The 112210-nt window shown below is 69.6% G+C and carries 112 protein-coding genes and 1 tRNA gene (2 of these 113 only partly in view); 76 read left to right on the forward strand and 37 right to left on the reverse strand.

Annotated features, from left to right (window positions below; all coding sequences use genetic code 11):
- Positions 1 to 668 carry the 5' portion of an SDR family NAD(P)-dependent oxidoreductase gene (locus N1028_RS12290; RefSeq protein ID WP_375163412.1) on the reverse strand. 103 nt of this gene lie to the left of the window's left edge, so the window shows 668 of its 771 coding nt (coding positions 1–668); the start codon lies at positions 666 to 668; the stop codon falls past the left edge of the window.
- 186 nt (positions 669 to 854) lie between these two features.
- Between N1028_RS12290 and N1028_RS12295 the strand changes: the two genes are divergently transcribed.
- The 7 genes from N1028_RS12295 (at position 855) to N1028_RS12325 (ending at position 8144) form a co-directional block, all read left to right on the forward strand.
- On the forward strand, positions 855 to 2192 hold the full coding sequence (locus tag N1028_RS12295; RefSeq protein WP_259529332.1) for an MFS transporter: 1338 nt from the start codon (positions 855 to 857) through the stop codon (positions 2190 to 2192).
- Between the two features lie 78 nt (positions 2193 to 2270).
- On the forward strand, positions 2271 to 3125 hold the full coding sequence (locus N1028_RS12300; protein ID WP_259529611.1) for a transketolase: 855 nt from the start codon (positions 2271 to 2273) through the stop codon (positions 3123 to 3125).
- Positions 3122 to 4144 (forward strand): transketolase family protein, encoded by a 1023-nt coding sequence (locus N1028_RS12305; RefSeq protein ID WP_259529335.1) that lies wholly within the window; start codon positions 3122 to 3124, stop codon positions 4142 to 4144. Before N1028_RS12300 ends, N1028_RS12305 begins: the two co-directional genes overlap by 4 nt.
- A gap of 60 nt (positions 4145 to 4204) precedes the next feature.
- Complete coding sequence (locus N1028_RS12310; RefSeq protein ID WP_259529337.1) at positions 4205 to 4855, forward strand: GntR family transcriptional regulator; 651 nt, start codon at positions 4205 to 4207, stop codon at positions 4853 to 4855.
- 111 nt (positions 4856 to 4966) lie between these two features.
- Complete coding sequence (locus tag N1028_RS12315; protein WP_259529338.1) at positions 4967 to 6304, forward strand: MFS transporter; 1338 nt, start codon at positions 4967 to 4969, stop codon at positions 6302 to 6304.
- Entirely contained in the window at positions 6297 to 7253 is a 957-nt protein-coding gene (locus tag N1028_RS12320) for a cyclase family protein (protein WP_259529339.1), read from the forward strand. Before N1028_RS12315 ends, N1028_RS12320 begins: the two co-directional genes overlap by 8 nt.
- A 24-nt stretch (positions 7254 to 7277) precedes the next feature.
- Positions 7278 to 8144 (forward strand): alpha/beta fold hydrolase, encoded by an 867-nt coding sequence (locus N1028_RS12325; protein WP_259529612.1) that lies wholly within the window; start codon positions 7278 to 7280, stop codon positions 8142 to 8144.
- Here N1028_RS12325 and N1028_RS12330 read toward each other — a convergent pair.
- Together N1028_RS12330 and N1028_RS12335 are read right to left on the reverse strand one after the other, a co-directional pair.
- Entirely contained in the window at positions 8097 to 8810 is a 714-nt protein-coding gene (locus N1028_RS12330; RefSeq protein WP_259529340.1) for an SDR family oxidoreductase, read from the reverse strand. The two genes, N1028_RS12325 and N1028_RS12330, sit on opposite strands and share 48 nt — an antisense overlap.
- 54 nt (positions 8811 to 8864) lie before the next feature.
- The gene (locus N1028_RS12335) at positions 8865 to 9941 is read right to left on the reverse strand and encodes an alkene reductase (RefSeq protein ID WP_259529341.1); all 1077 of its coding nucleotides are present in this window, start codon (positions 9939 to 9941) and stop codon (positions 8865 to 8867) included.
- A 165-nt stretch (positions 9942 to 10106) separates the two neighbouring features.
- Between N1028_RS12335 and N1028_RS12340 the strand changes: the two genes are divergently transcribed.
- A complete protein-coding gene (locus tag N1028_RS12340) occupies positions 10107 to 10709 on the forward strand; it encodes a TetR/AcrR family transcriptional regulator (RefSeq protein ID WP_259529343.1) in 603 nt (200 codons plus the stop codon).
- 8 nt (positions 10710 to 10717) lie between these two features.
- On the forward strand, positions 10718 to 11236 hold the full coding sequence (locus tag N1028_RS12345; RefSeq protein ID WP_259529346.1) for a PaaI family thioesterase: 519 nt from the start codon (positions 10718 to 10720) through the stop codon (positions 11234 to 11236).
- A 72-nt stretch (positions 11237 to 11308) separates the two neighbouring features.
- Here the strand turns inward: N1028_RS12345 and N1028_RS12350 are convergent, their stop codons facing one another.
- Positions 11309 to 12166: an alpha/beta fold hydrolase gene (locus tag N1028_RS12350; protein ID WP_259529349.1), complete on the reverse strand. Its 858-nt coding sequence runs from the start codon at positions 12164 to 12166 to the stop codon at positions 11309 to 11311.
- A 61-nt stretch (positions 12167 to 12227) separates the two neighbouring features.
- A complete protein-coding gene (locus N1028_RS12355) occupies positions 12228 to 13235 on the reverse strand; it encodes an NADP-dependent oxidoreductase (RefSeq protein WP_259529613.1) in 1008 nt (335 codons plus the stop codon).
- Positions 13236 to 13814: 579 nt separating this feature from the next.
- Here N1028_RS12355 and N1028_RS12360 point away from each other — a divergent pair.
- The gene (locus N1028_RS12360; protein ID WP_259529351.1) at positions 13815 to 14444 is read left to right on the forward strand and encodes a TetR/AcrR family transcriptional regulator; all 630 of its coding nucleotides are present in this window, start codon (positions 13815 to 13817) and stop codon (positions 14442 to 14444) included.
- 40 nt (positions 14445 to 14484) lie between these two features.
- Complete coding sequence (gene lpdA, locus N1028_RS12365) at positions 14485 to 15891, forward strand: dihydrolipoyl dehydrogenase (protein WP_259529353.1); 1407 nt, start codon at positions 14485 to 14487, stop codon at positions 15889 to 15891.
- A gap of 174 nt (positions 15892 to 16065) precedes the next feature.
- On the opposite strand, the gene N1028_RS12370 is transcribed toward lpdA, so the two are convergent.
- Complete coding sequence (locus N1028_RS12370; protein ID WP_259529355.1) at positions 16066 to 16848, reverse strand: enoyl-CoA hydratase/isomerase family protein; 783 nt, start codon at positions 16846 to 16848, stop codon at positions 16066 to 16068.
- Between the two features lie 85 nt (positions 16849 to 16933).
- Between N1028_RS12370 and N1028_RS19790 the strand changes: the two genes are divergently transcribed.
- Positions 16934 to 17425, forward strand: a complete 492-nt coding sequence (locus tag N1028_RS19790) for a winged helix-turn-helix transcriptional regulator (protein WP_375163411.1) — start codon at positions 16934 to 16936, stop codon at positions 17423 to 17425.
- On the opposite strand, the gene N1028_RS12375 is transcribed toward N1028_RS19790, so the two are convergent.
- Both N1028_RS12375 and N1028_RS12380 read right to left on the reverse strand, forming a co-directional pair.
- A complete protein-coding gene (locus tag N1028_RS12375; RefSeq protein WP_259529367.1) occupies positions 17412 to 18413 on the reverse strand; it encodes a zinc-binding dehydrogenase in 1002 nt (333 codons plus the stop codon). The two genes, N1028_RS19790 and N1028_RS12375, sit on opposite strands and share 14 nt — an antisense overlap.
- Before the next feature lie 42 nt (positions 18414 to 18455).
- A complete protein-coding gene (locus tag N1028_RS12380; protein ID WP_259529368.1) occupies positions 18456 to 19370 on the reverse strand; it encodes an alpha/beta hydrolase in 915 nt (304 codons plus the stop codon).
- 281 nt (positions 19371 to 19651) lie between these two features.
- Here N1028_RS12380 and N1028_RS12385 point away from each other — a divergent pair, with 281 nt between their 5' ends.
- Both N1028_RS12385 and N1028_RS12390 read left to right on the forward strand, forming a co-directional pair.
- A complete protein-coding gene (locus N1028_RS12385) occupies positions 19652 to 21574 on the forward strand; it encodes an AMP-binding protein (RefSeq protein WP_310795590.1) in 1923 nt (640 codons plus the stop codon).
- Positions 21571 to 22194: an adenylate kinase gene (locus tag N1028_RS12390; protein WP_259529371.1), complete on the forward strand. Its 624-nt coding sequence runs from the start codon at positions 21571 to 21573 to the stop codon at positions 22192 to 22194. Before N1028_RS12385 ends, N1028_RS12390 begins: the two co-directional genes overlap by 4 nt.
- Before the next feature lie 16 nt (positions 22195 to 22210).
- Here N1028_RS12390 and N1028_RS12395 read toward each other — a convergent pair whose 3' ends face one another.
- A complete protein-coding gene (locus N1028_RS12395) occupies positions 22211 to 22705 on the reverse strand; it encodes an HAD-IA family hydrolase (protein WP_259529372.1) in 495 nt (164 codons plus the stop codon).
- Between the two features lie 35 nt (positions 22706 to 22740).
- Positions 22741 to 23649 (reverse strand): LuxR C-terminal-related transcriptional regulator, encoded by a 909-nt coding sequence (locus tag N1028_RS12400; protein ID WP_259529377.1) that lies wholly within the window; start codon positions 23647 to 23649, stop codon positions 22741 to 22743.
- Positions 23650 to 23914: 265 nt separating this feature from the next.
- Here N1028_RS12400 and N1028_RS12405 point away from each other — a divergent pair, with 265 nt between their 5' ends.
- The 3 genes from N1028_RS12405 to N1028_RS12415 are packed head-to-tail and all read left to right on the forward strand — an operon-like array spanning position 23915 to position 27806.
- Positions 23915 to 25129, forward strand: coding sequence for an MFS transporter (locus N1028_RS12405; protein WP_259529380.1), 1215 nt, complete (start codon positions 23915 to 23917; stop codon positions 25127 to 25129).
- A 2-nt stretch (positions 25130 to 25131) separates the two neighbouring features.
- Positions 25132 to 26832 (forward strand): GMC oxidoreductase, encoded by a 1701-nt coding sequence (locus N1028_RS12410; protein ID WP_259529383.1) that lies wholly within the window; start codon positions 25132 to 25134, stop codon positions 26830 to 26832.
- Entirely contained in the window at positions 26832 to 27806 is a 975-nt protein-coding gene (locus N1028_RS12415) for an MDR family oxidoreductase (protein WP_259529386.1), read from the forward strand. The genes N1028_RS12410 and N1028_RS12415 overlap by 1 nt, the downstream gene beginning before the upstream one ends.
- 442 nt (positions 27807 to 28248) lie before the next feature.
- Here N1028_RS12415 and N1028_RS12420 read toward each other — a convergent pair whose 3' ends face one another.
- A complete protein-coding gene (locus N1028_RS12420) occupies positions 28249 to 29823 on the reverse strand; it encodes an aldehyde dehydrogenase family protein (protein WP_259529389.1) in 1575 nt (524 codons plus the stop codon).
- Between the two features lie 58 nt (positions 29824 to 29881).
- On the opposite strand from N1028_RS12420, the gene N1028_RS12425 reads away from it, so the two are divergent.
- From N1028_RS12425 to N1028_RS12490, 14 genes are all read left to right on the forward strand, one after another.
- Positions 29882 to 30874, forward strand: coding sequence for a LysR substrate-binding domain-containing protein (locus N1028_RS12425; RefSeq protein WP_259529391.1), 993 nt, complete (start codon positions 29882 to 29884; stop codon positions 30872 to 30874).
- Between the two features lie 90 nt (positions 30875 to 30964).
- Complete coding sequence (locus tag N1028_RS12430; RefSeq protein WP_259529393.1) at positions 30965 to 32071, forward strand: LLM class flavin-dependent oxidoreductase; 1107 nt, start codon at positions 30965 to 30967, stop codon at positions 32069 to 32071.
- Positions 32068 to 32919: an alpha/beta fold hydrolase gene (locus N1028_RS12435; protein WP_259529396.1), complete on the forward strand. Its 852-nt coding sequence runs from the start codon at positions 32068 to 32070 to the stop codon at positions 32917 to 32919. Before N1028_RS12430 ends, N1028_RS12435 begins: the two co-directional genes overlap by 4 nt.
- Positions 32916 to 34508 carry a sugar ABC transporter ATP-binding protein gene (locus N1028_RS12440; protein WP_259529397.1) on the forward strand — a complete coding sequence of 531 codons (1593 nt, stop codon included), beginning with the start codon at positions 32916 to 32918 and terminating at the stop codon, positions 34506 to 34508. Before N1028_RS12435 ends, N1028_RS12440 begins: the two co-directional genes overlap by 4 nt.
- Positions 34505 to 35542 carry an ABC transporter permease gene (locus N1028_RS12445; RefSeq protein WP_259529398.1) on the forward strand — a complete coding sequence of 346 codons (1038 nt, stop codon included), beginning with the start codon at positions 34505 to 34507 and terminating at the stop codon, positions 35540 to 35542. The genes N1028_RS12440 and N1028_RS12445 overlap by 4 nt, the downstream gene beginning before the upstream one ends.
- 2 nt (positions 35543 to 35544) lie before the next feature.
- Positions 35545 to 37656 (forward strand): GMC family oxidoreductase, encoded by a 2112-nt coding sequence (locus N1028_RS12450; RefSeq protein WP_259529400.1) that lies wholly within the window; start codon positions 35545 to 35547, stop codon positions 37654 to 37656.
- Between the two features lie 141 nt (positions 37657 to 37797).
- Positions 37798 to 38811, forward strand: coding sequence for a sugar ABC transporter substrate-binding protein (locus N1028_RS12455; protein ID WP_259529402.1), 1014 nt, complete (start codon positions 37798 to 37800; stop codon positions 38809 to 38811).
- Positions 38812 to 38905: 94 nt separating this feature from the next.
- A complete protein-coding gene (locus N1028_RS12460) occupies positions 38906 to 40354 on the forward strand; it encodes an aldehyde dehydrogenase family protein (RefSeq protein WP_259529404.1) in 1449 nt (482 codons plus the stop codon).
- A 17-nt stretch (positions 40355 to 40371) separates the two neighbouring features.
- Positions 40372 to 41535 (forward strand): thiolase family protein, encoded by a 1164-nt coding sequence (locus N1028_RS12465; RefSeq protein ID WP_259529406.1) that lies wholly within the window; start codon positions 40372 to 40374, stop codon positions 41533 to 41535.
- Positions 41532 to 41951 (forward strand): zinc ribbon domain-containing protein, encoded by a 420-nt coding sequence (locus N1028_RS12470; protein WP_259529408.1) that lies wholly within the window; start codon positions 41532 to 41534, stop codon positions 41949 to 41951. The genes N1028_RS12465 and N1028_RS12470 overlap by 4 nt, the downstream gene beginning before the upstream one ends.
- Complete coding sequence (locus N1028_RS12475; RefSeq protein WP_259529409.1) at positions 41948 to 43540, forward strand: AMP-binding protein; 1593 nt, start codon at positions 41948 to 41950, stop codon at positions 43538 to 43540. The genes N1028_RS12470 and N1028_RS12475 overlap by 4 nt, the downstream gene beginning before the upstream one ends.
- Complete coding sequence (locus tag N1028_RS12480) at positions 43537 to 45003, forward strand: amidase (protein ID WP_259529410.1); 1467 nt, start codon at positions 43537 to 43539, stop codon at positions 45001 to 45003. Before N1028_RS12475 ends, N1028_RS12480 begins: the two co-directional genes overlap by 4 nt.
- 131 nt (positions 45004 to 45134) lie before the next feature.
- A complete protein-coding gene (locus N1028_RS12485) occupies positions 45135 to 46691 on the forward strand; it encodes an FAD-dependent monooxygenase (protein WP_259529420.1) in 1557 nt (518 codons plus the stop codon).
- Between the two features lie 28 nt (positions 46692 to 46719).
- Complete coding sequence (locus tag N1028_RS12490) at positions 46720 to 46854, forward strand: hypothetical protein (protein WP_259529422.1); 135 nt, start codon at positions 46720 to 46722, stop codon at positions 46852 to 46854.
- Positions 46855 to 46885: 31 nt separating this feature from the next.
- Here N1028_RS12490 and N1028_RS12495 read toward each other — a convergent pair whose 3' ends face one another.
- Together N1028_RS12495 and N1028_RS12500 are read right to left on the reverse strand one after the other, a co-directional pair.
- Entirely contained in the window at positions 46886 to 47260 is a 375-nt protein-coding gene (locus N1028_RS12495; RefSeq protein WP_259529425.1) for a VOC family protein, read from the reverse strand.
- Between the two features lie 75 nt (positions 47261 to 47335).
- On the reverse strand, positions 47336 to 48043 hold the full coding sequence (locus N1028_RS12500) for a helix-turn-helix transcriptional regulator (RefSeq protein WP_259529430.1): 708 nt from the start codon (positions 48041 to 48043) through the stop codon (positions 47336 to 47338).
- 238 nt (positions 48044 to 48281) lie between these two features.
- On the opposite strand from N1028_RS12500, the gene N1028_RS12505 reads away from it, so the two are divergent.
- From N1028_RS12505 to N1028_RS12540, 8 genes are all read left to right on the forward strand, one after another.
- Positions 48282 to 48731, forward strand: a complete 450-nt coding sequence (locus N1028_RS12505) for an Asp23/Gls24 family envelope stress response protein (protein WP_259529436.1) — start codon at positions 48282 to 48284, stop codon at positions 48729 to 48731.
- Entirely contained in the window at positions 48728 to 48925 is a 198-nt protein-coding gene (locus N1028_RS12510) for a DUF2273 domain-containing protein (RefSeq protein WP_259529438.1), read from the forward strand. Before N1028_RS12505 ends, N1028_RS12510 begins: the two co-directional genes overlap by 4 nt.
- The gene (locus N1028_RS12515; RefSeq protein WP_259529439.1) at positions 48922 to 49326 is read left to right on the forward strand and encodes a hypothetical protein; all 405 of its coding nucleotides are present in this window, start codon (positions 48922 to 48924) and stop codon (positions 49324 to 49326) included. Before N1028_RS12510 ends, N1028_RS12515 begins: the two co-directional genes overlap by 4 nt.
- A complete protein-coding gene (locus N1028_RS12520) occupies positions 49323 to 49988 on the forward strand; it encodes a DUF6286 domain-containing protein (RefSeq protein ID WP_259529440.1) in 666 nt (221 codons plus the stop codon). The genes N1028_RS12515 and N1028_RS12520 overlap by 4 nt, the downstream gene beginning before the upstream one ends.
- Positions 49985 to 50590 (forward strand): hypothetical protein, encoded by a 606-nt coding sequence (locus N1028_RS12525; protein ID WP_259529441.1) that lies wholly within the window; start codon positions 49985 to 49987, stop codon positions 50588 to 50590. The genes N1028_RS12520 and N1028_RS12525 overlap by 4 nt, the downstream gene beginning before the upstream one ends.
- A 224-nt stretch (positions 50591 to 50814) precedes the next feature.
- Positions 50815 to 50988 carry a CsbD family protein gene (locus N1028_RS12530; RefSeq protein ID WP_259529443.1) on the forward strand — a complete coding sequence of 58 codons (174 nt, stop codon included), beginning with the start codon at positions 50815 to 50817 and terminating at the stop codon, positions 50986 to 50988.
- Positions 50989 to 51078: 90 nt separating this feature from the next.
- Positions 51079 to 51207 carry a hypothetical protein gene (locus N1028_RS12535; protein WP_259529445.1) on the forward strand — a complete coding sequence of 43 codons (129 nt, stop codon included), beginning with the start codon at positions 51079 to 51081 and terminating at the stop codon, positions 51205 to 51207.
- A complete protein-coding gene (locus N1028_RS12540; protein ID WP_259529448.1) occupies positions 51204 to 51590 on the forward strand; it encodes a hypothetical protein in 387 nt (128 codons plus the stop codon). Before N1028_RS12535 ends, N1028_RS12540 begins: the two co-directional genes overlap by 4 nt.
- Positions 51591 to 51642: 52 nt before the next feature.
- On the opposite strand, the gene N1028_RS12545 is transcribed toward N1028_RS12540, so the two are convergent.
- Positions 51643 to 52749, reverse strand: a complete 1107-nt coding sequence (locus N1028_RS12545) for an LLM class flavin-dependent oxidoreductase (protein WP_259529450.1) — start codon at positions 52747 to 52749, stop codon at positions 51643 to 51645.
- 76 nt (positions 52750 to 52825) lie between these two features.
- Positions 52826 to 53689, reverse strand: a complete 864-nt coding sequence (locus N1028_RS12550; RefSeq protein ID WP_259529452.1) for a PaaX family transcriptional regulator — start codon at positions 53687 to 53689, stop codon at positions 52826 to 52828.
- Between the two features lie 120 nt (positions 53690 to 53809).
- Here N1028_RS12550 and N1028_RS12555 point away from each other — a divergent pair, with 120 nt between their 5' ends.
- Entirely contained in the window at positions 53810 to 54358 is a 549-nt protein-coding gene (locus N1028_RS12555; protein WP_259529454.1) for a VanZ family protein, read from the forward strand.
- 55 nt (positions 54359 to 54413) lie between these two features.
- Here the strand turns inward: N1028_RS12555 and N1028_RS12560 are convergent, their stop codons facing one another.
- From N1028_RS12560 to N1028_RS12570, 3 genes are all read right to left on the reverse strand, one after another.
- Complete coding sequence (locus N1028_RS12560; protein WP_259529457.1) at positions 54414 to 55610, reverse strand: acetyl-CoA C-acyltransferase; 1197 nt, start codon at positions 55608 to 55610, stop codon at positions 54414 to 54416.
- Positions 55607 to 56344: a CoA transferase subunit B gene (locus N1028_RS12565; RefSeq protein WP_259529460.1), complete on the reverse strand. Its 738-nt coding sequence runs from the start codon at positions 56342 to 56344 to the stop codon at positions 55607 to 55609. The genes N1028_RS12560 and N1028_RS12565 overlap by 4 nt, the downstream gene beginning before the upstream one ends.
- Positions 56345 to 56444: 100 nt before the next feature.
- Positions 56445 to 57161, reverse strand: a complete 717-nt coding sequence (locus N1028_RS12570) for a CoA transferase subunit A (protein ID WP_259529463.1) — start codon at positions 57159 to 57161, stop codon at positions 56445 to 56447.
- A 210-nt stretch (positions 57162 to 57371) separates the two neighbouring features.
- Between N1028_RS12570 and N1028_RS12575 the strand changes: the two genes are divergently transcribed.
- Together N1028_RS12575 and N1028_RS12580 are read left to right on the forward strand one after the other, a co-directional pair.
- Entirely contained in the window at positions 57372 to 58157 is a 786-nt protein-coding gene (locus tag N1028_RS12575; protein ID WP_259529615.1) for an IclR family transcriptional regulator, read from the forward strand.
- A 10-nt stretch (positions 58158 to 58167) separates the two neighbouring features.
- Positions 58168 to 58992 carry a TrmH family RNA methyltransferase gene (locus tag N1028_RS12580; RefSeq protein WP_259529465.1) on the forward strand — a complete coding sequence of 275 codons (825 nt, stop codon included), beginning with the start codon at positions 58168 to 58170 and terminating at the stop codon, positions 58990 to 58992.
- Positions 58993 to 59022: 30 nt separating this feature from the next.
- On the opposite strand, the gene N1028_RS12585 is transcribed toward N1028_RS12580, so the two are convergent.
- Genes N1028_RS12585 through N1028_RS12605 form a run of 5 tightly spaced genes read right to left on the reverse strand, consistent with a single transcriptional unit; the run spans position 59023 to position 64151 of the window.
- Positions 59023 to 59481 (reverse strand): nucleoside deaminase, encoded by a 459-nt coding sequence (locus tag N1028_RS12585; RefSeq protein WP_259529468.1) that lies wholly within the window; start codon positions 59479 to 59481, stop codon positions 59023 to 59025.
- 53 nt (positions 59482 to 59534) lie between these two features.
- Complete coding sequence (locus N1028_RS12590; protein WP_259529470.1) at positions 59535 to 60434, reverse strand: ABC transporter permease; 900 nt, start codon at positions 60432 to 60434, stop codon at positions 59535 to 59537.
- Positions 60434 to 61525: an ABC transporter permease gene (locus N1028_RS12595; RefSeq protein WP_259529471.1), complete on the reverse strand. Its 1092-nt coding sequence runs from the start codon at positions 61523 to 61525 to the stop codon at positions 60434 to 60436. The genes N1028_RS12590 and N1028_RS12595 overlap by 1 nt, the downstream gene beginning before the upstream one ends.
- Positions 61522 to 63114 (reverse strand): ABC transporter ATP-binding protein, encoded by a 1593-nt coding sequence (locus N1028_RS12600; RefSeq protein ID WP_259529473.1) that lies wholly within the window; start codon positions 63112 to 63114, stop codon positions 61522 to 61524. Before N1028_RS12600 ends, N1028_RS12595 begins: the two co-directional genes overlap by 4 nt.
- A gap of 2 nt (positions 63115 to 63116) precedes the next feature.
- Entirely contained in the window at positions 63117 to 64151 is a 1035-nt protein-coding gene (locus N1028_RS12605; RefSeq protein ID WP_259529475.1) for a BMP family protein, read from the reverse strand.
- A 224-nt stretch (positions 64152 to 64375) separates the two neighbouring features.
- Here N1028_RS12605 and N1028_RS12610 point away from each other — a divergent pair, with 224 nt between their 5' ends.
- On the forward strand, positions 64376 to 65974 hold the full coding sequence (locus N1028_RS12610) for a PucR family transcriptional regulator (RefSeq protein ID WP_259529476.1): 1599 nt from the start codon (positions 64376 to 64378) through the stop codon (positions 65972 to 65974).
- 22 nt (positions 65975 to 65996) lie between these two features.
- On the opposite strand, the gene N1028_RS12615 is transcribed toward N1028_RS12610, so the two are convergent.
- Positions 65997 to 66926, reverse strand: a complete 930-nt coding sequence (locus tag N1028_RS12615) for a Ppx/GppA family phosphatase (RefSeq protein ID WP_259529479.1) — start codon at positions 66924 to 66926, stop codon at positions 65997 to 65999.
- Between the two features lie 40 nt (positions 66927 to 66966).
- On the opposite strand from N1028_RS12615, the gene N1028_RS12620 reads away from it, so the two are divergent.
- The 5 genes from N1028_RS12620 (at position 66967) to N1028_RS12640 (ending at position 70985) form a co-directional block, all read left to right on the forward strand.
- Positions 66967 to 67413, forward strand: coding sequence for a MaoC family dehydratase N-terminal domain-containing protein (locus tag N1028_RS12620; protein ID WP_259529481.1), 447 nt, complete (start codon positions 66967 to 66969; stop codon positions 67411 to 67413).
- On the forward strand, positions 67410 to 67904 hold the full coding sequence (locus tag N1028_RS12625; protein WP_375163410.1) for a MaoC family dehydratase: 495 nt from the start codon (positions 67410 to 67412) through the stop codon (positions 67902 to 67904). Before N1028_RS12620 ends, N1028_RS12625 begins: the two co-directional genes overlap by 4 nt.
- Positions 67901 to 69127 carry a UDP-N-acetylmuramate dehydrogenase gene (locus N1028_RS12630; protein ID WP_259529490.1) on the forward strand — a complete coding sequence of 409 codons (1227 nt, stop codon included), beginning with the start codon at positions 67901 to 67903 and terminating at the stop codon, positions 69125 to 69127. Before N1028_RS12625 ends, N1028_RS12630 begins: the two co-directional genes overlap by 4 nt.
- A gap of 103 nt (positions 69128 to 69230) precedes the next feature.
- Positions 69231 to 70229, forward strand: coding sequence for an ATP-binding cassette domain-containing protein (locus tag N1028_RS12635; RefSeq protein ID WP_259529492.1), 999 nt, complete (start codon positions 69231 to 69233; stop codon positions 70227 to 70229).
- Between the two features lie 3 nt (positions 70230 to 70232).
- Positions 70233 to 70985 (forward strand): ABC transporter permease, encoded by a 753-nt coding sequence (locus tag N1028_RS12640; RefSeq protein WP_259529493.1) that lies wholly within the window; start codon positions 70233 to 70235, stop codon positions 70983 to 70985.
- Between the two features lie 29 nt (positions 70986 to 71014).
- Here N1028_RS12640 and N1028_RS12645 read toward each other — a convergent pair whose 3' ends face one another.
- From N1028_RS12645 to N1028_RS12660, 4 genes are read right to left on the reverse strand one after another with little or no spacing between them, the layout of a single operon-like run.
- Positions 71015 to 71656, reverse strand: coding sequence for a response regulator (locus tag N1028_RS12645; protein WP_259529495.1), 642 nt, complete (start codon positions 71654 to 71656; stop codon positions 71015 to 71017).
- Entirely contained in the window at positions 71653 to 72948 is a 1296-nt protein-coding gene (locus N1028_RS12650) for a sensor histidine kinase (RefSeq protein ID WP_259529497.1), read from the reverse strand. The genes N1028_RS12645 and N1028_RS12650 overlap by 4 nt, the downstream gene beginning before the upstream one ends.
- The gene (locus tag N1028_RS12655) at positions 72927 to 73802 is read right to left on the reverse strand and encodes an ABC transporter permease (protein ID WP_259529503.1); all 876 of its coding nucleotides are present in this window, start codon (positions 73800 to 73802) and stop codon (positions 72927 to 72929) included. Before N1028_RS12655 ends, N1028_RS12650 begins: the two co-directional genes overlap by 22 nt.
- Positions 73799 to 74668, reverse strand: a complete 870-nt coding sequence (locus N1028_RS12660) for an ABC transporter ATP-binding protein (RefSeq protein ID WP_259529505.1) — start codon at positions 74666 to 74668, stop codon at positions 73799 to 73801. The genes N1028_RS12655 and N1028_RS12660 overlap by 4 nt, the downstream gene beginning before the upstream one ends.
- 129 nt (positions 74669 to 74797) lie before the next feature.
- On the opposite strand from N1028_RS12660, the gene N1028_RS12665 reads away from it, so the two are divergent.
- Positions 74798 to 75586, forward strand: coding sequence for an alpha/beta fold hydrolase (locus N1028_RS12665; protein WP_259529507.1), 789 nt, complete (start codon positions 74798 to 74800; stop codon positions 75584 to 75586).
- Here the strand turns inward: N1028_RS12665 and N1028_RS12670 are convergent.
- The 4 genes from N1028_RS12670 to N1028_RS12685 all read right to left on the reverse strand — a co-directional run bounded on the left by N1028_RS12670 (position 75535) and on the right by N1028_RS12685 (position 81095).
- Positions 75535 to 78051, reverse strand: a complete 2517-nt coding sequence (locus tag N1028_RS12670; protein WP_259529508.1) for a hypothetical protein — start codon at positions 78049 to 78051, stop codon at positions 75535 to 75537. The genes N1028_RS12665 and N1028_RS12670 overlap by 52 nt on opposite strands.
- A gap of 172 nt (positions 78052 to 78223) precedes the next feature.
- Positions 78224 to 79426 (reverse strand): pyridoxal phosphate-dependent aminotransferase, encoded by a 1203-nt coding sequence (locus tag N1028_RS12675; protein ID WP_259529510.1) that lies wholly within the window; start codon positions 79424 to 79426, stop codon positions 78224 to 78226.
- Between the two features lie 17 nt (positions 79427 to 79443).
- The gene (locus N1028_RS12680; protein ID WP_259529516.1) at positions 79444 to 80064 is read right to left on the reverse strand and encodes a MarC family protein; all 621 of its coding nucleotides are present in this window, start codon (positions 80062 to 80064) and stop codon (positions 79444 to 79446) included.
- Positions 80061 to 81095: an AI-2E family transporter gene (locus tag N1028_RS12685; protein WP_259529518.1), complete on the reverse strand. Its 1035-nt coding sequence runs from the start codon at positions 81093 to 81095 to the stop codon at positions 80061 to 80063. Before N1028_RS12685 ends, N1028_RS12680 begins: the two co-directional genes overlap by 4 nt.
- A 165-nt stretch (positions 81096 to 81260) precedes the next feature.
- Here N1028_RS12685 and N1028_RS12690 point away from each other — a divergent pair.
- From N1028_RS12690 to N1028_RS12735, 10 genes are all read left to right on the forward strand, one after another.
- Positions 81261 to 81333 (forward strand) — tRNA-Trp (locus N1028_RS12690).
- A gap of 42 nt (positions 81334 to 81375) precedes the next feature.
- Complete coding sequence (secE, locus tag N1028_RS12695; RefSeq protein WP_259529527.1) at positions 81376 to 81639, forward strand: preprotein translocase subunit SecE; 264 nt, start codon at positions 81376 to 81378, stop codon at positions 81637 to 81639.
- Positions 81640 to 81723: 84 nt separating this feature from the next.
- Positions 81724 to 82671, forward strand: coding sequence for a transcription termination/antitermination protein NusG (gene nusG / locus N1028_RS12700; protein ID WP_259529532.1), 948 nt, complete (start codon positions 81724 to 81726; stop codon positions 82669 to 82671).
- Positions 82672 to 82782: 111 nt separating this feature from the next.
- On the forward strand, positions 82783 to 83214 hold the full coding sequence (gene rplK / locus N1028_RS12705; protein ID WP_259529534.1) for a 50S ribosomal protein L11: 432 nt from the start codon (positions 82783 to 82785) through the stop codon (positions 83212 to 83214).
- A 13-nt stretch (positions 83215 to 83227) separates the two neighbouring features.
- Positions 83228 to 83917 carry a 50S ribosomal protein L1 gene (gene rplA / locus N1028_RS12710; protein ID WP_259529535.1) on the forward strand — a complete coding sequence of 230 codons (690 nt, stop codon included), beginning with the start codon at positions 83228 to 83230 and terminating at the stop codon, positions 83915 to 83917.
- Between the two features lie 131 nt (positions 83918 to 84048).
- Entirely contained in the window at positions 84049 to 85335 is a 1287-nt protein-coding gene (locus N1028_RS12715) for a cell wall-binding repeat-containing protein (RefSeq protein ID WP_259529536.1), read from the forward strand.
- Between the two features lie 181 nt (positions 85336 to 85516).
- Positions 85517 to 86815 carry a cell wall-binding repeat-containing protein gene (locus N1028_RS12720; RefSeq protein WP_259529537.1) on the forward strand — a complete coding sequence of 433 codons (1299 nt, stop codon included), beginning with the start codon at positions 85517 to 85519 and terminating at the stop codon, positions 86813 to 86815.
- 466 nt (positions 86816 to 87281) lie between these two features.
- Positions 87282 to 88340: a cell wall-binding repeat-containing protein gene (locus N1028_RS12725; RefSeq protein ID WP_259529538.1), complete on the forward strand. Its 1059-nt coding sequence runs from the start codon at positions 87282 to 87284 to the stop codon at positions 88338 to 88340.
- Between the two features lie 326 nt (positions 88341 to 88666).
- Positions 88667 to 89221 (forward strand): GNAT family N-acetyltransferase, encoded by a 555-nt coding sequence (locus tag N1028_RS12730; protein WP_259529539.1) that lies wholly within the window; start codon positions 88667 to 88669, stop codon positions 89219 to 89221.
- Positions 89222 to 89344: 123 nt separating this feature from the next.
- Positions 89345 to 90433, forward strand: coding sequence for a cell wall-binding repeat-containing protein (locus N1028_RS12735; RefSeq protein WP_259529542.1), 1089 nt, complete (start codon positions 89345 to 89347; stop codon positions 90431 to 90433).
- Positions 90434 to 90519: 86 nt separating this feature from the next.
- On the opposite strand, the gene N1028_RS12740 is transcribed toward N1028_RS12735, so the two are convergent.
- The gene (locus tag N1028_RS12740; RefSeq protein WP_375163409.1) at positions 90520 to 91548 is read right to left on the reverse strand and encodes an NADP-dependent oxidoreductase; all 1029 of its coding nucleotides are present in this window, start codon (positions 91546 to 91548) and stop codon (positions 90520 to 90522) included.
- 197 nt (positions 91549 to 91745) lie between these two features.
- On the opposite strand from N1028_RS12740, the gene N1028_RS12745 reads away from it, so the two are divergent.
- A complete protein-coding gene (locus tag N1028_RS12745; RefSeq protein ID WP_259529543.1) occupies positions 91746 to 92459 on the forward strand; it encodes a DUF998 domain-containing protein in 714 nt (237 codons plus the stop codon).
- Here the strand turns inward: N1028_RS12745 and N1028_RS12750 are convergent.
- Positions 92399 to 93184: an alpha/beta fold hydrolase gene (locus N1028_RS12750; RefSeq protein WP_259529545.1), complete on the reverse strand. Its 786-nt coding sequence runs from the start codon at positions 93182 to 93184 to the stop codon at positions 92399 to 92401. The two genes, N1028_RS12745 and N1028_RS12750, sit on opposite strands and share 61 nt — an antisense overlap.
- Positions 93181 to 93810: a YqaJ viral recombinase family protein gene (locus tag N1028_RS12755; protein WP_259529625.1), complete on the reverse strand. Its 630-nt coding sequence runs from the start codon at positions 93808 to 93810 to the stop codon at positions 93181 to 93183. Before N1028_RS12755 ends, N1028_RS12750 begins: the two co-directional genes overlap by 4 nt.
- A 117-nt stretch (positions 93811 to 93927) precedes the next feature.
- Here N1028_RS12755 and N1028_RS12760 point away from each other — a divergent pair, with 117 nt between their 5' ends.
- The 6 genes from N1028_RS12760 (at position 93928) to rplL (ending at position 99371) form a co-directional block, all read left to right on the forward strand.
- Positions 93928 to 94695: a response regulator transcription factor gene (locus N1028_RS12760; protein WP_259529547.1), complete on the forward strand. Its 768-nt coding sequence runs from the start codon at positions 93928 to 93930 to the stop codon at positions 94693 to 94695.
- Positions 94692 to 96122, forward strand: a complete 1431-nt coding sequence (locus N1028_RS12765; protein ID WP_259529550.1) for a sensor histidine kinase — start codon at positions 94692 to 94694, stop codon at positions 96120 to 96122. The genes N1028_RS12760 and N1028_RS12765 overlap by 4 nt, the downstream gene beginning before the upstream one ends.
- Positions 96123 to 96228: 106 nt before the next feature.
- A complete protein-coding gene (locus N1028_RS12770; protein ID WP_259529552.1) occupies positions 96229 to 96393 on the forward strand; it encodes a hypothetical protein in 165 nt (54 codons plus the stop codon).
- A 115-nt stretch (positions 96394 to 96508) separates the two neighbouring features.
- Entirely contained in the window at positions 96509 to 98206 is a 1698-nt protein-coding gene (locus N1028_RS12775; protein ID WP_259529553.1) for a sensor histidine kinase, read from the forward strand.
- A 211-nt stretch (positions 98207 to 98417) separates the two neighbouring features.
- Positions 98418 to 98933 carry a 50S ribosomal protein L10 gene (gene rplJ, locus N1028_RS12780; protein ID WP_259529556.1) on the forward strand — a complete coding sequence of 172 codons (516 nt, stop codon included), beginning with the start codon at positions 98418 to 98420 and terminating at the stop codon, positions 98931 to 98933.
- Positions 98934 to 98984: 51 nt separating this feature from the next.
- Positions 98985 to 99371 (forward strand): 50S ribosomal protein L7/L12, encoded by a 387-nt coding sequence (gene rplL, locus N1028_RS12785; RefSeq protein WP_259529557.1) that lies wholly within the window; start codon positions 98985 to 98987, stop codon positions 99369 to 99371.
- Positions 99372 to 99384: 13 nt separating this feature from the next.
- On the opposite strand, the gene N1028_RS12790 is transcribed toward rplL, so the two are convergent.
- On the reverse strand, positions 99385 to 100008 hold the full coding sequence (locus tag N1028_RS12790) for a TetR/AcrR family transcriptional regulator (protein ID WP_259529559.1): 624 nt from the start codon (positions 100006 to 100008) through the stop codon (positions 99385 to 99387).
- Between the two features lie 71 nt (positions 100009 to 100079).
- On the opposite strand from N1028_RS12790, the gene N1028_RS12795 reads away from it, so the two are divergent.
- Positions 100080 to 100469, forward strand: a complete 390-nt coding sequence (locus tag N1028_RS12795) for a DUF952 domain-containing protein (RefSeq protein ID WP_259529561.1) — start codon at positions 100080 to 100082, stop codon at positions 100467 to 100469.
- On the opposite strand, the gene N1028_RS12800 is transcribed toward N1028_RS12795, so the two are convergent.
- Positions 100426 to 101451 carry a LacI family DNA-binding transcriptional regulator gene (locus N1028_RS12800; RefSeq protein ID WP_259529574.1) on the reverse strand — a complete coding sequence of 342 codons (1026 nt, stop codon included), beginning with the start codon at positions 101449 to 101451 and terminating at the stop codon, positions 100426 to 100428. The two genes, N1028_RS12795 and N1028_RS12800, sit on opposite strands and share 44 nt — an antisense overlap.
- 251 nt (positions 101452 to 101702) lie before the next feature.
- Between N1028_RS12800 and N1028_RS12805 the strand changes: the two genes are divergently transcribed.
- The 9 genes from N1028_RS12805 to N1028_RS12845 all read left to right on the forward strand — a co-directional run.
- Positions 101703 to 103022, forward strand: a complete 1320-nt coding sequence (locus tag N1028_RS12805; RefSeq protein ID WP_259529576.1) for an ABC transporter substrate-binding protein — start codon at positions 101703 to 101705, stop codon at positions 103020 to 103022.
- A gap of 87 nt (positions 103023 to 103109) precedes the next feature.
- On the forward strand, positions 103110 to 104240 hold the full coding sequence (locus tag N1028_RS12810; RefSeq protein WP_259529579.1) for a carbohydrate ABC transporter permease: 1131 nt from the start codon (positions 103110 to 103112) through the stop codon (positions 104238 to 104240).
- A complete protein-coding gene (locus tag N1028_RS12815) occupies positions 104237 to 105220 on the forward strand; it encodes a carbohydrate ABC transporter permease (protein WP_259529581.1) in 984 nt (327 codons plus the stop codon). Before N1028_RS12810 ends, N1028_RS12815 begins: the two co-directional genes overlap by 4 nt.
- Positions 105221 to 105368: 148 nt before the next feature.
- Complete coding sequence (locus tag N1028_RS12820) at positions 105369 to 107267, forward strand: ABC transporter ATP-binding protein (RefSeq protein WP_375163408.1); 1899 nt, start codon at positions 105369 to 105371, stop codon at positions 107265 to 107267.
- A 73-nt stretch (positions 107268 to 107340) separates the two neighbouring features.
- A complete protein-coding gene (locus N1028_RS12825; RefSeq protein WP_259529583.1) occupies positions 107341 to 108351 on the forward strand; it encodes a LacI family DNA-binding transcriptional regulator in 1011 nt (336 codons plus the stop codon).
- A gap of 131 nt (positions 108352 to 108482) precedes the next feature.
- Complete coding sequence (locus tag N1028_RS12830; RefSeq protein ID WP_259529584.1) at positions 108483 to 109751, forward strand: ABC transporter substrate-binding protein; 1269 nt, start codon at positions 108483 to 108485, stop codon at positions 109749 to 109751.
- Positions 109752 to 109755: 4 nt separating this feature from the next.
- Positions 109756 to 110706, forward strand: a complete 951-nt coding sequence (locus N1028_RS12835) for a carbohydrate ABC transporter permease (protein WP_259529586.1) — start codon at positions 109756 to 109758, stop codon at positions 110704 to 110706.
- Positions 110706 to 111551 carry a carbohydrate ABC transporter permease gene (locus tag N1028_RS12840; RefSeq protein WP_259529587.1) on the forward strand — a complete coding sequence of 282 codons (846 nt, stop codon included), beginning with the start codon at positions 110706 to 110708 and terminating at the stop codon, positions 111549 to 111551. The genes N1028_RS12835 and N1028_RS12840 overlap by 1 nt, the downstream gene beginning before the upstream one ends.
- Before the next feature lie 8 nt (positions 111552 to 111559).
- Positions 111560 to 112210: the 5' portion of a family 1 glycosylhydrolase gene (locus N1028_RS12845; protein WP_259529588.1), read on the forward strand. The gene runs 669 nt beyond the window's last position; only the first 651 of its 1320 coding nucleotides appear in the window; its start codon is at positions 111560 to 111562; its stop codon lies off the right edge, out of view.

Consider the following 112210-nt stretch of genomic DNA (forward strand, 5'->3'; position numbering starts at 1 on the left):
GTGGCCGTGCGGCCCATCGGGATCGACGCCGCGATCGCTGCTTCCTGCTCGTCGGTGGAGCCGACCCGGATGTCGGTGTCGACGGCACCGGGCGCGACGGCGTTAATTGTGACGCCGCTGTCCTCCAGTTCGCGAGCCAGAGCCTTCGTGAAGCCGAGCAGCGCGGCCTTCGCCGCGGAGTAGGGCACTTTGCCGAACACGCCTCCACCGCGCTGGGCGGAGACGGATGACATGACGATGATGCGACCCCAGCCGTTCTCGAGGAAGTGGGGGAGGAAGGCACGTGTCATGAGATAGGTGCCGGTGGCGTTGACGGCCAGCACCCGGTTCCAGATCTCGAGGGTCGTGTCGAGGAACGGCACGGGCGAGGTGATGCCGGCGATGTTCGCGAGTGCGCCGAGGGCCGGCAGGCGGCCGGTCGTGACCTCCGCGATCACGGCGTCGTGGGCGGCGGTCACCGACTCTTCGCTGGCCACGTCGACGAGGCCGCCGAACACGGGCACGCCGAACTCGGCACCGATCTCGGCGGCGGCGGCGACAGCGGCTTCGCCGTCGATGTCGAGCACCACGACGCCCCATCCGTCGCGGGCGTAGCGGCGGGCGACCCCTCGGCCGATGCCGCGCGGGGAGGCCGCTCCGGTGACGATGGCGGTGCGTGCAGGAGACATGATGGTCCTTCCGAGGGAGAGGCCGGAGTTCATCAGCTCGTCTGCGCTGCTTGTCCCCGTCGACGGCCTCAGTCTGTCGTGTAGGCGTCATAATGTCAACAGTCGGCAGTTGACACTCATCCGGTAAAGCGCTCATACTGATGCGACACCGACGACGGTGAACGTCGTCAGACGAAAGGTATTCAGATGAGCAATGACGCTCTCTCCATGCGCGGTCCGGTGCAGGGCACGAAGGACGTCAGGCGGGTGGCCCTCGGATCCAGCGTGGGAGCGGTGATCGAGACCTACGATTTCATCGGCTTCGGCACCGCCGCCGCCCTGTACTTCGGCACCGTCTTCTTCCCGGGCGCCGACCCCCTCACCGGCACCCTCGCCTCGTTCGCCACCCTCGGTGTCGGATTCGCGGCCCGCCCCCTCGGGGGCATCATCGGAGGCCATCTCGGCGACAAGCTGGGCCGGAAGCCCGTTCTCGTGATGTCTCTCATCATCATGGGTCTCGCGACCTTCGCCATCGGGCTCCTGCCCACCTACGCTATGGTCGGCGTGCTCGCTCCCACCCTCCTCGTGATCGTCCGCATCGTGCAGGGCCTCGCCTTCGGTGCCGAGTGGGGTGGGGCGATCCTCATGACCTACGAGCATGCGCCATGGAAGCGCAAGGGCTTCTTCACCGGCCTCGTGCAGGCCGGCTTCCCGGTGGGTCTCCTCCTGGCCAACCTCGTCTTCCTGGGCAGTGGGATCCTCCCTGGCGACTGGGCCTGGCGGGTGCCCTTCCTCGCCAGCATCGTGCTCGTGATCGTGGGACTCATCATCCGCTCGAAGGTGCCGGAGTCGCCGGTGTTCGAGCAGGTCAAGAGCTCGGGGCAGATCGTGAAGTCGCCGATCATCCAGGTGATCAGGGAGGACTGGCGCAACATCCTCCGCGGCATCGGCCTGCGGATCGCGGAGACGGCGGGCTACGCGGTGTCGATCACCTACATGATCTCGTACATCAATACCACCGAGATCGCCGACAAGCAGGCCACCCTCGTAGCGCTGTGCATCGCCGCGGGCATCGGAGTGGTGGCCACACCGCTGTGGGGCGCGCTCACCGACCGCATCGGCCGCAGGCCCCTCTACCTCGTCGTCTGCGCGGTGATCATCCTCTTCGGCATCCCGATGTTCCTGCTCGTGAACACGGGACTGTTCGTTCTGATCATCGTCACCTTCGCCATCTCGTACGCGATCTGCCAGAACGCCCTCGCCGGAGTGCAGGGGTCGTGGTTCCCCGAGCTCTTCCAGGCTCAGACCCGCTCCTCGGGGGCCTCGCTCGCCTATCAGATCTCGGCCATGGTGTCGGGCTTCACGCCCTTCATCACGACCTTGCTGTTCGTGGGGCTCGGCTGGCTGGGCCCGGCGCTGCTGTTCAGCGCGTACGGACTCATCGGCCTCATCGCCGCCGTGGTCACCCGAGAGACCTGGGGCCCGCGGGAACGCCGCCTGGCCGACGAGGCGACGACCGCCTCGATCGCCACCATCAAGGCCTGAGACAGAGGGAAGAGCACTGTGACATCGACCACCCCCACCACCGCACAGCACGCCTACGGATCGGGCCCCGACCGCGGGATCGGTTTCGAGGAACGCGTGCGTCGCGTGCAGGACGCCGCCTACCGCATCCGGCACCACGTGCTCACCATGGGCGAGGTGCAAGGCCAGGGCTACGTGGGCCAAGGCCTCGGCGTCGCAGACATCCTCGCGGCCGCCTATGCCGACCAGCTCCGCTACCGAGCGGACGATCCCCATTGGGAGGAGCGCGATCGGTTCCTCCTCTCGATCGGGCATTACGCCATCGGGCATTACGCGGCCCTGGCTGAAGCGGGGATCGTGCCCGTTGCCGAACTCGAGACCTACGGATCCGACGACTCTCGGCTTCCCATGTCGGGCATGGCGAGCTACACGCCGGGGATGGAGATCTCCGGCGGCTCGCTCGGCCACGGGCTCGGGGTGGCCGTCGGTATGGCTCTGGGGCTCCGCTTGCAGGGTCGGGACGAACGCGTCTTCAACCTGCTCTCCGACGGAGAGCTCGATGAGGGGTCGACCTGGGAAGCCGCCATGGGAGCCCACCACCATCAACTGGGCCGACTGCTCGCCCTCGTCGACGTCAACGCCCTGCAGGCCGACGGCAAGACCGAGACAGTGCTGCGCACCGAGCCGCTGCTCGACAAGTGGACCGCCTTCGGCTGGTTCGCCCAGCGCGTCGACGGGAACGACGTCTCGGCGCTCCTGCGCGCTTACGACGAAGCCGAGGTCCATTCCGAACTCACCGGACGGCCCTCGGTGATCCTCTGCGACACCCGGATCGGACGAGGTGTGCCCCTGCTGGAGAACCGCGAGAAAGCCCACTTCATGCGCATCGAGGAGAGCGAATGGCAACTGTGCCGCGACGAGCTCACCGCCGGACACGAAGGAGCGAACCGATGACCACCGCACCCGCCAGCGGCACCGCCGACGCACCCTCGGCCACGCCCAAGCTCAAGACCTCCGCCATGATCGCCTCCTTCGCCGACCCCGGGCAGAAGACGGCCCCCGCGCCCTTCGGCCACGCCCTCGCGGCAGCCGCCGAGACGGATCCGCGGATCGTCGGGCTCACGGCAGACCTCGGCAAGTACACCGACATGCACGTGTTCCAGAAGGCGCACCCCGAGCGCTTCTTCCAGATGGGCATGGCCGAGCAGCTGCTGTTCGGAGCCGCGGCCGGCATGGCCGAGACCGGATTGGTGCCCTTCGCCTCCACCTACTCGGTGTTCGCCGCGCGCCGCGCCTACGACTTCCTGTGCCTCGACATCGCCGAACCCGGGCTCAACGTGAACATCGTGGGCGGACTGCCAGGGCTCACCACGGGATACGGTCCGAGCCATCAGGCGACCGAGGACATCGCCATCTTCCGCGGTATGCCGGGTCTCACGATCGTGGATCCGTGCGACTCGATCGACATCGAGCACGCAGTGCCGCAGCTCGCCGCAGCGGCCGGCCCGAGCTATCTGCGACTGCTCCGAGGGAACGTGCCGACCGTGCTCGATGAGTACGACTACACCTTCCAGCTCGGCAAAGCGGCGATACTCCGCGGGGGCGCGGACGTCGTCTTCGTCTCGAGCGGGCTCATGACCATGCGGGCGCTGCAGGCCGCCGAGGAGCTCGCGGTGCACAAGATCGATGTCGCGGTCGTGCACACGCCGACCATCAAGCCGTTCGACGCGGAAACGGTCCTCGCCGAGATCGACACGCCACGACTCGCCTTCACGCTGGAGAACCATACGGTCGTGGGCGGGCTGTTCGAGACCGTCGCGTCGGCCGCGACCCGCCGAGGGCTCGGCAAGCGCGTGGTGCCCATCGGACTGCCCGACGAGTTCCTCGACGCGGGGGCCCTGCCCACTTTGCATGACCGCTACGGCCTCAGCCGATCGAGCATCGTTGCGAGGGTCCTCTCTGAGCTCGGCTAGTCACGGGGCTGGATAGGATCGAGTGTCGGCAGGCGACATTCACAGACGGGTGATCCAGGCATGGAGAAAGCGCTCCTCGGGCTCGAGAAGACGAATCTGCGCGAGCAGGCGGCCGTCGCTCTGCGCCAGGCAATCACGTCGGGCGCACTCCGGCCGGGCACTCATCTGCGCGAGACGGAGCTGTCGAGCCAGCTGCAGATCAGCCGGGGCACGCTGCGGGAGGCCTTCCGGGAACTCCAACAAGAGGGACTCGTCGTGCAGGCGACCCGTGGTCGGCTGCTCGTGCGCTCGCTCTCGCCGAAGGAGATCGAGGACATCTTCGTGGTGCGCGGCGCCCTCGAGTCCCTGGCCGCGGAGCTGCTCGTCTCCAGTCCTGATCTGAAGCGGCACGTCGACCAGCTCGGACGTGCCGTCGAACGGATGGCCGAGGCTGAGCCCGGTTCCCTGGAGAGCCGTGTGGAGGCCGACCTGGCGTTCCATCGCCTGCTGTGCTCGCTCACGGAGAACGAATCGCTCGTGACATCCTGGGAGGGCCTCGAGGGGGCGATCCGGATGTCGATCATGTTCGCCGGCATCGAGCGCGGAACCCGCAACATGGACATCGCCCGCCACCAGGCGATCGTCGATGCCGTGGCCTCGGGCGACCGCGCGAGTGTTCGCGAGGCGATCAGTGAGCATATGGGCCAAGCCGCGCGCACCCTCATCGGCTGACGGACGCTCGCGGTAGGGTGAAATCGACCTACAATGCCGACTGTTGACAGTCGGCATTAAAGCCGTAGAGTCGTCTGAGACAGTCAGACCCCCTAGGCAATGGAGCCCTCGATGTCAGCAGCAGCAGCACCAGCCGCACCCACCGCGACACCAGATCGGAAGACCATCAGGCGCGTCGTCGGGGCGAGCGTCATCGGCAACACGATCGAGACCTACGACCTCTTCATCTACGGCACGGCCGCGGCCCTGGTCTTCCCCACAGTGTTCTTCTCCAATCTCGACGGCACGGCGGCTGTGCTCTTCTCGTTCCTGACGTTCGGAGCGTCGTTCCTGGCCCGGCCGCTCGGTGCGATCATCCTGGGACACTTCGGCGACCGCATCGGGCGCAAGAAGCTGCTGGTGTTCTCGCTGCTGCTCATGGGCATCGCGACCTTCGCGATCGCGCTCCTGCCCGGTTACGACGCTTGGGGGCCGGCCGCCCCGATCATCCTCGTCCTCCTGCGGATCTGCCAGGGCTTCGGCTACGGCGGCGAATGGTCCGGCGCCATCACCATGGTCAGCGAGTACGCTCCGGCCAACAAGCGATCGCTGTTCACGAGCTTCCCGCAGGTCGGCACGCCGCTCGGCTTGATCGCCGCCAACCTCATCTTCATCATCATGAGCGCGGTTCTCCCGAACGACCAGTTCCTCTCATGGGGCTGGCGGGTTCCGTTCCTGCTCAGCATCGTGCTTGTGGGAGTGGGCTTCTACCTGCGACGCCGGGTCGACGAGACCCCTCAATTCAAGGAGCTCGAGAAGAAGGGCGACAAGTCCAAGGCGCCTCTGCTCGACGTGCTCCGCCACCCGTCTGGCCTCCTGCTCGTGACGGGGTCGACCATCGCGGCGTTCGGCATCTACTACGTCGTCACCACCTATCTGCTCTCCTACGTCACGGGCACCGAGGGCATCGATCGCTCCATCGCTCTCACCTGCCTCCTGGTCGCCGCAGCGGTGCAGGGCCTCGGCGTGCTCGGCTGGGGCTGGCTGTCCGGAAAGGTGAACCCCACGAAGCTGCTGCTGGTCTCCGTGATCTTCATGGGGCTCTGGGCCTTCCCCCTCGTCTGGCTCACCGCCACCGCGGTGCCACTGCTCATCGGCGTGGCGTTCGTGGGCTTCATGGCCATCCAGTCGATGTTCTACGGCCCGATGGGAGGCGTGTTCCACGGGCTCTTCGACACGCGCTACCGCTACACCGGCCTCGGCATGGGGCTCAACCTGGGCGGCCTGCTCGGCGGCGGCATCGCGCCGCTGATCGCCGTCACCATCCCCTTCGGCCCGGGCATCGCGGTGATGGTCATCGTCATGGCGGTGATCTCGCTGCTGTTCGTGATCGGCATCATGGTGCGCTGGCGCGCCCTTCACCCGAGCGGGCACGCCGACACCACCGTCGAAGCGACGACCCGTGGTTGAACCGCAGCTCCCGCGGTACGCCGACCTCCCGAAGGCCGACGGAGGTGCCCGGTCGGGCTGGCACCTCTTCGGCGCCGACGACCAGGTCGGGCTGATGAACCTGCAGACTCCCGAGCGGATCGCGGCCGCAGCCGCCCTCGTGCACAGCGGTGAGGTCTATCCGCTTGGGGCCACGCTCGGGCAGCCCGATCCGCCGCTCTTCGGCCGTGGCGCCCCCCGCCGCACGCAGCTCGAGCCGCGCGAGAGCTGGTACTTCGATGACGTGCACGACAACCTTTTCCCGCAGGCGGGCAGCCAATGGGACGCCCTCGGGCACATCGGCTTCCGCGAAGGAGAGTTCTACAACGGCGCCACCGCCGACGACATCCGAGGCGGACGACGCAACACGATCGAGCACTGGGCGCGTCGCGGGATCGTGGGCCGAGGCATCCTGCTCGACCTCCAGGCCACGGCTCCAGAAGCCTACGATCCAGCATCCAGCAAGGCGTTCAGCGTCGACGACCTCGAGCGGGCACGGATCGCCGCCGGTGTCGAGTACCAGCCGGGTGACATCGTGATGCTGCGCACCGGGTTCCTCGAGCACAACGTCACATCGGATGTCGCCTCCCGGAAGTCGCAGTCCGTGCGCACGACCCTGAAGGCGCCCGGTATCGAGCACACCGAGGAGATGGCGGAGTACGTCTGGAACACGCACGCCTCTGCCTTCGTGGGCGACAACCCCACCGTGGAGGTCTGGCCGCCGGATGAGCGGCCGGAGGCGTGGCCGTTCGGTTACCTGCACTACATGCTCATCGGCCAGTTCGGCCTCGGCCTCGGTGAGCTGTGGTGGCTGAAAGACCTGGCCGACGCCTGCACCGCCGACGGGCGACACGAGTTCTTCGTGAGCAGCGCACCGACGGATGCGCCTGGCGCGGTCGGGTCGATGGCGAATGCCATCGCCATCCGGTAGAGATCGGAGCGCGCCTTGGCTGACGTGACGCTGCATCACCAGTTGATGCGAGCCCAGGGGCAGGGCGAGTCCGCACGCGAACTCCTCGTCCTGGGGCCGGCGCTCGGCACGACCCTCCGGTGCTGGGTGCCGGCGTCGCGTTCACTGCTGGCGCACCCGTCGGGCGTCCTCCCTGATCTGCTGACTTACGACCTGCCGGGCCACGGGGAGTCTCCACCCGCCCGCGAGCCGTTCTCGATCGCAGACCTCGGATCGGCGGTGGTCGAGGCTGCCCGGAGTCGTGGTTACAGCCGTTTCGCGTATGCCGGGATCTCGGTGGGCGGGGCGATCGGCCTCGAGCTGGCCGCAGCGTGCTCGCCGGCTCTCACCGGCCTCGCGCTCTTCGGCAGCGACGCAGTGCTCGGCTCGCCGGATCGTTGGAACGCCCGTGCCGCCAGCGTGCGAGAGCTCGGCATGCTCTCGCAGGTGGAGACGAGCGCGGCGAGATGGTTCGCTCCCGACTTCGCTCTTCGACAGAAGAAGTCGTTCGTTGTCTCCCTCGCGGAACTCTCGCGCATCGATCCTGAGTCGTACGCCCTCTGCCTGGAGGCCGTCGCCGTCTACGACGTGCGAGCCGATCTCGCGGGAATCGCGGTGCCCACGACGATCGTGTGCGGATCTGCCGACATCGTGACCCTTCCCGCCGAGCTGAGGACTCTCGCACTCACGATCCCCGGAGCTCGCTACCAGGAGATTCCGGGCGCTGGGCACGTCGTGCCACTGGAGAGTCCTGAGCCGACCGCGTCCGTGCTCCGCCTTCTCCTGGGCGAGATCCGCACGCGAGCGCGAGCAATCCCTGGCGGGTCACCTGCCGACGGTGAGCTGCGGGTACACCGCGGTGAGAGGTGCTGACAGTCCGGCCTTGAGCTGCACAGAGGTGTCGTCGGCGAGGACCTCGTAGCCGCCGGCCTCGAGGGTGTCGAAGACCTGGGTAACGAGGTCGGCCGGGTCGAGCTTGGGGCCTTCGGCGTGGGCGGCCATGGCGGTGTCGACATAGCCGACGTGCACGCCGACGACCTGGACACCCTGGGGCTGCAGTTCCAGGCGCAGGGAGTTCGTGGCCGACCACAGGGCGGCTTTGGTGGCCGAGTAGATGCCAGCGACGGCCCACCACGACAGGGCCGAGTGGATGTCGACGATGGCGGTGTCGCCGCTCTTCGCGGAGAGGATCGGGGCGACGGCGCGGGCCAGGAACAGGGGGCCGAGGAAGTTGGTCTCGACGTTCTGGCGGATCTCTTCGTCGGTGTGGGTGAGGATGCCCGGGGTGGAGACGGATGTGCCGGCATTGTTGATCAGTACGGTCACGTCGAGTGCCTGCTCGACGGCGGCCTGGATGGAGACGGGGTCCGTGACGTCGAGAGAGAGGGGCACGACGCGCCCGTCGTCCCACTCTCGGGGGCTGCGAGCGGTGGCGTACACCTTGGCGGCTCCTCGGGCGAGGGCTTCGCGGACGAAGTGACCGCCGATACCGCCGTTCGCGCCGGTGATAAGGACGACAGCGCCGTTGAGGGAAGTCATGGGATAGATCTCCTGAGGGTGTGATGTTCGATTGGACGAGAAGGGTGGCTGGGGTCAGGGGTGAGTGAGGGTCGGGTAGTCGGTGTACCCGTGCGCGCCCCCGGTGTAGAGCGTTTCCGGGTCGAGGTCGTTCAGGGGGGCATCGATGCGCAGGCGCTCGACGATGTCGGGGTTCGCAAGGGCGAACCGGCCCAGCGGGGCGATGTCGGCGAGCCCAGCGTCGATGTCTGAGGCGATGCCGTCGCGCTCTCGCCCGTACCGGACGACGAGGACGGCCGTCGGCCACGCCTCGCGGAGGGAGGTGAGGAGTTCGTCATCGCCGAGGTGGTGGACGTGCAGATAGACCAGGTTCAGCTTCGCGAGCTCGCCCACGAGGTACCGGTACTGGCCGCGCACCGCCGCGGCGTCGCCCTCATCGAGCCCGCCGAGCGGGAACGCCGGGGAGATGCGGATACCGGTGCGATCCGCGCCGATCTCCTCGGCGACCGCCTTCGCGACCTCGATCGAGAACCGTGCCCGGTTCTCGATCGACCCGCCGTACTCATCGGTGCGCCGGTTCGCGTTGGGAGCCAGGAACTGGTGCAGCAGGTAGCCGTTGGCGGCGTGGATCTCCACCCCGTCGGCGCCGGCGGCGATCGCGGCGGCGGCGGCGTGCCGGAACTCACCTATCACGTCCCGGATCTCACCGACGCTCAGCTCACGCGGCACGGGGCTCTTCTTCGGGCCCTCGGCGGTGAACATGTCCTGATCCGCGGAGATCGCCGACGGAGCCACCGGCTGATGGTGGTGCGGAGTGTTGTCGGGGTGGGAGATGCGCCCCACGTGCATCAGCTGGATGAACAGGTGCCCACCGTTCTCGTGCACCGTCTCGGAGACTTTCGCCCATCCCGCCACCTGCTCCGGGGTGTGGATGCCGGGGGTGTTCAGGTACCCCTGCCCGTCTTCGGACGGCTGCGTGCCCTCGGTGATGATCAGTCCGAGCGAAGCGCGCTGGCCGTAGTACCCCGCAGCGTGTTCACCCGGTGTTCCGTCTGCGTTCGCACGGTTGCGGGTCATCGGTGCGAGCGCGAGACGGTGGGGGAGTTCGATGCGGCCGAGGGTGAACGGTTGCCAAAGAGATGGGGAGGTCATGACGGGTGGTGTTCCTTTCGAAGGAGGCAATCGCTGCCGATCCCGGTGGGCGACGGTCGTCGCGCACCGGCGTGGGAAAATGAGTCGAAACACAGGCGAGCCCACGCGACAATGATTACACTCATAACTGAGGTAAGTCAGTGTCTATTCCCGGGGAGGAACACGATGTCGGTGGCGACACAGCCGCTCGGGCGGCGCGAGCGAGAGAAGCAGGCCAAGCTCGCGCGCATCACCGCGGCGGCCAGCGAGCTGTTTGCGAAGCGCGGCGTGGATGAGGTCACGACGCAGCAGATCGCCGACGCGGCCGACATCGGCACCGGCACGCTGTTCCTGTACGCGAAGACCAAGGGCGAGCTGCTCCTGCTGGTGCAGAACGCCCGCTACGCCGACGCTCTCACGCGTGGCAGAAAGGCAGCGAAAGCGGAGCGGACGACACTGGACGCACTGCTCGCGCTTCTCGCGCCGATCGCGGAGTGCAATCGCGCGCAGGTCGATAACGGCCGCACGTACCTCCGGGAGATGGTCTTCGGCGATTCCGGCGAGCCGCATCATGCCGAAGCGCTGTCCATCGTCGCGCGGACCGAGGAAGCTATCGCCGACATCCTCGCCGAACGGGCGGGTGTCGCACCCGGGCAGGCGGCGACGCTTGCCCGGGTGATCTCGGCCATTCAGTTCCTCGAACTCGCGGCCAGCGTCAACACGGGCTCGACGGTCCCCGACCTGCTCGCGAGCATCCGCGCCCAGGTCGCGGCGATCCTGCCGGGCTGATTCCGCTCATGATGACAGACGAACAGGATTCCGAGCGGTCGCGCACGATCCGCTATCAGGTCCCGGGCAGGGACAAGCGGACGCTGTTCGCTCGCTCCGGGCTCGAGCAGTTGCGGGCCGTTGCCGCAGGCGAAGCACCGGCCCCGCCGATCAGCAGTCACATCGGGCTCGAGTTCGTCACGGTGACCGAGGGCGACGTGGTGATGACGGCGGTCCCGGACGAGTCCCACTACAACCCGATCGGATCGGTGCACGGCGGCTTCTTCGCTACCGTGCTCGACTCCGCATGCGGGTGCGCCGTGCACACCACCCTTCCGGTCGGCGTCGGATACACCAGCCTGGAGATCAAGGTGTCGTTCCTGCGTCCCATCACCGCGGACACCGGTCCCGTCACCGCGCACGGTTGGGTCACCCGCACGGGTCGAAGTGCCGTGTTCGCAGAGGCTGACCTCCGCGACAGCCAAGGGCGGGTCCTCGCGACCGCGTCCAGCACCTGTCTCGTCGTCCGCCCGGACCCTGCTCCGTGACGCGTCTCGATCGAGAACCACCTCATCGCTTATGTACTTCAGGCGGTGACCGGGAACGGCCCGGCCTGCGGGTCAGGTGGTGAGGAATCTCGCGGCGACGGGGGCGAACTTCTCCCAGTTCTGGAAGATGCCGCCGTGGCCGGAGTTCGGGTAGATGATCAGCTCGGAACCCTCGATGCGCTTGTGCAGGTCCTCGGAGAGCACCGAGGGGACCATGCGGTCGTTGTCGCCGTTGGCGATCAGGGTCGGCTGCGAGATCACCGACAGGTCCGAGGGGGCCGAGCGCCCATATCGCTGAATGGCCTTGAGCTGGCGGCTGAACGAGGCGTTGCTGATGGGCTTGTCGCGGTCGGTGGTGCGCTCCTTGAGGCGTTCGACGAACGCCTTGCCGGCCCGCTTGCCGATGGTGTCGCGGTTGAAGAAGAGGAACTCCTTCGGGTCAGACCGGGTGATCAGGGATCGGAAGATGTCCCAGTAGGTGGTTCCCACGACCTTGTCGATGTTGTTTCCACCTCGAGGGCCGGTGCCGGTGAGCACGAGTTTGCGCACCAGCGCCGGGTGAGCGACGACGAGGTCCTGGGCGATCATGCCGCCCATCGAGAAGGCGAAGATGTCGATCTTGTCGTAACCGAGGCCCTTCGTGATGAACCGGTAGGCATCGGTCGCGGCTTCTTCGAGAGTGTCGGGAACCCGCCCGGAGGACGCTCCGACGCCGAGCTGATCGAAGGTGATGACGTGGCGGGTTTTCGCGACCTGGTCGATGAGGCGTGGGTCCCAGTTGTCCAGGGTCGCGGCCAGGTGCACGAAGAAGACCACGGGGATCGTTCCTCTTGGGCCGAGTTCGCGGTAGGCGAAGGTGTCGGCGCCGACGGAGACCGTCTTGGCGGGGGCCTCCGCGTACGAGGTGATGACGGGTTCGGTGGCGCTCATGAGAAATGCTCCTTGCTGGGTTCGGGTGCTGTGTGCGACAAGCGGATGGGGAGACCGGAGGTCACGCAGACTGGTCGGCGCCGATGATGACGGCCTTGCCGCGGATGCTGCTCGTGCCGAGGGAGGCCAGGGCGTGGGCGGTCTGGTCGAAGGGGAAGGTCGCACTGACGACGGGGCGGATGACGCCGCGGTCGACGAGCTGGGTGATCTGACGCAGTTGATCGCCGGAAGCGTGCATGAGCAGGAACTCGTAGGACACGCCGAGCTTCTCCGCAAGGGCGCGGATCCTGCGGCTGAGAGCCGTGATGGCCAGGCGCACGACCGGGTTCAGGCCGGCGGACTTCGCGAACGTGGGGGTGGGTGGCCCGGAGATGCCGACGGCCTTTCCACCGCGCTTCAGGATCGTGAGGGACTTTGCGAGGTTGTCGCCACCGAGGGGGTCCAGGACGAAATCGTAGCCCGAGAGTTCGGTCTCGAATTCCTGGGTGCGGTAGTCGATGACCACGTCGGCGCCGAGCTCGCGGGCGAAGTCCGCGTTCTTGCCCGATACGGTCGTCGCTACCTCGGCGCCGAGGTGCTTGGCGAGCTGGATCGCGATCGATCCGACTCCGCCCGCACCGGCGTGTATGAGCACCTTCTGACCGGCCTGCACGTTGCCCTTCTCCACCAGGGCCTGCCACGCCGTCAGTGCCACCAGCGGCAGGGACGCGGCCTCCACGATGCTGATCGACGTCGGAGCCAGCGAGACGTCTGCTTCATCGACAGCGATGCGTTCTGCGAACGTGCCGATGCGGTGATCCCGCGGCCTGGAGTAGACCCGGTCTCCGGCGACGAAGTGGGTGACCTTGGAACCTGTGCGGATAACTGTGCCGGCCAGGTCGTGGCCGAGGGTGAGAGGGGTCTTGTACGGCAGGATCGCCTTGAACTCTCCCGCCCGGAGCCGCTCGTCGAGGTGGTTCAGCCCTGCGGCCTCCACCCGGATCAGGAGATCCCTGTCGCCGACCGCGGGCTCGGGGATCTCGGCCTCGTGGACGGGCTGCTTGTAGTTGTCGAACACGAACGCTCGCATGATGCTCTCTCCTTGAATGTGGAAGGTTGTGGTCAGCGTTGCAGGAACGCGGTGACGGTCCATCCGGTCACGGTCGCCGTGCAGAATCAGCGTCGGAGCTGTGGACGACGCCCCGGTCGGTATCTGATGACCCCATCGGTTCACGGCGCGCAACTGGGCGCGGAAGACGCCAGGAGTGACGGGCTTGTCCCGGCCGGTGCGGCGCCGTTTCATCCGCACCAGATATGCCTTCGCGGCCCGACGGCCGGCAGGGGCTGTCATGCCCCCCGTCGACAGCCCGAGCAGGTCCACCTGGGAGAGGCCGAGCGTGTGGATCGCGGCGATCGCATCGGCCGCCATGTCCTCGAACCGGTCCCGCACCATTCCGGCGGATGCCCCCACACCGCGGTAGTCGAGGAGGATCACCCTCCGGTGCCCTGCCATGATCGCACCTTCCTGATCTCACTGCCGATGGACATCGGGGCTCACCCTTGCTCAAGCGAGCAGACTCAATCTTGAGTGTCCTCAGATCAATTGTCAAGTAAGAGCGAGTATGCTCATTCATGAGTCAACTCAGTATGCCAGCCAAGGGAGGCCCTTATGGGCAGTGATCAGCCGGTTCCGGGACGGCGAGAACGCGCGAAGGAAGACAAGCGTCTCCGAATCATGTCTGTCGCTCGCACCCTGTTCGCCGAGTACGGCGTCGATGGCGTGACGACGCAACAGGTCGCTGACCGCGCCGATGTGGCGATCGGAACCCTGTACGCCTATGCCGGAACGAAAGCGGAACTGCTGATCATGGTGCAGAACGATAAGTTCGCGGCCGCGATCCGTGACGGCCTCGCCGCGGCGACGGTGTCCGCCCGGAGGCAAGCGGACACCGTCGAGCAGGTGCTCGCACTTGTCTGGCCGGTGGTGGCCTGCATCCGGGAGCAGCCCGAGAATGGACGCACCTATCTGCACGAGCTGGTCTTCGGCGATCCGACCGAGCCGCACCGAGCAGGAGGGTTAGTCCTCGCAGTGCGGTTGGAGGAGGGGCTCTCTGCCGTCCTGGCACGCGACACTCGTCTCGGGGCGGCTGATGCGGTCACGCTCGCACGCGTCGTCACCGCGATCGTGCACGTCACGACCGCCGCCACAGTCCACCTGGCAGACACGCCCTCTCAGATCCTCAGCCGCGTCCGCCGACAGGTCTCCGCGATCCTGGTCGCGCGCCCCGTGGCGGCCTGACCATCTGCGCGCGTCCCCGCTCTATCCGAAGGAGAACACCATGAGCAGCACCAGCCACGTCGATGTCGTCGTCCTCGGAGCGGGCCCCGGTGGCTACGTCGCCGCGATCCGTGCCGCGCAGCTCGGAAAGAGCGTCGCCGTGATCGAGAAGCAGTACTGGGGAGGCGTGTGCCTGAATGTGGGTTGCATCCCCTCGAAAGCACTGCTGCGAAACGCGGAACTCGCCCACACCCTCACCCATCAAGCAGAGCTGTTCGGCATCCGGGGTGACGTGACGATGGACTACGGCGCAGCATTCGACCGGTCCCGATCCGTCGCTGACGGACGGGTGAAAGGAGTTCACTTCCTGATGAAGAAGAACGCCATCACCGAGATCGACGGCCACGGCAGCTTCACCGACACCCACACCATCACCGTCGCCCTCGCCAATGGGGGCACCGAGCTGGTGACCTTCGATGACGCGATCATCGCGACCGGCTCCACCGTGCGCCTCGTGCCCGGAGTGGAACTGAGCGAGAACGTCGTCACCTACGAAGCCCAGATCCTCTCCCGGGATCTCCCCGACAGCATCGTCATCGTCGGCGCCGGAGCGATCGGGATGGAGTTCGCCTACGTGCTCGCCAACTACGGCGTCGCGGTCACGGTCATCGAATACCTCGACCGGGTACTTCCCAACGAGGACCGGGACGTCTCTAAGGAGATCGCCCGCCAGTACAAGAAACTCGGCATCAACCTCCTCACCTCCACCGCCGTCGGAACCGTCACCGATGACGGAGCGGGCGTCACAGTCACCTACACCCCGGCCGGTGGCGAGCAGGCCGCCCTCCGCACCGACAAAGTGCTCATGTCGGTCGGCTTCGCCCCCCGCACCGACGGATACGGGCTCGAGAACACCGGCGTTGCGCTCACCGCCCGCGGCGCCATCGACATCGACGACCGCATGCGCACCAACGTCCCCCACCTCTACGCCATCGGAGACGTGACCGCGAAACTCCAACTCGCCCATGTCGCCGAAGCTCAAGGGATCGTCGCCGCCGAAACCATCGCCGGCGCGGACACTGTGCTGCTCGGCGACTATCGCATGATGCCCCGGGCGACCTTCACCCAGCCCCAAGTCGCATCCTTCGGCCTCACCGAACAACAGGCCCGCGACGAAGGACACGACGTGAATATCGCGAAGTTCCCCTTCACCGCCAACGGGAAGGCACAAGGCCTGGGCGAACCCAGCGGGTTCATCAAGCTCATCGCCGACGCCGAGTACGGCGAACTGCTCGGCGCGCACCTGATCGGTGCGGACGTCGCCGAACTCCTCCCCGAACTGACCCTCGCCCAGAAATGGGACCTCACCGCCCACGAACTCGCCCGAAACGTGCACACCCACCCGACCCTCGGCGAAGCCCTCCAGGAGGGATTCCACGGCCTCACCGGCCACATGATCAACCTATGATCACCGGTCCGCAGTCAGTGTCTGGACAGTCGCAGCATGACCTTGCCGGTCGGCTGCTGGTGTCGGAGCAGAGCGTGCGGCACTGCTCCCCATAGATCCCGCGAACCACAACATCACGGGCGTGAGCCTCGACGTGGCCGGCGGAGCGCCCCTCGCAGAAGGCTTCTCGAGCCTTCACCCTCGCCCCCAGGTGAAGGTGGGCTGTGATTTCTCGAGAAAGGCACGCCGACCCACGTTGCTGTCGAGGGCAGATGAAGGAGAACGGCTCCAATCCGCTTCTACGAAGGATGCGTCATCCCCGCGGGCTATCGCGTCGATCATGCGTTTCGAACCGATGACGGAATACGCCGACCGGGATGCAATCCCCGCGCCGAGAACGCCTATTCGTTCATCCAGCGCGTCCTCGTTCACCACCTCGGTCACCAAACCCCACCTGTGCGCGGTCAAGGAGTCGATCAGATCTCCCGTGAGCAGGAGGTGCTTGGCTGCACCGACCCCGATGAGGTCTACGAGCGACTCCATCGTCTTGGCCGGGTACAGCACCCCCAGTCGTGCGGCTGTCACGCCGAACCTCGCGCCTTCGGCGGCGATTCTGAGGTCGCATGCCACGGCGAGACCGACACCGGCTCCGATGCAGCTTCCGCGGACTGCGGCGATGGTCGAGCCGGGGAATCGGGCAAGGGCTGTGACTGCGTCGAGGAACGGAGAACCGATGTTGGCTTCCAGCACTGGGATGTCCAAGCCGGCCGAGAAGTGCTTGCCGTCGCCGGTGAGCACCATCACGGTGACGGAAGTATTGGCCGTGAGCAGAGTGGTCGCTTCGGTGAGGTCATTGAGGATGTCGCGGGTGAGGATGTTGTGTCGAGTCGGACCGGAGATGGTCACGGTCGCAATTGGGCCGGTCACCGCCATCGTCACCCCTCCGCGGGAGCCGGATGTGTCGGGTTCAAGTCTCATGGTCTACCTCCTGATCGAAGAAGAACGACGGCGATGCTTCCACCGATCGATAGCATTCCGTCGCCGTCGCCCGTAACATCGCCTGATGCATGAGCGCGTAGGTATCGATCTCTCCAACTGCCCCATCGGCCTCTCCTTGGACGTCCTCGGGCAGAAGTGGACTCTCTTGATCGTCAGGGAGGCACTCAACGGTGTTCGGCGATTCTCCGATTTCGAGGCCGTGCTCGGCTGTCCGAGGAACCTGCTCGCATCGCGACTCCGAATGCTCTGCGATCAGGGGATTCTTCGGACTGTGATCTACGAAGTCTTGGGGGAGCGTTCCCGCGCTCGGTACGAACTGACGGAAGCCGGCCGGGAATTGGCCCCGACCTTGATCGCGCTGTTCGATTGGGGCCTGAGGCACCGAGCATCGAGTCGGGGCCAACCAGCTCCGGCGCGGTGCCGTTGCGGTAGTCCTGTGCACGCGGTGATCGAGTGCGAGCACGGGCATCGCATCGACAACACGGATTCGCTGACGCTCCCGGAGTGGGGAGAGGTGTCCCGGGAGCGTCAGCTAGCGCCGTCTAGGGAACGATGACCAGACGCACGGGGTTGCCCTTCTTGCTCTGAAGGTGCTCGATCGCGTCTGTCACGTCGGTGAGTGGATAGTGGCCGGATATGGATTCAGAGAAGTCGAGGCGGTCGAGGGCGAGCAGGTCGAGGAGGTCGGGGACCGCCTCGGGTCCGCTGGCGTAGTGCCCGCGGATCTGTTGGCGCATGAAGAGCAGCATCCCGGGTGCCTCGAGCGTGAACGGCTGGGCGTTCGCTCCAACCCAGATCGTGCGCCCGAACGGTGCTGTCGCCTGCAGCAGCTCCAACTCGACGGCCGAGATGCCGACGAAATCGAAGGCGACGTTCACTCCGACGCCCTTAGTGAGGCGCTTGATCGTCTCGACGGCATTCTCAGCCCTCGGGTCGATCGCGTAGTCGGCGCCGAGGCGGAGCGCGCGTTCCCGGGCTTCGGGCAGCGGATCAACAGCGATGATCGGGGCTGCCCCCACGAAGCGGAGGATCTGGATCGCGTGTGTTCCCACCCCGCCGACGCCCCAGACGGCGACGGACTCACCGGCCTTCACCGCTGCCGTCTGGGTGATGGCCGCCCAGGGGGTGGACACCGCGTCGGGCACGATCGAGGCGACGTCGAATGGCAAGGAGTCGGGGATCTCCACCAGTGTGATCGCGGGAACGACGACGTACTCCGCCCAGCCGCCGTCGAAATCGACTCCGACGGTGTGCTCTCCGTCGGCTTGGTTGTGCAGGAGCGAGATGGCCACGCGGTCTCCTACGTTCCATCCTTCGACATCGCTTCCGATCGAGTCCACTTCTCCAGCGATCTCGTGACCGAGGGTCAGTTCCCCGGTCTGGCGGTGCGGGCCTCTGAGGTGGCCACCTATCATATGGAGATCGGTGAGGCACACCCCGCAGGCTCTGACCTTCACCCGCACCCATCCCGGGTCAGGGTTCGGGACGGGGACGTCTTTGACGCCGAATTCTCCGGTGTCGAGGTTCAGTCGGGCAGCAAGCATCTGTCTGGTCTCTTTCGTGAGGAGGTCGTCTGGTCGGTGGGGTCAGAGTGCCAGGGTGGTGCGCACCCAGGTGGCGATCTGCTGGATGGCACGGTCGGTCTCTGGCACCCGGCCAGCAGCCCAGACGTAGGAGTGCTGCGCCCCGGCGACCGGAAGCGCCTCGACGCTGACTCCGGCCGCTTCCAGGCGCTCAGCGAGCTCTTCGTCCTCGCCGGCGAGGACTTCGTAGGTGCCCCATGACACGAGGGTGGGCGGAAGGCCGGACAGATCCGATGAGTTCAAGTTGATCTTGAGGTCATCGACCTGAGTGTCGGTGCCGCCGATCCAGGCCTCGCGGAAGAATTCGAGCAGTCCGCGGCTGAGCACCTTGTCAGTGCTTGCGTTGGATTCGATGGTCTCATTCGCGATGCCCAGATCGGCCCACGGCGAGATCGACACGATGGCCCCGGGCAGTGACTTGCCGGCGTCGCGGCGGCGCAGAGCCACGGCTAGGGCGAGGAACCCGCCGATCGAGTGTCCGATGGTGACGATCTTCTCGGGCGGGTAGCCCTGCTCGATAAGCCAGTCGAACGCGGCCTCGACATCATCGACCTGGGCCGGGTACTTGTGCTCCGGCGCCCGACGGAAGTCGACGACCAGAATCGGGATGCCCACTGCCTTGGCGATGTGCCCGGCGAGCTTACGATCGACGAAAGCCGAGGTCACGACCGACCCTCCGGCGTGGGCGTGCAGGAGCACGAAGTCGGTGTTGGCTCCGAGGGGCTCCGCCCAGATTCCGAAGACTCCGTTCGCATTGACCTCCCGGTAGGTGACGCCCTCCGGCTCGGACGCTGCCTGATGCAGGTTCTCCGTGGCATTACGCCTGATATCCAGTTCTGAGGGTGCTCCTCCGGACTGCAGCAGGTTCTCAAAGGCAAGAGCCTCCGGACTCAACTCGACGGCATCGCTTGTGGACACGTGGTCACCTCCATGTGACTTTTTCGCCCTCCTCCGCTACCGGACGCGAGGACGGTCCGTGATCAAGAAGGCGAGATATCGACAGCCGGTCCGACTGCTGGCGTTGACTGTATGGGCGGTCGGTTCACAAAGTCAACCGTGCCGGAAGGCCGCAGCGGGACTTCCCCGGCCCGGCACCAACTTCCGGTGGTGACGGCTCCGCGCCGGACCCGTTGTGATGGATCCAGCGGATCGCAGATGATCCGTCCGTGGTGCGCCACAAGTGTGCGAAGGGCTGGGACATGACCGACTCGATGGACCGATTCCATACGGAATGGCGGGCGAGCATCGACGACCGCGACAGCTTCTGGCTGGCGCAATCGCAACGTATCGACTGGACTCGGGCCCCGAAGTCGGCGCTCGAGAATGAAGGGGACTCGTGGTCGTGGTTTCCCGATGGTGAATTGAATCTGGCGTATAACACGCTCGATCGACACGTCGAAGCCGGGCGTGGTGATGACGCTGCCGTGATCTTCGACTCGGCGATGACGGCGGAAACGCGCACCCGCACCTACCGTGAGCTCCGCGACGAGACCGCGGCATTCGCGGGTGCACTTCGCGCCCAGGGGGTGCGTCGAGGCGATCGCGTGATCATCTACATGCCGATGATCCCCGAGGCCGTCATCGCGATGCTGGCCTGTGCTCGGATCGGTGCGGTGCACTCCGTCGTCTTCGGTGGCTTCGCCGCGAACGAACTCGCGACCAGGATCGCCGATGCCGGGGCGCGGATCCTGGTTACGGCCTCGGGTGGACTGGAGCCCGGAAAGGTCGTCGACTACATCCCGCTGGTACGGGAAGCGCTGAGACTGAGTGCCGGGACCGTCGACACGGTGATCGTCAAGCAGCGCGACGGCTTCCCGACCTCAATCACCGACCTGCCCTGGGGGCAGGGGGCGCAGTGGCTCGACTGGGCCGCGGTCGCACAGTCCGCTGCTCCTGCAGCCCCTGTCCCGGTGGCGGCGACCGATCCGCTCTACCTGCTCTACACCTCCGGGACCACAGGGAGCCCGAAGGGCATCGTGCGGGACGGAGGAGGCTATGCGGTGGCGCTCGACTGGTCGATGAGGAACATCTACGGCGCCGGGCCGGGTGACGTGTTCTGGGCGGCGAGCGACGTGGGGTGGGTCGTCGGGCACTCTTACATCGTCTACGCACCGCTCCTCATCGGTGCCGCGACGGTGCTCTACGAGGGAAAGCCGGTCGGCACACCAGATGCGGGCGCATTCTGGCGTGTCATCGAGCAGCACCGGGTGAACATCATGTTCACTGCGCCCACAGCCATCCGGGCCATCCACAGGATCGATCCCGACCTCCGGCTCCTCACCCGCTACGACACCACCTCCCTGCGGGCCCTGTTCCTGGCCGGCGAGCGACTCGACCCGGAGACCTATCATTGGATCACCGACGGTCTGGCGGTCCCCGTCGTCGATCACTGGTGGCAGACCGAGACGGGCTGGGCGATCAGTGCGAATCCGGTCGGATTCGGGGCCCTCCCGCTGCGGGCAGGGTCGAGTACCGTGCCGATGGCGGGCTACGACGTGAGGATCCTGAACTCCAAGGGTCGCGAGGTCGCTGCGGGCAAGGAGGGCAACATCGCCCTTCGGCTGCCCTTGCCCCCCGGCACGCTGACAGGAGTCTGGGGCGGGCCGCATCGACTTCGGGACTCGTACCTCTCGGTGTTCCCCGGCTATTACGCAACCGGGGATTCCGGCTACCTCGATGAGGACGGCTACCTCTACGTCATGGGCAGGACCGATGATGTGATCAATGTAGCGGGACACCGGATCTCAACCGGGGCGTTGGAGGAGGTCCTCGCACTGCATCAGGATGTGGCTGAGTGTGCAGTGGTCGGAGTGAAGGACTCGCTCAAGGGCCAACGGGCGATGGGCTTCGTCACGGTCAAATCCGGCCGGACTTTGAACGAGGAGGAGCTGCACGAGCAGCTGGTCGATCTCGTCCGCGCTCGGATCGGGCCGGTGGCGGCGTTCCGTGACGTCATGTTCGTCGACCGTCTGCCGAAGACCCGATCAGGCAAGATCCTGAGGAAGACGCTGCGTCAGATCATCGACGGAGAGCCCCACAAGGTGCCGGCCACCATCGAGGATGTCTCCGTCCTGGAACCCATCCTGGCGGCGGCCCGCGCCGCACGGAGCCCGGTCGCATGACGACGGACCGGACGGTGGCTGCATCCTCCTCGACCAGGGACGACCGACGCCTCCGCATCGTGCTGATGGGTGCGCCCGGTTCGGGCAAGGGCACTCAGGGGCGTCTGCTGAGCCGGAAGCTCGGCGTTCCCACGATCTCGACGGGCGACCTCTTCCGCGATCATCTCCGGCGGCGCACGGAGCTCGGGGTGACCGTGGCCGGCTACCTCGATTCCGGTGAATTCGTGCCGGACGTCATCACCGACGCGATGGTGAGGGACCGGATCGGCCTCACGGACGCGGTGGGCGGGTTCATCCTCGACGGCTACCCCCGGACGCTCGCCCAGGTCGAGGCCCTGAACGGCTTCGTCGGCGAGCAACGAGGGTCCATCACCGCCGTGGTGGCCCTGGAGGTGGATCGCGCGACGTTGCTCGAGCGGATGCGCACACGGGCGCAGGCGGAGGCGAGGGCCGATGACGACCCGGAGGTCGTGATCCGGAGACTGGAGATCTACGAGGCGGAGACCGCCCCCTTGATCGAGCACTACAGATCTTCGACCAGGGTCATCACGGTGGACGGCAGCCTCGAGCCGGCTCGACTCAGCGCGATGATCTCGTCACGTCTTCGCGCGCGGGAGTGAGCCGCCTGGGCAGCGGTCAACGACCGCGACGGCGCAGGCGTCGGGCGAGATCCTCGATGTCGTCGGCGACCACGTCCCAGTCGCTCGTCGGTTCCAGGTCGAGCACCTGGCGGGAACCGTGTTCCCTGGGCCTCGCGATGAAGGTCGTCGCCAGGCCGCTCATCCGCGCCGCCTGGAGATCTTCGTTGTGGGCGGCGACGAGCATGACCTCTCCGGGGGGCAGCCCCAAGAGCTCGACGGTCTTCCGGTACGCCGCTGGATCGGGTTTGTAGGTGCGGGTGATGTCGGATCCGATGATCACATCCCACGGCAGCCTCCGGGACTTCGACATCTCGAGCAGAAGTGCCGTGTGCGCGTTCGACAGAGGCCCGATGATGTAGTCGGCCTTCAGCGCTCGCAGCCCGGGCACACTGTCCGGCCAGGGCGGTGGCCGATGCCACGCGTGCACCAGCTCGACGATGTCAGTCACCCTCTGCATCGCGGGCTGGTAGAGGGCCCTCCAGCACGGCACGGATCTCCTGCCCGGTCACGGGGCGGCATTCCCGGTCACAGGATGGCGTGATTGCGCCGTGCGATGGCCAGGGCCTCGAATCGGGTAGATGCGCCGAGCTTGCGCATCGCCTGGTTGAGGTAGCTCTTCACCGTCGATTCGGTCAGCCCGAGCGCGGCCGCTACGGCGGCATTCGTGTGCCCGAGCGCCACCTGGCTGAGAACATCCGATTCCCGCGCCGTCAGGAGGGTGGCTCCCGTCCGATCGTCGACGACGTCGGATTCCTCATCACTCTGCGCCATGCCGATGAGGCGACGTTCGATCGATTCGAGCTCGGAGCGCATCGCGGAATCCTCGAGCTGGGCGCTGATCCGCCGCATCTCGGCATAGATGCTGCGCAGTTCCTCGGTCTGAGCAGACGAGAACGTCGTCGGCGGAACAGGGAGACGTGGTGCATTCGCGGGCTCGAGCCGCCCGGGTGGGTTCGGAGTCCGACCCCTCTCGACGGGGTGGGGGCGACTCTCCTCCAGCTTGACGGCGAGTTCCCTCGCCACCATCGAGGCCGGTTCGATCGACACTCCGCCGATCGTGGAATGCGAGCGGAGCCCCCCGTAGAGCACCCCCAGCACGTGACCTGAGGATACGACGGGAATGGCCAGCAGAGTGGTGATCCCCTCGGCGAGCACCGCTCGGTCGTAGTCGTGAGTGATCGCCCGCGACGAGGCGTAGTTGGCGGTGAGTCTCGGTCGGGCCTCGGCGAGCACGCGCCCGCCCAGGCCGGACCCTTCAGACACGAGGAGGCCGCGGAGGGAGTCGCGCTCGTTGCCGATGAGTTGGGTGATGGTGATTCGTTGGTTGTGGGCGAAGCCACCGAACACCACGGGGAAACGGGTCAGCCTCGTCAGCTCTGTGAGGGACTGACGCATCAAGCGGTCGTCGGCCAGGCTCGCAGGGTGCGGGTTCATCGTGTGCATCTCGTCGCTGAGTACATAATCCGTACTCTAATACGCGCCGCCGTCCGGGGACCCAACTTTCGGTGGTAGACGGCGCCGAACCGTGGCAGTTGGATGGGCGGCACCCGATCACGCCGTCGATGACGACGGCCGGTTGGCGCTCCAAGCGCCGGGCACCCCACCCTTCCCGAGACAGAGAGGTCTCCCTGCCATGGTCACGATCCCGCCCCCTTCTGTTAGACGATCACCGAACCGCTGGTGGTTCGTCGTCACCGCCATGCTTGCTCTGATCCTCGGCGCCGGCACCCTGAATGTTCTTTTCAACGTCGCCGCCGTGCCGATGATCGAGGAGTTCGGCTGGACCCTCGCGGACTTCACCAACGGGGCGTCCTTCGCCACCGTGGCTGCTGGCGTGAGCGCACTTATGGTCGGCATCCTCGTGTCGCGGTTCGGGCCACGGATCCCGACCGTGCCGATCTCGCTGGCGTTCGGTGGGGCCGTGATCCTGCTGGCGACAGCGAACGGAAGCGTGGCGTACTGGTGCGTTCTCTGCATCCTGCTCGGAGCCGTGGCCGGTGCCTCGACGCCTGTTGCCCACGTCACGGTCGTCACCGCGTGGTTCTCCGACCGGCGCGGAATCGCGCTGGGGCTCCTGGCGGTCGGCTCGGCCCTGGGCACCATCCTCATGCCGCCCATCGCCACGGCGATCGAAGCGACGTACGGATGGCGCGGGGTCTACATCGCGGTCGGGGCGCTGTGCGTGATCATTCCACCGGCGGTCTACGCGTTCGTCACACGCTTGCCGGCCGGAACGGTCATGCAGCAAGCAGCCGGGGCTGACGCTGCCGTGACCTCGAGCATCCGCTCGGTCACCCGTCTCCGACAGTTCTGGCTCCTGCTCGGCGGCATCCTGTTGGTGTCGACTGCGCTGTTCGGCCTGCTCAGCCAGGTGTTCCCCATCGCGGCGAGCCAGGGGTACGAGCCGGAGACGGCCGCCCTGCTGCTCTCGTCACTGGCCGTCAGCTCCTTGGTCGTGCACGGGATCGTCGGTTTCCTGCTCGACCGTCTCTATGCGCCGGGAATCGCTGTCGTGCTCTTCGCGCTCGGAGGCGTCGGGACCGTCCTTCTGTTCACCTCGGCCACGCTTCCGTTGTCGTTCCTCGGCGCCATCCTGGTGGGGGTCGCCTTCGGCGCCGAAGGCGACGTGGCGTCCTACATCGTCGGCAGGTACTTCCCCCTCGGCGCCTACGCCCGAGTCGTGGGGCTGGTGTTCTTCGTGCTCACCATCGGCGGTGCCATCGGCATGTTCCTGATCGGACAGCTGTACGTCGCGACGGGCGGGTACACCGTGCCGATGACTGTGCTCACATCACTGGTCGGTGCAGGCATCGTCTGCTTCCTCTGTTTCGGCCGATACACCTTCCGCCTCGACGGGACCAAGGCGGACGAAGCCACCGAGAAGGAACCGTCTCTATCGCCGGCGGGGCTCTGACCGTGGCCAGCTCCGATCACACCATCAACCAAGAGAGCGAGGAAGCCGACACGATGCTCAGAGATGATACGCGCCGCTCCGGTGCAACTGAACACGATTCCGTTCTCGATTTCGACTGGCTGATCGTCGGCTCGGGATTCGGCGGCAGCGTGGCCGCACTTCGGTTGGCGGAGAAGGGGTACCAGGTGGGGGTGATCGAACGGGGTCGCCGCTACGAAGACGACGAACTGCCGAGATCGGCCTCGGACACCGAGCGCTACTCCTGGAACCCCAAGAAGGGCCTCTACGGGATCATGCGACCCGCGCTCTTCAGACACGTGGTGAGTGCGGCGCAGACCGGTGTGGGAGGAGGGAGCCTCATGTACGGGGGTGTCCTCTTCCGGCCGCAGCTGCCATTCTACGAGGATCCCCAATGGCACCGGCTGGGTCAGTGGGAACAGATCCTCGCGCCGCACTTCGCAACGGCCGAACGGATGCTGGGAGTGCGCACGGCCCCGTGGCAGTCCGCCACCATGGCGCTCACGAAAGAGGTGGCAGCGCACTTCGGGTCACCAGGCTCCTTCGCTCTCTCACCTACCGGTGTGTTCTTCGGAGAGCCGGGCAAGACCGTCCCCGACCCGTACTTCGGGGGAGAGGGGCCGGACCGCACGGGGTGCCGACGCTGCGGCGAGTGCATGGTGGGTTGCCATACCGGTGCCGCGAACCGCCTGACCAAGAACTACCTCTGGTTCGCCGAGAAGGGCGGGGCGAGCATCATGGCCGAGCAGGAAGTGATCGATGTGACTCCGCTTGGCGCACCCGACGGCAGCGACGGCTATCGAATCACGACGGAAGCGCGCAGCCCCGGCCGGAACGGCGATCGTTCGTCCTACACCGCTCGCGGTGTCGTCTTCGCCGGGGGCGCCATCGCCACCAACGAACTGCTGGCCGATTGCAAGCACCGAGGTTCACTCGGGCTCATCAGCGATCGGCTCGGCGAGCTCGTGCGCACCAACAGCGAGACGGTCCTGAGTGTGCTCTTCCCGAAGGATCTCGACACCTGGCGCGATGTCACGGCGAGCAGCCGGGTCATCCTCGACCAGGATTCGCAGATCGAGTTCCTGACGCTTGGTCCCAACGCGGATGCGCAGCAGGCACTGTTCACCGTGCTCACTGGCGCGGGGAGCAGACCCCGACGGATAGCCCGGTGGCTTGGAGGAGCGATCCGGCATCCGCGTCGGCTGTGGTCGGTGCGACGGCAGACCGGTTGGAGCACGCGTACCCTGCAGATGCTCGTGATGCAGCCGCGTGACAACGCCCTCCGCTTTCGAGCCAAGAAGCGGCGAGGCGGCAACGGCTACCGACTGGTGAGCGAGAGTGACCCGGCCCGGCCCGCTCCCACCCACATCGAGATCGGACACCGGGTGGCGTCCTGGGTTGCCGAGCAGACCGGCGGCGTGGCGGAGAGCAGTATCTTCGAGGCGTTCTTCAACATCCCGCAGACTGCGCACATGCTGGGCGGTGCAGTGATCGGCGCCGACCCGTCCACAGGAGTGATCGACGAGCACCACCACGTGTTCGGCTACCGCAACCTGATCGTCTGCGATGCCTCAGCGCTCCCCGCCAATCCCGGTGTCAATCCCGCCCTCACCATCACAGCTCTTGCCGAACATGCGATGTCACACATCCCCGTTCGCCTCGAATCCGACCGGAAGGCAGCGTGATGCGCGCCATCGTCTCCCACAGTGAGAATCAACCCGCCCAGCTGAACGAGGTCGGTGAACCAGACCGGGAATCCGGAGACGTGCTCCTAGAGGTGACGCACTCGAGTGTGAACTTTAAGGACGGCCTGGCATTAGCCGGGCGCGGCATCGTGCGCCGCTGGCCGACCGTGCTCGGCATCGACATTGTCGGGACGGTCGCCGAGTCTGCCTCGAACGCCTTCTCCGTCGGAGACAGGGTGACTCTCAACGGTGCGGGTGCCGGAGAAGTTCGTGACGGCGGCTTCGCGGAACGTGCCCGGGTCTCGTCAGAGTCGCTGATCCGCATTCCAGATTCGATCTCGTCGTCTCAAGCGGCCGCGATCGGCACGGCAGGATTCACCGCAACCATCGCCGTGCTCGCGCTGGCAGATCTCGGCGTGCTTCCGGACGGCGGTGACGTGCTGGTCACCGGAGCAGCAGGGGGGGTGGGGTCCCTTGCCATCAACCTGCTTTCCCGTCGTGGCTATCGCGTCGTGGCGTCGACCGGCCGGGCCGCCGAGCAGAGCGCCTTCCTGTCTTCGCTCGGCGCAGCGGAGGTCATCGATCGCTCGCAGTTCTCGGATCCCATCGCTCACCCGCTGCAACGGGAACGATGGGGCGCCGCTGTGGACTCGATCGGCTCCCACACCCTGGCGAACGTTCTTGCTCAGACACGCTACGGAGGAGTCGTCGTCAGCAACGGCATGGCGCAGGGGATCGACCTGCCGGCGACCGTGCTGCCCTTCATCCTTCGTGCGATCACACTGGTGGGCGCGAACTCCGTCGATGCCCCACGTGGTCTGCGCGAGCGCGCGTGGGCGACGCTCGGTGATGAACTCGATCTTCAGGCGCTGGACTCATTGACGGCCGTCGTCGGCCTTGGCGACACCATCGCAATCGCCGACGAGATCCTCCACGGGCGCATCCGCGGGCGCACCGTCGTGCAGATCGCCTGAGAAACAGAAGTCCGGCCGTCGCGTATGGCGACGGTTAGGTACCAGTCAACATGACGGCCGGACGCACCATCCGACGGCGAGGGGTTCGCCCGCTCGCCGTCAGTAGAACGATCACGTGGCAGGCGGGAGCCACCGGGTGAGCATCGATTGGTCGGACGTGTGGATGCTCTTTGAGTGATTATCCAGCCGCCCCAGAACAGGCGCACCGTGCGCCGTAGTTGCTCATCCCGACAGTGGTTGGAGCGTGATCACGGAGTGGCATACTTTCCGCCCACTCGCATCCCTCGCCCTCCGCACGGCAAGCGCCCATCCGGCCCGGAACGCCACCGCCGCGAGTCCGGCCACCACCGCGACTGCCCCGCCGAGCACCTCCCACCGCGCCTGGGAACTCACCCCTCCACGCCACCCCACGCCGCTCACCCCGAGGAGGCGGCAGCAGGACCTACCGGCCCTGCCCCGCCCACATCTGCGCCCTGGGCGCTCCGAGGTCGATGTTGACGGACTTGGTGGCCGAGTACTCGTCGAGGGTCTGCTCCGCCGTCTCGCGGCCGAAGCCGCTGTCGCCCACGCCGCCCATGGGCATCCCGGCCGGCAGGTCGAACCACTTGTTCACCCACACCATGCCCGCCTTGAGCGACCCGGCGATGGTGTGGGCGCGCGCGAGGTCCTGGGTCCAGACACCGGCCGCGAGCCCGTACCGGGTGCTGTTGGCGCGGCGCACGGCGTCGGAGTAGTCGCTGAACCGCTCCGCCACCGTCACCGGACCGAACACCTCGTTGCGCGCGATCCGGGAGCTGCCGTCGTCGTCGGCGATCATGACGGGTGCTTGGAAGAAGCCCGGCCCCGAGGGCGCCGCTCCGCTCGTGAGGAACCCGACGCCGTCTTCCCGCGCCGTCGCCAGGTGCTCCTGCACGAGCGAGAGCTGGCGCGACGAGACGAGCGGCCCGAGCTCCGTGGCGGGATCCGTGGCGTCACCGAGCCGGATGGAGTCGGCCACCCGCACGAACTCGTGCACGAAGTCGTCGTAGATCCGCTCGTGCAGCAGCAGTCGCGACGAGGCGATGCAGGCCTCGCCGTTGGCCATGTAGATCCCGGTGAGAGCGTCGTGCACCGCACGGTCGAGATCCGCGTCCTCCGCCACGATCATCGCGCCCTTGCCGCCGAGCTCCATGAGCGCCGGGGTGAGCGCGAGGGCCGCGTTGCCGAGGATCAGGCGCGCCGTGGCCGGGCCCCCGGTGAAGGTGATCTTCGCCACGTCGAGGTGCGACGAGAGCGCCGCCCCAACGGCCCCGTGCCCGCACACCACGTTGACGACTCCCGGCTCGAGCAGATCCTCGATGAGCTTCAGGAACTCCAGCACGCTCGCGCTCGCGTACTCCGAGGGCTTCACCACCGCCGTGTTGCCCGCGGCCAGGATGGGCGCGAGCTTGTTGGCGAGCGTAATGAGCGGCGAGTTCCAGGGCAGGATGACGGCGATCACCCCGAGCGGCTCGCGCACGGTGTAGACCAGCGAGTGCGGATCGGAGACGGGCACGTGGTCGCCGTGGTGGGCCCGGATGACACCCGCGAAGAACCGGAAGATGGCCGAGACGGTGGGGATGTCGCCCGCGAACGCCTCGCGGATGGGCCGCCCGTTCTCGGTGGCGAGCAGTGGCGCGAAGGCGGCGCCGTGCTGCTCGAAGCGGTCGGCGATGGCCAGCAGCACGAGCTGACGCTGCTCGGCCGAGGTGCGCGACCAGGCCGGGAAGGCCGCCTGAGCGGCGCGCACGGCGTCGTCGACATCGGCCGGTGAGCTCTCCGGCAGCACGGCCCAGGCCTCGCCGACACTCGGATCGATGGCGTCGAATCCGCCGGCCGCCGGCCGCCAGCGGCCCCCGATGAGGTTCTCGTAGTCGCCGTCGGCGCGGAAGGAATCGCGCCCGGAGGCGGGGGAGACGGGGGAGTCGATCATCGTGTGCAGCTCCTGTTCGGGGTGCCCGGTGACGCAGGCGACGTGCTCGTCGCGGCAGTTTGTCATGACTTCGCGTCGATCGTCAAGAAAAGCGAATGAAAGGGCCACGCCGTACTGTGGCCCCATGGCATCGATCGTGAGCAGGCTACTCGACGGCCGGGTGCGGATGCGCCACTTCGTGCTCGTGCAGGCTGTGGCCGAGCACGGCACCCTGAGCGGGGCCGCCGCCGAGCTCGGCGTGACCCAGCCCTACGTCACCCGCAGCCTGCAGGAGCTCGAGGCCGCGATCGGCACGGTGCTCTTCGACCGCGGCCCCCGCGGCGTGACACCGACGCCCCAGGGCCAGATCTTCGTGGAGTACGCCGCCGCCGTGCTCAACACGATGCGTCAGGCGGGCGAGCGGCTCGACGACTTCGCCCTCGGCGCCTCGACGGGACTCGTGCGGGTGGGCGTCAACCTCGCGACCGTGCACATGCTGCTGCCCGAGGCGATCCTGCGCTTCAAGGAGACCGCCTCGTGGGTGACGATCTCGCTCGTGGAGGAGTACCAGAACGCCCTCCGCGCCATGCTCAGCCGCAACGAGCTCGACATGCTCGTGGGCCGCATCCCCACCGAGCGCTCGAGCGAGAATCAGTACCTGCGGCTCTACGAGGATCCCCTCGTGCTGGCGGTGCGCAAGGAGCATCCGATGCTCGGCCGCGACGTCGGTGTGCCCGACCTGATGGACCTGCCCTGGATCGTGCCCGGGTACTCCTCGGTCTTCCGCAGCGAGATCGACGGGCTCTTCCTCGTGCACGGCCTCAGCCAGCCGAGGAACCTGATCGAGAGCTCGACCATCACGGCCACCCGGCCCATCCTCCGCCGCATCGACGCCGTTGCCGTGCTGCCGCGCTCGCTCGTGCTCGCCGACCCCGCGCTCGCACCGCTCTCGGTGACCGTCGACACCGTGCCGCGGGAGATCGGGATCACGATCCGCGGCGGTGCGGTGGAGGATCCGGTGCTGACCGACTTCATCGCCTGCGTGGTGACCGTGGCGCGCGAGCTCAGCGAGCAGCCGCAGTTGTCATCAGATCGAAACCCCGCCGATGCTGCGGAAACATCCCCGAAACAATCTTGACATAGCGCCGCACCGAGCTATGCCTAATCTGCATAGTGTTCCCGTTTACGCATTAGTCACCTCCCGGATCGGGCGTAAAGATTGCGTGTCATGAAGCACTTGCGCTCTGGCGACACCGGCACCGACTTCCAGCTCGGCCTGTTCAGCGCGAACTCCCCGGGCGGGCTCGCCATGACCAAGGCGCCCGAACGCTGGTCGGGCTCGTGGGACGACAACCGTGCACTCGCCGTGATGGCCGACGAGGCCGGGATCGACTTCCTGCTCCCCATCGCGCGCTTCATCGGCTACGGCGGCGAGACCGACTTCCACGGCGAGATCCTCGACCCGCTCTCGTGGCAGGCCGGGCTCCTGGCCGCCACGGAGCGGATCGGCGTCTTCGCCACCGTGCACACGGCCTTCAACCACCCCGTGATCACCGCGAAGGCCCTCGCGACCAACTCGCAGATCGGCCACGGCCGCGCGGGCATCAACATCGTGGCCGGGTGGAACCAGCCCGAGTACGAGGTCTTCGGCGTCGACCTGCCGAGCGAGCACGACGCCCGCTACGCCCTCGCCCAGGAGTGGTGGGACATCGTGCGCACCGTGCTCACCGCCGAGGAGCCCTTCGACTGGAACGGCGAGCACTACTCGCTGAAGCACGTCATCGGCAAGCCGAAGTCGTTCGGCGGGCTGCCCCCGGTGCTGAACGCCGGTTCGTCGACCCAGGGGCGCGAGTTCGCCGCCCGCAACGCCGACTACGTCTTCACCGTGGTGGGCGCTCCCGAGGACGGCGCCCCCATCGTGCAGTCGGTCACGGCGGATGCCAGGGCCCGCGGCCGTGACACCGGCGCGATCACCCTCACCCACGTGGTCTGCCGACCCACCGACGCCGAGGCGGAGGAGTTCCTGCACTACTACGCCGACGAGCAGGCCGACTGGGAGGGCATCGACAACGCGATGCGCCTGCAGGGCCTGCATGCGAAGACCTTCACCCCCGAGATGCTCGGCTCGTTCCGCAGCCGCTTCGCCGCGGGCTACGGCAGCGCGCCGCTGGTGGGCAGCCCGGACACCATCGCCGCCCTCATCCAGCGCTACGCCGACGCCGGATTCGCCGGCACCACGCTGAGCTTCATGAACTACCTCGACGAGCTGCCCTTCTTCGTCGAGGAGGTGCTGCCCCGGCTGGAGGGCCGCGGCATCCGGGGAGAGCGACGATGAGCACCGGCCTGGGCACCGGCACGAGCACCGGTACCGGCACCGGCACCGTCCGGTACGGCTACGCCGCCACCCCGCTCGGCCAGCTGCACTACGCCGAGGCGGGTGAGGGCCCCGCCCTTCTCCTTCTGCACCAGACCCCGCGCTCGCTCGATGAGTACGCCGAACTGCTGCCCCTCGTGGCCACCGAGTACCGCGCCATCGCGATGGACATGTACGGCTTCGGCCAGAGCGCCAAGCCTGAGGGCCCGCAGAGCATCGAGCAGTTCGCCGCGGGCGCGCTCGCACTGGCCGACGCCCTCGGCCTCGAGCGCTTCGCCGTGATGGGTCACCACACCGGTGCGGTCGTGGCCGTCGAGCTGGCGGCCGCCGCCCCGGATCGGGTGGACGCCGTCGTGCTCTCCTCGCCCGCCTACACGGATGCCGCCTACCGCGAGGCCCACGCGAACGGCCCGGGCGTCGACGAGGCCGAGACCGCCGCCGACGGGTCGCACCTCACCACGCTGTGGTCCCTCCGCGCTCCTTATTACCCGGGTGCACGGCCCGACCTCCTCGACCGCTTCATCCGCGACGCCCTCGCCCCCGGGGTCGTGCCCGCCGAGGGCCACCTCGCCTGCGCGCGCTACGCGATGGAGGAGCGGATAGGCCTCGTCACCGCGCCTGTGCTCGTCATCGGCGCCTCCGAGGATCCGTTCGCCCTGCCCGACGTGGCCAAGACCGCCGACGCCCTCGTGCACGCCGTGGTCGTGGAGACGGCCGTGATCGAGGGCGGCACCATCCCGCTTCTGGAGCACAAGAGCGGCGAGGTCGCCGCCGTGGTGCTGCCGTTCCTCGCCGGGAGCCGATCGTGAACGCATCCGAGCCCGCCCTCATCCGGGTCGAGAACCTCGTCAAGCGCTTCCCCGGCGTCGTGGCCCTCGACGACGTGAGCCTCGAGATCCGTGCCGGGGAGGTGCTCGCGCTCACCGGCGAGAACGGATCGGGCAAGTCCACACTCTCGAAGATCGTCGGCGGCCTCTACCAGCCGGATGGCGGGCGCATCCTCGTCGACGGGGTCGAGCGTCGGCTCGCCAACCCGCACGCGGCCCTCGAGCACGGCATCGTGCTGATCAGCCAGGAGCTCACCCTCGCACCCACCCTCACGGTGGCCGAGAACGTGCTGCTCGGCCGCCTTCCCCGCCGCGGCGGCGCGGTCGACTGGCCCGAGACCCGGCGCCGGGCGGCAGAGGTGCTCGCCGAGCTCGGCGTGCACATCGATGTGGAGCGCCGGGTCGACTCGCTGAGCGTGGAGCTGCAGCAGGAGGTCGAGATCGCCCGCGCCATCTCCACCCGCGCGCGCCTGCTCATCCTCGACGAGGCCACGAGCTCGCTCTCGGAGGGTGCCACCCTCCGGCTGCTCGACATCGTGGCCGGTCTCTCGGCGCGCGGCGTGGCGGTGCTCATGATCACGCACCGCATGCCCGAGATCTACGCGAGCTGCTCGCGAGCGGTCGTGCTCCGCGACGGCGCGCTCGCGGGCGAGGCCCCGCTTCCGGCCACCGCCGAGCACGAGCTCGTGCGCATGATGGTGGGCCGCGAGCTGCTCGACTACTACGGCAGCCGCGTGGCCGCGCCCGCGGGCGTCGTGCTCGAGGTCGAGGGGCTGCACACCGCCGACGGCGCCCTGCAGCCCGTGGCCTTCGAGGTGCGTGCGGGCGAAGTGCTGGGCGTGGCCGGACTCGTCGGATCGGGCAAGGCCGAACTGGCCATGGCCCTCGGCGGCGCCATCCCGGCGCGCGGCGACGTGCGGGTGGGCGGCAGGCCGCTGCGCCTCGGCAGCCCCCGGCGCGCGATCGCGGCCGGCATCGGCTACGTGCCGGACGACCGCCGCCGCGAGGCCCTGTTGCCGCCGCGGAGCGTGGCCGAGAACATCAGCTTCGCCTGGCTCGGCACGATCACCCGGTTCGGCTTCGTGCGGGTCGCTGCCGAGCGCCGCGACGTCGCGAAGGTGGTCGCCGACTACGGCGTGAAGACCTCCTCGCTCGACAAGCGCATCACGCTGCTCTCGGGCGGCAACCAGCAGAAGGCCATCCTCGGCCGCACCTTCGCGCGAGGCTGCCCGGTCTACGTGCTCAACGAACCCACCCGCGGCGTCGACGTCGGCTCGAAGAGCGCGATCTACGGCTACATCCAGGCCCTCGCCGAGAAGGGCGCCGCCGTGGTGCTGATCTCCTCCGAGCTGCCCGAGCTGATCGGTCTCTCGGATCGCGTGGCCGTGTTCCATCACGGCGGCATCCGCGCCGTCGTCTCGGGCGACGACCTCACCGAGGAGGTGCTCGGGGCCTACGCCGTGAGCGGCACCCGGCCGGGCGACCACCCCTCCGTGGTCATCTCCACCGACACCCCCACCAGCGCAGACACCCCCACCAGCGCCGTCGCCGGCGCGGGAAGGACACGATGAACCAGTCCACAGCGGAGCGCACCGACGTGAAGGCGGCGCCCCCGGCCCGCCGTCCGGTGCTCTCGCGCATCGCGGCCGCCACCGGCCCTGCCACCGGCGCGATCGCGGGCATCGTCATCCTCACGGTCATCCTCGCCCTCACCCAGCCGGTGTTCCTCACCTGGGGCAACATCACGAACCTCGTGGGCGCCAACAGCGTCACGCTCGTGCTCGCCCTCGGCGCCACCTTCGTGCTGCTCGCGGGTGGCCTCGACCTCTCGATCGTGGCCGCGAGCGCCGCCACCGGCATGGTGTTCGGCCTCATGCTGCAGAGCGGAGCCGACGCCCTCCCGGCCATCGCCGTCACGCTCCTCGCGGGCCTGGTCTTCGGACTGCTCAACGGCGTGCTCACGAGCTACGCGCGGATCCCGTTCCTCGTGGTGACCCTCGGCACCGCCTCGCTCTTCGCGAGCATCGCCCTGCTGCTTAACGACGGAAAGACCATCAACGTCTTCGACTTCCCCGGCTTCGCCTTCGTGAACGACTTCGTGCTGGGGCAGGCGTTCGGGATCCCCTTCATCCTCATGTTCGACATCGTGCTCGTGGTCATCACCGCGGTGGTGCTCCGCTACACCAAGTTCGGCCGCGGCATCTACGCCGTGGGCTCCAACGCCGAGGCGGCGCGGCTGAACGGCATCAACGTGCGGCTCACGACGATGCTCGTCTACGTGATCGTGGGCTTCACCGCCGCGCTCGCCTCGCTCGTGCAGGTGGGCCGGCTCGCCGGGGCGGCCCCGACCTTCGACGCCACGCTGCTGCTGACGGTCATCGCCGCCGTGCTGATCGGCGGCACCGCCTACACCGGTGGCGAGGGCGGCGTGGGCGGCACGGTGCTCGGTGTTCTCTTCCTCGGCGTGATCCAGAACGGGCTGACGCTCACGAGCGTCTCCTCCTTCTGGCGGGGCGCGGTCAACGGGATCGTGCTCATCCTCGCCGTCGCGCTGGGAGTGGCGCGACAGTACGGCTGGCTGCGATTCGGGCGGAAAGGACGATGACGATGACCGACACGCACACCCTCACCCAGAACGACCACACCCACGGCAGTGCCACTCATGGCGCCGGTCGGGAGCTGCAGGACGAGATCGTCAGGGCGGTCTGCGACGCCCTGCTGCCCGCGCTCGAGCCCCCGGCCGACGCGCTCGGCGACCCCGTGCTCGAGGCCTACTACCGCGACGGCGCCGTCGCGCGAGGCATCGACGTGGCCGTGGCCGCCGCGGTGCCGACCCTCGACGCGACGCTCCGCCGCGCGATCGCGGGACTCGCCGAGCACCTCGAGGCGACCGGATTCCTCGAAGCGGATGCCGACCCCGAGTCGGGGGAGCGGGTCGCGATGCTGCGCGCGGCCGGCGACGCGTCGCTCGCCCACCGCAACGCGGTCCGCCAGCTCAAGAGCATGGCGATGGGCACCTTCGTCAACGCGGTCGACGAGACCGGCACGAACCCCGTCTGGCCCGCCCTCGGCTACGGCCCGCTCACCTACCGTCCGGCCACACCGGGCGAGACGCCCAAGAACCTCCGGGTCGAGACGCCGAAGGCGGGTGACGAGGTCGTGCTCACCGCCGACGTGGTCGTGGTGGGCTCGGGTGCCGGTGGCGGCGTGATCGCCGCTCGCGCCGCGGGGGCCGGCCTCTCGGTCGTCGTGCTCGACGCCGGTCCGCACGTGGTCGACGCCAAGCGCACCCAGCACGGCGCCGAGGGCGGACCGCTCTTCCTCGGCCGCGGTGGCCTGTTCTCCGAGACCGGGCAGATGGGCATCCTCGCCGGCTCGGCCGTGGGAGGCGGCACCCTCATCAACTCGATGGTGAGCCTGCGGCCGCCGCAGAAGATCCGCGAGCTGTGGGCGAGTGAGGGCCTCGAGGGCCTCGACGGCCCGGAGTTCGACGTGCACCTCGACCGGGTCTGGAGCCGCCTCGGCGTGAACACCGAGGCCTCGCATCACAACGCGAACACCCGCGCCATGATCACGGGCCTCGCCGAGCTCGGCTACGCCCACGAGCGGCTGCCGCGCAACTTCGTGGCCGACGGCGTGAGCGAGTTCTGCCCGTTCTGCGCCGAGGGCTGCACGCACCAGCAGGGCTATCGCGCCTCGACCGTGGTGACCTACCTCGACGACGCCGTCGCTTCGGGGGCCCGCGTGTTCGCCGGGGCCTGGGTCGACCGGGTGCTCGCGGCCGACGGCCGGGCAGCCGGCGTGGTCGGCACCATCGAGACCGCCGACGGCCCCCGTCCGCTCCGCGTGGACGCCCCCACGGTGGTCGTGGCCGCCGGCGGCATCGAGTCGCCGGCGCTCCTGCTGCGCTCGGGCATCGGCGGACCGGCCGTGGGGCGGAACCTGCGCCTGCACCCGGCCTGGATCGTGACCGGCGTCTACGACGAGGCCATCGAGGCCTGGCACGGCCAGATCCAGTCGGCCGTGAGCTTCGACCTCACCGAGGTGGTCGACGGCGAGGGGTTCCTGGTGGAGTCGCTCTCGCTCAACATCGGCAGCTGGGCGGGGCTCAGTCCCCTCGCCGAAGGGCGCACCGCTCGCGACCGGATGCGCTCCTTCGACCGCTACGCCACCTGGCACGGCGTGGCGCACGACCACGGCGCCGGCCGGATCGTGCTCGACGACGAGGGCCGTGCGGCCCTGATCTGGGATCTCGACGACGACATCGACTACCGCGTGGGCGTGCGCGCGCACCAGGAGCTCGCCCGCATGCACCGGGCCGCGGGCGCGAAGGAGATCTTCACCTTCCTCTGGCGCGACCTGCGCTGGCGCGACGGAGAGGACTTCGAGGCGTTCCTCGAGGCGCTCGCCGCGGAGCCGCCGCGCGACCACCTCGCGATGTCGGCCCATCAGATGGGCTCGTGCCGGCTCGGCTCGGACCCGGCCGTCTCGGTGGCCGACGGCCGCGGGCAGCTGCACGACGTGGCCGGGGTGTGGATCGGCGACGCCTCGGCGCTGCCGACCGCTCCGGGGGTGAACCCGATGATCACCGTCATGGCGGTCGCCGAGCGCACCGCGGAGGCGCTCGTCGCCGCAGCCGCTCCCGCCGTGACCGCTCCCGCCGTGACCGCTCCCGCCGCGACCGCCCCCGCCCGCACCTCGCCTCGAGAGGCAGACTGACCCCGGCCGGCCCGCTCCCCGCCCCTCCCCACCAGCCCCTCCTCGGGCTCCCGTGCATCCGCACGCCCGAAAACAGGCCGAGGAGCCCCCGCATCACCCCGAAAGCACCAATCAACACATCCTGAAGAGAGGTCGTTCGACATGAAGTCCAAGACACCCGTGGCCATCGCGGCGCTGATCCCCGCAGCCCTCCTGCTCGCCGCCTGCAGCGGCGGCACCACCGATGCGGAAGGCGGCGGCGACGACTCCGGCGCCTGGAGCCTCGGCTACTCCACGCCGGTCGGCGCGCAGCCCGGCCAGCAGCAGATCGCCGAGACCATCGGGGCGGCCACCACCGAGCTCGGCTGGAGCAACGAGATCCTCGACGCCAACCTCTCGGTCGACAAGCAGGTCTCCGACGTGCAGACCATGCTGCAGCTCGGCGTGAACGCGATCGGACTGTGGGCGCTCGACTCGAACGCCCTGCGGAGCGCCTACGCCCAGGCCGCCAGCCAGGACGTCAAGCTCATCGGCCTCAACAGCGAGGCCGAGGAGTTCGACGGCACCGTCTCGTGGCAGACCCACGTGTGCCTCGACGGCGGGCCGAGCGACCAGACCGCCGAGTACATCGCCTCGGCGAAGCCAGACGCCGAGGTGATCGTGATCGGCGGGCCGCCCGTCGCCTCGATCACCGCCACGGTCGAGTGCTTCACCGAAGCGGCTGAGGCTGCGGGCATCACGATCGTGAACCAGACCGACAACACCGCCGACGACAGCGCGACCGCGGCCTCGATCGTCTCCGACCTGCTGCTGCAGTACCCGGACGTCGACGCGATCTGGTCGTACAACGACGCTTCGGCACTCGGCGCCTCCTCGGCCATCACGCAGGCCGGCGGCACCATCTACGACGGCTCGAACGACGGCGTCATCACGATCGGCATCAACGGCGACGCGGATGCCATCCAGGCCGTCGAGCAGGGCCGCCTCACGGGCACCTGGGACCCGAACCCGCCGGCCACCGGCTGGGCGATGGTGAAGGCCGCCGAGCTGCTGAAGGACGGCGAGGCCGCCGACCTGATCGTGGAGGCCACGTTCTGGACGGCCGAGAACCTGGCCGACTACGTCGCTCCCGAGGATCGGGTCTACACGCTCGACACGATCCCGCTGGTCGAGTAGCGATCGCCGCGCGACCCGGCAGCGCGGCATCCCAGCACCACCGATCCACAGATCCACCGATCCACCGATCCACCTGAAGAAAGGCGACGACGGCATGAGCGCACCCACCCGGCTCCTGATCGGCGGCCGATGGGCCGACGCGAGCGACGGAGGCACGAGGGAGACCCTCGACCCCGCCTCCGGACTCGTGATCGGCACGGCGGCCGAGGCCACTCGTGACGACGTCGACGAAGCGGTCCGTGCCGCGCGGGAGGCCTTCCGGTCTCCCGCGTGGCGCGGCCTCACCCCGGATGCCAGGGGCCGGCTGCTCTGGCGCGTCGCCGAGCTGATCGAGCGCGACGCCGACGAGCTCGCCGCCCTCGAGGTCGCCGACTCCGGCCAGCCCATCGGCATGGCCCGCGACGTCAACGTGCCGCTCGGCGCCCAGGTCTTCCGCTACTACGCGGGCTACGCCACGAAGCTGGAGGGGAAGACCTCGCAGGTCTCCATCCCCGGCCAGCTCACCTACACGCTGCGGGAGCCGATCGGCGTCACCGCGCTCATCACGCCCTGGAACGTGCCCTTCGCCATCGCGGCATGGAAGCTCGCGCCGGCCCTCGCCACCGGCAACGTCGCCATCCTGAAGCCGGCCGAGCAGACCCCGCTCTCGACGGTGCGGCTCGCCGAGCTGTGCGAGGAGGCCGGCCTGCCTCCCGGTGTCGTGAGCCTTCTGACCGGCGGACCCGAGGTGGGCAAGGCCCTCGTGGCGCACCGCGGCGTGGGCAAGGTCTCGTTCACCGGATCGACCGAGGTGGGGCAGGAGATCGTGCGCTCCGCGGCCGGCAACCTCAAGCGGGTCTCGCTCGAGCTCGGCGGCAAGGCGCCGAGCATCGTCGCGGCCGACGCCGACATCGACGCCGCCGTGCAGGGCAACCTGCAGGGCGCGGCCTTCAACTCGGGACAGGCCTGCGGTGCCTACACGCGCTTCTACGTGCACGAGTCCCGGCTGGCGGAGTTCTCGGAGAAGATCGCCGCAGCCGCCGAGAGGCTCGTGATCGGCCCGGGCAGCGACCCCGACACCGTGCTCGGCCCGCTCATCTCGGAGGAGCAGCTCGAGAAGGTGCACACCGCGGTCCAGGCAGCGGTCGCCGGAGGGGCGACCCTCCTCACCGGCGGATCGCGCGCCGACGGCGCCCTCGCCTCCGGCTGCTTCTACCGCCCCACCGTGCTCACCGGAGTGACCGACGACATGGCGGTGGCGCGCGACGAACTCTTCGGGCCCGTCATCCCGATCTTCGGTTTCACCGACCTCGACGAGGCGATCGAGCGCGCCAACGATTCCGACTACGGTCTCGCGAGCGTGGTGTGGACGAGCGATCTCCGCACCGCCCACCGGGTGGGGGCCGAGGTGCGGGCCGGCACCGTGTTCGTCAACCAGCTGCCCCTCATCGACCCCGCTGCCCCGTGGGGTGGCATCGGCCTGAGCGGCTGGGGCCGCGAGATGGGCTCCTACGCCATCGACGCCTTCACGGAGACGAAGAGCGTCTTCGTCAACCTCATCTGAGGGCGGACGGACCGCACATGCTCGATTCCGCATACATCGTCGGCGCCGCCGAGACTCCGTACACCCGGCATCCTGAACCCGGCGTCAGCACCTCTGGTCTGCTCGTGCAGGCCGCCCGCGAGGCCGTCGCCACGGCAGGGCTCCGCTGGTCAGACGTCGACGGCCTCGGGGTGTCGAGCTTCACGCTCGGCCCCGACCACGCCGTCGACCTCGCCTGGCGTGCGGGCCTGGGCCCCCTGAGCTGGCTCATGGAGGACACCAACGGTGGCGCGAGCGCCTTGAACATGCTGCAGCACGCCGAGCTCGCCATCCGCTCGGGACAGGCCTCGACGATCGTGCTCGTCTCGGGCGACCGGATGGACGCGGCCGCGTTCCGGATGCTCGTGGAGCACTACAACCGCGCGACCGAGGAGCACCTCGCGCCGCTGCCGATCACGGGCCCGAACGCGCTGTTCGCGCTCCTCACCCAGCGGCAGATGACGGCGCTCGGGCTCTCGCGGCGCGACTACGGGCACATCATCACCGCGCAGCGGGAGTGGGCGGGGCTCAACCCGGGCGCCGTGTACCGTGCGCCGCTCAGCCTGGAGGAGTACCTCGACGCACCGCTCGTGGCGCCGCCGCTCGGGAGGTACGACTGCGTGCCCCCGGTGAGCGGGGCGGATGCCATCGTGCTGACCGCCGGCCCGGCCACAGCCGGAATCGGCGGGTCCGGCCGTGCCGTGCGGGTGCTCGCGGTGGAGACGACCATCGGGATCGACGACCAGGATGCCGACGGGCTCACCACCGGACTCGTGCAGGCAGCGCCGCGCGCCTGGGAGCGCTCCGGACTCGGGGCCTCGGACATGGACGTGTTGAGCGTCTACGACGACTATCCCGCCATGGCGCTCGCGCAGCTCATCGACCTCGGCGCGATCGCCGCCGAGGACGCCCAGCGCGACCTGGCCGAGCGGATCGGCACCCGGCGTCTGCCCGTGAACACGGCGGGCGGCCAGCTCTCGGCCGGGCAGGCGGGAGCCGCCGCCGGCATGCACGGCGTGGTCGAGACCTACCGCCAGCTCGCCGGCATCGCGGGGGAGCGGCAGGTCGCGGACGCGCGCTTCGGGGTCGTGACCGGGTACGGCATGGTGCTGTACCGATACGGGGCCTGCGCGAACGTGGCGGTCCTGGAGGGCGTGCGATGAGCGGCCCCGCCTTCTTCCAGCGGTGCACCTCGTGCTCGGCCGTCTCGTTTCCGCCCCGGCTCGCCTGCCGGGCGTGCGGTGGGGCGGCGTTCGAGCAGATCGAGGCCGGGCCCGGTGTCGTGGAGGAGGTCACGGAGCTCCCCGGCGGCCTCCGCATCGCCTCGGTGCGGGCCCGCGGCGTGCTCGTGGTCTGCTCGACGCCCTCGGCGGTCGAGGCCGGCGCCTCCGTGGCTCTCGTCGACTCACCGCCCGGCCCGGGCGACTCCCCAGCAGCCGCCGCAGTCGCCTCCGCCCCAGACACCGCCCCCACCGCCAGCATGACCGCCCAGGCGGTCCACCTCCCGGGCTCCGCCCGCGCGGAGCCCGCCGCACTCTTCACCACCACCGCTCACATCGAGAACGAGGGAACCCCATGACCCGCATCCCCCAACTGGACCGCCCGCTCGCCGACTGCACCATCCCGGCCATGCTCCAGCGCCGGGCCGACGAGATGCCCGACGACCTGCTGCTGAGGTCCGGCAGCGAATCGCGCACGGGTGCCGAGCAGCTGCGCGTGGTGCGCGGGTTCGGCGGGGTGCTCGCCGACGCGGGTGTGGGCGTGGGCGACCGGGTGGCGATGCTCTCGGGCAACCGGCTGGAGCTGCTCGACATGATCCTCGCCGCCGCCTGGGTCGGGGCCGTCGCCGTGCCCCTCAACCCCGCCCTCACGCCGCCGCAGCTCCGGCATGCGCTGCTCAACAGCGGTGCGCGCCTGCTGCTCGCCGACGACCAGGGGCTCGCCGGATTCGCCAGGCTCGACGACCCGGTCGCGGTCGAGCGGGTGCTGAGCTTCGAGGCGCCCGCCGTCGCTGGAGCGAGTGTGCTGTCGCTGCCCGTCGAGCCCATCCCGGCCGTCTCGCGCGAGGTGGAGGCCGCCGCCGTCGCACCCTCCGACATCGCCGCCATCCTCTACACCTCAGGCACCACCGGGCCCTCGAAGGGCGTGCTCTGCCCGCACGCGCAGTTCTACTGGTGGGGCCGCAACCAGACGCTGCACATGCGCTTCACCCGCGACGACGTGCTCTTCACCACGCTGCCGCTGTTCCACACCAACGCCCTCAACGCCTTCATCCAGGCGGTGGTGTCTGGCGCGTCGTTCGTGGTGGCGCGCCGGTTCTCGGCAAGCCGCTTCTGGGGCGAGGCCGCCGAGTGCGGAGCCACGTTCACGTTCCTGCTCGGGGCGATGGTGGGCATCCTGCTCAACCGGCCCGAGAGCGAGTACGTGCCGCACACCGTGCGGGCGGCCCTCGCGCCCGCCACGCCCGCGCGCATGCTGCCGGAGTTCAAGGAGCGGTTCGGGGTGAACCTCGTCGACGCCTTCGGCTCGACCGAGACCAACCTCGCGATCGCGGTGCCGGTCGACGAGCTGCGCCCGGGCTACCTCGGCGTCTCGGTGCCGGGCTTCGACAACCGGGTGATCGATCCGGAGAACGGCGAGCCGCTGCCCGACGGCGTGCCGGGCGAGCTGCTCATCCGGAGCGACCAGCCCTACGCGCTCGCCCGCGGCTACTTCGGCATGCCGAACGAGACGGTGAAGGCGTGGGACGACCTCTGGTTCCACACGGGTGACCGCGTGGTGCGGGAGGAGGACGGCTGGTTCCGCTTCCTCGACCGCATCAAGGACATCATCCGGCGGAGGGGCGAGAACATCTCGTCGGTCGAGGTCGAGTCGACCGTGCTGCAGCATCCGGGCGTCGCGGCCGTCGCGGCATACGCGGTGCCGTCCGAGCTCGGCGAGGAGGAGGTGCAGGTCTCGGTCGAGGTCAAGGCGGGGGTGGAGCTCGATCCGCGGGAGCTGATCGAGTTCGTCGAGCCGCACCTGCCGCCGTTCGCGGTGCCGCGCTTCATCGTGTTCGAGCATGACCTGCCCCGCACCGCCAACGGCAAGGTCAGCAAGGCCGAGCTCCGCAAGCGCGGCGCCGCGGTCGACCGCTGGGACCGCGAGTCGGAGACGGCCGACCGATGAGCGAGTCGTCGGCCCTGCTCGCGCTCGACGCCACCGGGCAGGCAGAGGCGGTGCGCAGCGGGCTCGTGACCGCCCGGGAGCTGCTCTCGCTGTCGCTCGCGCGCATCGAGGAGGCGGATGCCGCGGTGAACGCGGTCGTGTTCGTCGACGAGGATGCGGCGGAGCGCGCGGGAGCCCCTGCCGGAGCCGGCTCTGAGGCTGCCCCGTTCGCCGGGGTGCCGATCCTGCTGAAGGATCTCGGTGCGGCCGCGGTGGGGCATCCGGATCACCAGGGGAGCGTCGCGCGGAAAGACGCGGGCTGCAGCTTCGACCACGACTCGGCCGTCGTGCGGCGGCTTCGCGCGGGCGGCTTCGTGCCGATCGGCCGCACCAACTCGGCCGAGTTCGGGCTGCACTCCGAGACCAGGAACCTCGCCTACGGGCTCACCCGCAACCCCTGGGACGTGAGCCGGTCGGCGGGCGGTTCCTCGGGCGGCTCGGCGGCCGCGGTGGCGGCGGGCATGACGGCGCTCGCGCAGGGCACCGACGGGGGTGGATCGCTGCGCAACCCGGCGGCGCACTGTGGGCTCGTGGCGCTCAAGGTGAGCCGCGGCACCATCAGCGGGGCGCCCGGCGGGGAGTCGCTGTACGGGATCTCGCAGACCGGGGTGCTCACGCGGTCGGTGCGGGATGCGCGGGCCGTGCTCGCGCTGCTGGCCGGCCGGGAGCCGGGAGACGCCGTGGTGTCGCCGGGGCTCGTGCGCGGGGGACCGTCTGCCGGCGCGGCGCTCGGAGCTGCTCACGAGGCGGCGCACGGCGCTGCTGCGCGGCCGCTCCGCATCGGGGTGCTCGACCACGATCCGGGCGGGGTCTACGACGTCTCGCCCGAGATCCGCTCGGCCGTGCTCGAGACGGCCGGCCTGCTCGAAGGGCTCGGGCACGTCGTGGAGCCCGCCTGGCCCGCGGCGATGTTCGTCGACGACTTCGCCGAGCGGTGGTTCGCCGCGCTCCTGCCGTTCGCGAAGGTCGCGAGGGATCGCGCGGCTGCAGCGGCGGAAGCAGCCGGGGCGACGGCGCGGTTCGATCCGATCACCGAGCACTGGGCCGCGCTCGCGGCCTCGCAGACCTCGGCGGAGCACGTGGAGGCGATGGGCTGGTTCGACGGGTTCCGGCGGCGCGTGCAGTCCTGGTGGCAGGAGTTCGACGTGCTGCTGTGCCCGGTGCTCCCGCTGCAGCCCCAGCCGGCCGGCCAGTTCGCCGACGGTGCCGACGGCATCGCGGAGTCCATCCGCATCCTGCGCTTCACGCCGCAGGCCAACATGACGGGCCTGCCGGCGGTGAGCGTGCCGGCGGGGTTCGCGGGTGGTGTGCCGGTGGGGGTGCAGCTCGTGGGGGCCTACGGTGCCGACCTGCAGCTGCTCGATCTCGCGGAGTCGCTCGAGGAGGCGCGGCCGTGGCGCACCTCGGTGCTCGCGCCGGCTTAGCGGTACCGACCTGGCTCACCGGCGCGAGCTGTGCCGCGCACGGGGGCTGTCGTGGCCACACGGCCGGCGGTTAGAGTCGGCGAGGGCGGTGCGAGGGCTGAATCGACCATCCGCTCAGAGACGAGTGCCCCGTGACCGAATCGACCGTCCCCCCGACCGACGCCGAGACCGACGTCCTGATCGCCGGCGCAGGTCCCGTGGGCCTCGTGCTCGCCATCGAGCTCGCCCGGCGCGGCGTCGCCGTGCGCATCGTCGACACGCTGCCCTCGCCCACCACCGAGTCGCGCGCGATCGTGGTGCACTCGCGGTCGCTCGACCACGTCGAGATGCTGGGATCGCTGCCGGCGCTGCTCGAGAAGTCGCGGGTGGCTCGCGGCATGGCGATGCACGACGGCGACACGACCGTGGCTGAGGTCTCGTTCGAGGGCATCCGGGCCGTGCACCCCTTCTCGGCCGCCATCGCCCAGACCGACACCGAGTCGCTGCTCGCCGAGCGGTTGCAGCAGCTCGGCGTGAGCGTCGAGCGGTCCACGGCCCTGAGCGGTTTCGCCCAGGATGCGGACGGTGTCGACGCCGAGCTGACGGGCGCCGACGGTCGGACGCGCCGGCTGCGAGCCCGCTATCTGGTGGGCACCGACGGCGCCCGCAGCACGGTGCGCCACGGCATGGGGCAGCGCCTCGAGGGTTCGTTCGCGGGCGAGGACTTCTTGCTGGGCGACGTCGAGGGCGAGCACCACTACGACGACTCGCAGTTCCACACGTTCTTCTCACCGGGCACCGGCACGGGTTTGCTGTTCCCCCTGCTGGGTGAGCGTGTCCGGGTGTTCGCCCAGCTCGAGCCAGGCATCGATCCCGATCGCCCGGTCACCGTCGAGTGGTTGCAGCAGGCGCTGGATGAGCGCGGCATCCGACTGCGCATCCACGAGGCGCACTGGCTCACCCGCGTCACGCTCAAGCACGGTCAGGTGCCGCGCTATCGCGACGGCCGCGTGTTCCTCGCGGGCGATGCGGCGCACATCCACAGTCCGGCCGGGGGCCTCGGCATGAACACGGGCATGCAGGATGCGACCAACCTCGGTTGGAAGCTCGCCCAGGCCCTGCGGGCCGGCGACACGGCGGGGCTGCTCGACAGCTACCACGCCGAGCGGCACCCTGTCGCCGCCGATGTGATCTCGTTCACCACCCGGCTCTCGGCGGCCGGCACGCTGACGAACCCGGTGGCGCAGCACGCCCGCAACGTGCTCATGCACCTCGGTCTCGGCATCCCGGCGGTGGCCGAGAAGATGGTCGACCGCGTGGAGCAGCAGAACGTGGCCTACCGGCGCAGCCCGATCGTCGGCGGCCAGGGCGGGGTGCTGAAGCCGGGCGACTACCTGCACCTCGCCGACACCGTCGTGGCGGAGGCCCTCGCTCGGCACCCGGGCCACCTCGCCATCCTCCTGCCGGGCCGCAACTCGGCGTCGCCCGCGCCGCTGCCGAACTGGATCGAGGAGCTCGCCGTCAGCGAGCGCGACGCGGATGCCCTCCGGCGATCGGCCGGCCTGCCCCACGGCGGCCTCGTGATCGTGCGCCCCGACGGCTATGTGGGCCACATCGACGCTGATCCCGCGGCCGGCCTCCGCGACTACGCCCGGCGGCTGTCAGCGGTCGGCGGGGAGGAGGCCGCGTTCCAGCATGCGATCGGCTGAGGCGATCGCGTCCTTCACGAATCGCTCGGTGAGGGCGTCGTTCGAGGGCGACAGCCTGGTCGCATCGTCGGCCGGGGAGTTCCCCGGGAGCCCGCAGCCATTCGCGTTCTCCTTCGACGTGGACGGCGATCTCGTCAAGGGCCTGTCCATCGATCCGGCCTGATCGCGGGGGCTGATGCCAGGGCGCGGTTCGATCACGGGGCTGGGCGTGAGAAGAGATTGACGAGGTTGCCGTCAGGGTCGCGGAAGAGGGTGGACCTGTTGCCCCACGGCATGGTTGTCGGCGGCAGAGCGACGTCGTCCAGCACGTCGTGGAGGCGTGCGAATTCGGCGTCGACGTCTGTGACGAGGAATTCGATGATGATCGAGTTGTTGCTAGCCGGCTGTGGCGCGCTGTCGCCGAGCATGGCGACCGTCGCCGTGCTCGCTATCGCCAAGGTGCCCGAGGTCGTTCGGAGTTCGGCGAACACCGGAGAGGGCCGCGTGGCCGTGACTCCCGTCACCGCCTCGTAGAAGCGGGTGAGCCGGTCGACGTCGCGGGTGATGATGCGGAGTGAGGCGAGGTCCATGTCTTCCTTCCAGCCGCGCCATCCGGCCCGACCTCATCATTTTCGGGGCCCCGAGCGACAACGTCGTGTCGGTGTTTACGCCGTATCGGGGCCCAGCCCGACCGCTTGTAGCCGTCCCTCGACGATGCCGAGATCCTCCGCCCGGAGCGTCCGACGCGGTGCTCGCTCGATCAGAGGCTCTGCGTGCACGATCCGGTCCCCCCGGAACGCGCGAAGACCATCGCGGAGCCGACACCATGCGATCAGGTACCAGTCGTCACCCTTGCCGACGAACCCCATCGGTTCGACGTCCCGCTCGGTCGCGCCGCCCTCGCGGTCGGTGTAGGAGATGCGAAGAACCTGTCCGGTTCGCAAGGCTGCATCCAGACCACGAGGTGCACTGGTGGGCTTCTCGTCGCCGAGCAGATGGATGCGCGCAGCCAGGTCGGCCGTCTCTCTCAGTCTGCGATCGTCGGTGACGGCGACGACCTTGCGAAGGGCCGACGTCGCCGAATCACGGAACGGGCTCGTAGCCAGCGCGCCTAGTGCAACCATCACGGTGAGAGCTTCATCGACCGTGAACCCGAGGGGCGAGAGGGTGTGTGCCGTGTCCAGGCAATAGCCACCGGTGCGACCGGGTTCGGCCCAGATCGGCACTCCACCCTGCTGCAGCGCCGACAAGTCTCGCTCGATGGTTCGCGAACTGACGCCGAACCGGTCGGCAAGCCACCGGGCGCTTCTCGGTCGTGGTGCCACGGCCCGCAGCTCCTCCACGAGTGCGTAGAGCCTGTCGGTGCGAGTCATACCCCGACCCTAGTTCCGCGGATCGAGGTGATGCCCGTCAGCCGGTCGGCCAGGGGGCGGTTGCGGTACCGGTCCTCCCGCGAACTACCTAGTTCTTCAGCGTCGGGCAATCCTCTTCGAGTTCGGCTGCGAAATCCATCCAGCTGAGACCGTGACGAATCACCCGTTCGTCGCGTCTCATCTTCGTAACCACGTAGCACCCCGGATCCCACCGGGGACGACCCGAAGGAGAAACACCATGGCCACCCCCACCACTCCCGCACCCTCGGCTGTGAACACCCCCACCAACACCCCCACCGGCGCTCAGACCGGTCTGGGCAAGACCATCATCAACGACGGCGTGGTGGCGAAGGTCGCCGGCATCGCCGCTCGTGAGACCCGCGGCGTGCACGCTCTCGGGGGTGGAGCCGCTCGCGCGTTCGGCGCCATCCGCGAAGCCGTCGCCGGCACCGACCAGGGTCAGGGCATCAGCGTCGAGGTCGGCGAGACCCAGGTAGCTGTCGACGTCACCATCGTCGCCGAGTACCCCGCCTCGCTGCAGGAGATCGCCGATGGCGTGCGATCGAACATCATCCGCGCCGTCGAGTCCATCGTCGGACTCGAGGTGACCGAGGTCAACGTGACCGTCAACGACGTGCACCTGCCCTCCGACGACAAGGACGAGGCTGCCGAGGCGCGAGTCCAGTGACCTCCTCAGCCACCCGCACCGGAATCCTGATCGGCGCCGTGCTGGCGCTGACCTGGGTCATCGTCGGCTTCTGGGCGTTCTTCTTCGTCGCGATCGCCATGGCGGTCGGTGCCGTGATCGGCCGCATCGTCGAGGGCAAGCTCGACGTCTCGGCCCTGGTCGGGGCGTTCGGCGGAAAGCGCTCCTCGTCATGACGCCCGCCGCGACCACCGTCGCGGCCCGCCCCGTCACCGCATCCGGCGCCGCGCCGGCCCGCGGCCGCAACCGCATCACCTCGAAGGCCCTCCACCGGGTCGTCGCAGCGGTCACGGCCGAGGCTCTCGGCGTGAAGGCGTCCCGGGTGGGCGTGGATCTGGCCGATGAGGAGGGCCTGCTCGTCCTCACGGTGTCCACTCCCATCCGGGTCGTGTCACTAGCCCGGGTGCGGGAGGGCGCCGACGTCGTGGGCCGTTCCGGCGGCTCCGTCATCGACCGGGCCGCCCGCGCGCAGGAGACGATCCGCGGCCGCGTCAACGAGATCACGGGCTCGGCCATCGGCCGGGTCACCGTCCGGCTCTCCGGAGCCGACATCAAACGAGAGGAGCGTGTTCGATGAGCACCGCACTCACCGACCCGGTGGCGGATGCGCGCCCCGCGTCGTCCGCGACCACTCCGACGGCCCCGTCGTCGGGCGGGTTCACCCCACCCCGAGGCGTCTATCGGCGCATCGCGCGGCGGGAGACCCACTCACCGCGATCGATGCCCGCGATCGTGCTGGCGGTGGCGCTCATCCTGGTGCTCGCCTGGATCGGCACCGAGATCGTGATCGACCTGCTCGGGGCGCCGGCACTCCTGGTGGCGCCGGTCGACATGTTCACCTCCGCGGTGAACCTCGTCGAGGCGCCGGCGGGCATCGTGGCGGCCGCGGGCATCGTGGTCGCCGTGATCGGACTCGCGCTCGTGGTCGTGGCGGTCTCGCCAGGGCGGCGGGCACGGCATCTGATCCAGTCGTCGCGCACCGTGGTCGTCGTCGACAACGAGGTGATCGCCTCGGCTCTGGCCAGACACGCCTCGCTGGCCGGCGACGTCGACCCCGATAACGCCACCGTGTCGGTCTCGCACCGGCGGGCCGACGTGCAGCTCACGCCCACCTCAGGCATCCCGGTCGATCCGGCTGTGGTGAAAGAGGACGTGGCGCGGCAGCTCGAGTCCTACGGCCTGAAGCCGGGCGTCGGTGCCCGGGTGCGGGTCGCTCAGACCGGAAGGATCGGCGCATGAACAGCACCAACCGAGCCACGAACCGTCTCCTGATCCTCGTCGTCGGGCTGCTGCTGCTCGTCGTGGGCGCGGCGGCTGCGGCTGCCGTGCTCATCCCCGTGGTGCGCGACACCTGGAAGGATGCGACCGGCCAGGTCACCGCTCAGGTGTCCGCGTGGCTGCAGCAGACGCAGCTCGGCGACACCGGGGTGAGCTGGATCATGCCGACGCTCCTCGTGCTCGCCGTGATCGCGGTGATCGTGCTGATCGCCTTCATCGCCCGACAGGGTCGCGGCCGCACCGGCATCGCCCTGCGGGAGCGGACGAGCGATCACGGCACCACGGTCGTCGAGTCCGACGTCGTCGAGCACGCGCTGCGGGATGCGATCGACGGGCGATCCGAGTTCGTCGCCTCCCACGTCAGCGCGTACCGAGTGAAGAGCACTCCGGTGCTGAAGATCTCAGTCACCTGTCGACGTGGTGTCTCGCCGAAGGATGCCGCCCTCATCGTCGAAGAAGCCGTGCGCTCCCTCGACGTGCTCCTCGGCCGCTCGCTGCCCGCCCTGGTGCAGATCAGCGGTGGCTTCCGGGCCCGCGTCAGCTCCACCACCCGGTTGCAGTAGCTGCTGCCATCGGGTCGCACGAGAAAGGAGAGCATCATCATGTCGAAACCAGTCGCTTGGATCGTCGCGATCGCATTCGGAGTCACCGGATACGTCCTCGGCACCAGAACCCAAGCCACGAAGGACACCGCGAAGCGGATCGCCCGGAAACGCCACTGACCCACCCGGCGTCCACACCCGTTGACGCTGATCCCCACCGAACACCACTACGAAAGGAGCTCACCATGAGCGCTGCAGACAAGATCAAGAACGCCGCCGAAGACCTCGCCGGCAAGGCCAAGGAAGCCGTCGGAAACATCACCGACAACGACAAGCTCGTCGCCGAGGGCAAAGCCGACCAGACCAAGGCCGATGTGAAGAAGGCCGGCGAGAACGTCAAGGACGCCTTCAAGAGCTGACCCTCTCCGAACCCGTGGCCGTCGCTCCGCACTCCGGTGCGACGGCCACCCGTTCTGAACCCCATCACCGATCGAACGACGGGACGCACCATGACCACGAACACCCCCGCAGAGCACCAGGTCGTCCCGTTCGACCTCACCAAGATCCCGCACCCCACCGATCCGGCCACCGTGCACGGCCCGTTCGACCCCCGACCCGAATTCGGCATGGCGTCGTGAGGTATCGCAGGTCCCGCCCTCGTGCGGTCTGGGCGGCGTTCATCACCTCCACGACGATCTGCCTGCTGGTCGTGAGCGGCGTGCTCCTGCCGATCCTCGGTCTCATCGCGGCTGCGGACGGCGGTACCGCGGGCGCCCTGAACGTGCCCGTCGGGCAGATCGCCGCCGCCATCCTGATCGGGTATCTGCTCGCGCTGGTGCTCCTCGCGCTGTGCTTCCGCGTGCGGAACGGTGCAGTGGCCTGGGTTCTCGGGGTCGCCGCGGTCATCTCGAGTCTGCTGGTCTCGGTCTGGCCGCTCGTCATCACCGCGATCGCCGGCACCGACCAGGCGCGAGAGATCCTCCCGACGATCCAGCGCATTCTCGATCAGCTCACCGGCTGAGCGGTTCCGGCCCCTCAGGTCGGTCCTGCGAACTGCCGCTTCTGCCCGGGCGTCAGCGCGGGAGGCGGATGCCCTTGCGCTCCAGCCGCGGGATGACCTCCGCCGCGAAGTCGCCGAGCTCGGCGGTGTAGTTCAAGAACGACAGCGTCATCCCTGCGAACCCGGCCTCGGCGTAGCGCGCGATCTCGTCGGCCACATCGTCGGGCGAGCCCACGAGCGGCACGCTGCCGTGCCCGGCGGCGAAGCGCCCGCGGAACATCTCGAGCATCTCGGGCGTGAACGACTGCGCGTGCAGGCCCTGCAGGCGCATGAGGTTGTCCACCGCGTCCCAGTCGGCGTTCTCGTCGGCGTAGTAGTGCAGGTACTCCTCGGCCTCGGCGCGCGTGGGCCGGCAGACCACGTGACCGAGCGTGAACACACCCACATCGCGTCCATGGTCGGCCTGACCGGCCGCCTTGATCGACTGCACGATGCCGGCGCCGTCCTCGGGCCCGCCCACCACGGTGAAGGCGTAGTCGGCATTGCGGGCGGCGAAGTCGCGGCCCTGCTTCGACGATCCGGCGTTCAGCACGGGCAGGCTCCCGCCCTGCGGCTTCGGCCACCCCTCGAGGTGCTGCGACTGGAAGTACTCGCCGTTCCAGTCGAAGGGCTCCTCCGACTGCCAGAGGGTGCGGATGAGGTCCCACCACTCCTGCGCGCGGGCGTAGCGGGCGTCGTGGTCGGTGGGCAGCTCGATGCCGAAGGTCTCGTACTCGGGCTGGTTCCAGCCGGCGACGATGTTCAGGCCCGCGCGGCCCTTCCCGATCTGCGAGGCGGTGGCGAGGGCCTTCGCCACCACGATGGGGTGGTTGAAGGCCGTGTGCACGGTGGCGAACACGCTGATCTTCTCGGTGATGGCGAGCAGCCCGGCCTGCCAGGCGATCGGATCGAGCACCGAGCCGTGGAAGTTGGTGCCGCCGCCGTAGCCGATCCAGCGCGCGATCGGCAGCAGGAAGTCGATTCCCACCTCGTCGGCCAGCCGGCCGAGCGCCATGTTGTCGTCCCAGCTGCCGGACCACCGCTCGGGCACGGTGGTGACCGCGAGCCCCGAGGAGCAGTTGGGGCTGAAGAGCCCGAGCTTGAAGTCGGGAACGGCGAGAGAACCTACGATGTTCGTCATGCACTCAAAGTAGGGGCAGCAGGATGCCGGTGGCGAGCGATTCCGAAGGTTTTACATCCCGGAAATATATCGATCGTCAGGTGTCGGTGACAGACGTGGACGGCCAGTGCGAGGCCGCGTGCGCGAGGGCACGGCCCTCGAGGAGAGTCACCATGCGCTCGAACAGCACACCGGCGGCCGGCGCGGACCAGTCGTCGCCGAGGATCTCACGGGGCAGCCCGGGATCCCGGAACGGGAGCTTGCGCCATTGGTTGATGACCGTGACGTAGGTCACGAAGGCGTCTTCACCGTCGATCGATCCCGAGGCCTCGAGGGCCTCGGCGCGCTCGAGGTGGTCGTCGATGAAGTCGCGGTAGCGCTGGTCGATCTCCGGCAGGTCCCAACCGTTGCGCAGCAGCTCGTCGAGCTCCTGGCCGCCCGCGTAGTCGCCCACGAACACCGCCGATTGGCCGGTGAGGTCGAGTTCCTCGATGGCCCGCTTGGCCGCGTCGAGCATGCGGGCCGGCGCGATCCAGACCCCGGATCCGATGTTGCCGAAGCCGAGCGCCGCGAGGTGCGCCCGCAGCTTGTGCCGCTTGGCCCTGGCCGACTCGGGTACCGAGAAGTTCACCACACACCAGCCGTCGTCGAGGTTGGCGGCCTGCCTCGCGTGCCAGACGATCTCGTCGCCGGCCGCGAGCGACTCGAGGGCGAGATCGGTGAGCAGATAGCCCTTCGCCCTCGAGCGCGCCTCGGGCACGAGCCAGCCGCGCTGCTTGAGCCGGAAGATCGCCGTGCGCACGCTCGACTCGTCGAGCCCGCACTGCCCCATCAGCTCGACGGCGCCCGCGATGGGCATCCAGTTGCCCATCCTGCGCACGATCGAGCCCAGGAAGCCCACCAGGATGGTGCGGGACGCGCGTGCCGCCGAGGTGCCGGGCGACTGGCTGATATCGGTCATCGCCCCCATCATGCCAGGCGCAGGGCCGGTCGGGGTGCTCGCCGCGGGCCCGGTGCGCACAGCCGGGCCGCGGCGTTTCCCCAGGCGACTCGCGGCGCCGACTGCCACCCTGGATCGACCATGAGCACCTTCGCCCTCAACCTCGCGTTCGCCGCGGTTCTCGCCGTGACCTCGATGGCCGGCCTGGCGCTCGCACTGGTGCCGCGCCGGCGTGTGGAGGTCGGGGGATCGCGGCGTGGGCAGGTGCCGGGCGTCGTCGCGACCGCGGCCGTGCTGCTCATGCTCGTCTGGGGTGTGTCGGTGGCCTACATGACCCTCCGCACCGGAACCGGCCTCGGCGTGCGGCTCAATCTCCTGCCGCTCCTGTTCGACGGTCGGGGATCCGCCGTCGATGCCGTGCTCAACGTGTTCGTCTTCGTACCGCTGGGGCTCCTGGCGGCGGCCGCGGGCCTGCGGTTCCGCGCTCTGCTGCCCGGTGCGCTCGCGGTCACGCTCTCGATCGAGATCACCCAGTACGTCATGGATGCCGGTCGCACGGCCGACGTCAACGACCTCATCACCAACACGGCGGGCGCGTGTCTCGGCTGGGCGATCGGCGCACTCGTCCTCCGGGCCCGGCGGCCCGCGTCGCCGCACCCGGCCCTGGCGTCGGCGGGCGCCGGCGCCTAGATCCGCCCCGGCCCCACCCGATCCCGCCCGCCTGCGAGGCCTGGATCCTATCCGCCTAGAGCGCCTCGAGCACCACCGCCGAGCCCTGGCCGCCACCGCCGCAGATGCCCGCGGCGCCGAGCGCTCCGGGGCCGGCCGCGGCGAGTCGGCGGGCCAGCGTGCCCACGATCCGGGTGCCTGAGGCGCCGATGGGGTGGCCGAGTGCGATCGCCCCGCCGTGTGCGTTCACGATCGCGTCGTCGACCCCGAGCGCCCGGGTCGAGTGCACGGCCACGGCCGCGAAGGCCTCGTTGATCTCGACGGCCGCGAGCTCGCCGGTGCTTCGGCCGGCCTTGGCCAGGGCTGCGGTGATCGCGTTCGCCGGCTGGGCGTGCAGTGACACGTCGGGCCCGGCCACGAAGGCATGCGCGAGCACCCGGGTGAGCGGATGCGCCGCGCGGGCCGCGGCCAGCTCCTCGCTCATGAGCACGATCGCGGCGGCGCCGTCGGTGATCTGGGACGAGTTGCCGGCCGTGATCGTGCCGGCACCGCCAGCACCAGCGCCGCCAGAACCACCGAAGGCCGGCCTCAGCGCGCCGAGCGACTCGGGCGTGGTGTCGGCCCGCAGTCCGTCGTCGTCGGAGACGACCGTCGGCCCGCGTCGGCCCGGCACCTCGAAGGCGGCGATCTCGCCGGCCTGGAACTCCAGCGACCCGGCCAGCCGGGTGTGCGAGGCGGCCGCCCAGGCGTCCTGCTCCTCGCGCGTCAGCCCGAGCGGGGCGTTGAACGACTCGGTGGAGGCGCCCATGGAGCGCTTCTCGAACGCATCCGTCAGCCCGTCGTGCTCGAGGGTGTCGAGCAGCTCGATCGAGCCGTAGCGCCGGCCCGCTCGCGAGCCCGGCCAGGCGTGCGGAGCGAGCGACATCGACTCCTGGCCCACGGCCACCACGATCTGCGCCTCGCCCGAAGCGATGAGTCGCGCCGCCTGCACGACGGCCTCGGTGCCGGAGAGGCACACGGCGTTGAGGGTGATGGCGGGCACGTCGAGCGGGATCCCGGCGCCCGCTGCCGACTGGCGTGCGGGGTTCTGGCCGGCGCCACCCTGCAGCACCTGTCCGCCCACCACCTGGTCGACCTCGCCCGGCGCGACTCCGGCCCGCTCGAGCGCCGCCGCGATGGCATGAGCCCCGAGCGCGGTCGCGGGCACCTCGGCGAACCGCCCCGCGAACTTCACGAACGGCGTGCGCGCATACCCCACGACCACGGCGCTCATGCCCGCACCCCCGCAGCAGCCCCGGCACCCGCATCGGCGCCGGCACCCGCAGCAGCCCCGGCACCCGCGCCGGCCGCGATCACGGCCGCGAGCTCGGCGTCGAGCTCCACCTCGAAGGCAGCGCCCGTCGTCGCCCGCAGCTCCTCCTCCGTCACCCCGGGAGCGAGGGCCCGCAGCCGCAGCGAGCCCTCGACCACGTCGAACACGGCGAGGTCGCTGATGATCCGGTCGACCACCCCGGCTCCCGTGAGCGGCAGGTCGCACGAGGCCACGATCTTCGGTGTGCCGTCTTTCGCGACGTGCTCGGTGACCACGATCACGCGCGGGGTGCCCGCCACGAGGTCCATCGCCCCGCCCATGCCCTTCACGAGCTTGCCGGGGATGGTCCAGTTGGCGAGGTCGCCGTTGCCCGCCACCTGCAGCGCCCCGAGCACGGCCTTGGCCACGTGCCCGCCCCGGATCATGCCGAACGACGTGGCCGAGTCGAAGTAGCTGCCGCCGGGCAAGAGCGTCACCGTCTGCTTGCCGGCGTTGATGAGATCCGCATCCTCGTCGCCCTCGAACGGGAACGGGCCCATGCCGAGCAGCCCGTTCTCGCTCTGCAGCGTCACCCGCACGCCCGGTGGCAGGTGGTTGGCCACGAGGGTCGGGATCCCGATCCCGAGGTTCACGTACTCGCCGTCGCGGAGCTCGGAGGCGGCGATGGCCGCCATGTCGTCTCGGGTCCAGGGCATGGTCTCTCCTTCAGGGTCGTTCTCGGCGGACGACGCCACTCCTCGTGAGAGGTGGCGGCGCAGACGCCTCGGATGCTGCGAGGGTTGGCGAACTCCGCGCTCACACGGCGGCGGAGACCGCCCGGGGCCGCACGGTGCGCTGCTCGATGTCCTTCACGCGGGGGGCGGCCTGCACGAGTCGCTGCACGAAGATGCCGGGCGTCACCACGGTGTCGGGGTCGAGGAACCCGTCCTCCTCCACCACCTCGGCCTCCACCACGGTCAGTCGCCCTGCGGTCGCCACGAGCGGATTGAAGTTCCGCGCCGTGTGCCGGAACACGAGGTTGCCCTCGAGGTCGGCCCGGTAGGCGTGCACGAGGGCCACGTCGGCCACGATCCCGCGCTCGAGCACGTAGGTCTCGCCGTCGAACTCCTCGAGCGGCTTGCCCTCGGCCACGGGCGTGCCCACGCCGGTGCGGGTGTAGAAGCCCGCGATGCCGGCACCGCCCGCGCGCAGTCGCTCGGCGAGCGTGCCCTGCGGCACGAACTCCACCTCGAGCTGACCGTCGAGGTACTGCTGGGCGAACAGCTTGTTCTCACCCACGTACGAGGCCACGACCTTCCGCACCTGCCGGTTCTCGAGCAGCAGTCCGAGGCCCTTGCCGTCGACGCCCATGTTGTTCGACACGATCGTGAGGTCGCGTGCTCCGGTGTCGCGGAGCGCCTCGATCAGGTCGCTCGGGTTGCCGCTCAGCCCGAACCCGCCCACGGCCACGGTCGCTCCGTCGGTGATGGTCTCGTGCAGCGCCGCCTCGGCGTCCGGCCACAGTTTCGACATGCGCACTCCCTCGTGATCGCCGTCCACCACGTGGGCGAACGGATGCGGTGAGGTCGACGCTATGCGGCCACGCGAGGCCGGTCAACGTCCATCTGCCAGGCTTCTCGGTAGCTGAGCATCTGGATCCGGTATGGTCACAATGTGGACAAGTCGCCGTCCGAACCTCATGCTCCCGCCCGCGCGCGGCTGCCCGCCGCCGCCCGCGGTGCGGTGCGCGCTCCCGTGCCGGGCGCCCAGCTCGTGTCGAGGATTGGGCTCGTGCTGCGCACCGTGTCCGAGCATCCGGAGGGCATCTCCTCCACCGCCCTCGCGCACGCCACAGGCCTCACCCGGCCCACCGCCCACCGCCTGCTCACCTCGCTCGCAGCGGAGGGCTTCGTCGACCACGACCGGCCCGCCGGCCGCTGGCTGCTCGGCCCGGAGCTGTACCTCCTCGGCTCCCTCGCCGCCGACCGCTACGACATCACGGCGCTCGCCCGCCAGAGCGTCGAGCTCCTGGCGCGGGAGACGGGTGAGAGCGCCTTCCTCTCGGCCAGGCGGGGCACCGAGACCGTGTGCCTCCTCCGCGAGGAGGGCAGCTTCCCGCTGCGGTCGTTCGTGCTGGCGGAGGGGGTGCGCTTCCCGCTCGGCGTCGCGTCGGCGGGCCTGGCGATCCTCTCCTACCTGCCCGAGGAGGAGGCCGACGCCTACCTCGCCGATCACGCCGTCGCCCTCGAGGCGCGCTGGGGGAGCGCCCACGCCGAGCCCGCCCTGCGCGAGCGCATGGCGACCACTCGCGAGACGGGCTACGCCGTCAATCCGGCGCTCATCCTCGAGGGCAGCTGGGGAATGGGCGCGGCGGTCTTCGATGCCGCGGGCCGCCCCGCCTGGGCGCTCAGCCTCACGGGGGTCGAGTCCCGCTACCGGCCCGACCGCCGCCCCGAACTCGGCCGCCTCCTCCTCGCCGAGGCCCACGCACTCACCAAGCGTCTCACCACCACACCGCGCGGCTTCTAGAATCGCGTGCATGCCCGTCATCCGGATCGAGGACCTCAGCGACCCGCGGCTGGCCGACTACGCCCACGCCACCGACGTGGCGCTCAAGAACTCCCACCGCACCGACGCCGGCCGCGAGCACGGCCTCTACCTCGCCGAGTCGCTCCTCGTGCTCGAGCGCGCCCTCCGCGCCGGCCACGTGCCGCGCTCGGTGCTCGCCCTCGGTGCCTCCGAGCCCGAGGCCACCGCAGCGCTCGCCGCGGCCGGTCACCCCGAGGTTCCCGTCTTCGTCGGCCCGGGCGCCCTCCTCGCCGAGCTCACCGGCTACCTCCTGCACCGCGGCCTCATCGCCTCGATGCGCCGCCCACCCCTGCCCGACCCCGCCGAGCTCATCCGCCACGCCCGCCGCGTCGTCGTGCTCGAGAACGTCGTCGACCCCACCAACGTGGGCGCCATCTTCCGCTCGGCCGGGGCCATCGGTGCCGATGCGGTGCTCGTGACGCCCCGCTGCAGCGACCCGTTCTACCGCCGCGCCATCCGAGTGAGCATGGGAACCGTGCTGCAGGTGCCCTGGACCCGCGCCCCCGAGTGGCCGGCCCTCGCCCCGCTCCTCCGTGAGCACGGCTTCCACACCGCCGCGCTCGCCCTCACCCCGGATGCCGTGAGCCTCCGCGACTTCGAGCGCGCGCTCCCCGAGCGGGTCGCCCTCGTGCTCGGCGCCGAGGGCGAGGGCCTCACCGCCGAGGCGATCGCCGCCGCCGACACCGTCGTGCAGATCCCGATGCTGCACGGCATCGACTCCCTCAACGTCGCCGCCGCGAGCGCGGTCGCCCTGTGGGCGGTCTCGGCGAGCTGAGCCGCATTCCGTGCATGTCTCACCCGCGGCTCACTCCTCGCCGATGTCCTCGTTCCAGAGCTCGGGTTCGGCGGCGATGAACTCCGTCATGAGCTCCACGCACTCCTCCGAGTCGACCACCGTGACCTCGACACCCCGCTCCCGCAGGTAGTCCTCGCCGCCGTAGAAGGTGCGGTTCTCGCCGATGATCACCCGCGGGATCCCGTAGAGCAGGATCGCGCCCGTGCACATGTCGCACGGCGACAGCGTGGTCACCATCGTCGCCCGCGCGTAGACGGAGGCCGGGAGGCGCCCCGCGTTGGCGAGGCAGTCCGTCTCGCCGTGCAGGATGGGGGAGTCTCGCTGCACCCGCTTGTTGAAGCCCACGGCGAGCACCTCGCCGTCGACCACGAGGGCGGCACCGATCGGGATCCCGCCCGTGGCCCGCCCCTCCCTGGCCGCCTCGATCGCGTGCGCGAGCAGCGCGGTGTCGGTCGAGATGTCTGTCATGGTCGTTCTCCTGTTCGTTCCTGGTCTGTCCTGGAGTTCATCTAGGCCCTCGCTCACGCTCGCCGATACGGCGTGAGGTACGCCCCCGGATACCGCACCTTCCGGCCCCACACGGCCAGAGCCGCGATCACCACGAGATACGGGAACGCGATCAGCAGCTCGTTCGGCACCCCGCTGAACATCGGCGTGATCGCGAGCTGCAGCTGCAGCGCATCCGTGAACCCGAACAGCAGGGCGCCCGCGACGACGGGCCACACCTTCCAGCGCCCGAAGATCACGAGCGCGATGCAGATCCAGCCTCGGCCGGAGACGATGTCGAGCGTGAAGCTGCCGAGCAGCGAGAGGGTGAGGAACGATCCGCCGACGGCCATCAGCGCGCTGCCGAGCATGAGCGCCGCGTAGCGGGTGCGGGCCACCGGGATGCCGGCGGCGTCGGCCGCCTCGGGGTTCTCGCCCACGGCGTGCAGCCGCAGCCCGAACCCGGTGGAGCGCAGCACCCACCACAGCACGGGAGCGAGCACGAGGAACGCCACGAAGGTCATGGGGTACTGGGCGAGCACCCCGAGCCCCGGGAACCACCGTTCGAACGACGCGGCCGCCTGCTGCGTGCCGGTGGCGAAGAGCAGCCGGTTGGTGAAGTCGCACGCGGCCACGAGCAGCAGCGTGGTGCCGATGCCCGCGACGTGCTGGTTCACGCCGAGCGTCACGGTGAGCAGCCCCATCAGGGCGCCGGCCGCGAGCCCCGCCACCACGGCGGTGCCGAGCCCGAGGTACGGGTTGCCCGTGGTCACGGCCGTGAGGAAGCCCACGAAGGCCCCGGCGTACATCGTGCCCTCGATGCCGAGGTTGAGGATGCCGGCGCGCTCGTTGATGAGAGCGCCGAGCGCGGCCCAGACGAGCGGCGTGGCGATCGTGAGGGTGGCGGCGAGCACTGCGAGAAGAGGGAAGTCCATCAGGCGTCCTTCCGTTCGGCCGTGCTGCGTCTTCGCACGAACGGCCGCCGCAGCACCACCCGATACCTGCGCGCCGCGAGCAGCGCGACCACGGCGAGCAGCAGCGTCGAGCTCACGATCGCTCCCATCTGCGTGGGCAGCTGCAGCGCGATCGAGGCGTTCTGCGCCCCCACCGCGATGTCGCCGAGCAGCAGCGACACGAGCAGCACGCCGCCCGCGGTCAGTGCGCCGAGCGTCGCGACCACGACCCCCGTGTAGCCGTAGCCGTTCGAGATGCTCGCGGTGAGCTGATGCTGCACGCCGAGCACCTGCACGGCCCCGCCGAGTCCGGCGAGAGCGCCCGAGACGAGCGCCGACCGGAACTGCAGCGTGGTCACCCGGATGCCGGAGAACCGCGCGGCGCCCGGCGACTGACCGGCCGCCCGCAGCCGCAGCCCGAGCGGCGTGAACGACATCACCACGAACACCACGACCACGAGCGCGAGTCCGATCACGAAGCCCCAGTGCACCCGCGATCCCTCTGCCAGGGTCGGCAGCGTGTAGCCGGCGCCGTAGCGGTCGGAGTCGGGGAAGCCCGTCTCCGAGTTCCGCCACGGCCCGTTGAGCAGCCCCTGCACGAGCAGCAGCGCCACGGGGTTCAGCAGCAGCGTGGTCACGACCTCGTCGATGTGGGCCCGCCGCTTGAGGAACGCGGGGAGGAACCCCCAGATCAGCCCGCCGAGGGCTCCGGATGCCGCGGCGAGCGGCAGGGCGAGCACGGCCGGCAGGCCGGGAAGGTAGAGGCCGGGGATCGTCGCGGCGATCGCGCCCGCCAGGAACTGCCCCTCGGCCCCGATGTTGAAGTAGCCCACCCGGAATGCCACGGCGACCGCGAGGCCCGTGAACAGCAGAGGTGTGGCGGCCAGCAGCACGTCGCCGATGCCGCCGGGGGTCGTGAGCGGGTTGATCGTGTAGCGCTGGTAGGCGGCCACGGGGTTGGCGCCGGCGAGCCGGATCGGCCCGGCCGTGAGCAGCAGGGTCAGCACGACGGCGCCCAGCACGGCCGCGGGAGCGAGCCAGCGCGATTCGCCGGCCCGGAGCAGGATCTTCACGAGTGCGCCCCCGCCCCGGCGGTCATGCCGGTCATCAGCAGACCGAGCTCCTCGCGCGAGGTCCCTGCCGCGAGCACCTCGCCCACGATGCGGCCCGAGACCATCACCACGATCCGGTCGCAGAGGCCGAGCAGTTCGTCGAGGTCCTCCGAGATCACGAGCACTCCTGCCCCGCGCTCCCGGAGCGCGCGCAGCTGCGAATAGACGTACTCGCACGCGCCCACGTCGAGTCCGCGCGTGGGCTGCGAGGCCACGAGGGCTTTCGGCTCCCGCGCGATGGCCCGCGCCAGCAGCACCTTCTGCATGTTGCCGCCCGACAGGCTCCGGATGGGGTCACCCGGCTTCGCGCGGATGTCGAACCTCTCCATCAGTCCGGCCACGTGCTCCTTGATGCGCCGGCGGCTGGTGAACGGGCCGGTGCGGAACCGGTCGAGATCCTCGAGCACGAGGTTCTGCTCCACGCTGAGGTTCAGCACCACGCTGCCGCGGCGATCCTCGGTGAGCCGGCCGAGCCCCGCGCGCAGCCGCTTCGTCACGTCGAGGCGGGTGATGTCGGCGCCGTCCACGCGCACGGCGCCGGAGGAGGCCGGGGTCATTCCGCAGAGCACCGAGACGAGCTCGGTCTGCCCGTTGCCGGAGACCCCCGCGACGCCCACGATCTCGCCGGCGTGCACGGTGAGCGAGACCTCGTCGAGCAGCGGCTTCCCGGTGCCCGCGAGGGTGATCCGGTCGATGTCGAGCACGCCGGATCGCGAGACCTGCGCCACCGGCTGCTCCACCCCGGCGCCCGGCACCTCGAGCCCCACGGCGGTCGCGAGCGCCTCAGCCTCGACGGTGTCCGCGGCGGACCCCGCTTCCGGTTCCGTCACCCGGTCCGCCGAGCCCACCATCATGGCCGCGATCTGCGCCGGCACGAGCCCCTCGGCCGGCACGTCGGCCACGATCCGACCCCGCCGCAGGATGCTCACGCGGTCCGCGATCTCCACCACCTCGTGCAGCTTGTGCGAGATGAAGATCACACCCATGCCGTCGGCCGTCAGCCGCCGGATCGACTCGAACAGCACGGCGACGTCCTGGGGCACGAGCACCGCGGTCGGCTCGTCGAGGATGAGCAGGCGGCAGTCGTGGAAGAGCGCCTTCACGATCTCCACCCGCTGCCGCTCGCCCACCGAGAGCGTGCCCACGACCGCATCCGGTTCGATCGCCACACCGATTCGCGCCGCCGCCTCGAGCACCTTCGTCTTCGCGGCGGAGCGGTTGACGCGGCCGAGGCCCGAGCCCGCGAGCATGAGGTTCTCGGTCACCGTCATGGTGTCCACGAGCGAGAACTCCTGGGTGACCATGCCGATGCCGGCGGCCATCGCATCGGCGGGCCCGTGCATCCGGATCTCGGTGCCGTCGACGAGGATCGACCCCGAGTCGGCCTGGCTCAGACCGTAGAGGATGCGCGTGAGGGTCGACTTGCCGGCCCCGTTCTCGCCGAGCAGAGCGAGCACCTCGCCCGGGAGCACCCGGAGGTCGATCGAGTCGTTCGCCACCACCGCCCCGAAGGTCTTGGTGATGCCGCGGAGCTCGGCGAGCGGGCCCATCCCTACTCGCCCACGGTGGTGGAGCCGGCGGGCGCCTCCTCGTCGACGGGCGTCTCGAACTCGCCGGCGAGGATCTCCGCCTGGCGGGCCTCCACCGACGAGATCAGGTCGGCCGGCACCTCGAAGGCGGTCTCGGTGTTGAACGGGGCGAGTGACGATCCGCCGTTGATCATGAAGGAGAACTCCCCGAGGTTCGCGGCCTCGTAGCTGCCGTCCTCCACCGACTCCACGATCGCCTCGACGGTGGGCCGCATGTCCCAGAGCAGCGAGCTCACGACGTGCTCGGGCGCCTCGGCCTGCTGGTCGACCATCATGCCGAACACGGGCAGTCCGTTCTCCTCAGCGGCCGCGATCACGCCCGCCCGCTCGGCGAACAGCACGTCGGCGCCTCCCGCGATGGCGGCCTCGGCGGCCTGCTTGGCGGTGGCCGGGTCGAAGAACGAGTTGATGAACGACACCGTCACGGTCGCCGACGAGTTCGTCTCCTGCGCGCCTGCGATGAACGCGTTCACGATGCGGTTGACCTCGGGGATCGGCATGGCCGCGACGACGCCGATGGTGCCGGACTCGGTGAGACCGCCCGCGGTCATGCCCGCGAGGTAGGCGGGGTCCTGCATCCAGTTGTCGAAGACGCTGAAGTTCGGTGCCTGCTCCTCGCCCCCCGAGCCGAAGGCGAAGGCGATGTCGGGGAAGTCGGCGGCCACGGCGCGCACGGCGTCCTCGGCGGCGAAGGCGTCGCCGATGATGATGTCGGGCTCCTGGTTGGCGATGATGTCGCGCAGTCCGCTCTCCATCTCGTCGGCCGTGGCGAGGTTGTCGACGTGCTGGTACTCGATCAGGCCGTCCTCGGCCGCGCTCTCGAGGGCGGCGTGGATGGCGCCGTCCCAGGGCTCCTCGAGGGGCGTCGCGAACGCGCCGAACACCAGCGGGAGGCCGGATTCCCCGCCGTCGGCGCCGGTCGAGGCCTCCTCGCCCGTGGTGCCGCCGCACGCGGCGACGGTCACGAGCACAGCGCACGCGAGAGCGAGGGAAGCCACGCCACGGCCCAGGCGCCGAAAAGAGGAAGAGTATGAGGAGGAGGTGGCGGATCGGGTGGGCATGCTGCGGGGGCGGAAACCGTGGATCATCGGGTGCCTCTCGGAATCATCGGTGGATGCGGTGCGGGGAATCCTTCGAGACTAGGGGCCGCTGGATCGACTCACCCAGGGGCAGAACGTCATTTCACGGCCGTAAACACCGGACAGTCTGTACGGTGTGAACCATGCCCTTCACCGTGGCCGACCTGCTCGACCTCCCTTCGCTCCGCCGGGCCAGGCCCGAGGTCGTGAGCGGATCGGCGGCCATCGCGGCGCAGCCGGTGCGCTGGGTGCACACGAGTGAGATCTTCGAGATCGCACCGCTCTTGAAGGGCGGCGAGGTGCTCCTCACCACGGGTCTCGGCCTCGTGGCCGTGTCACCGGATGCGCGGCGCAGCTACATCGCCGACCTCGCGCGGGTGGGCGTCGCCGCCCTCGTGCTCGAGCTCGGGCGCACGTTTCCCGAGGTGCCCGCCGAGGTCGTCGCCGAGGCGGCCAGGGTGGGGCTGCCGCTCGTGCTGCTGCACGGCGTGGTGCCCTTCATCGAGGTCACCGAGGCGGCCCACTCCCGCATCCTCGGCGGCGAGCTCGCCGAACTGCAGGCTGCGGCCGCCGTGCGCGAGCAGCTGCTCGCGGCGCTCGCCGAGAACCGGGGTCTCGCCGCCTTCATCGGCGCCGTGAGCGAGGCGGCCGGGTGCCCTGCCGGGCTCACCACGACCGCCGGCGAGCTCGTGGCCGGTGCCGAGCGCACACCGGACCCGGCCGGCGGCGGTGGCGGCGAGCAGGGCCGGATGCCGTTCGACCCGCACACCGCAGTCGTCACCGTGGGTGGCGAGGCATGGGGGAGTCTCTCGCTGCACCCTGCGCCGGCACCGGAGCCGGGGTCGCCAGGGGCCGCGACGCTCCGTGCCGTGCTCGAGGTGGCGGTGCCGCTCGTGGCGGTGGAGGTGTCCCGTTCAGGCGGCGCTCCGGTCAGCCGCCATCAGGCGGGCGCCGACCTGCTCCGCGACATGGTCACGGGCCGCTACGTCTCCACGGGCGAGCTCGCCTCCCGTGCGGTGGGAGCCGGGCTCGTGGTGCGTCCCGGCCAGAAGGCGATCGCGATCTGCGTGCATCCGAGGGCCGCCCGCACGAGCGCGTCGAGCGTCGTGATCGCGGCGAGGGCGGTGGCCCCCCGGGTCTACGGTGCAGCGCTCGTGGCCGAGCACGAGGGCGACGTGCTGATCGGGGTGAGCACGCTCCCGCGCGAGCTCCGCCGCACGCTCGCGCGGTTCGCCGAGGAGCTCGAGGGCGAGCTCCGCTCGACCGTCGGCGGCGGTGTGATCGTGAGCGCCGGCAGCCCGGTCGACGACGTGCCCGCTCTCGTCAGCGTCTTCCCGAGCGCCCGCGAGACGGCGGCGCTCGCCGCGCGCCTCACCCCATCGGCCACCGTGGTGCTGGCCGCCGACTTCGCGCTCTACCAGCTGCTCGTCTCGCTCGTCGACGACGAGGCGCTCGAGAGCTTCGTCACCGGCCAGCTCGGAGCGCTCCTCGCGCACGACGCACGCACGGGAGCAGGGCTCGTGATGACCCTCGACACCTACCTGGGCTCCGGCCTGTCGAAGACCCGCACGGCCGAGACGCTCGGCATCCGGCGGCAGACCCTCTACGGGCGGCTCGAGCGGATCGCGTCGCTGCTCGGCGGGCTCGATCTCGACAACCGGGAGCGCCGCACCGCCCTCGACCTCGCGCTCGTGAGCTGGCGGCTCCGGCTCGCCGCCGCGCAACCGGCCCTCCTGCCCTGACGCTCGTGCCGGGAGGTGTGCGTCAGAGTCCGTCGAGGTAGCGCAACAGGATGCCTTCGCGCAGCGCCCACGGCGACACCTCGAGCTCCTCCACGTCGAAGAGCTTCATGGCCGAGTGCAGCACCACGGCCCCCGCCACGATCTGGAAGGTTCGGTCGGCGGTGATGCCGGGCAGCGCTTGGCGCGCCTCCGCGGGCATCTGCCCGAGGCGTGGGATCCAGTCCTTCAGCTCGGAGCGCCGGAGCGTCACCCTGTCCTCCCCGCCGGAGGGGTTCGGCCTGCTCGAGCCCGCCAGCCGGGCGAGCGAGCGGATGGTCTTCGAGGAGCCGACCACGTGCGAGTAGGCCGGCTGCGCGGCGAACAGCGGCAGCGCACCCGCCCGCATGACGGCGCGCGAGTGCGCGCGCAGCTCGAGCATCTGCGCAGGGCTGGGCGGGTCGTCGGGGAAGAACTGCACGGTCGTGCGGCCGGCGCCGAGGGGCAGCGAGACGGCGACGTCGGGGAACTCGTCCGACCCCGCCGCGATCTCGAGCGAGCCGCCGCCGATGTCGAAGAGCAGGATGTTGCCCGACGACCAGCCGTACCAGCGGCGGATGGCGAGGAAGGTCAGCCGCCCCTCGTCCTCGCCCGTCAGCACCCGCAGGGTCACGCCGGTGGCCTCGGCGATGTGCGCGAGCACGGCCTCGCCGTTGGCGGCCTCCCGGAGCGCCGAGGTGGCCATCGGCAGCAGCTCGTCGATGCCCTCCCGCTGCGCCACCTCGGTGGCGGCCGAGATCGCGGCCACGATGGCGGCCACGCCCTCGTCGCTGATCGAGCCGTCGGGCTCGAGGTAGCGCATGAGCCGCAGCACCGACTTGTGCGACGCCATCGGCACGGGCCGAGCCCCCGGATGCGCGTCGACCACGATCAGATGGACGGTGTTGGAACCTACGTCGAGCACTCCGAGTCTCACGCCCACGACCCTAGCGGAGGGCGCGCCGTAGACTGGACGGGTGCCAGTGAACCCCGACCTCATCGACCACGAGTTCGAGAAGACCTCCCCCTACCTGGTCGGCCGCGAGAAGGTGCGTGAGTTCTCCCGTGCCGTCTTCGCCTCGAACCCGGTGCACCTGAGCGTCGAGGCGGCCAGGAACGCCGGCTACCCCGACCTCGTGGCGCCCCCCACCTTCGCCATCGTGGTGCAGCAGCTCACCCTCGACCAGCTCTTCGCGGTGGAGGACGCCGGCATCGAGCTCACCCACGTGGTGCACGGGTCGCAGCAGTTCGGCTACTCCCGCCCCATCGTGGCGGGCGACGAGCTCACCGCGCAGCTCCGCGTGACGAGCATCAAGACCCTCGGCGGCAACGCGATGGTCACGGCCGAGACCGCCGTGCACGACATCGACGGCGAGCACGTCGTGACCGCCACCTCCACCCTCGTCGTCAGGGGAGACGCATGACCGCCGCTCACGAAGACCTCGGCCTGAGCCCCGCCGGCTCCGAGGATCACGGCGCCGATCCGCACGCCGGCCTCGAGATCGTGCACGAGTACGAGGTGGGCGACATCGTGGCCGAGGCCACCTACCCGCTCACCCGCGAGTCGCTCGTGCGCTACGCGGGTGCCTCCGGCGACTTCAACGCCATCCACTACCGCGACGACATCGCGGCCGAGGTGGGCCTGCCCGGCGTGCTCGCGCACGGCATGCTCACGATGGGCCTCGCCATCCAGCCGGTCGTCGACTGGCTCGGCGACCCCGCGCTCGTGGCCGACTACCAGGTGCGCTTCACGCGACCGGTCGTGGTCGACCCGGTCGCCGGGGCCGAGATCACGGTCGAGGCGAAGATCGCCCAGCTCGACGAGGAGGCCGGCACCGCGCGCGTCGACCTCACGGTCTCGGTGGAGGGCGCGACGGTGCTCGGCAAGGCGCAGGTGCGCGTCACGCTGCCATGAGCGGCCCGACCCAGTCCGGCCCGATCGAGCCTGGCGCCCCCGAGTCCGACGCGCCGCTCGCCGGCTTCACCACCCTCCGGGTCGGCGGCCCGGCCACCCGCCTCGTCACGGCCACCACCGAGCCGGGGCTCCTCGAGCTCGCGCGCGAGACCTGGGCCGAGGGCGGCGACTGGTTCGTGCTGGGCGGCGGCTCCAACGTGGTGGTGGGCGACGACGGCTTCGACGGCACGGTCATCCGCATCGCCACCCGCGGCATCGCTCAGCTCCCCGCGCCGGAGGGCCTCGTGCGCCTCCGCGTGCAGGCGGGCGAGCCGTGGGACGACCTCGTGCGGCACACCGTCGAGCGCGGCCTGAGCGGCATCGAGGCGCTCTCGGGCATCCCCGGTTGCACCGGCGCCGCGCCCATCCAGAACATCGGCGCTTACGGCCAGGAGGTCTCCTCCGCCATCGTCTCGCTCGACTTCCTCGACGAGATCACGGGCGAGGTGCGTCGCATGCCCCTCGACGAGCTCGAGCTGTCGTACCGCTCGAGCGTCTTCAAGCGCGGCCTCCGCGGCATCGTGCTCTCGGTCACCTTCGAGCTGCAGGATGCCGCGGGCGGGCTGAGCGCACCCGTCGCCTACGCGCAGCTCGCGACCACGCTCGGCGTGGAGGTGGGCGGGCGACTGCCCATCCGCGACGTGCGTGACGCCGTGCTCGGCCTCCGGGCCTCGAAGGGCATGGTGCTCGACCCCGGCGATCCCGACTCGTTCAGCGCGGGCTCGTTCTTCACCAATCCCATCGTCACCGAGAACTTCGCCCGCACGCTGCCCGCCTCGGCCCCGCGATGGCAGGTCGAGCCCGAGGAGCCCGCCGTCGTCATCCCGCTCGACGGCGCCGCGGAGCTCGCCGACCTCTCGGGGGCGGATGCGGGCACGGGCGTCTCGCTCGACGGCGACCGGCTGCCCCTCGACGAGCGCGATCGACTCCGCGAGTACCACGTCAAGCTCAGCGCCGCGTGGCTCATCGAGCACGCCGGCATCCGCAAGGGCTTCGCGCTGCCCGGCTCCACGGCCGCGATCTCGTCGAAGCACACCCTCGCCCTCGTCAACACGGCGGCGGGGCGCGGCGGGGGCAGGGCCGCCGACATCGCCGAGCTCGCCCGCTACGTGCAGGGCCGGGTGCTCGCCGAGTTCGGCGTGCTGCTCCAGCCCGAGCCGGTGTTCCTCGCCCACGAGCTGTGACCCTCTGAACCACCCCTTGCGCGCACCCGCGCCATCCGGCAATGTGTACATCGTTCACATTCCTGCTCGTGCACTCGCCTGAGCACATTTCTGAGGAGACCGGTTGATCCACGCACGAGGGCTCGCGCGCACCTTCGAGGGGCGAGGCCGGGGCAAGGCCAAAGAGGAGGTGAAGGCCGTCGCTGGCGTCGACATCGATGTGGCGGAGGGCGAGATCGTGGGCTTCCTCGGCCCGAACGGCGCGGGCAAGACCACGACGCTCCGCATGCTCACCACGCTGCTGAAGCCCACGGCCGGCAGCGCCACGGTGGCCGGATTCGACGTGGCGACCCAGTCGCAGCAGGTGCGCCGGAGCATCGGCTACGTCTCGCAGAGCGGATCGACCTCGCCAGAGGCGCGCGCCGGCGAGGAGGTCATGGACCACGGCATGCTCTACGGCATCAGCCAGAAGCAGGCCGAGAGCCGCGGCCGCGAACTCTTCGAGCAGCTCGACCTCGAAGGCCTCTGGGAGCGCAAGCCCCAGGCCATGTCGGGCGGCCAGCGCCGCCGCCTCGACATCGCGATGGGCCTCGTGCACGACCCCACTCTGGTCTTCCTCGACGAGCCCACCACGGGCCTGGATCCGCAGGCCCGCGCCAACCTCTGGACCCACATCAGCGACCTCCGCACGAGGCGCGGCGCCACGATCTTCCTCACCACCCACTACCTCGACGAGGCGGATGCGCTCTGCGACCGCATCCTCGTGATCGACCACGGCTCGATCGTGGCGAGCGACACTCCGGATGCGCTGAAGCGGCAGGTGGCGGGCGACCTCGTCTCGCTCGTGGTGGCCGACGCGTCGAAGGCGGCCGCGGCGGCCGAGCTGCTCGGCCGCATCGCCGACACCGAGGTGGAGGTGACCGCTGCTCAAGCCGGGACCGGCGCGCAGGCGGGGGCGGGCGTGAGCGCTCGCGTGCGCGGCGCCGGCCATGAGGTCGCGGGCCTCATCCGCGGCCTCGACGCCGCGGGCATCGACCTCGACTCGATCGAGGTTCGCCGCCCCACCCTCGACGACGTCTTCCTCGACCTCACCGGTCGTTCCCTTCGCGAGCAAGGAGCCTGACCCGTGTTCTGGAGAGAGACCTCCATCGTCTTCCGCCGTCAGCTCCGGATGGCGCTGCGGAACCCCGCCTGGGTCATCATCGGGCTCGTGCAGCCCATCCTCTACCTGTGCCTGTTCGGCCCCCTGCTCGAGCCGCTGGCCGGCACCCTCGGAGCCGAGAACGCCTACACGCTCTTCGTGCCAGGCCTCCTCGTGCAGCTCGGGCTCTTCGGCGCGCTGTTCGCAGGTTTCGGGCTCATCGCCGAGTGGCGTGCGGGCGTGATCGAGGCCGAGCGCGTGACGCCGGCCAGCCGCACCGCCCTGCTGCTCGGGCGCATCCTGCGCGACGTGCTGCAGCTGTTCGTGCAGGGCCTCGTGCTCATCGGGCTGGCGTTCCTGTTCGGCCTCACCGGATCGCTGCCGGGCATGGCGCTCGGTCTCGTGCTCACGGTGCTCCTCGGCGCCGCGTGCGCCGCGGCGTCGAACGCGCTCGCCCTCACCACGAAGAGCGAAGACGTCATGGCGCCCGTGATCAACAGCGTCGCCCTGCCCGTGCTGCTGCTCTCGGGCATCCTGCTGCCCATGACCATCGGCCCGCAGTGGCTGCAGGTGGTGAGCGACTTCATGCCCACGAAGTACATCGTGAACGCCATCCGCGAGCTGTTCACGGGCGACTTCTGGACGATCACGACCATGTGGGGGGTCGTCTGGACCCTCGTGCTCTTCGCCGCGGGGCTCTGGGTGGGCACCCGCACGTTCCGGCGCGAGAACGCCTAGCGACGCGGCCGGCCGGCGCCGCCTGCGCCTCAGATCAGCCGAAGCTCCATCGCCTTCGTCACGGCGCGGGTGCGGTCGGAGACCTCGAGCTTCTCGAAGATGTGCTGCAGGTGCGTCTTCACGGTCGCCTCACCGATGAACAGGGCCCGGCCGATCTCGGGATTGCTGCGGCCCGCCGCCACCTGCGTGAGCACCTGGAGCTCGCGGGCGCTGAGCGAGGGCCGGCTCGCGGGCGCACTGCGCATCCGCTCGACGAGCTTCGTGGCGATCGAGGGGGCCAGCACGGTGTGGCCGGCCGCGACCGAGCGCACTCCGGCGAGGATCTCCTCCTCGGGCGCGGCCTTCAGCAAGTAGCCGCTCGCACCGGCCTCGATCGACTCGAGGATGTTCTCGTCGGTCTCGTAGGTCGTGAGCACGAGCACCCGGATGCCGGGATCGCGCTCGATGATGCGGGCGGTCGCCTGCTCGCCGCCGAGGCCCGGCAGCCGAAGGTCCATGAGCACGACATCGGGTCGGAGCTCGGCCGCGCGCTCGATGGCCGTGAGGCCGTCGGCGGCCTCGCCCGCCACCTCGATGCCGTCGGCGCTCTCGAGCAGCGCCACGATGCCGCTGCGCACGATCGGATGGTCGTCGACCACCAGCACCCGGATGCTCTCGGTGCCGTCAGTCATGTCCCGCTCTCTTCCTGTCGTGCTGGCTCCGCGGCGGCGATGGCCGCCACCAGTACGGTGCCACCGCCCACGACTCCCGCCACCTTCAGGGTGCCGCCCACGAGGGCGAGCCGCTGCCGCATCCCTTCGAGCCCGAAGCCGCTCGAGGGGGGCACGTCGTCGCCGAGCCCCCGGCCGTCGTCCTGCACGGTGAGGACGAGCTGCCGATCGCCGCCCGAGCCCGTGTGCACGAGGGTGAGCCGCGCGTGCTCCGCGCGGGAGTGCTTCCGCACGTTGGCGAGAGCCTCCTGGGCCGAGCGCAGCAGCACGACCTCGTGGTCGCGGGGGAGCGGCCCCACCTCCTCGAAGCGCGTGGCGATCCGGATGCGGGTCTCCCGCTCGAAGGCCGTCACGAGCCGGTCGAGCGCGTTCGCAAGACCGCCGTCGACGGGCACGGGGGCGCTCGCGGCCACCAGGGACCTGGTCTCGGTCAGGGCCTCGCGCGCCACCTCCTCGATGAGTTCGAAGTCGGCTCGCACCGCAGGGCCGGCGCGCTTCCGACCGCGCTGTGCGAGCATCACCACGCTCGTGAGGTTCTGGGCGATCGTGTCGTGCAGATCGAGGGCGAGCCGTTCGCGCTCGGCTCCCGCCCCCGCCTCGCGGTGCAGGGCGGCCAGTTGGTCCTGCGCCGCGGTGAGCTCGGCCAGGAGCCGGGTGTTCTCGTCGCCCTTCCGCAGCGCGAGCGTGAACCAGACCCCGATCCCCACACCCAGCCCGAGCGAGACGCCCTCGATCACCACCGCCTGCATGAGCGCGTCGATCCCCCCGCCGAAGCTCACGAAGAAGCCGAGCGCGGTGCCGACGGACAGCACGGCGCAGGCCACGATGGGCCTGCCCAGCCGCGGGCTCGGCACGAGCAGCCAGAGCAGCGGGAACCCGATGCACTGCAGCACGGCCATGTTGGGGGAGAACGCGGTGCCGACGGCGATGGTCACGACGAGGGTGGCCGCGAGCGGTAGGCGCCAGCGCTTTTCGTCGAGACCGCGCCGGCCCACTGCTGCGTAGAACACGGCGAAGGCCGCGAGCAGGCTGAGGGCGGCCGGCTTCATCCATGGTTCGGCGGTCGCCGTCACCGCCACGAGAGCGCCCACGAGGAACACGGCACCGAGGACAACGACGTGCCACCACCGGTTCCCGCTCACCCGCACCGCCCCCGATCCTCCCGCCCCATCATGCCCCTCGCGGCCCGTCGCCACGCGGCCGGTCTGTCGCCACGCGCCCGGCCCGGCGCTCAGGTGTCCTTCCGGATCCATCGGAACGTCACCTTGCAGACGACCAGCCCCGCCACGAGCCAGATGCCGAGCACGATCGCCACGAGCGGCAGGTTCCACTCCCCGCCGGGCTCCGCCACGGCGAACGACTCCGGCAGGAGGGCTGCCCGCATGCCCTGTGCGATCCACTTGAGCGGGAACACGCTCGCGATCGCCTGCAGCCACCCGGGCAGCATCGTGAAGCTCAGGAAGACGCCCGAGATGAACTGCAGCACGATCAGCGGCGGGATGATCACGGCGGTCGCGCTCTTGCCGCTGCGGGGCAGTCGCGAGATGGCGATGCCGAGCACCGCGGCGGTCACGATGCCCACGAGGTACACCCAGGCGAAGGTGAACCAGCTGGCCGGATCGGTCGGCAGATCGACCCCGAAGGCCAGCTGGGCGAGCAGCAGCAGGAGCGCGACCTGCGCGAGCGAGGTCACGAACACCTGGCCGAGCTTGCCGATGAAGTACGACAACACCGGAAGGGGAGTGCCCGCGAGGCGCTTCAGCGTGCCGTCTCCGCGCTCCATCGCGATGTCGACCCCGAGGTTCTGCACCCCGCTCAGCAGGATGCCGGCGGCGATCATGCCGGGCAGGTAGTACGCGGCCTGCGAGATGCCGCCGGTGCCGTCGGGGCCCGCGCCCACCTCGCCGAGCGAGCCGAAGGCCACCGAGAAGATGCTCAGCAGCACGACCGGGAAGAGGAAGGTGAAGAAGACGGTGTCTCCGGCGCGGAAGTACAGGCGCGTCTCGTAGGCGATGCGCGCAAGACCGAGGCGGAGGGTGCGGCCGGGGCCGAAGCGCCGGGCGGGTGGAGCGCCGGCGGGGAGGGCGGCGAGATCGCGGGCGGTCATGCTGCGGCCTCCTCTCGTGCCTCGGCGGCTTCGACGAGCCCGAGGTAGACGTCCTCCAGGGAAGGGCGGATGACCTCGAGCTCGGCGAGCTCGCCGAACTCGGCGGTGAGCCGGCTCACGAGCGCGGCGGGCTCCTCGGTGCGCTCCTCGTGCCGCCCTGTCGCGCTCCGCCAGCGCACGATCGGGATGCGGGCATCCGCCGGCCCCAGTTCGTTCACGGCCCCCATGTCGATGAGCCGGCCGCCCGCGATCACGGCCGCGCGGTCGCTCAGCTGCGCGGCCTCGTCGAGATAGTGGGTGGTGAGCACGATGGTCGTGCCCTCGCGCGAGAGCGAGCGGATGAGCTCCCAGAACTGCCGACGGGCCTCGGGGTCGAAGCCCGTCGTGGGCTCGTCGAGGAACAGCACCTCCGGCCGCCCGATGATCCCGAGCGCCACGTCGACGCGCCGCCGCTGCCCGCCCGAGAGCGCCTTGATACGGGTCCCGGCCTTCTCCTCGAGCCCCACGGCGGCGATCACCTCGGCGACATCGCGCGGCTGCGGGTACAGGCTCGCGAAGTGGGCGAGCTGCTCCCGCACGGTGACGTTGCCGCTCTCACCGGTCTGCTGCAGCACGATGCCGAGCCTCGCCTTCCACTCGAGCGTGGCGCGACGCGGGTCGACCCCCAGCACCGTCACCTCGCCTCCCGAGCGGTCGCGGTAGCCCTCGAGGATCTCGACCGTCGTGCTCTTGCCCGCGCCGTTCGGGCCGAGCAGCGCGAAGGTCTCGCCGTGGGCGATCTCGAAGCTCACGCCGTCGACGGCCGTGAAGCCCCCGTATCGCTTGTGGAGGTCATGGACCGAGATGGCGGGGGAGGTGCTGGACATGGCTCCATGCTCGCGGCTCGGCGGCCGACGCGCCAGCGGGCGGGTGGAGGAGGGCTCCATCCCCCGATCGGGGGAGACGACCGTGAACACCATCTGATGTATCCTCAACTATCACGGAGGGTGGATGCGATGAGCCTGTTCGAGAGGGTGGGGCGCCGGCAGACCGAGGTGCCCGCGCTGCACGTGGCCGTCGACATGGGGGAGGGCCCGGTCGTCGTGCTCCTGCACGGCATCGCATCGTCGTCGGCGAGCTGGCGCCACCTCGTGCCCCTCGTCTCACCGCTCTACCGCGTGATCGCGATCGACCTCCTCGGCTTCGGCGGGTCGCGCGCCGGCGAGCACATCCGCTTCACCCTCGACGAGCACGTGGAGGCGCTGCACAAGACCCTGCGGGCGTTGCACCTGCGGGGCCGCTTCACCCTCGTGGGGCACAGCCTGGGTGCGCTCGTGTCGGCGCGCTATGCCGCCGTGCACCACCGCCAGGTCGCGCACCTCGTGCTCGTGGCGCCACCGGTCTACCCGCACCGCCGCTACCTCGACGCCCTCGGTCACCGGATGCGCGTGGGCGGCTACCTCTGGTTCTACCGGTTCGTGCGCGACAACCGGCTCACGATCGTGAACAACGCGGGGCGCTTCTCGAGGTGGATGCCGGGCGGCGCCCTCGCGATCGACGACGCCTCGTGGCAGGCCTTCTCCCGCTCGCTCGAGCACTGCATCGAGGTGCAGACCACCACCACCGATCTCGCGCAGGTGCGCGCACCCGTGGATGTCGTGTGGGGGTCGCGCGACCAGGTGATCGTGCCAGGCAGCCTCGAGCGGTTCGGCTCGATGCACCACGTGACCCTGCACGAGATCGCGCGGGCCGATCACCTGCTGAGGCTGCCGGTGTCCCGCGAGGTGGCGCGGCTGCTGCGCTGATCGGGCGCTGCTCCGAGGACTGCTTCGCGCGCGGCATCCGGCCCCGCTTCGGGTGTCGCATCCGGCGCGGCGCCCGGGGCGGGCACGAAGCGGAACCAGGCCCAGACGGCCGCGGTGAGCACCGCGAACGCGGCGAATCCCGCGAGCCACGGCACGAGTGCGCCGCCCACCTCGTTCCAGGCCTCCGGCACCGGAAGGAGCACCAGGCCGAACACGAGGGCGACACCGCTCCAGCAGAGCGCCCACAGCCGCTTGGAGTGCTCGAACACGGCGCGCCCGTCGAGGAACCTCACCGGCAGCAGAGACACCACGGGCCCGCTGAGCGCCCCCACCGTGACGGCCGTCAGCAGATCGAGCACGAGCACCCCCGCGAGGTCGGGCTGCAGGGCCACGGCCGGCCGCAGTGCTCCCTGCGCCACCCAGGCTGCGAGCCCGAGCCCCACCGAGACCGCGGCGCCCACCACCGCGAGCCGGGCCGCCACGTGCCCGCTCACTGCGGAGCGGCGCGGGCTCGAGGGCGCCGCGACCACGAACTGCACCCCGACGAGTGCACCGAACCCGAATCCGGGATCGAGCCCTGCGGCCCGCGACACCCCCACGCTCGCGATGGTGAGCAGCAGCGCGACAGGTCTCCCGAACGGTGCCCCGTGCAGTCCGTGCCTCCTCCCCACCACGACGGCTGCTCCGACGCCCACGACCCCCATCGCGACGCCTGCGCCGAAGAACGCCAGCACGAGCCCCAGGGTCGCCGCGTTCGCTCCCGCCTCGGGCGACACCCCCGCCGCTGCCACGGCGCCCACCCCCAGCACCACGGCGACGCCCGCCGCCGACCTCCGCGCCGCCGGCCTGTGGGCGGCCGACCTGTGCCCTGCCGGCCTGTGCTCTGCCGGCCTGTGCTCTGCCGGCCTGTGCTCTGCCGACCTGTGCTCTGCCGACCTGGGGGGCGGTGTGCCCGCGGCCGGCTTGCGGCCCCCTCGCCAGAGCACCCGCCGCGCCGCAGCCGCCCCCGCCGCCACCTTTGCCGCCCCCGCCGCGAGGCCCCGCACGGGTGCACTCCTCCGGATGCGCTCGGAGTTCTCGTGGATCGTCGCCTCCAGCACCCCGCCCGGCACCATCACGAGAACCACCGCGGCCGCCACGAGCACACCCAGGAACATCAGTCCCGCCGCGCCCTTCCGCACGACGTCACCCGCCGTCGCCAGCGCCGACGAGAACGCCGACGGTCCCGGGCTCGCACTCCCCGCTCCGGAGGCCGCTGTCGAGCCGTCCGCCGCACCGGCCGCCGATCCACCAGTCCTCCCCTCGGCACGGGCCGCGGAGTCGGGAGTCGACGAACCCTCGGCGGATCCGCCCTGCCCATCCGAACCGACGCCGGACACCTGGGGTCCTCCAGCCGTCGCGACAGGCCGGGCGCTGCCGGCGCTCGCCGATCCGGAACCGTCCGCCGATCCGGACTCGTCCGCCGATCCGGAACCGTCCGCCGAGCCGGCCGAGATGCCGTGACCGTCCACCTCGCCGAGCTGGAGGTCCTCCCCGTCTCCATCCACCCGAGGGTGCGTCGTGCTCCCCTGTCCGCCACCTGCACCGGATCCCGACGGGGGAGTGGCCGCTGGCGGTGCGCCGGGAGCCGTCCCGGGTTCCGAGCCGGTGCCCGGCACAGGGCCAGGCACCGGGCCAGGCCCGCTCCCCGGTTCCGACCCGGGCCAGGGTTCCGGTCCAGGACCAGGCCTTGGCCCCGGTCCCGGATCCACGATCGTCGGCGCCTCGAGCGCGAACACGATCGGCGGCGTCGTCGCGGTCGCGTCCGGAGCCGTCGGGAAGGCCTGCGAGGCCACGAGCGAGTACGGGCCGGGGCCGGTCGGCAGCGCCGTCAGCAGGCAGCTCCAGGCGCCGTCGGGGCCGACGGTCGTCGAGCATCCGCTGCCGTCGTTCAACTGCACCGTCACGAGGTTGAACGGCACGCCCGTGCCGCGGATCTCCTGGGTCGGATCCTCGATCGTCATCGTGGGCGTGATCGTGTCGGTGCTCCCGGGGTCCGTCTCCACCGTGGGCGGGTTGAGCAGACCGAAGTCGAGCACCGTCACATCCGGGGCTCCGACGTCGACACCGTTCGACACGGTCGCGGGCCCGGGCGAGCTCGGCGCGACGTCGATCGGGCAGACCCAGCTGCCGTCGGGCTCCACGGCCACGAGGCAGAGGGGATATCCGTCCCCCTCCACCGGCATCGTCACCTCCACGACCGTGCCGGGCGCCGAGGTCCCGGCCAGCACCACCCCGAACCCGTCGGGGCCCGCCACCGCGACCGATCCTTCCGCCGGTGCCGACGTGACGGTGGGAGCCGGAGCCGCCCAGGCCGGTGCGGCGCCCGCCACGCCACCCACGACCACCGCGGCTGCGGTCGCGGCAGCCGCGAGGGCAGCCGCGACGGTCGCCGCGCCGCGAACCCATCGCCATGCCGAGAACATGAGCGAAACTCTACTCGGCCAAGCCCTTCAACTGAAGATGACTCACGAATCCCGTTCGAAAGCGCAATTCACGAGACGACCGAGCTCCAGAGTGCCCCGATCCTCACCACGATTGCAGTTCCGAACCCACAGCCCCGCGCCCTGCCCTCGCCGGAGCCGGAGCGCCCGCCGTTCAGCCGAAGAGCCGCTGCAGCCGTGCCACACCCTCGGCCAGCGCGTCGTCGCCGAGCGCGTAGGAGAGCCGCAGGAACCCGCTCGGCCCGAACGCCTCGCCGGGCACGGTGGCCACCTCGACCTGTTCGAGGATCAGGTCGGCGAGCTCGAGCGAGGTCGTCGGCGTCACGCCGCCCCAGGTGCGCCCCAGCAGCCCCGTCACATCCGGGTACACGTAGAACGCGCCCTGCGGCAGCGGCGTGCGCACGCCGTCGATGGCGTTGAGCCCGTCGACGATCAGCCGCCGCCGGCGGTCGTAGGTCGAGCGCATCGTCTCCACGGTGTCCTGCGGACCGTTGAGCGCGGCGATCGCCGCCCGCTGCGACACGTTCGACACGTTCGACGACAGGTGCGACTGAAGGTTCGAGGCGGCCTTGATGGCATCCAGGGGCCCGACCATCCAGCCGACCCGCCATCCGGTCATCGCGTAGGTCTTGGCCACGCCGTTCACGAGCAGCGTGCGGTCGGCGAGAGCGGGAACGGCCGCCACGATCGACACGGCCTCCACGCCGTCGTAGACGAGGTTCTGGTAGATCTCGTCGCTGATCACCCAGAGGCCGTGGGCATCGGCCCACTCACCGATCTCCTTCGTCTGCTCCGGCGAGTACACGGCACCGGTCGGGTTCGAGGGCGACACGAACAGCAGCACCTTCGTGCGCGGCGTGCGGGCGGCCTCGAGCTGCTCCACGGTCACGAGGTAGTCCTGGTCGCTGCCGGCGAAGACCTCCACGGGCACGCCGCCGGCGAGCCGGATGGCCTCGGGGTATGTGGTCCAGAACGGCGTCGGAACGAGCACCTCGTCGCCCGGGTCGAGCAGCGTCGCGAACGACTGGTAGACCGCCTGCTTGCCGCCGTTGGTCACGATCACCTGGGCCGGAGACACCTCCACGCCGCTGTCGCGCAGCGTCTTCGCGGCGATCGCCTCGCGGAGCTCCGGGAGCCCGGCCGCTGGGGTGTAGCGGTGGTTCTTCGGGTCGAGCACCGCCGCGGATGCCGCCTCGACGATGTGCGGCGGCGTCGGGAAGTCGGGCTCTCCGGCGGCGTAGCTGATGACCGGCCGGCCTGCAGCCTGCAGGCTCTTGGCCTTGGCGTCGACCTTGAGGGTCGCCGATTCGGCGATGGAGGCGATTCGGTGCGAGATGCGGGGCAGCTGGTCGGTCACGCCACAAGGCTACCCGTTCAGGAAGTCAGCACCGGGAATGCGTCTGAGACGGCGCCGAGGATGGACTGGATGGCGATGGAGAGGAGGAGCAGGCCGAAGATCCGGGTCACGATGCTCATGCCCGTGGGCTTCACCACGCGGGCGACCTGGGGCGCGAAGAACAGCGCGACGGCGATCACGAGCGCCACGCCGAGGTTCACGAGCACTCCGGCCGCGAGATCGATCAGGCTCGGGTAGTTCTCCGCGAACGTGATGACGAGGCTGATCGCACCGGGCCCCGCGATGAGAGGGATGGCGAGCGGCACGACCACGGGCGACTGGTTGTCGGCGACCGTGACGACGTTGGCCTTCGCCGTGAGCATCGCCCAGCCGATCGAGGCCACGAGCAGGTTGCCCGCTATGCGGAACGAGGTCAGGTCGATGCCGAAGCCCTCGAGGATGAGCTTGCCGGCCAGGAGCGACACCGTGAGCACCGCGAACACGGCGAGCCCCACCAGGATGCCGATGCGGCGTTGTCTGGCCCTGTCGAAGTCCTTGGTGAGATTGAGGAAGATCGGCAGGCTGCCGATGGGGTTCGAGATGGTGAGCAGTGCGAGGGCGCTCGTGGCGAGCGTGGGGGCGCTGATGACGTCGGTCATCGCGCGGCCTGCTTGGGCACCACGACCTGCTTCACGATGATGAGCACGGACGCCACGACCGGCACCGCGATGAGCGCCCCGAGCACCCCGAGCAGCGTGCCACCCACGAGGGCGCCGATCACCACGAGGATCCCGGGGACGTCGACGGCCTTGTTCATGATCCGCGGGCTGAACACGTACGCCTCGACCTGCATGTAGACGAGGAAGTAGATGCCGATGATGATCGCGGTCAGGGGCGAGACCGTGAGGGCGAAGAAGGTCACGATCACGGCGCTGATGATCGTGCCGACGAGTGGGATGAGGGCGAGCAGGAACGCGACCACGGCGAGGGCTCCGGCGTAGGGGACGCCCGCCAGCATCATCGCGATGAAGCCGAAGACGCCGTTCGTGCCGGCCAGGATCACCTGCCCGCTCACGTACTTGCCGATCGAGCGCACGATCTGGTCGGTGATCGACACGACCCCCTCGCGGCGCGAGAGCGGCACGAGCACGTAGAAGCTGTTCTTCACGGCGTCGAGCGAACCGAGGAAGAACAGCGTCAGCACGAGCACGAGCAGCCCGCCCGAGATGCCGTTGACCAGGGCCACGCCGATCTTCAGGACGCCGCCGCCGAGGGCCGCGAGATTGCCCGGATCAGACAGGAACGACTCGAGGTCGCCCACGAGCTTCTTGGTGTCGACCGAGGTGCCGAAGACATCCGTGAACCAGGTCTGCTGGGTGAGCGAGCTCACGGCCCCTGGCAGGTTGGCGATGAGCTCGGTGACCTGGTCGACGACCGCGGGGATGACCAGGAAGAACACCAGCACGGCGAACGCGATCACGATGACGAAGACGATCACGATCGACCAACCGCGCGGGATCCTCCGCCTGGTGAGCCAGCGCACGAGCGGATCGAGTCCGAGCGCGAGGAACAACGAGGCGAGGATGCAGATCACCACGGTCGACAGCTGCACGAACGCGAAACCGAGGGCGATCGCCATGAGTCCGCCGAGGGTCGCGATGAACCCGATCCTGAAGGCGCCTGTGCGCATCCGCTTCCCCGTTCCCCTCGCCTTTGCATGCCCACCGGATGTGACTTACACTGTCTTTCGGTGGTTGAAATCCGCCAAGCTTTTCTATGCCTGGATGCGGCCCAGCCCTTGCAGTGAGTGTAGCGAAGTGACGCGGTTTCAGCCGGTGCTGATCGTTCAGCACATAGGGCGGTGGCTCAATTGGTAGAGCAGCGGTCTCCAAAACCGCAGGTTGCAGGTTCGAGTCCTGTCCGCCCTGCACCGGCTCGCGTGAGCCCGGCTTGTGAAAGGTACTGACACGGTGGCACGAAAAGTAATCGACGAACCTTCCGAGGAGATCGTCGAGAACGCCCGGAAAGAGCGGGCAGGGCGCAACCCCTTCGCTCGCATCGTGCTGTTCATCAAGCAGGTGTTCGGCGAACTCAAGAAGGTGGTCACGCCGACTCGTCGCGAACTGCTGAGCTACACGCTGGTCGTGCTGATCTTCGTGGTCATCATGATGGCGATCGTGGTGGGGCTCGACACGCTGTTCGGCTGGCTCGCCGTCGTCACCTTCGGCGAGTAGTCCCGGCGGCTCCGGCCGCTCTCGTGGCTGAACCGCGCCCGATCACCCCCGCGCCCCTAAGAACAAGAAGTGGAAGCGAACTCATTGTCTGACTCAAAGCCCGATGAAGCCGGCGTCCCGGCCGACCTCGACGCCCTCCTCGAGGCCATCGATGCTCCGGCCGACCCCGAAGCGGATGCCGTGGTCGACGACGCGCTGAACATCGACTCGTTCGACGAGGCCGCCGCGGTGCTCGACGTGCTCGAAGACGACGAGGCCGAGCTCGCGCCCGCCGACGAGGCTGCGGCCGAGGCCGCGATCGAAGAGGTCGTGGCGGCTGAGGACGCCTCCGACGAGGCTTCCGACTCCAGCGAGGCTTCCAGCCCCGACGAGTCGGACGCCGCTGATGACGCCGAAGTCGAAGAGGTCGAGGCGGATCCGTACGACGCGTTCCGCGCCGAGCTCCGCACCCTCCCCGGCAAGTGGTACGTCATCCACTCCTACGCCGGCTTCGAGAAGCGCGTGAAATCGAACATCGAGAGCCGCAAGACCTCGATGGGCATGGAGGACTTCGTCTTCCAGGTCGAGGTGCCGATGGAAGACGTCGTCGAGATCAAGAACGGCCAGCGCAAGCTCGTCACCCGCGTGCGCATCCCCGGCTACGTCCTCGTCCGCATGTTCCTCAACGAGGACAGCTGGTCGGTCGTGCGTCACACCCCCGGTGTCACGGGCTTCGTGGGCAACTCGCACAACCCCACGCCCCTCCGCTTCGAGGAGGCCTTCAACATGCTGAAGTCGCTCGTCGAGGTGGCCGAGGTCGCTCCTGCCAAGGCGGGCGGAGGCAAGGGCGGCAAGGCCGTGCAGCGCACCGTTCCGGCCGAGGTCGACTTCGAGGTCGGCGAGACCATCACCATCAAGGAGGGCTCGTTCGCGGGCCTGCCCGGTTCGATCAGCGAGATCAAGCCCGAGAGCGGCAAGCTCACCGTGCTCGTCTCGCTCTTCGAGCGCGAGACCCCGGTCGAGCTGTCGTTCGACCAGGTCACCAAGCTGTAGTTTCCACCGTTCGTCCTCCGGGCGACACACAGCTCCCCCTATGCCACCGCATCCAGCCGGATGTCGGGAGAGCCGGTCACAAGGGCCGGTTCGAAGAGAAAAGAGAAGAACATGGCACCGAAGAAGAAGGTCACAGGTCTGATCAAGCTTCAGATCAACGCCGGCGCCGCCAACCCCGCTCCGCCCATCGGGCCGGCGCTGGGTCAGCACGGCGTGAACATCATGGAGTTCTGCAAGGCGTACAACGCGGCGACCGAGTCGCAGCGCGGCAACGTCATCCCCGTCGAGATCACGGTCTACGAAGACCGCTCGTTCACCTTCATCCTGAAGACCCCGCCGGCGGCGGAGCTCATCAAGAAGGCGGCCGGAGTCGCCAAGGGCTCCTCGACCCCGCACACCGTCAAGGTCGCGAAGCTCACCCGTGAGCAGGTGCGTCAGATCGCCGAGCAGAAGCAGGCCGACCTGAACGCCAACGACATCGAAGCGGCAGAGAAGATCATCGCCGGTACTGCCCGTTCCATGGGCATCACGGTCGAAGCGTAAGGGCGGCAGGAACATGGCACAGAAGTCAAAGGCCTACCGGGCCGCGGCCGAGAAGATCGAAGCCGGCAAGTACTACACCCCGTCCGAAGCCGTGCAGCTCGCTCGCGAGACCGGCTCGGCCAAGTTCGACAGCACCGTCGAGGTCGCGCTGAAGCTCGGGGTCGACCCGCGCAAGGCAGACCAGATGGTCCGTGGAACCGTCATCCTCCCCCACGGCACGGGCAAGACCGCCCGCGTCATCGTGTTCGCGACGGGCCCCGCGGCCGAGGCTGCTCTCGCAGCCGGCGCCGACGAGGTCGGTGGCGACGAGCTGATCGAGAAGGTGGCCGGCGGCTACACCTCGTTCGACTCCGCGGTCTCGACCCCCGAGCTCATGGGCAAGGTCGGTCGTCTCGGAAAGGTGCTCGGCCCGCGTGGCCTCATGCCCAACCCGAAGACCGGCACCGTGACCCCGGATGTCGCGAAGGCCGTCAACGAGATCAAGGGCGGAAAGATCGAGTTCCGCGTCGACAAGCACGCCAACGTGCACTTCGTCGTGGGCAAGGCCGCGTTCACCCCCGAGCAGCTCGACGAGAACATCGCCGCAGCGCTCGAAGAGGTCGTGCGTCTCAAGCCGAGCTCCTCGAAGGGCCGCTACATCCAGAAGGGCGCCGTCTCGACCACGTTCGGCCCGGGCATCCCGCTCGACGTCAACGCGATCTAGTCGCAGCTTCCCCGAAAGGGCTCGCCTTCGGGCGGGCCCTTTCGTCGTTTCGTGAGTAGCAATTGCTCCTCACACCGGGGGCGTCGGGCGGAAGACGATGAAGGATCTGTCCGTTCCCGTTTCGAGGATCCATGAAGCCTTCGTTCTCGTCCCCCATCCGACCTGTCGCCGCGCCCGCTGTGGCGGCCGCAGCTCTCACGGCTGTCGTGTTCCTGCAGCCTGCCGTTGCGTCGCAGGCCGCCGTCGCCGCGCCCAGTTGTCCGAGCTCGGTCGGCGCCGTCGGCTTCCCCATCGACTTCACGCCGCTCGCGTCAGCGGAAGCCACGGTCTCCATCACTGCCGGAGCGCTTCCGGCTGGGGTGTCGTTGTCCAACCGCGGAGAGGCTCCGCATCTGGTCGGCGATCCCACCACGGTGCAGACGGCTTCGTTCACCCTGTCCGCCACGAGTGGCAGCGGCACGACCGAGAGCATCCCGTGCACGATCGACGTGCGCAAGGCTCCCGTCGTCCAGAACATCGCGGGCACCGACCGGTACGACCAGGCCGTCGCGGTGTCGAAGCTGGAGTTCACATCGGCGAAGACCGTCTACATCGCCAGCGGAGCGAAGTATCCCGACGCCCTGAGCGCAGGCTCCCTCGCCGCCCACCACGAGGCGCCCCTGCTCCTCACGCGTGCCGACACGATCCCGGATGCGGTGCTCGACGAGATCGCGCGACTCGCTCCGGATGACGTGGTCATCGTGGGCGGCGAGGCCTCGGTCTCGAAAGCGGTCCACGACCGGATCGACAGTCGCACCACCGCGACCATCACCCGCATCGGCGGAGCCGACCGCTACGCGGTGTCGCGCGCGCTCGTGTCGCATCCGGAGTTCGGCTACGGCACGGGCGGCAGCGAGCAGGCCTTCGTGGTGACCGGCCGCACGTTCCCGGATGCACTCACCTCCACTCCGGCTGCAGCCGCTGCGGGTTCGCCGGTGCTGCTCGTCGACGGAACGGCGACGTCCCTCGATCCGGCAGACCTCGCCGTGCTCGACTTCCTCGGGGTGGCCGACGTCGTCATCGCGGGTGGCACGGCCTCCGTGTCTGCAGCGATGGAGGCGAGCATCTCGGAGAGCTTCGACACCGTGCGTCTGGCCGGTGTCGATCGCTACCAGGCGGGGGTGGCCGTCAACAAGGGCATCTTCGCTGCAGCGCCCGACCTCTACCTCGCGAGCGGCACGGCCTTCGCCGACGCTTTGAGCGGGGGAGTGGTCGCCGGTATCGAGAAGAGCCCGCTCTACGTCACGACCCCGGGGTGCCTCACGAACGAGGTGTACTTCGAGATCGGCCGGCTCGCTCCGACGACGGTCTACACGCTCGGTGGTCCTGCGACGCTCGGGGCCGGTGTGACGTCGCTGACGCCCTGCGGACTCGACTGATTCGCTGCAGCATCGGCCGTGAAGGAGCCCGTCGTGCGACGGGCTCCTTCTGCGTCTGTGGAGAACTGCGTCCAGCCCTCGGCGCCGCCTCCCCGTGAGTACGAAGTACTCATAACGATGCCGGCGACCACGGCATGAGGATACGAGAGTCCCATCCACCCGCTGTCGAAAGAGACCCGACGTGAGCACTTCCTCCGTTTCCCGGCCGGCCATCCGGCCCACCCTCATCGCTTCCTCCCTGCTCACCGCCGCAGTGCTCTCAGCAGGCCTGCTCGGGCCGGCGGGCGCCGCCTCGGCCGCCTCCATGGATCCTGTGTGCCCCCAGGCCACGGCCTTCCGCGGCATCGAGATCGTGCCCGCCACGGCACTCCCGGAGCCCGACCCGCACGCCTCCACCCGCATCTCGAGCGGCACGCTGCCCGCGGGTGTCACGCTCGTCGACGGCGTCTTCTCAGGCACGCCCACAGCCACGGGAGTCTCGATGTTCACCATCGAGGCCACCTACACCGACTTCCCGATGAAGAGCGTGGCGTGCACCATCACGGTCGACGCGGCACCGACTCCCACCCGCATCCAGGGCACCGATCGTTACGACCAGGCCGTGCAGGTCACGAAGAGCGGGTTCCCCACCGTGCCGAGCGGTGGCCTCGACGTGCTCTACCTCGCCAGCGGTGAGAAGTTCAGCGACGCGCTGAGCGCAGGCTCGGTCGCCGGCGTGCACGGAGCACCGCTCCTGCTCACGCGTGCGGCCACCCTCCCTGCGGTCACGAAGGCCGAGATCGCCCGTCTGGCACCCAAGACGGTCGTCATCGCCGGCGGCACCGCCTCCGTCTCGGCGGGCATCGTCGACGCGGTGAAGGCAGCCGTGTCCGGAGTAGAGGTGAAACGCATCGCCGGTGCAGATCGCTACGAGGTCTCGCGGGGGCTGATCGCCGACGCCGATCACGGTGTGCCGACAGCGGCCACGGTCTACCTGGCAGCCGGGGCGACATTCCCCGACGCCCTCGCAGCATCGCCTGCGGCCATCTCGGTCAACGGCCCGGTCCTGCTCGTCGATGGCACGAAGCCCGCGGTCGGCGACAGCACCCTCGACCTGCTCGCGAGCATGCGCGCCGTGACCGTCCGTATCGCGGGCGGACCGGCCTCGGTCAGCGAGGGCATCCAGGAGCAGCTCGGCACCGACCTCTACTCGGTCACTCGAGCGGCCGGAGCGGATCGTTACCAGGCGGCGGTGGCCATCAACCACGAGGCCTTCGAGACGGCCAAGACGGTCTACCTCGCCAGCGGAGTCGCCTTCGCCGACGCGCTCAGCGCGGCGCCGGTGGCAGGAGCGAACAGCGCGCCCATCTACCTCGTGCAGAACTCGTGCGTCCCCGCCCAGGTCCTCCAGGAGATCGTCCGGGTGCACCCCAAGAACGTCGTCGTCCTCGGCGGTCTCTCCACCCTCGGCGCCTCGATCGACCAGCTCAAGCCCTGCTGATCCGAGGGCCCGCCCGGCCGGACATCGCCCACGAAGTCCGGCCGGCCAGGCCCCTCGCTCGAGCGGATACGCCCCGAACCGCTATCGCCCTGGGACGGTAGTGCTGGTTGCTGAAGACAGCAGCTCGCTGCGATCCGTTCCACCGCTTGTTCCGCCGCTCCACAGTCAGGACCACATGTTCCACCTCGCATTCGCTCGGCGTCCGGTCCACGGGCTCGCCCTCGCGGCGGTCGTCACCACCGTCCTCGCCGGATTGTCGGTCGCTCCGGCCGCCGTTGCTTCAACTGAACCCCTCCCAGGGTCGACTTCAGACTCCGGCGAACACTCCACCGGTAGCGAAGAGCTGATCCCGGCGCTGCTGTGTCCGCAGCAGGCCGCCGCGAAGGGTTTCCCCCTCTCGACCGCTCCACTGGCCCAGGCCGGCGCGCTGCGTGTGTCGAGGGGTGCGCTGCCGCAAGGCGTCCGCTTGCAGGCTGGCGGCTTCCAGCTGGAGGGTGAGCCGAACACAGTCGAGACGGCGTCGTTCACACTCGAGCTCGCCACGGTGCGGCCGGACGGTCACACCGACCTCACCACGAAGGCCTGCACGGTGATCGTGAAGGAGGCACCCAAGGTCACGCGGGTCGCGGGGAGCGACCGCTACACCCAAGCACTCGCGATCTCCCGCCTCACCTTCCGCGATGACGCCGCGGACACCGTCTACCTCGCGAGCGGCCAGAAGTTCGCCGATGCGCTCAGCGCGACCGCGGCAGCGGCGCACCACACCGCCCCGTTGCTCCTCACCCCGGGGGCGGCACTGCCGCCCGGAGTGGTCGAGGAGATCCGCCGGGTCGGTGCGAACGACGTCGTCATCGTCGGCGGCGAGGCCTCGATCTCGGCTGCGGTGGCCCGCCAGGTGGCGTCGTCCACCGCGGCCAAGGTCACGCGCATCGCAGGGGCCGACCGCTATGAGGTGTCGCGCGCCCTCATCGGTCATGCCGCGTTCGGCTTCGCGTCGGCGACGGCGGCCTTCGTGGCCACCGGTGCCACCTTCGCCGATGCCCTCACCGCATCACCGGCCGCGGCCTCCGGAGGTTCTCCCGTGCTGCTGGTCGACGGGTCTGCCGCATCCCTCGGCTCACAGGAGAGCTCGCTGCTCACGCGGCTGGGCGTGAAGTCGGTGGCGATCGTCGGAGGAGTCACGTCGGTCAGCGCCTCGCTCGCCTCGTCGATCGAGAAGTCGTTTGCGACCACCCGCTACGCGGGCTCCACGCGCTACGAGGTGGGTGCGACCGTGAACGGAGCATCGTTCCCCGCGGCTTCGAAGCTCTACCTGGCGAGCGGCGTCGTCTTCGCCGATGCGCTGAGCGGAGGGGTCGCCGCCGGAATCGATGCCAGCCCGCTCTACGTCACGCGAGCCACCTGCCTTGCCCCCGAGGTGCATCGCGAGATCGGCCGCCTGGCTCCGTCCACCGTGGTCATCCTCGGTGGCCCCGCGTCCCTCTCAACCGCCATCGAGACCCTCGAACCCTGCGGAGCCGACTGACACAAGGCTCCCCGTCTGAGCCGATCGTCGTCACGCTTCTCCTCCGGGTCGCCTTTCTGCTCGCCTTCCGATCCGCGCCGCGCCCTCGGGCCGGCCCTCAGACTCGCGGCCGCCGCACCTCTCCCCCCTGGGTGCGGCGGTCGCGACTTCCTCTCGCAACTTCTTCCCGCCCCGAGCTGCGGTCCACATCGACGCTCAGCAGCCCACGTCCGAGCTGTCACGTCCTATCAGCCACGCCACCCCCGTTCTTGTGAAGCGCGTTTGGGTTTGCTCAGAGGGTGCGGTGCTCCCCGGCGCGGACCGGGCGAGCCGGTACCTTTGCAGATATGGTGACGCGAGTTCGACGAGCACGCCCGGAGGACTCGGGCATCGTGTCCGCCGTCGCGGCGGAGACGTTCGAACTGGCGTGCCCTCCCGGAACGGCGCCCGAAGCCATCGCCGCCTTCATCGCCGACAAGCTCTCCGAGGCCACGTTCTCAGAGCACCTCCGCGGCGGCACCCACACAGTGCTCCTCGCCGACGTCGACGGCGAGATCGCCGGCTACACCATGCTCATCGCCGGAGAACCGGCCGACCCGCATGTCGCCGCCACCGTCGCCGCCCGGCCCACCATCGAGCTCAGCAAGTGCTACGTGCGGCGCACCTTCCACGGGCTGGGTGTCGCGACGACCCTCATGGAGGCCTCTCTCGCCTTCGCAGCCGAGGCGGGCGCGGCGAGCATCTGGCTCGGCGTCAACCAGCAGAACGCCCGCGCCATCCGCTTCTACGAGAAGCGCGGCTTCGCCAAGGTCGGCACCAAGACCTTCCTCGTGGGCGACGAGCTGCACGACGACTTCGTGCTCGAGCAGCCACTGCCCGCCGTGGTCGACCTCGCCCCCTGACCGGCGCCATCGAGCGGACCGGGACACCACCGCCACCACCCGCCCGTGAGTAGCAACTGCTCATAACCGCACGACCCATCGGCTGACATCCTCGGAGCACGACCCACTCCGAAAGCGACTCCCATGCCCCTGCGCTCGCGCCTCCCCGCTCGATTCCGAGCTGCGCCGGCCAGGGGAGCCGCCACGCTCGTCTGCCTCCTGCTCGCACTCCTGCAGTCCGCGGGGGAGCAGAGCGCCGCCCCCATCGGGCCACTCGACCCAAGGCCACCTGCCGCCGCGCTCCCTGCCGCCGCGCTCCCCGCGCCCACGCGCATCCACGGCGTCGATCGCTACGACCAGGCCGTCCAGGCATCCCGCGCCGGCTTCGACCGCGCCGACATCGTCTACCTCGCCAGCGGGCAGACGTTCGCAGACGCCCTGGGCGCAGGGGCCGTGGCCGGCTCCCACGGCTCACCTCTGCTCCTCACTCCGCGTGATGCGCTGCCGCCCACCGTCACCGCCGAGATCGCGCGGCTCCAGCCGACGATCGTGGTCGTGGTCGGCGGCACCGCCTCGGTCTCCGACGACGTGCTCGCCCAGCTCTCCCGCAGCATCACCGGGGCCACCTTCCTCCGCATCGACGGCGCGGATCGCTACGAGGTCTCCCGCGCGCTCGTCACCGACCCCGTCGTCGGCGTCGCTGCTGCAGAGGTCGTGCTCCTCGCGGCGGGAGCCGGGTTCGCCGACGCGGTCGCCGCAGCCCCGGCCGCCGTGCGCGCCCACGGCGCGATGCTGCTCGTGAACGGCGCGGGCTCGGGCCTACCTCCGCCCACGAGTGCCGCCCTCCGTGCCTTCGCCCCGGCATCCGTCACACTCCTCGGCGGCACCGCCACCATGAGCACGAGCATCGAGAGCGAGCTCCGGATGCTGGGCCACCGCGTCTCCCGGGTCGCCGGAGCCGACCGCTACGAGGTCGCCGTCGCACTCAACGGCGCGGCGCATCCAGCGCCCCCTGGCGGCACGGTGTACCTCGCGAGCGGCACGGCCTTTCCGGATGCGCTGAGCGGCGGCCCCCTCGCCGGCAGCCGCGGCGCGGCCATCTACCTCGTGCGCCCCACCTGCGTACCTCCGGCGGTGCTCGCCGACCTCCACCGCCTCGCGCCACGCGAGATCGTGCTCCTGGGCGGTCCAGCCACCCTCAGCCCGACCGTGCAGAGCCTCACCCCCTGCTGACCCCGCCCAGCCGTCATTTCTCACGCGAGAACCGGCGCCCAAGTGTGGAAAGTGACGTCTCGGCAGACCGCAGGCGCCCACGAGCCTCAGAAGGGCAGGTGCCCCACCTGCAGCACGAGCTTGCCACGGGTGTGGCCGCGCTCGATCGCGCGGTGCGCCTCGGCGGCATCGGCGAGCGGGAAGACCTCGTCGATGTGCACCCGCACATCGCCGGAGTCGATCAGCCGCGTGACCACGGCCAGCGTCGCCGCATCCGGAGCCACCTTGAACGTCGTGGCCCGCATGCCCGCCGAGGCCGCCTCCTCCGCGAAGCCCGGCCAGCTGCCCGTCGGGGCGTTGATGATGAGCCCTCCGGGCCGCATCGTGGCGAGCGAACGAGTGCCGGTGGAGGCGTGCACGTTCCCCACCAGGTCGATCACCACATCCTGCTCCGACACCTGTTCCGCGAAGTCGACGGCGGAGTAGTCGATCACCTCGGCCGCACCGAGCTCCCGCAGCCAACCCTGGTTGCGGCCGGAACCGGTGGCCGTGACCCGGGCACCGAAGTAGCTCGCGAACTGCACCGCGAAGTGCCCGACCCCTCCCGCGGCGGCGTGGATGAGCATCCGCTGCCCCTCGTGCGCCTTGGCGAGCTCCACCACCATGCCCCATGCCGTGAGAGCCGCCAGCGGCACACCGGCGGCCTCGATGAGCGAGAGCGAACGGGGCTTCCGCGTGACCTGCAGACTCGGCACCGACACGAGCTCGGCGTACGACCCGGCGCCGCGCGGCACCGACATCATGCCGTAGACCTCGTCGCCCACGTTGAGGGAGTGCCCCTCGAAAGGCGTCTCGACCACCACCCCGGCGAAGTCGTAGCCGAGGATGCAGGGGAAGGCGTCGATGGCGGCCGACACTCCCGAACCCGCCCGCGTCTTGGCATCGATCGGGTTCACACCGGCGGCGGCGACCTTCACCAGCACCTCGGCATTCACCCGCACGGGCGAGGGCACCGTGGCGACGGTCAGCTCCGACGGCTCGCCGGTGCGGCGGATCACCGCGGCCTGCATCGTCGACGGGTGGGTGAGCGTCGGACTCGATGTGCTCGTGCCCGGTCCACTCAGCTGCTCGATCATCCCTTGCCTTCCGTAGAGTTCGAACGCCACGGGAGGGCTCGGGCTACCCGCCTCACTGCGCAGCCTGTTCGGCTTGCTCCCACGCTATTCGGCGAATGATTCGCCGGTGTTACGGTCACATCACTGTGGTGCAAACTCACCGAGCACGAGCCCGCACGGGTACCATGCAGTGACCCGCCCTCCAGGAGTACCCACCCATGCCCATCGCCGCCCTCCGCCCCTGGGGCCTCGTGCTCGCCGCGCTCGCCACCACCGCCGGTCTCACCCTCATCTGGGCGGCCCGTCTCTCGGCCGATCGATACCTCTACGTGAGCGAACTCGGAGCAACGGGCGAGCCCACCGCCGAGGTCTTCCGCTGGGGGATGACGCTCGTGGCGGCCTCCGCCGCCCTGGTCGCGCTCTGCGCCCCGAGGCTCGAGCCGCGCGTGCGCTGGCTCGCCGTGGCCCCGCCCGCCGCGGTGCTCGGCAGTGCGGCCGTCGCCTTCGGCATCGCCTCGCAGGTCACCTGCACCTACGGCTGCCCGCTCCCGGTGGGCCCCGCGTTCACCTGGCAGGATCTCGTGCACACCGTCTGCGCCGTCATCGGCTTCGCAGGGGCTGCGCTCGTGATGCTCCAGGTCTCGGTCGACCGCCGCTTCACGGGCCTCGCGCGCTTCTCGATGTCGGCCGCCATCGCCGTGGCCGTCATCGCCGGAGTCGGCGGGCTGCTCTCTCTGCTGCGCTTCGGCACCCAGCTCGGCGGCATCCTCGAGCTCGTGGCCACCACCATCGCGCTGGCCTGGCTGGCGACTCTGGCCCTCGTGCTCGCCACGGCGGAGTTCCGTGCCCGGCGGCACACGTCAGGCAGCGCTCAGGACCAGCCGAGCCATTCCGCGACCCCGCCGCGCGTGGCCGCCACGTACGCCGAGTAGTCATCATCGCGGGCCGGCAGCGGCACGCTCACGGCACCGTCGAGCTCGTCCATCCACAGCTCCGCCACGGGCACCGGATGCACGGGGTCGCGCGGCGCCCAGACGATCGCGGTGGGCAGGTCGAGCGCCCCGATGTCGTCGGCGGAGGTGAAGGCCCGCGACCGGGGGATCTCGATCAGCCGGGCGGCGCGCTCCACCGCGAACGGGCTCCGGAACTGCTCGAGCAGGCCGGCCGCCCCGAGTCGCGACTCGGCCCGCACCGATCCGTAGAGATCGGTGTCGAGGAAGGCGCGCTCGCCCTCCTGGGCGCCGAGATCGGCCAGCAGCTCCCCGATCACGGGGAAGGCGCGGAGGTTGGAGGGCAGCGATTCGTCGGTGAACGCGGGACGCACGAAGACGGCGTGCGAAAGCGGAAGAGCCTCGGTGAGCGCGAGCCGCAGGGCGAGCGCCGCTCCCATCGAGATGCCGATCACGGTGACGGGCGCGCCCGCGCAGCCGGCCGCCTCCTGCGAGGCGAGCACCTCCCGGGCGATGCGCTCGGCCATGGCCTCGAGGGTGAGCTCGGACGGCGAGGAGGGTTCGACATCCGCTCCGTGAGCCCGGGCATCCGGGGCCACGAGGTGCGTGCCCGTCGGCACGATCGGGGAGAACATCGACAGCGCATCCTCGCGCGAGCCGCCGAGCCCGTGGAGAAGGAGAACAGTGCCGGCCGCGCCGCCGGTCACGGCCGTCCCCGTTCGCCGCGCATCCACGCCAGAAGCTCGTCGGCGCGGCGCACGAGCAGCTCGATCTCGGACTCGTCGCGTGAGACCCACTCGCACCGCGGCGATCCGGAGATCGGCACGAAGTCGACGTGCTGCTCCCACACCACGAGGGTGCGCTCGGCGCCGAGCACGTACTGCTGCCACCAGACCTGCCGGAGGTAGCTCCGCGGGATGCTCTTCCAGGGCTTCGAGGTGGTCTTGATCTCGGCCAGCTCGACGCTGCCGTCGTCGGCGAGGCGGATGCCATCCGGTGTCGCCAGGTGCCTGCGCTCGCGGGCCGCGTGGAAGAGCGCTGCGCTCGGCTCGATCGCGTACTCCGAGCGCACCCAGGCGGCGATCTCGGGCTCGCGCGCCCGGCCGTGGTCGGTGAAGGCGTTGCCGCCGAAGCCCGTGCCGTTGAGCTTCTCCCAGGCCACCGAGGCCACGGCGCGGTCACTCGCGAGCCGGGCGGCGTCGGTGGCGGTGACGCCGCGGCTGCGGGCTCGCAGCCACGCCACCCGGTCGGTCGAAGAGGCCACCAGGCGCGCGAGGTGCGGCGCGGGCGGCGGGGGAGCCGCCTCGTCCTCCTCCCAGGGGAAGGAGAGCATGAGAGACGTCACCGCACTATTCTCGCTCACACCCCGGACGCGAGCGGTCAGCGACATTCTCAGACTCCGCATCGGGGGCTCATAGACTCCTCATAGCCGACTGCCGATACTGGAGATGTGACCATCGACGCCTCCCTCATCTCCGGCCGCGGCAGCTCCGCCGCCAAGCAGCCCCGCCTCCGCCGAGCCGACGGTTCCCCGGTGCGCGCCCTCGTCGTCGACGACGAGAGCACGCTCACCGACCTGCTCTCGATGGCGCTGCGCTACGAGGGCTGGGAGGTCAAGACCGCGAGCGAGGGCCGTCAGGCCATCACGATCGCCCGCGAGTTCCGGCCAGACGTGATCGTGCTCGACGTGATGCTGCCGGACATCGACGGCCTGCAGGTGCTGCAGCGCGTGCGCAGCGACGGCTCCGAGACGCCCGTGCTCTTCCTCACCGCGAAGGACGCGCTCGACGACCGCATCGCCGGACTCACGGCGGGCGGCGACGACTACGTCACGAAACCGTTCAGCCTCGAGGAGCTCGTGGCGAGGCTGCGCGGCCTCATCCGGCGCAGCACCCTCGTGGTGGCCGACGCCGACGACCCGGTGGTCACCGTCGGCGATCTCGAGCTCGACGAGGACAGCCACGAGGTGTTCCGCGACGGCCACCCGATCGAGCTCACCGCCACCGAGTTCGAGCTCCTGCGCTTCCTCATGCGCAATCCCCGCCGGGTGCTCAGCAAGGCCCAGATCCTCGATCGCGTGTGGAGCTACGACTTCGGCGGCAAGTCGAGCGTCGTGGAGATCTACATCTCCTACCTGCGCAAGAAGATCGACGCCGGCCGTGCTCCCATGATCCACACGGTGCGCGGAGCCGGCTACATGCTGAAGCCCGCTCTGTGACCCTCCGGCGCACGCTGATCCTGAGCGTGCTCGGACTGATCGCCCTCGCGGGCATCGTGATCGGGCTCGTCAGCACCCTCGCGCTCAACAGCTTCCTGCTCAATCAGCTGGATGCGCAGGTGCGGGAGGCCTCGAACCGCACCCTGATGTCGCTGCAGAGCAGCTCGTCTCCGGGCGGCCCGCGTCCCGAGCTCTCACTCGGCCAGGCCTCCGGCACCGTCGTCGCACTCGTCTCGGGCGGTGTCGCCACCTCGGGGGTGGTTCTCGACGAGTACGGGCAGCTCCAGTCATTGACGGCGCAGGAGCTCGAGGCCCTCGACGCGGTCACCGCCGCGGCCGAGCCCACGAGCTTCACGATCGGCGATCTCGGCGCCTACCGCATCGACACCCAGGTCATCACCACCGCGGGGGACATCGTGGTCACGGGTCTCCCGCTCGACGACGTCACGAGCACGCTCTCCCGCCAGATCATCGTGATCGCGGGCATCACCGCCATCACGATGGTGGTGGCGGGCGTGGCCGGTCTGCTGATCATCCGCCTGGCCCTCAGGCCGCTCGACCGGGTCGCGGCCACCGCCACCCGAGTCGCCGAGCTCCCGCTTGACCGCGGCGATGTCGCGCTCGCCGAACGCGTCCCCGCCGAGGACACCGATCCCGCCTCCGAGGTGGGGCGCGTGGGACTCGCGTTCAATCGCATGCTCGAGCACGTGGCATCCGCCCTCACCTCCCGGCAGCGGAGCGAGAACAAGGTGCGCCAGTTCGTGGCGGATGCGAGCCACGAGCTCCGCACGCCCCTCGCGTCGATCCGCGGCTACGCCGAGCTCACCCGCCGCACCGTCGACGACCTCCCGCCTGACGTGGCCCACTCACTCGGCCGCATCGAGTCGGAGGCGACCCGCATGACCACCCTCGTGGAGGACCTGCTGCTGCTCGCCCGCCTCGACTCCAAGCCAGAGCTCGCGCACGACGAGGTCGACCTCTCGCTCGTGCTCGTCGACGCGGTCAGCGATGCCCACGTGGCCGGCCCGGACCACCGATGGGAGCTCGATCTTCCCGAGGAACCCGTCGCGGTCTCCGGAGACGCGGATCGCCTGCACCAGGTCTTCGCGAACCTCCTGGCCAACGCCCGCGTGCACACACCCGCGGGCACCACCGTGGTCGCCTCCGTGCGGGTGAGCGACGCGGGCGGCGGCCCGAAGGCCCTCGTCGAGATCGCCGACGACGGACCCGGGATCGACCCGGAGCTCGTGCCGACGCTCTTCGAGCGCTTCGTGCGGGGCGACGGATCGCGATCGCGTCACGCCGGCAGCACCGGGCTCGGTCTTGCCATCGTCAGGGCGGTCGTGGATGCGCACGGCGGCGACGTGTCGGTGCACAGCGCCGAGGGCCGCACCGTGTTCGCGGTCGCAATACCCCTCCTCACCTGATTCCGCCGTGGGCGTGCGGAGTGCCCCGAACGGGGGTAGGTTCAGGCCCACGGCCATCTCCGGCCGAGGGGGAACATCCCGAACACCGAAAGGGTGAGACATCACCATGAACATCCTGCTCATCATCATCGCGATCATCGCCATCGTCCTGCTCTTCACGGGTGGGTTCGTGTCGTCGCTCAACTTCCTGCTCTGGGTGGGCCTGATCCTTCTGGTCCTGGCGGTCATCGTCTTCCTCGTGCGGATGATCTCCGGCAACAAGCGCGTCTAGCCTCCGGCAGACCGCCCGGGCCCGAACCCGGATCACGCACCCTCGCGGTGCCGGCTGCCGCTCGCGTAATGTGAGCGGAGTCGGCGCGCGGGGGTGCGCTGGGTTCGGGAGCGGCATGGCGCAGAGGGTGCGGACGGCGCAGGCGGTGCGGACCGCGCAGATGGTGCGGGTGCGGGGCGAATCGCGCCGGCAACCGTTCGCCCAGGTCATGCTGTTCGTGGCCGTCGTCGTCGTGACCGTCGCCGCCTACCTCATCGACTCCAGCCTGATCGGGCCCGAGTACGTGGCCGCCACTCTCGCCGTGGCCGTCCTCACCGCGGTGAGCGTGATCGTCGAGGCCAACGGCTGGGGCGCCGCCGGTCCCGTCACGAGCCTCTGGTTCGCCGCCTTCCCCCTGCTGGACATCGTCGCCTGCATCTTCATCCGCGCAGCCCTCGTCGATGTGCTGCCCGTCGCCGGCCTCCTCGTCATCTTCCCGATCGCGTGGCTCTCGTTCGCCTTCCCGGCCCCGCTGATGGTCGCCGGGATCGCCGGCACCGCGGTCGTCACGGCGTATCCGCTGCTGCGCGACGGTGCCGGGATCGATGAGCCGGGCGACTGGGCCCGCGTGTTCGCGCTGCCGATCGTCGTGACGCTCTTCGCGGTGGCCACGGCCGCCGTCGGCCGCGACCTCGTCACCCGGCAGAGCCGTGCGGATGCCGAGGCCGAGCGTGCCCGGGCCGCCCAGCTCAGCTCGACCGAGGCCACCCTCACCATCCGCGCCCTCGTCGAGACGTCTCCGGATGCGCTGGCCGTCTTCGATCTCGACGGCCGGGCGATCGTGGCCAACGATGCGGCTCTCGCCGTGGGCCTCAAGGTGGGCCGCCCCGACCTGATGCTGGTCGGCGACTTCACGGAGGTCTACGACCGGCACGGCCAGGAGATCGCGGTCGGGGGCGCGACGATGGAGCGGATCCTCGGCGGTGCGCTCGCCGAGCCGCAACGCGTCACGGTCGGCACTCCGGGTTCGCAGCTCACGCTGTCGGTCTCGGCGAGGTCCGTTCCCGGAGCCTCCGGCGAGCCCATCGCCGTGGTCATGGTCGCTCACGACGTGACCGAGCTCGTGCACGCCATCGAGGTGCGTGACCGGTTCCTCGACGACGTGGGCCACGAGCTGAAGACCCCGCTCACCACCATCCTCGGTCACGCCGATCTGCTGGCCGATGCCCCGGATGCGGCCACGGTCGCGCAGGCGGCGACGATCCGCAGGGCGGCAGAGCGCCAGTGGGGGGTCGTCAACCAGCTGATGTCCGCCGGCCGCACGACGGTCGACACGGGGGCGGCCGGTGCGCCGGATGCATCCGAGGTGGTCGAGGCGGGCGGGATCATCGAGCGCGGGAGCGAAGCCGCTCGGCTCTCGGCAGATCAGAAGGGCGTCGATCTCGCCGTGGTGCTCGACGCCGTCGAACCCGTGCGGTTCGCGGCGCGTGACCTCCTGGCGCTCGTGGAGGCGATCACCTCGAACGCGGTGCGGTTCACTCCCGCGGGTGGGACGGTCGTCGTGGGCCTCCGCCGGGAGGGGGAATCCGCTCTGCTCGAGGTGTCGGACACCGGGATCGGCATGAGTCCCGACGAGCAGCAGCACGCCTTCGACCGCTTCTACCGCACGGCCTCTTCGCGCGAGCAGGCGGTGCCGGGACTGGGGCTCGGCCTCAGCATCGCGCAGACGCTCGCGGAGTCGAACGGTGCCACGATCTCGCTCGAGTCGACGCCCGGCCAGGGAACGGTCGTGACCGTACGGATGCGGTTTGCATCCGGGCGCGTCGTGACCTAGTCTGTACGAGGCCAAAGACCGCCGGTTGTCGGAACGAACCAGTTCCGGCCGAAGATTCGTGTGAGCGAAGACCAGCGCAGGTGTACGAAGCAAGATCCCGTGTCAGTCATGGTGTTCAGCTCCGGCCTCCTGCGCCGGAGCTTTTTTCATCTGCACCCCTCGAATCGGGCCGACGTTCATCCCGGCCACACCAACGATTACTAGGAGCGCCATGGCGAACAAGGAAGCCTCGGTAGCCGAGCTCACGGAACTCTTCCAGAGCTCGACCGCCGTCCTGCTGACCGAGTATCGCGGTCTCACGGTCGCCCAGCTCAAGCAGCTGCGCGGATCCATCCGTGAGCACGCGTCATACGCCGTGGTGAAGAACACGCTGACCAAGATCGCGGCGAACAACGCCGGCATCTCGTCGTTCGACGACGAGCTCGTCGGCCCGTCCGCGATCGCATTCGTCCACGGTGACCCCGTGGCCGTCGCAAAGTCGCTGCGTGACTTCGCCAAGGCACACCCTCTTCTGGTCGTGAAGGGTGGTTACTTCGACGGTAACCCCCTGACCGCCGCTGAGGTCACCAAGCTCGCCGACCTCGAATCCCGTGAAGTGCTGCTGGCGAAGCTCGCCGGTGCCTTCAAGGCTTCGCTGTTCGGTGCCGCATATCTCTTCAACGCCCCGCTGTCGAAGGCCGTTCGCACGGTCGAAGCGCTGCGTGAGAAGCAGGAGTCCGCTTCCTAGGCTCACGCCTGGGACTGCGGTTGAACTAACTACCAAACCAAGGAGAACAACATGGCAAAGCTTTCCACCGAGGAACTGCTCGAGGCTTTCAAGGAGCTCACCCTCATCGAGCTCAGCGAGTTCGTCAAGGCGTTCGAGGAGACCTTCGAGGTCACCGCGGCTGCCCCCGTCGCCGTCGCCGGCGCTGCCGGCCCGGCCGCCGCTGCCGCTGAAGAGGTCGAGGAGAAGACCGAGTTCGACGTCATCCTCGAGGCTGCCGGCGAGAAGAAGATCCAGGTCATCAAGGAGGTGCGCGCCCTCACCAGCCTCGGCCTCGGTGAGGCGAAGGCACTCGTCGACGGCGCTCCCAAGGCCGTCCTCGAGGGCGCCAACAAGGAGACCGCGGAGAAGGCCAAGGCTCAGCTCGAAGAGGCTGGCGCCACCGTCACCGTCAAGTAGTCCTCTCTACTTCTCAGAAGCCCCGGGCCATCGGCTCGGGGCTTCTGTCGTCGAGCGGGAGACCCAGCAGCGCCAGGGAGGCGGCCGCGTGGTGAGCGGCCTGCGCTCGGGTGGGGGCCGGGTCGAGCCCGAGGAGCCGTCGGCGGTGCCGCTCGCCGAGCAGCAGCGAGTAGAGCGCGGTCGCGCGGTCATGCGCCCGGGTCTGGTCCGACAGTGCGCGCTCGAGGACGGCGATGGAGTGGCCTGGACCCGTCTCGTAGAAGCGCTCTGCCAGCTCGGGGAAGCCCGGTGCGTCGGCGATCACGGCGCGATGGAGAGCCACCGCCCGGTCGGAGTGCAGCACGTGCACGATCTCGGTCGCCGCCGACAGCAGGGCGTGCGGAGACCGCAGCGTGACCGCGCGGATGCGGTCGTGCTCCCGCTCGACGGCGGCGGTGAAGAGCGCGCCCTTGTCTCCGACGTCGACGTAGAGGGTGCGTTTGGTCACCCCGGATGCCGCGGCCACGTCGTCGAGGCTCGTGCCACCGAAACCCCGAGCCGCGAAGGCCGACACCGCGGCGTCGAGGATGCGCTCACGCCGGAGAGTGCGTTCGTGCGCCGTGGGTCGCCCTCGTTTCGGCACCCGCTCATCGCTCATCGCTCGCCTCCCGTCTGTCGTGCTCGCCATAATGATACTATCGGGTGTCATTATGAGTGGAAGGACGGATCATGGCTGTCATCGCACACGTCGCCATCGTCGACGACTGGGAGGCGGCGCGCAACATCGGCGAGTACGAGGTGTCGACCAGAGGCGTCAGCCTCGACGAGGCAGGGTTCGTGCATGCTGTGGCGCTCGAGGGGGTGGAGCGGGTGCTCGACGAGCACTACTCCGACATCCGCTTCGCGCTCGTGCTCGTGCTGCTCGACACCGAGGAGCTCCGCGCGGAGGGGCTCGAGATCACCGAGGAGACGCCGGGGCTGCCGCAGGTGCACGGGCCGATCCGCACCGACGGCGGGGCAGTGCTGGCCGTGCTTCCGATCGAGCGGAGCGGTGACGCCTTCGTGCTCCCCGACCTCAGCCCGTTCGGGGGCGCGGAGGGGCCGTCGACGAGCGCATGACGAGGCGGGTGGGCGCGAAGGCGTGCCCCGCATCCGGGCTCCAGCCGGGCTGCTCCAGCTGGCGGATGACCCAGTCGACCGCGTGCTCGCCCTGCAGGTCCGGCCGCTGCTCCACGGTGGTGAGACCGAACATGTCCGAGAGGGGGTGGTTGTCGATGCCGATCACCGAGAGGTCGTCGGGCACGGAGATGCCGAGCTCGCGGGCGGCGAGGATGACTCCGATCGCCACCTCGTCGGCCGCGGCGAAGATGGCGGTCGGTCGCCGGCGAGGGTCGCCGAGCAGCTGTTTGCCCACGCGGTAGCCCCCCGGGATGTCGAAGCGCGTGGCCAGGTAGGAGTTCTCGTCGTGAGGGATGCCGGCGGCCGTCAGGGCCTCGAGAAAGCCCTTCAGGCGCTTCGAGTGCACGTGGAAGTCCATCTGCTCGTCGACGTCCCCGCCGACGTGCACGATGTCGCGGTGGCCGAGGAGCAGCAGGTGCTCGGTCGCGAGGCGCGCGGCCGCCACGTCGTCGATGCTCACGGTGGGGATGCCCTCGAGCGGACCTCCGATGCCGGCGATCGGCTTGCCGAGGCCCACGAGGCGCTCGGTCTCGGCAGGGGTGATCTCTAGCGTGACGGCGATCACGGCGTCGACGCGCTTGCGCACGAGGAAGTACTCGAACACCTTGGAGCGCTCCTCGACCGTCTTCGAGACGTTGTAGAGCATGAGGTCGTAGCCGCGATCCAGCAGCGCCCGTTCCACACCTTCCAGGATGCTGCCGAAGAACCACTGGTTGATCCGCGGGATGATCACACCGACATTGTTCGTGCGTCCCGTGACGAGACTCGAGGCGCTCGAGGAGACCACGTAGCCGAGGCGGTGCGCGGCATCCGACACCTTGGCCCGCGTCTCGACCGAGACGTATCCGCGGCCGCTCAGGGCGCGCGAGACCGTGGCCTTGGAGACCCCGGCGAGGCTCGCCACGTCTTCGATTCCCGACACGGTGACCTCCTCGTCGACCTTCGTCTGCAAACGCTTCCAGAATCTTAGCGCCCTCGTCCCGGACGCCGCGAGAGCCACTGTGACGGGATGTCCTGAGCACGTCATCGTGAGAGCGCTCTCTGCAACCTAATCGTTACTTTTCTTACCCGCCGTCCGATCGCTTGTGCTTTGCGGAAACTTATGGAAAGGTTTCCTGAACCAGGCCCCCATTGGCACCACAACGGGGCGCTCATACTCAATGAGGAGGAGAAATGCGGTCTATCCTGCACCGCCGTGTCACAGCCCCAATCGCCGTCGCGACCGGGCTCGGTCTCGCACTCGTCGGCTGCTCAGGCGGCGCCGGGGGAGGAGCCGGAGGCTCCTCTGGCGAGGCTGACGGCGTCGTCACCGTCTACGGCACCATCGCCGACACCGAGGCCGAGCTGCTCGAGCAGTCCTGGGCCGACTGGGAAGACGAGAACGGCATCGACATCCAGTACGAGTCGTCCAAGGAGTTCGAGTCGCAGATCGGCATCCGCGCCCAGGGCGGCAACCCGCCCGACCTCGCGATCTTCCCGCAGCCCGGTCTGCTCGCAGACCTCGCCTCGCGCGACTTCATCAAGCCCGCGCCCGAGGGCGTCGAGGCCAACGTCGACGAGTACTGGTCCGAGGACTGGAAGGCCTACGGCACCGTCGACGACACGTTCTACGGCGCGCCGCTGATGGCATCCGTCAAGGGCTTCGTCTGGTACTCGCCCAAGCAGTTCGCCGACAACGGCTGGGAGGTGCCCGGCACCTACCAGGAGATGCTCGACCTCACCGCGACGATGCAGACCACCCTGGGCGCACAGCCCTGGTGCGCCGGCTTCGGATCGGGTGACGCCACCGGCTGGCCGGGAACGGACTGGGTCGAAGACCTCGTGCTCCGTCAGTCCGGCCCCGACGTCTACGACGAGTGGGTCGCCAACGAGGTTCCCTTCACCGACCCGCAGATCGCCGACGCGTTCACCTCGGTGGGAGAGATCCTGCTCGACCCGAACTACGTCAACGCGGGCTACGGCGACGTCAAGTCGATCAACAGCACCGAGTTCGGTGACGTCGCGACCGGCATGGCGCAGGGCACCTGCTCGCTCACGCACCAGGCCTCGTTCTTCGACGGCTTCCTGGTCGACGCGGGCGCCGAGGTCGGCCCCGACGCCGACATCTGGGCCTTCGTGACCCCGCCGGTCACCGAGGGTGAGACCGCCGTCACCGGCGGTGGCGAGATCGTGGGAGCCTTCACCGACGACGAGGACACCGTCAAGGTGCAGGAGTACCTCTCCAGCCCCGAGTGGGCCAACAGCCGCGTCGCCCTCGGCGGCGTGATCTCGGCCAACACGGGCCTCGACCCGGCCAACGCGCAGAGCCCGATCCTGCAGCAGGCCATCGAGATCCTCCAGGACCCGAACACCACGTTCCGGTTCGACGCCTCCGACCTCATGCCCGGTGCCGTCGGCGCCGGCACCTTCTGGAAGGGCATGGTCGACTGGATCAACGGCACCCCCCAGGAAGAGGTCCTCACCTCCATCGAAGGCGGCTGGCCGACCGAGTAGGTTGGTTGCACCCCAGAGGCCGCCCGGTGACGCCGGGCGGCCTCTGGGGTCACGTCAAGAGTTCAGAGTCGCACTCGAAAGGCTGCCATGTCAGAGTTCCTGCTCTGGGTCGGGGGACTACCGCCGCTCGCCCAGATACCCATCGTCGTCCTCGCCTTCGCGGCCGTCGTGGCGCTGATCCTGTTCTTCATCGAGATCGCTCCGCGGTCCGGTCGCAAGTACACGATCATCCGTCTCGCCGTCTGCGTGATCGCACCGTTCCTCGTCCTCGTCCTGGTCGGTTCGGTCTGGTGGGCTGCACTGATCGCGGCCGCCTTCGGCCTTCTGTTCTTCTGGCTCGACAAGCGCTCCAAACAGGGTGCCGGCTACCTCTTCCAGCTCTTCGGGTTCCTCGCACCGGCGATCATCCTGCTGCTGATCGGTCTCATCTACCCCACCATCAAGACCGCCATCGACTCGCTGTTCTCCAGCCGCGGCAACTTCGTGGGGCTCGACAACTTCGCCTGGGTGCTCACCAACCCGCAGAACCTCCGGGTCATCCTCAACACCATCATCTGGGTGCTCGTGGTTCCCACGCTCTCGACGGTTTTCGGTCTCGCCTACGCGGTCTTCATCGACAAGAGCCGCGGCGAGAAGTTCTTCAAGATCATCGTCTTCATGCCCATGGCGATCTCGTTCGTGGGCGCCTCGATCATCTGGCGCTTCGTCTACACCTACCGGCCGGAGGACCAGAACCAGATCGGTCTGCTCAACCAGCTCGTGGTGTGGTTCGGCGGTGAACCGCAGCAGTGGCTCTCCCAGTCGCCCTGGAACACCTTCTTCCTCATCATCGTGCTGATCTGGATCCAGACCGGCTTCGCGATGGTCATCCTCTCGGCCGCCATCAAGGGCGTGCCGGCGGAGCAGATCGAAGCGGCGGAGCTCGACGGCACCAACGCCTGGCAGCGGTTCACCAACGTCACGGTGCCCGGCATCCGCTCGTCGCTGATCGTGGTGGTCACCACCATCTCGATCGCCTCGCTCAAGGTCTTCGACATCGTGCGCACGATGACGGCGGGCGCGAACGAGACGAGCGTGCTGGCGAACGAGATGTACACGCAGTTCAAGAACTTCGAGTACGGCCGGTCGGCCGCATTCGCCGTGATCCTGTTCATCCTGGTGATGCCGATCGTCATCTACAACGCCAGGCAGATCAAGAAGCAGAGGGAGATCCGATGAGCGCCGTGCAGCCGATCGACCTGCCGGTCGATCCTTCGACGAAGAAGCAGCTCCGCTCAGGCGAGAGGGAGCTCGAGCGCGAGGAGCGACCTGCCAAGCGCGTGAAGCGGCGGCTCACGAGCCGCGGTGCCACGGTGGCGGCCCTGATCATCGCGATCGTGTGGACGATCCCGACCTTCGGTCTCTTCATCTCCTCGTTCCGCGACCGCAACGACATCCAGACCACGGGCTGGTGGACGAGCATCTTCAACCCGAGTTTCACGCTCGACAACTACGCCGAGGTGCTGCAGTCGGGCAACTCGTCGGTCACGATCGCCTCGTCGTTCGTGAACTCGATCGCCATCACGATCCCGGCCACGCTCATCCCCCTGTGCATCGCGGCGCTCGCGGCCTACGCCTTCGCCTGGATCGACTTCAAGGGCAAGGACTGGCTGTTCATCGGCGTCTTCGCGCTGCAGATCGTCCCCATCCAGATGGCGCTCGTGCCGCTCCTGTCGCTGTTCTCCCGCGGTGTCGCGGTGGGCGACGACTGGATCTTCTCGGGCATCCCCTCCTCGGGCACGTTCTCGCAGGTGTGGATCGCGCACACGATCTTCGCGCTGCCGCTCGCGATCTTCCTGCTGCACAACTTCGTCTCGGAGATCCCGCGCGAGGTCATCGAGGCCGCGCGCGTCGACGGTGCGGGGCACGGGCAGATCTTCTTCCGGATCATCCTGCCGCTGACCATGCCGGCGCTCGCGTCGTTCGCCATCTTCCAGTTCCTCTGGGTGTGGAACGACCTCCTGGTGGCGCTCATCTTCGCCGACGGCGCGGTGGCGCCGATCACGAAGCTGCTGGCCGAGATCACGGGCTCGCGCGGGCAGGACTGGTACCTGCTCACGGCGGGCGCGTTCGTGGCCATCGTGGTGCCGCTGATCGTGTTCTTCGCCCTGCAGCGGTTCTTCGTGCGGGGGCTGCTCGCGGGCTCCACGAAGGGCTGAGGCGCGGGCTGCGTTCACAACCGCACACGTCGCGGCATCCGGTGCTCTCAGGGGCTCGGAGGCCGCGACGTTTGCGTTTCTGGACGGGTTCATTTCGCCGTGGGAGGAACTCGACGGCGGTGTCGGCGGCCCGGCGTAGTGTGAGCGCATGAGCGGAGCAGGCGGTGGGCGCATGAGCGAGGCCGCCGCGGCCGGAGGGCGCGGCCACCCGGGCGGCCGCGGGTCACGGGTCTCGTCCGGCGACCCGGAGCGGCAGAAGGCCGTCAACGCCGACGCCCCGCGCATCCCGCACCTGTTCCAGCGCATCCGGGAGCTGTTCGTGCCCTACAAGCGCGCGCTCGTGGTGACCGGGCTGCTCGTTCTCGTGGGGGCGGCCCTCACCGTGCTGCCGCCGCTGCTCACGCAGCAGGCGTTCGACCTCGGGTTGTTCCCGCCCGGCGGGCGCCCCGACATCCCCGTGCTGCTCGAGCTCGTGGGGCTCATGGTGCTGATCTGGGTCGTCTCGGCGGCCCTCGGCGTGTGGCAGACCTACCTCACCGCGAAGGTGGGCAACCGGGTCATGGGCGATCTGCGCATCCGCCTCTTCTCGCACCTGCAGCGCATGGAGCTCGCGTTCTTCACGCGCACGAAGACGGGCATCATCCAGTCCCGGCTGCAGAACGACGTGGGCGGTGTGGCCAACGTGCTCACGAACACGGTCTCGAGCGTGCTCGGCAACACCGTCACGGTGATCGCGGCGCTCGTGGCGATGCTGCTGCTGAGCTGGCAGCTCACGATCGTGGCCGTTGTGCTCATGCCGATCCTCGTGTCGGTGCAGCGCCGCGTGGGTCAGGTGCGGGCGCGCATCGCGGGACAGACCCAGGAGTCGCTCTCGGACATGACGGCCATCACGCAGGAGACACTGAGCGTCTCGGGCATCCTGCTGGCCAAGAGCTTCAATCGGCAGAGCGCCGAGGTGGCGCGCTACTCGGCTGAGAACGACAACCAGATCTCGCTGCAGGTGCGGCAGCAGATGAGCGGGCAGTGGTTCTTCGCCATCGTGCAGATCGTGCTGTCGATCGTTCCGGCCGTCGTCTACCTGGCCGCGGGCTACCTCATCGCCGGGGGAGTGGATGTGACGGCCGGCACGATCGTGGCGTTCACCACCGTGCAGGCGCGGCTGATGTGGCCGCTGCTCGGTCTCATGCGCGTGGGGCTCGACCTGCAGACGAGCGGGGCGCTGTTCGCGCGCATCTTCGAGTACCTCGACCTCAAGCCCGCCATCACCGACCGGGCGGATGCGGTGCCGCTCCCGGCGTCGGCTGCGGCCGGCCGGGTCGCGTTCGACGACGTGAGCTTCGTATATCCGGACGGCGAGCCGTCGAACCCCACGCTCGACGGCGTCTCGTTCACGATCGAGCCCGGCCAGTTCGCCGCCTTCGTGGGGCCCTCCGGTGCCGGCAAGACGACGGTGTCGTACCTCGTGCCGCGGCTCTACGAGGCCACCTCGGGCCGCGTGCTCGTCGACGGGCGGGATGTGCGCGACGTCACGCACGAGTCGCTCGTCGACCGGCTCGGGATCGTGAGCCAGGAGACCTATCTCTTCCACGCCACGATCGAGGAGAACCTCCGCTACGCCAGGCCCGACGCCACGGCCGAGGAGCTCGCGGATGCGGCGCGGAGGGCGAACATCCACGAGCGCATCATGAGCTTCCCCGAGGGCTATCGCACGGTGGTGGGTGAGCGCGGCTACCGGCTCTCGGGTGGCGAGAAGCAGCGGATCGCGATCGCGCGCGTGCTGCTGAAGGATCCGGCCGTCCTCATCCTCGACGAGGCCACGAGCGCGCTCGACTCCATCTCGGAGCGGGTGGTGCAGGAGGCGCTCGACGAGGCGGCCTCGGGCCGCACGACGATCGCGATCGCGCACCGGCTGTCGACCATCGTGGACGCCGACGTGATCTTCGTGGTCGACCACGGGCGGATCGTCGAGTCGGGCACGCATGCCGAGCTGCTCGCGCGGCAGGGTGCGTACTCCCGGCTCTACGAGCAGCAGCTCAGCACGGTGTGACACCCGCCGGGTGACGGGCCCCGGCTCTACAACGATGTAACATCGAGCCTCAGCGAGCGATGAGGGGGTTCGGATGGCGGCGACGCTGCACGATGTGGCCAAGCAGGCCGGCGTGTCGATCAAGACCGTCTCCAACGTCGTCAACGGCTACACGAACATCCGCCCCGAGACCCGGGCCCGGGTGCAGGAGGCGATCGACGACCTCGGCTACCAGCCCAACCTCTCGGCGAGGAGCCTCCGCTCCGGCAAGAGCGGGGTGATCGGCCTCGTGCTGCCGGAGCTCAGCCTGAGCTACTTCGCCGAGCTCGCCGACGCCGTCATCGCGCGGGCCGCCACCCATGGACTGGTCGTGCTCGTGGAGCAGACCGGTGCCGATCGGGAGCGCGAGATCGCGGTGCTGTCGAGCCCGCGCATGCGGCTGACCGACGGCCTCATCTTCAGCCCGCTCGGCATGGGGCAGGAGGATGCCGGCTTCCTCGAGGTCGACTACCCGGTGATCCTGCTCGGCGAGCGGATCTTCGGCGGCCCCACCGACCACGTGACGATGCGCAACGTCGAGGCCGCGCGTGCGGCCACCGAGCTGCTGCTCGCCGCCGGTCGCCGCCGCATCGCCGTGGTGGGGGCCCACCGCGACGAGACGCTCGGCTCGGCCGCTCTGCGCCTCGAGGGCTACCGGCAGGCGCTCGAGGCGGCGGGGGTCGACTACGACCCCGCGCTCGTGAGCTTCACCACGCTCTGGCACCGCGCCAACGGCGCCGCCAGCATGCGCGCCCTGCTCGAGAGCGGGGTCGGCTTCGATGCGGTCTTCGGGCTCAACGACGCGCTCGCCCTCGGCGCCATGCGGGTGCTGCAGGAGAAGGGCCTGCGCATCCCGAGCGACGTGGCGGTGATCGGCTTCGACGACATCGACGAGGCGCAGTACATGGTCCCGAGTCTGACCACCGTGGATCCGGGCCGGACGGCCATCGCCGAGACCGCCGTCGACCTGCTCGTGGAACGACTGGCCCTCGGCGGGCGCGAGGCCCCGCGGCGCGAGATCCTGGTCGACTTCGACGTGATCGCCCGCGAGTCCACACCCGGCTGAACCGCCTTGACACGAACCGGGGCAGTCGCTTAGATTCTCGTTACAACGTTTACTTACAACGTTTACCTTCCTCGCTCCCGACAACGACGTCCTCCGACCGACACAGCAGTCCGCCGGAAGAAAGGCTCCTCATGAAAAAGCTCCTGGCGGCCACGGCGCTCCTCGCCGTCGCCGGCCTAGGCCTCGCGGCCTGCTCCTCCAGCGACTCCGGCGACACGGCCGGCGGCCCCGTGACCCTGACCTTCTGGCACGGCTACACCGAGGCCGACGGTGACGTGCTCCAGGGCATCGTCGACGACTTCAATGCGTCGCAGAGCGAGGTGACCATCGAGCCCGAGGTGAAGACCTGGGCGGTTATCGACGACACCCTGCTCACCGCGCTCTCGGCCGACGAGGGCCCCGACATCGTGGCGATGCCCGCCGAGCGGCTTCCCGTCTACGCCTCCAAGGGGGCCTTCCGCGACCTCACCGACTTCTACGCCTCGGATGACAGCAACACGGCCGAGCTCAACCCGCAGGCGGTCGACATGGAGACGGTCGACGGCACGGTCTACGGTGTGCCCACCGGCTTCGTGCCGCTCGCGGTCTATTACAACAAGGCGCTCTTCGCGGCGGCCGGTGTGACCGAGTTCCCCACCACCTGGGACGAGTGGGTGGCCGCGGCGGAGAAGCTCACGGTCGACGAGAACGGCGACGGCACCCCCGAGCAGTACGGCATGGTGCTGCCTGACCATGCGACCGTCGCCAACGGGGTCTGGCCGAGCCTGTTCTACGGCAACGGCGGCGACATCGTGGAGGACGGCACGACGGCCGTGATCGACTCGCCGGAGAACGCGGAGACGCTCGAGTACTGGAGCGACGCCGTGGCGACGAAGAAGATCTCGCCCACCGGCGTCGACGGCGTGGGTGCCGACGAACTGTTCAGCTCGGGCAAGGTCGCGATGACGATCGGCGGGCCGTGGATGTCGTCGATCGCCGCCGAGAACAGCATCGACTACGGGATCGCCGCCATCCCGGCCGGCCCCGCCGAGCAGGCCGCCTCCGCCATCGGGGTCTCAATGGGCATCACCGCTCAGGCCGGCGATGCCGAGGCGGCAGCTGCCGAGACGTTCTTCTCCTACTTCTTCGAGCCCGAGGTGGCGACCGCCTGGTCGCTCGGTTCCGGCTGGCCGCCGCTCCGCACCGACATCCCTGCCGCCGACGTGGAGTCGAACCCCACCGTCGCCGCCCTCACCGAGATCTCCGGCACCAGCCGCGCGCTTCTCCCCGGTGTCGTGAACAGCTCCGACGTGCTGACCGAGATGGACGTGGTGACGCAGAAGGCGCTCGCCGGTGACGACATCGCGAGCCTCCTGAAGGATGCCCAGACGGCCATCCAGACGACCCTGGACGACCAGTAGCCCGATGACCGCATCCGACACGCGCCCCGCCCGCCGCTACCGGCCCCCGGGCCAGCTCGGCGGGCGGGGCCCGATCGGCGGCCAGGCCAAGCGCCGGCTGACGATCGCCGGCTTCCTCCTGCCGGCCCTCGCCATCCTCGTGCTCTTCGTGTTCTGGCCGATGCTCTCGGCCCTCCGGCTCTCGTTCACCGACGCGAGCGGCTTCGGCCAGGAGGAGTTCATCGGCCTCGACAACTACGTCGAGGTGTTCAGTGACCCGAACATCCTCCGGGCCATGGGCAACACCGTGCTCTACACCGTGATGTTCACGCCGCTCGCCGTGATCCTCGCCCTCGTGCTCGCGATGGCGCTCAACAGCCCGCGGCTCCCGCTGCGCGGGATGTTCCGGACCTGGCTCTTCCTTCCCTTCATCGTCTCGCTCGCCGTGGCGGCCTTCGCCTGGCAGTACCTGCTCGACCCGCAGGTGGGCCTCGTCAACTACTGGCTGCAGACCTTCGGCATCCGCATCGGAAACGTGCTCCAGGATCCGGTGCTCGCGATGCCCACCGTGGTGGTCGTGGCGGTGTGGAAGAACTTCGCCTTCTACATGATCGTGTTCCTCGCGGGGCTCCAGGACATCCCGAGCAGCCTCTACGAGGCGGCGAAGATGGATGGCGCGGGACCGTGGTCGCGGTTCAGGAACATCACGCTCCCGCTGCTGAACAACACGACGGGCTTCGTGCTCATCATCGCCACGATCGCAGCGCTGCAGGCCTTCGATCAGATCTACGTGATGACCGGCGGCGGCCCGTACCGGAGCACCCAGACCGTGGTGATGCAGATCTACCAGTCGGGCTTCAAAGACCTCGAACTCGGGTTCGCGTCGGCGCTGTCCTATGTGCTGCTCGTGGCCACACTGATCCTCAGCCTGGTGCAGTTCTTCTTCACCGGGCGCCGTGAGAAGGACACCGCCTGATGACCGCTCTCGACATGCGCCGACGCCTGCGCACCGTCGGCTCCGGCCTCTTCTTCGTGGCCATGCTGATCGTGGGGCTGCTCGTGCTGCTGCCGATCATCATCATCGTGCTCACGGCCTTCAAGCCGGTGGCCGAGGTGAACGCGTTCCCGCCCTCCCTCCTGCCCTCGGACTGGACGCTCGACAACTTCACCCGGATCTTCACCGAGCTGCCCTTCGCGAGGCTCATCCTCAACAGCTTCGTGTTCGCGGGCGGCGTGACCCTCTGCGCCCTCGTCTTCGACTCGCTCGCGGCCTACGTGCTCGCACGCATCGACTTCAAGGGCAGCCGGGTGCTGCTGCTCATCATCGTGGCGAGCCTGATGATCCCGTTCCAGGCCACCCTCATCCCGATCTACCAGCTCGTGGCCGACTTCGGCTGGGTGAACACCTTCTGGGGGCTCATCATCCCGCGGGCGGCGGATGCGTTCGGCATCTTCTTCCTGCGCCAGTTCTTCCTCTCGCTCCCGCGCGATCTCGACAACGCGGCGCGGATCGACGGCGCGAGCGAGTTCCGGATCTTCCGGAGCGTCGTGCTGCCGAACGCGGTGCCGGCACTGCTGACCCTCGGCATCTACACGTTCGTGAACAACTGGAACGACCTGCTCTGGCCGCTCGTGTTCACCACCAAGCAGGAGATGGGGACGATCACCTCGGGCCTCACACTGCTCACGGGACCCAGCGGGATCGTGCCCTACGGCGTGATGATGGCGGGTTCGCTCATCGCGGTGGTCCCGCTGGCCATCATGTTCCTCTTCGTGCAGCGGCGCTTCATCGAGAGCGTCGCCAGCACCGGACTGAAATAGGAGTGACGATGACGGAACAGACCGGGCCGGCGTGGTACGACGACGGCCGGATGCACTTCGGACTCGGGATCGAGGACACCTTCGTGCCCCAGGAGCGCCCCGGCGAGCGGGCGGTCGACGAGTACGAGCTCACCGACCACTACGAGCTCGTGGAGGCGGATCTCGCGCTCGCCGCCTCGGTGGGCGCGGAGTTCCTGCGCTGGGGCGTGCCGTGGCACCGGGTGAATCCCGCGCCAGGGCAGTGGGACTGGACCTGGCTCGACCGGGCCATGGCCGCCTTCGGCGAGACCGGCATCCGGCCCGTGGTCGACCTGCTGCACTACGGCACGCCGCTCTGGCTGGAGCGTGAGTTCGCGCACCCCGACTACCCCGAGCGGGCGGCCGAGTACGCGGTGGCGGTGGCCGAGCGCTATGCCGACGTGGCCACCGACTACACGCCCGTGAACGAGCCGATGATCCACGCGCTCTTCAGCGGCGAGTACTCTTACTGGCCGCCGTATCTGAGCGGACGGTCCGGCCTCGTGCAGATCTCCTCCGCCCTCGCCCGCGGGTTCGTGCTGAGCCAGCGCGGCATCGCCGAGGTGCTCGGAGAGGCGGCGACCTTCGTGCACGTGGAGGCGACCATGCGTTACGCCGGCGACACCGCATCGCCGGAGCAC

This window comes from Herbiconiux oxytropis, assembly GCF_024979315.1.
Lineage (GTDB): Bacteria > Actinomycetota > Actinomycetes > Actinomycetales > Microbacteriaceae > Herbiconiux > Herbiconiux oxytropis.

What these genes read in the sequence shown, in the direction of transcription:
- N1028_RS12530 (WP_259529443.1), top strand. Translation starts at nt 50,815, where the DNA reads ATGAGCGCTGCAGACAAGATCAAGAACGCCGCCGAAGACCTCGCCGGC.
- N1028_RS19790 (WP_375163411.1), top strand. Translation starts at nt 16,934, where the DNA reads ATGCATGAGCGCGTAGGTATCGATCTCTCCAACTGCCCCATCGGCCTC.
- N1028_RS12330 (WP_259529340.1), bottom strand. Translation starts at nt 8,810, where the DNA reads ATGACTTCCCTCAACGGCGCTGTCGTCCTTATCACCGGCGCGAACGGC.
- N1028_RS12545 (WP_259529450.1), bottom strand. Translation starts at nt 52,749, where the DNA reads ATGACGAACATCGTAGGTTCTCTCGCCGTTCCCGACTTCAAGCTCGGG.
- N1028_RS12630 (WP_259529490.1), top strand. Translation starts at nt 67,901, where the DNA reads ATGAGCGGCCCGACCCAGTCCGGCCCGATCGAGCCTGGCGCCCCCGAG.
- N1028_RS12775 (WP_259529553.1), top strand. Translation starts at nt 96,509, where the DNA reads ATGGCGCAGAGGGTGCGGACGGCGCAGGCGGTGCGGACCGCGCAGATG.
- N1028_RS12665 (WP_259529507.1), top strand. Translation starts at nt 74,798, where the DNA reads ATGAGCCTGTTCGAGAGGGTGGGGCGCCGGCAGACCGAGGTGCCCGCG.
- N1028_RS12455 (WP_259529402.1), top strand. Translation starts at nt 37,798, where the DNA reads ATGAAGTCCAAGACACCCGTGGCCATCGCGGCGCTGATCCCCGCAGCC.
- N1028_RS12565 (WP_259529460.1), bottom strand. Translation starts at nt 56,344, where the DNA reads ATGCCCTGGACCCGAGACGACATGGCGGCCATCGCCGCCTCCGAGCTC.
- N1028_RS12305 (WP_259529335.1), top strand. Translation starts at nt 3,122, where the DNA reads ATGACCACCGCACCCGCCAGCGGCACCGCCGACGCACCCTCGGCCACG.
- N1028_RS12370 (WP_259529355.1), bottom strand. Translation starts at nt 16,848, where the DNA reads ATGAGACTTGAACCCGACACATCCGGCTCCCGCGGAGGGGTGACGATG.
- N1028_RS12310 (WP_259529337.1), top strand. Translation starts at nt 4,205, where the DNA reads ATGGAGAAAGCGCTCCTCGGGCTCGAGAAGACGAATCTGCGCGAGCAG.
- N1028_RS12515 (WP_259529439.1), top strand. Translation starts at nt 48,922, where the DNA reads ATGACGCCCGCCGCGACCACCGTCGCGGCCCGCCCCGTCACCGCATCC.
- N1028_RS12600 (WP_259529473.1), bottom strand. Translation starts at nt 63,114, where the DNA reads ATGGGCCCGCTCGCCGAGCTCCGCGGCATCACCAAGACCTTCGGGGCG.
- N1028_RS12295 (WP_259529332.1), top strand. Translation starts at nt 855, where the DNA reads ATGAGCAATGACGCTCTCTCCATGCGCGGTCCGGTGCAGGGCACGAAG.
- N1028_RS12610 (WP_259529476.1), top strand. Translation starts at nt 64,376, where the DNA reads ATGCCCTTCACCGTGGCCGACCTGCTCGACCTCCCTTCGCTCCGCCGG.
- N1028_RS12715 (WP_259529536.1), top strand. Translation starts at nt 84,049, where the DNA reads ATGAAGCCTTCGTTCTCGTCCCCCATCCGACCTGTCGCCGCGCCCGCT.
- N1028_RS12835 (WP_259529586.1), top strand. Translation starts at nt 109,756, where the DNA reads ATGACCGCATCCGACACGCGCCCCGCCCGCCGCTACCGGCCCCCGGGC.
- N1028_RS12685 (WP_259529518.1), bottom strand. Translation starts at nt 81,095, where the DNA reads ATGCGCACAGGCGCCTTCAGGATCGGGTTCATCGCGACCCTCGGCGGA.
- N1028_RS12400 (WP_259529377.1), bottom strand. Translation starts at nt 23,649, where the DNA reads ATGAACCCGCACCCTGCGAGCCTGGCCGACGACCGCTTGATGCGTCAG.
- N1028_RS12670 (WP_259529508.1), bottom strand. Translation starts at nt 78,051, where the DNA reads ATGTTCTCGGCATGGCGATGGGTTCGCGGCGCGGCGACCGTCGCGGCT.
- N1028_RS12810 (WP_259529579.1), top strand. Translation starts at nt 103,110, where the DNA reads ATGTCAGAGTTCCTGCTCTGGGTCGGGGGACTACCGCCGCTCGCCCAG.
- N1028_RS12745 (WP_259529543.1), top strand. Translation starts at nt 91,746, where the DNA reads ATGCCCATCGCCGCCCTCCGCCCCTGGGGCCTCGTGCTCGCCGCGCTC.
- N1028_RS12590 (WP_259529470.1), bottom strand. Translation starts at nt 60,434, where the DNA reads ATGGACTTCCCTCTTCTCGCAGTGCTCGCCGCCACCCTCACGATCGCC.
- N1028_RS12580 (WP_259529465.1), top strand. Translation starts at nt 58,168, where the DNA reads ATGCCCGTCATCCGGATCGAGGACCTCAGCGACCCGCGGCTGGCCGAC.
- N1028_RS12735 (WP_259529542.1), top strand. Translation starts at nt 89,345, where the DNA reads ATGCCCCTGCGCTCGCGCCTCCCCGCTCGATTCCGAGCTGCGCCGGCC.
- N1028_RS12340 (WP_259529343.1), top strand. Translation starts at nt 10,107, where the DNA reads ATGTCGGTGGCGACACAGCCGCTCGGGCGGCGCGAGCGAGAGAAGCAG.
- N1028_RS12315 (WP_259529338.1), top strand. Translation starts at nt 4,967, where the DNA reads ATGTCAGCAGCAGCAGCACCAGCCGCACCCACCGCGACACCAGATCGG.
- N1028_RS12550 (WP_259529452.1), bottom strand. Translation starts at nt 53,689, where the DNA reads ATGACCGATATCAGCCAGTCGCCCGGCACCTCGGCGGCACGCGCGTCC.
- N1028_RS12420 (WP_259529389.1), bottom strand. Translation starts at nt 29,823, where the DNA reads ATGACAAACTGCCGCGACGAGCACGTCGCCTGCGTCACCGGGCACCCC.
- N1028_RS12570 (WP_259529463.1), bottom strand. Translation starts at nt 57,161, where the DNA reads ATGTCGAAACTGTGGCCGGACGCCGAGGCGGCGCTGCACGAGACCATC.
- N1028_RS12405 (WP_259529380.1), top strand. Translation starts at nt 23,915, where the DNA reads ATGCTTGCTCTGATCCTCGGCGCCGGCACCCTGAATGTTCTTTTCAAC.
- N1028_RS12830 (WP_259529584.1), top strand. Translation starts at nt 108,483, where the DNA reads ATGAAAAAGCTCCTGGCGGCCACGGCGCTCCTCGCCGTCGCCGGCCTA.
- N1028_RS12345 (WP_259529346.1), top strand. Translation starts at nt 10,718, where the DNA reads ATGATGACAGACGAACAGGATTCCGAGCGGTCGCGCACGATCCGCTAT.
- N1028_RS12470 (WP_259529408.1), top strand. Translation starts at nt 41,532, where the DNA reads ATGAGCGGCCCCGCCTTCTTCCAGCGGTGCACCTCGTGCTCGGCCGTC.
- N1028_RS12805 (WP_259529576.1), top strand. Translation starts at nt 101,703, where the DNA reads ATGCGGTCTATCCTGCACCGCCGTGTCACAGCCCCAATCGCCGTCGCG.
- rplK (WP_259529534.1), top strand. Translation starts at nt 82,783, where the DNA reads ATGGCACCGAAGAAGAAGGTCACAGGTCTGATCAAGCTTCAGATCAAC.
- N1028_RS12535 (WP_259529445.1), top strand. Translation starts at nt 51,079, where the DNA reads ATGACCACGAACACCCCCGCAGAGCACCAGGTCGTCCCGTTCGACCTC.
- N1028_RS12460 (WP_259529404.1), top strand. Translation starts at nt 38,906, where the DNA reads ATGAGCGCACCCACCCGGCTCCTGATCGGCGGCCGATGGGCCGACGCG.
- N1028_RS12660 (WP_259529505.1), bottom strand. Translation starts at nt 74,668, where the DNA reads ATGTCCAGCACCTCCCCCGCCATCTCGGTCCATGACCTCCACAAGCGA.
- N1028_RS12755 (WP_259529625.1), bottom strand. Translation starts at nt 93,810, where the DNA reads ATGCTCTCCTTCCCCTGGGAGGAGGACGAGGCGGCTCCCCCGCCGCCC.
- N1028_RS12360 (WP_259529351.1), top strand. Translation starts at nt 13,815, where the DNA reads ATGGGCAGTGATCAGCCGGTTCCGGGACGGCGAGAACGCGCGAAGGAA.
- N1028_RS12770 (WP_259529552.1), top strand. Translation starts at nt 96,229, where the DNA reads ATGAACATCCTGCTCATCATCATCGCGATCATCGCCATCGTCCTGCTC.
- N1028_RS12525 (WP_259529441.1), top strand. Translation starts at nt 49,985, where the DNA reads ATGAACAGCACCAACCGAGCCACGAACCGTCTCCTGATCCTCGTCGTC.
- N1028_RS12650 (WP_259529497.1), bottom strand. Translation starts at nt 72,948, where the DNA reads ATGGATCCGGAAGGACACCTGAGCGCCGGGCCGGGCGCGTGGCGACAG.
- N1028_RS12430 (WP_259529393.1), top strand. Translation starts at nt 30,965, where the DNA reads ATGAAGCACTTGCGCTCTGGCGACACCGGCACCGACTTCCAGCTCGGC.
- N1028_RS12655 (WP_259529503.1), bottom strand. Translation starts at nt 73,802, where the DNA reads ATGACCGCCCGCGATCTCGCCGCCCTCCCCGCCGGCGCTCCACCCGCC.
- N1028_RS12820 (WP_375163408.1), top strand. Translation starts at nt 105,369, where the DNA reads ATGAGCGGAGCAGGCGGTGGGCGCATGAGCGAGGCCGCCGCGGCCGGA.
- N1028_RS12730 (WP_259529539.1), top strand. Translation starts at nt 88,667, where the DNA reads ATGGTGACGCGAGTTCGACGAGCACGCCCGGAGGACTCGGGCATCGTG.
- N1028_RS12415 (WP_259529386.1), top strand. Translation starts at nt 26,832, where the DNA reads ATGCGCGCCATCGTCTCCCACAGTGAGAATCAACCCGCCCAGCTGAAC.
- N1028_RS12385 (WP_310795590.1), top strand. Translation starts at nt 19,652, where the DNA reads ATGACCGACTCGATGGACCGATTCCATACGGAATGGCGGGCGAGCATC.
- N1028_RS12495 (WP_259529425.1), bottom strand. Translation starts at nt 47,260, where the DNA reads ATGGACCTCGCCTCACTCCGCATCATCACCCGCGACGTCGACCGGCTC.
- N1028_RS12520 (WP_259529440.1), top strand. Translation starts at nt 49,323, where the DNA reads ATGAGCACCGCACTCACCGACCCGGTGGCGGATGCGCGCCCCGCGTCG.
- lpdA (WP_259529353.1), top strand. Translation starts at nt 14,485, where the DNA reads ATGAGCAGCACCAGCCACGTCGATGTCGTCGTCCTCGGAGCGGGCCCC.
- N1028_RS12475 (WP_259529409.1), top strand. Translation starts at nt 41,948, where the DNA reads ATGACCCGCATCCCCCAACTGGACCGCCCGCTCGCCGACTGCACCATC.
- N1028_RS12350 (WP_259529349.1), bottom strand. Translation starts at nt 12,166, where the DNA reads ATGAGCGCCACCGAACCCGTCATCACCTCGTACGCGGAGGCCCCCGCC.
- N1028_RS12435 (WP_259529396.1), top strand. Translation starts at nt 32,068, where the DNA reads ATGAGCACCGGCCTGGGCACCGGCACGAGCACCGGTACCGGCACCGGC.
- rplJ (WP_259529556.1), top strand. Translation starts at nt 98,418, where the DNA reads ATGGCGAACAAGGAAGCCTCGGTAGCCGAGCTCACGGAACTCTTCCAG.
- N1028_RS12465 (WP_259529406.1), top strand. Translation starts at nt 40,372, where the DNA reads ATGCTCGATTCCGCATACATCGTCGGCGCCGCCGAGACTCCGTACACC.
- N1028_RS12375 (WP_259529367.1), bottom strand. Translation starts at nt 18,413, where the DNA reads ATGCTTGCTGCCCGACTGAACCTCGACACCGGAGAATTCGGCGTCAAA.
- N1028_RS12480 (WP_259529410.1), top strand. Translation starts at nt 43,537, where the DNA reads ATGAGCGAGTCGTCGGCCCTGCTCGCGCTCGACGCCACCGGGCAGGCA.
- N1028_RS12560 (WP_259529457.1), bottom strand. Translation starts at nt 55,610, where the DNA reads ATGAGCGCCGTGGTCGTGGGGTATGCGCGCACGCCGTTCGTGAAGTTC.
- N1028_RS12425 (WP_259529391.1), top strand. Translation starts at nt 29,882, where the DNA reads ATGGCATCGATCGTGAGCAGGCTACTCGACGGCCGGGTGCGGATGCGC.
- N1028_RS12790 (WP_259529559.1), bottom strand. Translation starts at nt 100,008, where the DNA reads ATGAGCGATGAGCGGGTGCCGAAACGAGGGCGACCCACGGCGCACGAA.
- N1028_RS12355 (WP_259529613.1), bottom strand. Translation starts at nt 13,235, where the DNA reads ATGCGAGCGTTCGTGTTCGACAACTACAAGCAGCCCGTCCACGAGGCC.
- N1028_RS12445 (WP_259529398.1), top strand. Translation starts at nt 34,505, where the DNA reads ATGAACCAGTCCACAGCGGAGCGCACCGACGTGAAGGCGGCGCCCCCG.
- N1028_RS12505 (WP_259529436.1), top strand. Translation starts at nt 48,282, where the DNA reads ATGGCCACCCCCACCACTCCCGCACCCTCGGCTGTGAACACCCCCACC.
- N1028_RS12740 (WP_375163409.1), bottom strand. Translation starts at nt 91,548, where the DNA reads ATGATCGAGCAGCTGAGTGGACCGGGCACGAGCACATCGAGTCCGACG.
- N1028_RS12500 (WP_259529430.1), bottom strand. Translation starts at nt 48,043, where the DNA reads ATGACTCGCACCGACAGGCTCTACGCACTCGTGGAGGAGCTGCGGGCC.
- rplL (WP_259529557.1), top strand. Translation starts at nt 98,985, where the DNA reads ATGGCAAAGCTTTCCACCGAGGAACTGCTCGAGGCTTTCAAGGAGCTC.
- N1028_RS12825 (WP_259529583.1), top strand. Translation starts at nt 107,341, where the DNA reads ATGGCGGCGACGCTGCACGATGTGGCCAAGCAGGCCGGCGTGTCGATC.
- rplA (WP_259529535.1), top strand. Translation starts at nt 83,228, where the DNA reads ATGGCACAGAAGTCAAAGGCCTACCGGGCCGCGGCCGAGAAGATCGAA.
- N1028_RS12390 (WP_259529371.1), top strand. Translation starts at nt 21,571, where the DNA reads ATGACGACGGACCGGACGGTGGCTGCATCCTCCTCGACCAGGGACGAC.
- N1028_RS12795 (WP_259529561.1), top strand. Translation starts at nt 100,080, where the DNA reads ATGGCTGTCATCGCACACGTCGCCATCGTCGACGACTGGGAGGCGGCG.
- N1028_RS12645 (WP_259529495.1), bottom strand. Translation starts at nt 71,656, where the DNA reads ATGACTGACGGCACCGAGAGCATCCGGGTGCTGGTGGTCGACGACCAT.
- N1028_RS12555 (WP_259529454.1), top strand. Translation starts at nt 53,810, where the DNA reads ATGAGCACCTTCGCCCTCAACCTCGCGTTCGCCGCGGTTCTCGCCGTG.
- N1028_RS12625 (WP_375163410.1), top strand. Translation starts at nt 67,410, where the DNA reads ATGACCGCCGCTCACGAAGACCTCGGCCTGAGCCCCGCCGGCTCCGAG.
- N1028_RS12450 (WP_259529400.1), top strand. Translation starts at nt 35,545, where the DNA reads ATGACCGACACGCACACCCTCACCCAGAACGACCACACCCACGGCAGT.
- N1028_RS12335 (WP_259529341.1), bottom strand. Translation starts at nt 9,941, where the DNA reads ATGACCTCCCCATCTCTTTGGCAACCGTTCACCCTCGGCCGCATCGAA.
- N1028_RS12840 (WP_259529587.1), top strand. Translation starts at nt 110,706, where the DNA reads ATGACCGCTCTCGACATGCGCCGACGCCTGCGCACCGTCGGCTCCGGC.
- N1028_RS12815 (WP_259529581.1), top strand. Translation starts at nt 104,237, where the DNA reads ATGAGCGCCGTGCAGCCGATCGACCTGCCGGTCGATCCTTCGACGAAG.
- N1028_RS12585 (WP_259529468.1), bottom strand. Translation starts at nt 59,481, where the DNA reads ATGACAGACATCTCGACCGACACCGCGCTGCTCGCGCACGCGATCGAG.
- N1028_RS12680 (WP_259529516.1), bottom strand. Translation starts at nt 80,064, where the DNA reads ATGACCGACGTCATCAGCGCCCCCACGCTCGCCACGAGCGCCCTCGCA.